General features: G+C 70.5%; 107 protein-coding genes (2 of these 107 cut by a window edge). 45 read left to right on the top strand and 62 right to left on the bottom strand.

Translation table 11 applies throughout. The annotated features are described in order from the left end of the window. A protein-coding gene (locus tag ACLQ2O_RS31880; RefSeq protein ID WP_425838914.1) for a DUF885 domain-containing protein crosses the window boundary here: on the bottom strand, positions 1-964 show its 5' portion. The gene continues 728 nt to the left of window position 1, outside the view; 964 of the gene's 1,692 nt are visible here — the first part of the coding sequence; its start codon is at positions 962-964; its stop codon lies off the left edge, out of view. A gap of 93 nt (positions 965-1,057) precedes the next feature. Between ACLQ2O_RS31880 and ACLQ2O_RS31875 the strand changes: the two genes are divergently transcribed. After that, positions 1,058-2,569 carry an insulinase family protein gene (locus ACLQ2O_RS31875; protein WP_425838911.1) on the top strand — a complete coding sequence of 504 codons (1,512 nt, stop codon included), beginning with the start codon at positions 1,058-1,060 and terminating at the stop codon, positions 2,567-2,569. Here the strand turns inward: ACLQ2O_RS31875 and ACLQ2O_RS31870 are convergent. Both ACLQ2O_RS31870 and ACLQ2O_RS31865 read right to left on the bottom strand, forming a co-directional pair. Further along, positions 2,566-2,892, bottom strand: a complete 327-nt coding sequence (locus ACLQ2O_RS31870; RefSeq protein WP_425838908.1) for an MmcQ/YjbR family DNA-binding protein — start codon at positions 2,890-2,892, stop codon at positions 2,566-2,568. The genes ACLQ2O_RS31875 and ACLQ2O_RS31870 overlap by 4 nt on opposite strands. A gap of 169 nt (positions 2,893-3,061) precedes the next feature. Continuing rightward, positions 3,062-4,462: an MFS transporter gene (locus ACLQ2O_RS31865; RefSeq protein ID WP_425838905.1), complete on the bottom strand. Its 1,401-nt coding sequence runs from the start codon at positions 4,460-4,462 to the stop codon at positions 3,062-3,064. Positions 4,463-4,528: 66 nt separating this feature from the next. Between ACLQ2O_RS31865 and ACLQ2O_RS31860 the strand changes: the two genes are divergently transcribed. Beyond that, positions 4,529-5,062 (top strand): TetR/AcrR family transcriptional regulator, encoded by a 534-nt coding sequence (locus ACLQ2O_RS31860; RefSeq protein ID WP_425838902.1) that lies wholly within the window; start codon positions 4,529-4,531, stop codon positions 5,060-5,062. Here the strand turns inward: ACLQ2O_RS31860 and ACLQ2O_RS31855 are convergent. The 7 genes from ACLQ2O_RS31855 to ACLQ2O_RS31825 form a co-directional block, all read right to left on the bottom strand. Further along, on the bottom strand, positions 5,059-5,466 hold the full coding sequence (locus ACLQ2O_RS31855; RefSeq protein WP_425838899.1) for a hypothetical protein: 408 nt from the start codon (positions 5,464-5,466) through the stop codon (positions 5,059-5,061). The genes ACLQ2O_RS31860 and ACLQ2O_RS31855 overlap by 4 nt on opposite strands. A 160-nt stretch (positions 5,467-5,626) precedes the next feature. Continuing rightward, the gene (locus ACLQ2O_RS31850) at positions 5,627-6,928 is read right to left on the bottom strand and encodes a DUF58 domain-containing protein (RefSeq protein WP_425838896.1); all 1,302 of its coding nucleotides are present in this window, start codon (positions 6,926-6,928) and stop codon (positions 5,627-5,629) included. Then, a complete protein-coding gene (locus tag ACLQ2O_RS31845; RefSeq protein ID WP_425838894.1) occupies positions 6,925-7,935 on the bottom strand; it encodes an AAA family ATPase in 1,011 nt (336 codons plus the stop codon). Before ACLQ2O_RS31845 ends, ACLQ2O_RS31850 begins: the two co-directional genes overlap by 4 nt. Positions 7,936-7,941: 6 nt before the next feature. Then, positions 7,942-8,529 (bottom strand): hypothetical protein, encoded by a 588-nt coding sequence (locus ACLQ2O_RS31840; RefSeq protein WP_425838891.1) that lies wholly within the window; start codon positions 8,527-8,529, stop codon positions 7,942-7,944. Beyond that, positions 8,526-9,236 carry a DUF4129 domain-containing protein gene (locus tag ACLQ2O_RS31835; RefSeq protein WP_425838888.1) on the bottom strand — a complete coding sequence of 237 codons (711 nt, stop codon included), beginning with the start codon at positions 9,234-9,236 and terminating at the stop codon, positions 8,526-8,528. Before ACLQ2O_RS31835 ends, ACLQ2O_RS31840 begins: the two co-directional genes overlap by 4 nt. Positions 9,237-9,256: 20 nt before the next feature. Continuing rightward, positions 9,257-10,468, bottom strand: coding sequence for a GNAT family N-acetyltransferase (locus tag ACLQ2O_RS31830; RefSeq protein WP_425838886.1), 1,212 nt, complete (start codon positions 10,466-10,468; stop codon positions 9,257-9,259). 66 nt (positions 10,469-10,534) lie between these two features. Next, positions 10,535-12,250, bottom strand: a complete 1,716-nt coding sequence (locus ACLQ2O_RS31825; protein ID WP_425838883.1) for a proprotein convertase P-domain-containing protein — start codon at positions 12,248-12,250, stop codon at positions 10,535-10,537. 153 nt (positions 12,251-12,403) lie between these two features. Here ACLQ2O_RS31825 and ACLQ2O_RS31820 point away from each other — a divergent pair, with 153 nt between their 5' ends. Next, entirely contained in the window at positions 12,404-12,817 is a 414-nt protein-coding gene (locus tag ACLQ2O_RS31820; RefSeq protein ID WP_425838880.1) for a VOC family protein, read from the top strand. Here ACLQ2O_RS31820 and ACLQ2O_RS31815 read toward each other — a convergent pair. After that, positions 12,814-13,707: an XRE family transcriptional regulator gene (locus ACLQ2O_RS31815; RefSeq protein ID WP_425838877.1), complete on the bottom strand. Its 894-nt coding sequence runs from the start codon at positions 13,705-13,707 to the stop codon at positions 12,814-12,816. The two genes, ACLQ2O_RS31820 and ACLQ2O_RS31815, sit on opposite strands and share 4 nt — an antisense overlap. A gap of 252 nt (positions 13,708-13,959) precedes the next feature. Here ACLQ2O_RS31815 and ACLQ2O_RS31810 point away from each other — a divergent pair, with 252 nt between their 5' ends. Continuing rightward, entirely contained in the window at positions 13,960-15,033 is a 1,074-nt protein-coding gene (locus ACLQ2O_RS31810; protein ID WP_425838874.1) for a CobW family GTP-binding protein, read from the top strand. A 674-nt stretch (positions 15,034-15,707) separates the two neighbouring features. Here ACLQ2O_RS31810 and ACLQ2O_RS31805 read toward each other — a convergent pair. Both ACLQ2O_RS31805 and ACLQ2O_RS31800 read right to left on the bottom strand, forming a co-directional pair. After that, positions 15,708-16,514, bottom strand: a complete 807-nt coding sequence (locus ACLQ2O_RS31805) for an HpcH/HpaI aldolase family protein (protein ID WP_425838872.1) — start codon at positions 16,512-16,514, stop codon at positions 15,708-15,710. 74 nt (positions 16,515-16,588) lie between these two features. Next, positions 16,589-17,287: a maleylpyruvate isomerase N-terminal domain-containing protein gene (locus ACLQ2O_RS31800; protein WP_425838869.1), complete on the bottom strand. Its 699-nt coding sequence runs from the start codon at positions 17,285-17,287 to the stop codon at positions 16,589-16,591. 56 nt (positions 17,288-17,343) lie between these two features. Here ACLQ2O_RS31800 and ACLQ2O_RS31795 point away from each other — a divergent pair, with 56 nt between their 5' ends. Continuing rightward, positions 17,344-18,309: a phosphotransferase gene (locus ACLQ2O_RS31795; protein ID WP_425838866.1), complete on the top strand. Its 966-nt coding sequence runs from the start codon at positions 17,344-17,346 to the stop codon at positions 18,307-18,309. 9 nt (positions 18,310-18,318) lie between these two features. On the opposite strand, the gene ACLQ2O_RS31790 is transcribed toward ACLQ2O_RS31795, so the two are convergent. After that, entirely contained in the window at positions 18,319-19,848 is a 1,530-nt protein-coding gene (locus tag ACLQ2O_RS31790) for an acyl-CoA carboxylase subunit beta (RefSeq protein ID WP_425838863.1), read from the bottom strand. A gap of 13 nt (positions 19,849-19,861) precedes the next feature. Continuing rightward, positions 19,862-21,028, bottom strand: coding sequence for an acyl-CoA dehydrogenase family protein (locus ACLQ2O_RS31785; protein ID WP_425838860.1), 1,167 nt, complete (start codon positions 21,026-21,028; stop codon positions 19,862-19,864). Between the two features lie 72 nt (positions 21,029-21,100). On the opposite strand from ACLQ2O_RS31785, the gene ACLQ2O_RS31780 reads away from it, so the two are divergent. Then, entirely contained in the window at positions 21,101-21,493 is a 393-nt protein-coding gene (locus ACLQ2O_RS31780; protein ID WP_425838857.1) for a MerR family transcriptional regulator, read from the top strand. Positions 21,494-21,520: 27 nt separating this feature from the next. Here the strand turns inward: ACLQ2O_RS31780 and ACLQ2O_RS31775 are convergent, their stop codons facing one another. Both ACLQ2O_RS31775 and ACLQ2O_RS31770 read right to left on the bottom strand, forming a co-directional pair. Continuing rightward, the gene (locus ACLQ2O_RS31775) at positions 21,521-21,898 is read right to left on the bottom strand and encodes a hypothetical protein (RefSeq protein WP_425838854.1); all 378 of its coding nucleotides are present in this window, start codon (positions 21,896-21,898) and stop codon (positions 21,521-21,523) included. Continuing rightward, entirely contained in the window at positions 21,882-22,313 is a 432-nt protein-coding gene (locus ACLQ2O_RS31770) for a MarR family winged helix-turn-helix transcriptional regulator (protein ID WP_425838851.1), read from the bottom strand. The genes ACLQ2O_RS31775 and ACLQ2O_RS31770 overlap by 17 nt, the downstream gene beginning before the upstream one ends. Positions 22,314-22,377: 64 nt before the next feature. Between ACLQ2O_RS31770 and ACLQ2O_RS31765 the strand changes: the two genes are divergently transcribed. Beyond that, positions 22,378-23,187 carry a nitroreductase/quinone reductase family protein gene (locus ACLQ2O_RS31765; RefSeq protein ID WP_425838848.1) on the top strand — a complete coding sequence of 270 codons (810 nt, stop codon included), beginning with the start codon at positions 22,378-22,380 and terminating at the stop codon, positions 23,185-23,187. Here ACLQ2O_RS31765 and ACLQ2O_RS31760 read toward each other — a convergent pair. From ACLQ2O_RS31760 to ACLQ2O_RS31730, 7 genes are read right to left on the bottom strand one after another with little or no spacing between them, the layout of a single operon-like run. After that, complete coding sequence (locus tag ACLQ2O_RS31760; protein ID WP_425838845.1) at positions 23,184-23,885, bottom strand: DUF6891 domain-containing protein; 702 nt, start codon at positions 23,883-23,885, stop codon at positions 23,184-23,186. The genes ACLQ2O_RS31765 and ACLQ2O_RS31760 overlap by 4 nt on opposite strands. A 22-nt stretch (positions 23,886-23,907) precedes the next feature. Beyond that, positions 23,908-24,630: a sirohydrochlorin chelatase gene (locus ACLQ2O_RS31755; RefSeq protein ID WP_425838842.1), complete on the bottom strand. Its 723-nt coding sequence runs from the start codon at positions 24,628-24,630 to the stop codon at positions 23,908-23,910. A gap of 53 nt (positions 24,631-24,683) precedes the next feature. Beyond that, positions 24,684-25,838, bottom strand: a complete 1,155-nt coding sequence (locus ACLQ2O_RS31750; RefSeq protein WP_425838839.1) for a uroporphyrinogen-III synthase — start codon at positions 25,836-25,838, stop codon at positions 24,684-24,686. Beyond that, complete coding sequence (nirD, locus tag ACLQ2O_RS31745) at positions 25,828-26,268, bottom strand: nitrite reductase small subunit NirD (RefSeq protein ID WP_425838836.1); 441 nt, start codon at positions 26,266-26,268, stop codon at positions 25,828-25,830. The genes ACLQ2O_RS31750 and nirD overlap by 11 nt, the downstream gene beginning before the upstream one ends. Beyond that, positions 26,265-30,161, bottom strand: a complete 3,897-nt coding sequence (gene nirB / locus ACLQ2O_RS31740) for a nitrite reductase large subunit NirB (protein WP_425838833.1) — start codon at positions 30,159-30,161, stop codon at positions 26,265-26,267. The genes nirD and nirB overlap by 4 nt, the downstream gene beginning before the upstream one ends. Next, positions 30,158-32,233, bottom strand: coding sequence for a molybdopterin oxidoreductase family protein (locus ACLQ2O_RS31735; RefSeq protein ID WP_425838830.1), 2,076 nt, complete (start codon positions 32,231-32,233; stop codon positions 30,158-30,160). Before ACLQ2O_RS31735 ends, nirB begins: the two co-directional genes overlap by 4 nt. Then, complete coding sequence (locus ACLQ2O_RS31730) at positions 32,230-33,612, bottom strand: MFS transporter (protein WP_425838827.1); 1,383 nt, start codon at positions 33,610-33,612, stop codon at positions 32,230-32,232. The genes ACLQ2O_RS31735 and ACLQ2O_RS31730 overlap by 4 nt, the downstream gene beginning before the upstream one ends. 250 nt (positions 33,613-33,862) lie before the next feature. On the opposite strand from ACLQ2O_RS31730, the gene ACLQ2O_RS31725 reads away from it, so the two are divergent. The 4 genes from ACLQ2O_RS31725 to ACLQ2O_RS31710 all read left to right on the top strand — a co-directional run bounded on the left by ACLQ2O_RS31725 (position 33,863) and on the right by ACLQ2O_RS31710 (position 38,994). Further along, entirely contained in the window at positions 33,863-36,118 is a 2,256-nt protein-coding gene (locus ACLQ2O_RS31725; RefSeq protein WP_425838824.1) for an MMPL family transporter, read from the top strand. 4 nt (positions 36,119-36,122) lie between these two features. Next, positions 36,123-36,560 carry a YdeI/OmpD-associated family protein gene (locus ACLQ2O_RS31720; protein ID WP_425838821.1) on the top strand — a complete coding sequence of 146 codons (438 nt, stop codon included), beginning with the start codon at positions 36,123-36,125 and terminating at the stop codon, positions 36,558-36,560. Positions 36,561-36,623: 63 nt separating this feature from the next. After that, positions 36,624-37,451: an SMP-30/gluconolactonase/LRE family protein gene (locus tag ACLQ2O_RS31715; protein WP_425838819.1), complete on the top strand. Its 828-nt coding sequence runs from the start codon at positions 36,624-36,626 to the stop codon at positions 37,449-37,451. 109 nt (positions 37,452-37,560) lie between these two features. Then, complete coding sequence (locus ACLQ2O_RS31710; RefSeq protein WP_425838816.1) at positions 37,561-38,994, top strand: Nramp family divalent metal transporter; 1,434 nt, start codon at positions 37,561-37,563, stop codon at positions 38,992-38,994. Between the two features lie 59 nt (positions 38,995-39,053). Here ACLQ2O_RS31710 and ACLQ2O_RS31705 read toward each other — a convergent pair whose 3' ends face one another. Both ACLQ2O_RS31705 and ACLQ2O_RS31700 read right to left on the bottom strand, forming a co-directional pair. Further along, positions 39,054-40,826: a biotin carboxylase N-terminal domain-containing protein gene (locus ACLQ2O_RS31705; RefSeq protein ID WP_425838813.1), complete on the bottom strand. Its 1,773-nt coding sequence runs from the start codon at positions 40,824-40,826 to the stop codon at positions 39,054-39,056. Positions 40,827-40,892: 66 nt separating this feature from the next. Continuing rightward, a complete protein-coding gene (locus tag ACLQ2O_RS31700; RefSeq protein ID WP_425838810.1) occupies positions 40,893-41,336 on the bottom strand; it encodes an Lrp/AsnC family transcriptional regulator in 444 nt (147 codons plus the stop codon). A 57-nt stretch (positions 41,337-41,393) separates the two neighbouring features. Between ACLQ2O_RS31700 and ACLQ2O_RS31695 the strand changes: the two genes are divergently transcribed. The 3 genes from ACLQ2O_RS31695 (at position 41,394) to ACLQ2O_RS31685 (ending at position 44,205) form a co-directional block, all read left to right on the top strand. Then, the gene (locus ACLQ2O_RS31695; RefSeq protein ID WP_425838807.1) at positions 41,394-42,287 is read left to right on the top strand and encodes an SMP-30/gluconolactonase/LRE family protein; all 894 of its coding nucleotides are present in this window, start codon (positions 41,394-41,396) and stop codon (positions 42,285-42,287) included. Positions 42,288-42,318: 31 nt separating this feature from the next. Next, complete coding sequence (locus tag ACLQ2O_RS31690) at positions 42,319-43,251, top strand: SMP-30/gluconolactonase/LRE family protein (RefSeq protein ID WP_425838804.1); 933 nt, start codon at positions 42,319-42,321, stop codon at positions 43,249-43,251. 66 nt (positions 43,252-43,317) lie between these two features. Beyond that, positions 43,318-44,205: a peptidylprolyl isomerase gene (locus ACLQ2O_RS31685; RefSeq protein WP_425838801.1), complete on the top strand. Its 888-nt coding sequence runs from the start codon at positions 43,318-43,320 to the stop codon at positions 44,203-44,205. Positions 44,206-44,352: 147 nt separating this feature from the next. Here the strand turns inward: ACLQ2O_RS31685 and ACLQ2O_RS31680 are convergent, their stop codons facing one another. The 5 genes from ACLQ2O_RS31680 to ACLQ2O_RS31660 form a co-directional block, all read right to left on the bottom strand. Further along, on the bottom strand, positions 44,353-45,534 hold the full coding sequence (locus tag ACLQ2O_RS31680; RefSeq protein ID WP_425838798.1) for a glycoside hydrolase family 76 protein: 1,182 nt from the start codon (positions 45,532-45,534) through the stop codon (positions 44,353-44,355). 92 nt (positions 45,535-45,626) lie between these two features. Continuing rightward, positions 45,627-46,823: a SpoIID/LytB domain-containing protein gene (locus ACLQ2O_RS31675; protein WP_425838796.1), complete on the bottom strand. Its 1,197-nt coding sequence runs from the start codon at positions 46,821-46,823 to the stop codon at positions 45,627-45,629. After that, positions 46,820-48,454, bottom strand: coding sequence for an N-acetylmuramoyl-L-alanine amidase (locus tag ACLQ2O_RS31670; protein WP_425838794.1), 1,635 nt, complete (start codon positions 48,452-48,454; stop codon positions 46,820-46,822). Before ACLQ2O_RS31670 ends, ACLQ2O_RS31675 begins: the two co-directional genes overlap by 4 nt. Before the next feature lie 117 nt (positions 48,455-48,571). After that, on the bottom strand, positions 48,572-49,219 hold the full coding sequence (locus ACLQ2O_RS31665; protein WP_425838791.1) for a response regulator transcription factor: 648 nt from the start codon (positions 49,217-49,219) through the stop codon (positions 48,572-48,574). A gap of 4 nt (positions 49,220-49,223) precedes the next feature. Further along, the gene (locus ACLQ2O_RS31660; RefSeq protein ID WP_425838788.1) at positions 49,224-50,642 is read right to left on the bottom strand and encodes a sensor histidine kinase; all 1,419 of its coding nucleotides are present in this window, start codon (positions 50,640-50,642) and stop codon (positions 49,224-49,226) included. A gap of 154 nt (positions 50,643-50,796) precedes the next feature. On the opposite strand from ACLQ2O_RS31660, the gene ACLQ2O_RS31655 reads away from it, so the two are divergent. The 3 genes from ACLQ2O_RS31655 to ACLQ2O_RS31645 all read left to right on the top strand — a co-directional run bounded on the left by ACLQ2O_RS31655 (position 50,797) and on the right by ACLQ2O_RS31645 (position 53,302). Next, the gene (locus ACLQ2O_RS31655) at positions 50,797-51,858 is read left to right on the top strand and encodes a Clp protease N-terminal domain-containing protein (protein WP_425838785.1); all 1,062 of its coding nucleotides are present in this window, start codon (positions 50,797-50,799) and stop codon (positions 51,856-51,858) included. A gap of 32 nt (positions 51,859-51,890) precedes the next feature. Continuing rightward, positions 51,891-52,373, top strand: a complete 483-nt coding sequence (locus tag ACLQ2O_RS31650; protein WP_425838782.1) for a winged helix-turn-helix transcriptional regulator — start codon at positions 51,891-51,893, stop codon at positions 52,371-52,373. An 86-nt stretch (positions 52,374-52,459) separates the two neighbouring features. After that, positions 52,460-53,302 (top strand): hypothetical protein, encoded by an 843-nt coding sequence (locus tag ACLQ2O_RS31645; RefSeq protein WP_425838779.1) that lies wholly within the window; start codon positions 52,460-52,462, stop codon positions 53,300-53,302. A gap of 56 nt (positions 53,303-53,358) precedes the next feature. On the opposite strand, the gene ACLQ2O_RS31640 is transcribed toward ACLQ2O_RS31645, so the two are convergent. Next, positions 53,359-54,561, bottom strand: a complete 1,203-nt coding sequence (locus ACLQ2O_RS31640) for a glycosyltransferase 87 family protein (RefSeq protein WP_425838776.1) — start codon at positions 54,559-54,561, stop codon at positions 53,359-53,361. 36 nt (positions 54,562-54,597) lie between these two features. After that, positions 54,598-55,746: a glycosyltransferase 87 family protein gene (locus ACLQ2O_RS31635; RefSeq protein ID WP_425838773.1), complete on the bottom strand. Its 1,149-nt coding sequence runs from the start codon at positions 55,744-55,746 to the stop codon at positions 54,598-54,600. Positions 55,747-55,844: 98 nt separating this feature from the next. On the opposite strand from ACLQ2O_RS31635, the gene ACLQ2O_RS31630 reads away from it, so the two are divergent. Further along, positions 55,845-57,080: an aminoglycoside phosphotransferase family protein gene (locus tag ACLQ2O_RS31630; RefSeq protein ID WP_425838770.1), complete on the top strand. Its 1,236-nt coding sequence runs from the start codon at positions 55,845-55,847 to the stop codon at positions 57,078-57,080. After that, a complete protein-coding gene (locus ACLQ2O_RS31625; protein WP_425838767.1) occupies positions 57,064-57,480 on the top strand; it encodes a hypothetical protein in 417 nt (138 codons plus the stop codon). Before ACLQ2O_RS31630 ends, ACLQ2O_RS31625 begins: the two co-directional genes overlap by 17 nt. 124 nt (positions 57,481-57,604) lie before the next feature. On the opposite strand, the gene ACLQ2O_RS31620 is transcribed toward ACLQ2O_RS31625, so the two are convergent. Beyond that, positions 57,605-58,984 carry an NAD(P)H-quinone dehydrogenase gene (locus ACLQ2O_RS31620; RefSeq protein ID WP_425838764.1) on the bottom strand — a complete coding sequence of 460 codons (1,380 nt, stop codon included), beginning with the start codon at positions 58,982-58,984 and terminating at the stop codon, positions 57,605-57,607. A gap of 31 nt (positions 58,985-59,015) precedes the next feature. On the opposite strand from ACLQ2O_RS31620, the gene ACLQ2O_RS31615 reads away from it, so the two are divergent. Next, on the top strand, positions 59,016-59,477 hold the full coding sequence (locus ACLQ2O_RS31615; RefSeq protein WP_184803597.1) for a gamma-glutamylcyclotransferase: 462 nt from the start codon (positions 59,016-59,018) through the stop codon (positions 59,475-59,477). 33 nt (positions 59,478-59,510) lie between these two features. Beyond that, positions 59,511-61,163, top strand: a complete 1,653-nt coding sequence (locus tag ACLQ2O_RS31610) for a phospho-sugar mutase (protein ID WP_425838761.1) — start codon at positions 59,511-59,513, stop codon at positions 61,161-61,163. An 87-nt stretch (positions 61,164-61,250) separates the two neighbouring features. Here the strand turns inward: ACLQ2O_RS31610 and ACLQ2O_RS31605 are convergent, their stop codons facing one another. From ACLQ2O_RS31605 to ACLQ2O_RS31590, 4 genes are all read right to left on the bottom strand, one after another. Further along, positions 61,251-61,703, bottom strand: coding sequence for a hypothetical protein (locus ACLQ2O_RS31605; RefSeq protein WP_425838758.1), 453 nt, complete (start codon positions 61,701-61,703; stop codon positions 61,251-61,253). A 188-nt stretch (positions 61,704-61,891) separates the two neighbouring features. Continuing rightward, on the bottom strand, positions 61,892-62,824 hold the full coding sequence (locus tag ACLQ2O_RS31600; RefSeq protein WP_425838755.1) for a neutral zinc metallopeptidase: 933 nt from the start codon (positions 62,822-62,824) through the stop codon (positions 61,892-61,894). A gap of 160 nt (positions 62,825-62,984) precedes the next feature. Continuing rightward, entirely contained in the window at positions 62,985-63,434 is a 450-nt protein-coding gene (locus tag ACLQ2O_RS31595) for an alpha/beta hydrolase-fold protein (protein ID WP_425838752.1), read from the bottom strand. Between the two features lie 198 nt (positions 63,435-63,632). Then, on the bottom strand, positions 63,633-64,295 hold the full coding sequence (locus ACLQ2O_RS31590) for a TetR/AcrR family transcriptional regulator (RefSeq protein WP_425838749.1): 663 nt from the start codon (positions 64,293-64,295) through the stop codon (positions 63,633-63,635). A gap of 94 nt (positions 64,296-64,389) precedes the next feature. Between ACLQ2O_RS31590 and ACLQ2O_RS31585 the strand changes: the two genes are divergently transcribed. Then, complete coding sequence (locus tag ACLQ2O_RS31585; protein WP_425838747.1) at positions 64,390-65,319, top strand: zinc-binding dehydrogenase; 930 nt, start codon at positions 64,390-64,392, stop codon at positions 65,317-65,319. Between the two features lie 92 nt (positions 65,320-65,411). On the opposite strand, the gene ACLQ2O_RS31580 is transcribed toward ACLQ2O_RS31585, so the two are convergent. After that, positions 65,412-65,972, bottom strand: coding sequence for a PH domain-containing protein (locus ACLQ2O_RS31580; protein ID WP_425838744.1), 561 nt, complete (start codon positions 65,970-65,972; stop codon positions 65,412-65,414). An 87-nt stretch (positions 65,973-66,059) separates the two neighbouring features. On the opposite strand from ACLQ2O_RS31580, the gene ACLQ2O_RS31575 reads away from it, so the two are divergent. Genes ACLQ2O_RS31575 through ACLQ2O_RS31560 form a run of 4 tightly spaced genes read left to right on the top strand, consistent with a single transcriptional unit; the run spans position 66,060 to position 69,981 of the window. Further along, on the top strand, positions 66,060-66,650 hold the full coding sequence (locus ACLQ2O_RS31575) for a DUF664 domain-containing protein (RefSeq protein ID WP_425838741.1): 591 nt from the start codon (positions 66,060-66,062) through the stop codon (positions 66,648-66,650). A 57-nt stretch (positions 66,651-66,707) separates the two neighbouring features. Beyond that, positions 66,708-67,676: a deoxyribose-phosphate aldolase gene (deoC, locus tag ACLQ2O_RS31570; RefSeq protein WP_425838739.1), complete on the top strand. Its 969-nt coding sequence runs from the start codon at positions 66,708-66,710 to the stop codon at positions 67,674-67,676. Positions 67,677-67,679: 3 nt separating this feature from the next. Next, a complete protein-coding gene (locus ACLQ2O_RS31565; RefSeq protein ID WP_425838736.1) occupies positions 67,680-69,116 on the top strand; it encodes an aldehyde dehydrogenase family protein in 1,437 nt (478 codons plus the stop codon). Positions 69,117-69,135: 19 nt separating this feature from the next. Beyond that, complete coding sequence (locus ACLQ2O_RS31560) at positions 69,136-69,981, top strand: aldehyde dehydrogenase family protein (RefSeq protein ID WP_425838733.1); 846 nt, start codon at positions 69,136-69,138, stop codon at positions 69,979-69,981. Position 69,982: 1 nt separating this feature from the next. Here the strand turns inward: ACLQ2O_RS31560 and ACLQ2O_RS31555 are convergent, their stop codons facing one another. After that, complete coding sequence (locus ACLQ2O_RS31555) at positions 69,983-70,741, bottom strand: class I SAM-dependent methyltransferase (protein ID WP_425838730.1); 759 nt, start codon at positions 70,739-70,741, stop codon at positions 69,983-69,985. A gap of 123 nt (positions 70,742-70,864) precedes the next feature. On the opposite strand from ACLQ2O_RS31555, the gene ACLQ2O_RS31550 reads away from it, so the two are divergent. Then, on the top strand, positions 70,865-71,893 hold the full coding sequence (locus ACLQ2O_RS31550) for a S66 family peptidase (protein WP_425838727.1): 1,029 nt from the start codon (positions 70,865-70,867) through the stop codon (positions 71,891-71,893). Here the strand turns inward: ACLQ2O_RS31550 and ACLQ2O_RS31545 are convergent, their stop codons facing one another. The 3 genes from ACLQ2O_RS31545 to ACLQ2O_RS31535 form a co-directional block, all read right to left on the bottom strand. After that, entirely contained in the window at positions 71,894-72,298 is a 405-nt protein-coding gene (locus tag ACLQ2O_RS31545) for a hypothetical protein (protein WP_425838725.1), read from the bottom strand. It lies immediately after the preceding gene. Between the two features lie 131 nt (positions 72,299-72,429). Further along, positions 72,430-73,044, bottom strand: coding sequence for a hypothetical protein (locus tag ACLQ2O_RS31540; RefSeq protein ID WP_425838722.1), 615 nt, complete (start codon positions 73,042-73,044; stop codon positions 72,430-72,432). Positions 73,045-73,350: 306 nt separating this feature from the next. Then, a complete protein-coding gene (locus ACLQ2O_RS31535) occupies positions 73,351-74,694 on the bottom strand; it encodes a serine/threonine-protein kinase (protein WP_425838720.1) in 1,344 nt (447 codons plus the stop codon). 14 nt (positions 74,695-74,708) lie between these two features. Here ACLQ2O_RS31535 and ACLQ2O_RS31530 point away from each other — a divergent pair, with 14 nt between their 5' ends. Next, entirely contained in the window at positions 74,709-75,284 is a 576-nt protein-coding gene (locus ACLQ2O_RS31530) for an RNA polymerase sigma factor (protein WP_425838717.1), read from the top strand. Positions 75,285-76,012: 728 nt separating this feature from the next. Here ACLQ2O_RS31530 and ACLQ2O_RS31525 read toward each other — a convergent pair. Together ACLQ2O_RS31525 and ACLQ2O_RS31520 are read right to left on the bottom strand one after the other, a co-directional pair. Beyond that, positions 76,013-77,404 (bottom strand): S28 family serine protease, encoded by a 1,392-nt coding sequence (locus ACLQ2O_RS31525; RefSeq protein WP_425838715.1) that lies wholly within the window; start codon positions 77,402-77,404, stop codon positions 76,013-76,015. 102 nt (positions 77,405-77,506) lie between these two features. Beyond that, positions 77,507-78,001 carry a MarR family winged helix-turn-helix transcriptional regulator gene (locus ACLQ2O_RS31520; protein WP_425838712.1) on the bottom strand — a complete coding sequence of 165 codons (495 nt, stop codon included), beginning with the start codon at positions 77,999-78,001 and terminating at the stop codon, positions 77,507-77,509. An 85-nt stretch (positions 78,002-78,086) separates the two neighbouring features. Between ACLQ2O_RS31520 and ACLQ2O_RS31515 the strand changes: the two genes are divergently transcribed. Next, positions 78,087-79,265 carry a cytochrome P450 gene (locus tag ACLQ2O_RS31515; RefSeq protein WP_425838709.1) on the top strand — a complete coding sequence of 393 codons (1,179 nt, stop codon included), beginning with the start codon at positions 78,087-78,089 and terminating at the stop codon, positions 79,263-79,265. A 9-nt stretch (positions 79,266-79,274) separates the two neighbouring features. Here the strand turns inward: ACLQ2O_RS31515 and pepN are convergent, their stop codons facing one another. The 3 genes from pepN to ACLQ2O_RS31500 form a co-directional block, all read right to left on the bottom strand. After that, on the bottom strand, positions 79,275-81,713 hold the full coding sequence (pepN, locus tag ACLQ2O_RS31510; RefSeq protein ID WP_425838706.1) for an aminopeptidase N: 2,439 nt from the start codon (positions 81,711-81,713) through the stop codon (positions 79,275-79,277). Positions 81,714-81,925: 212 nt separating this feature from the next. Beyond that, positions 81,926-83,212 carry a sensor histidine kinase gene (locus ACLQ2O_RS31505; protein WP_425838703.1) on the bottom strand — a complete coding sequence of 429 codons (1,287 nt, stop codon included), beginning with the start codon at positions 83,210-83,212 and terminating at the stop codon, positions 81,926-81,928. Positions 83,213-83,252: 40 nt separating this feature from the next. After that, positions 83,253-83,945 (bottom strand): response regulator transcription factor, encoded by a 693-nt coding sequence (locus tag ACLQ2O_RS31500; protein ID WP_425838701.1) that lies wholly within the window; start codon positions 83,943-83,945, stop codon positions 83,253-83,255. A gap of 128 nt (positions 83,946-84,073) precedes the next feature. Here ACLQ2O_RS31500 and ACLQ2O_RS31495 point away from each other — a divergent pair, with 128 nt between their 5' ends. From ACLQ2O_RS31495 to ACLQ2O_RS31475, 5 genes are all read left to right on the top strand, one after another. Then, positions 84,074-84,334 (top strand): hypothetical protein, encoded by a 261-nt coding sequence (locus ACLQ2O_RS31495; RefSeq protein ID WP_425838698.1) that lies wholly within the window; start codon positions 84,074-84,076, stop codon positions 84,332-84,334. Between the two features lie 115 nt (positions 84,335-84,449). After that, a complete protein-coding gene (locus ACLQ2O_RS31490; protein ID WP_425838696.1) occupies positions 84,450-85,469 on the top strand; it encodes an AAA family ATPase in 1,020 nt (339 codons plus the stop codon). Further along, complete coding sequence (locus tag ACLQ2O_RS31485) at positions 85,466-86,404, top strand: DUF58 domain-containing protein (protein WP_425838693.1); 939 nt, start codon at positions 85,466-85,468, stop codon at positions 86,402-86,404. Before ACLQ2O_RS31490 ends, ACLQ2O_RS31485 begins: the two co-directional genes overlap by 4 nt. Continuing rightward, entirely contained in the window at positions 86,401-87,348 is a 948-nt protein-coding gene (locus tag ACLQ2O_RS31480) for a VWA domain-containing protein (protein ID WP_425838690.1), read from the top strand. The genes ACLQ2O_RS31485 and ACLQ2O_RS31480 overlap by 4 nt, the downstream gene beginning before the upstream one ends. A 16-nt stretch (positions 87,349-87,364) precedes the next feature. Then, positions 87,365-88,309, top strand: coding sequence for a S1C family serine protease (locus tag ACLQ2O_RS31475; RefSeq protein WP_425838687.1), 945 nt, complete (start codon positions 87,365-87,367; stop codon positions 88,307-88,309). Positions 88,310-88,363: 54 nt separating this feature from the next. Here the strand turns inward: ACLQ2O_RS31475 and ACLQ2O_RS31470 are convergent, their stop codons facing one another. Beyond that, on the bottom strand, positions 88,364-88,783 hold the full coding sequence (locus ACLQ2O_RS31470; protein WP_425838684.1) for a PRC-barrel domain-containing protein: 420 nt from the start codon (positions 88,781-88,783) through the stop codon (positions 88,364-88,366). A gap of 45 nt (positions 88,784-88,828) precedes the next feature. After that, positions 88,829-89,212, bottom strand: coding sequence for a hypothetical protein (locus ACLQ2O_RS31465; protein ID WP_425838681.1), 384 nt, complete (start codon positions 89,210-89,212; stop codon positions 88,829-88,831). A gap of 82 nt (positions 89,213-89,294) precedes the next feature. Here ACLQ2O_RS31465 and ACLQ2O_RS31460 point away from each other — a divergent pair, with 82 nt between their 5' ends. Then, positions 89,295-90,188 carry a LysR family transcriptional regulator gene (locus tag ACLQ2O_RS31460; RefSeq protein ID WP_425838678.1) on the top strand — a complete coding sequence of 298 codons (894 nt, stop codon included), beginning with the start codon at positions 89,295-89,297 and terminating at the stop codon, positions 90,186-90,188. On the opposite strand, the gene ACLQ2O_RS31455 is transcribed toward ACLQ2O_RS31460, so the two are convergent. The 9 genes from ACLQ2O_RS31455 to ACLQ2O_RS31415 all read right to left on the bottom strand — a co-directional run bounded on the left by ACLQ2O_RS31455 (position 90,175) and on the right by ACLQ2O_RS31415 (position 100,398). Then, positions 90,175-92,127, bottom strand: coding sequence for a hypothetical protein (locus ACLQ2O_RS31455; RefSeq protein WP_425838675.1), 1,953 nt, complete (start codon positions 92,125-92,127; stop codon positions 90,175-90,177). The genes ACLQ2O_RS31460 and ACLQ2O_RS31455 overlap by 14 nt on opposite strands. A gap of 83 nt (positions 92,128-92,210) precedes the next feature. Beyond that, complete coding sequence (locus ACLQ2O_RS31450) at positions 92,211-92,702, bottom strand: hypothetical protein (protein WP_425838673.1); 492 nt, start codon at positions 92,700-92,702, stop codon at positions 92,211-92,213. Positions 92,703-92,755: 53 nt separating this feature from the next. Further along, on the bottom strand, positions 92,756-94,177 hold the full coding sequence (gene xylB, locus ACLQ2O_RS31445) for a xylulokinase (protein ID WP_425838670.1): 1,422 nt from the start codon (positions 94,175-94,177) through the stop codon (positions 92,756-92,758). Continuing rightward, positions 94,177-95,163 carry a sugar-binding transcriptional regulator gene (locus tag ACLQ2O_RS31440; RefSeq protein ID WP_425838667.1) on the bottom strand — a complete coding sequence of 329 codons (987 nt, stop codon included), beginning with the start codon at positions 95,161-95,163 and terminating at the stop codon, positions 94,177-94,179. The genes xylB and ACLQ2O_RS31440 overlap by 1 nt, the downstream gene beginning before the upstream one ends. Next, complete coding sequence (locus ACLQ2O_RS31435; protein ID WP_425838664.1) at positions 95,160-96,638, bottom strand: mannitol dehydrogenase family protein; 1,479 nt, start codon at positions 96,636-96,638, stop codon at positions 95,160-95,162. The genes ACLQ2O_RS31440 and ACLQ2O_RS31435 overlap by 4 nt, the downstream gene beginning before the upstream one ends. Next, complete coding sequence (locus ACLQ2O_RS31430) at positions 96,635-97,480, bottom strand: carbohydrate ABC transporter permease (RefSeq protein WP_425838661.1); 846 nt, start codon at positions 97,478-97,480, stop codon at positions 96,635-96,637. Before ACLQ2O_RS31430 ends, ACLQ2O_RS31435 begins: the two co-directional genes overlap by 4 nt. Then, complete coding sequence (locus ACLQ2O_RS31425) at positions 97,477-98,430, bottom strand: carbohydrate ABC transporter permease (protein ID WP_425838658.1); 954 nt, start codon at positions 98,428-98,430, stop codon at positions 97,477-97,479. The genes ACLQ2O_RS31430 and ACLQ2O_RS31425 overlap by 4 nt, the downstream gene beginning before the upstream one ends. A gap of 10 nt (positions 98,431-98,440) precedes the next feature. Beyond that, entirely contained in the window at positions 98,441-99,841 is a 1,401-nt protein-coding gene (locus ACLQ2O_RS31420) for an ABC transporter substrate-binding protein (protein WP_425838655.1), read from the bottom strand. A gap of 128 nt (positions 99,842-99,969) precedes the next feature. Then, entirely contained in the window at positions 99,970-100,398 is a 429-nt protein-coding gene (locus tag ACLQ2O_RS31415) for a hypothetical protein (RefSeq protein WP_425838652.1), read from the bottom strand. Positions 100,399-100,539: 141 nt separating this feature from the next. Here ACLQ2O_RS31415 and ACLQ2O_RS31410 point away from each other — a divergent pair, with 141 nt between their 5' ends. Continuing rightward, complete coding sequence (locus tag ACLQ2O_RS31410; RefSeq protein WP_425838649.1) at positions 100,540-101,139, top strand: uridine kinase family protein; 600 nt, start codon at positions 100,540-100,542, stop codon at positions 101,137-101,139. 3 nt (positions 101,140-101,142) lie between these two features. On the opposite strand, the gene ACLQ2O_RS31405 is transcribed toward ACLQ2O_RS31410, so the two are convergent. Next, positions 101,143-101,832, bottom strand: a complete 690-nt coding sequence (locus ACLQ2O_RS31405) for an IclR family transcriptional regulator (protein WP_425838646.1) — start codon at positions 101,830-101,832, stop codon at positions 101,143-101,145. 75 nt (positions 101,833-101,907) lie between these two features. On the opposite strand from ACLQ2O_RS31405, the gene ACLQ2O_RS31400 reads away from it, so the two are divergent. Genes ACLQ2O_RS31400 through ACLQ2O_RS31380 form a run of 5 tightly spaced genes read left to right on the top strand, consistent with a single transcriptional unit; the run spans position 101,908 to position 106,900 of the window. Further along, complete coding sequence (locus tag ACLQ2O_RS31400; RefSeq protein WP_425838643.1) at positions 101,908-103,458, top strand: ABC transporter substrate-binding protein; 1,551 nt, start codon at positions 101,908-101,910, stop codon at positions 103,456-103,458. After that, complete coding sequence (locus tag ACLQ2O_RS31395) at positions 103,451-104,437, top strand: ABC transporter permease (protein WP_425838640.1); 987 nt, start codon at positions 103,451-103,453, stop codon at positions 104,435-104,437. Before ACLQ2O_RS31400 ends, ACLQ2O_RS31395 begins: the two co-directional genes overlap by 8 nt. Next, positions 104,434-105,264, top strand: a complete 831-nt coding sequence (locus tag ACLQ2O_RS31390) for an ABC transporter permease (RefSeq protein WP_425838637.1) — start codon at positions 104,434-104,436, stop codon at positions 105,262-105,264. The genes ACLQ2O_RS31395 and ACLQ2O_RS31390 overlap by 4 nt, the downstream gene beginning before the upstream one ends. Further along, positions 105,261-106,070, top strand: coding sequence for an ATP-binding cassette domain-containing protein (locus ACLQ2O_RS31385; protein WP_425838634.1), 810 nt, complete (start codon positions 105,261-105,263; stop codon positions 106,068-106,070). The genes ACLQ2O_RS31390 and ACLQ2O_RS31385 overlap by 4 nt, the downstream gene beginning before the upstream one ends. Beyond that, the gene (locus ACLQ2O_RS31380; RefSeq protein WP_425838631.1) at positions 106,067-106,900 is read left to right on the top strand and encodes an ATP-binding cassette domain-containing protein; all 834 of its coding nucleotides are present in this window, start codon (positions 106,067-106,069) and stop codon (positions 106,898-106,900) included. Before ACLQ2O_RS31385 ends, ACLQ2O_RS31380 begins: the two co-directional genes overlap by 4 nt. 53 nt (positions 106,901-106,953) lie before the next feature. Here ACLQ2O_RS31380 and ACLQ2O_RS31375 read toward each other — a convergent pair whose 3' ends face one another. Then, the gene (locus tag ACLQ2O_RS31375) at positions 106,954-107,904 is read right to left on the bottom strand and encodes an ROK family protein (protein ID WP_425838628.1); all 951 of its coding nucleotides are present in this window, start codon (positions 107,902-107,904) and stop codon (positions 106,954-106,956) included. A 74-nt stretch (positions 107,905-107,978) separates the two neighbouring features. Between ACLQ2O_RS31375 and ACLQ2O_RS31370 the strand changes: the two genes are divergently transcribed. The 4 genes from ACLQ2O_RS31370 (at position 107,979) to ACLQ2O_RS31355 (ending at position 111,803) form a co-directional block, all read left to right on the top strand. After that, the gene (locus ACLQ2O_RS31370; protein WP_425838625.1) at positions 107,979-108,815 is read left to right on the top strand and encodes a creatininase family protein; all 837 of its coding nucleotides are present in this window, start codon (positions 107,979-107,981) and stop codon (positions 108,813-108,815) included. Then, positions 108,812-109,939: a mandelate racemase/muconate lactonizing enzyme family protein gene (locus ACLQ2O_RS31365; protein WP_425838622.1), complete on the top strand. Its 1,128-nt coding sequence runs from the start codon at positions 108,812-108,814 to the stop codon at positions 109,937-109,939. Before ACLQ2O_RS31370 ends, ACLQ2O_RS31365 begins: the two co-directional genes overlap by 4 nt. Then, positions 109,939-110,982: a serine hydrolase domain-containing protein gene (locus ACLQ2O_RS31360; RefSeq protein WP_425838619.1), complete on the top strand. Its 1,044-nt coding sequence runs from the start codon at positions 109,939-109,941 to the stop codon at positions 110,980-110,982. Before ACLQ2O_RS31365 ends, ACLQ2O_RS31360 begins: the two co-directional genes overlap by 1 nt. 140 nt (positions 110,983-111,122) lie before the next feature. Next, positions 111,123-111,803: a hypothetical protein gene (locus tag ACLQ2O_RS31355; protein WP_425838616.1), complete on the top strand. Its 681-nt coding sequence runs from the start codon at positions 111,123-111,125 to the stop codon at positions 111,801-111,803. Positions 111,804-111,805: 2 nt separating this feature from the next. On the opposite strand, the gene ACLQ2O_RS31350 is transcribed toward ACLQ2O_RS31355, so the two are convergent. Then, positions 111,806-112,556 carry the 3' portion of a thymidine phosphorylase gene (locus ACLQ2O_RS31350; protein ID WP_425838613.1) on the bottom strand. Its footprint extends 527 nt past the window's final position, so the window shows 751 of its 1,278 coding nt (coding positions 528-1,278); its start codon lies off the right edge, out of view; its stop codon occupies positions 111,806-111,808.

The following is a 112,556-nucleotide window of genomic DNA, read 5'->3' as shown; positions in this document are numbered from 1 at the left end:
CGAAGTGCTCGCCGGCCAACTCGTCGACGGCGGCGTCGGCGAGCTGCTGCATCCAGTCCCGGAAGGCTTCCTTGCCGTGGATCTTGCGGGCCGGGTCGTTGTCGAGCAGCTCGGCGGCGGCATTGATGCTGCGGTCGCCGCCGTTCAGCGAGGCGGCGATGGTCTGCATCTCGGCGTCGATCCGGGCCAGCTCCTGCCAGCCCCAGGCGTAGGTCTCGTCGAGGTCGACGGCCGCGCCGAGGAAGTTGCGCGAGGCAAGCTCGTAGATCTCCCGGCCGACCGCGTCCCGGGCCCGGCCCCGCGGCACCACCTCGGCGGTCACCCACTGCCCGAACTGGTCGTAGGCCTTGCGCGCCGACCCGGCGGCGGCCTCGACCGACGCCTTCACGGGCCCTTCCGGCGCCCGCGCGGCCAGGCCGCCGAAGAAGTCGTCGCCCTCGGCACCGGTCCAGCTGGCGATCCGGGCGGCCAGGTCGTTCAGCTGCCGTACGGCGGACACGCGGCCCTGGCCGGCCTGGTCGAGTACGGTGTCGCGGTACCCGTCGAGCGCCGTACCGACCTGGTTGAGCCGGATCGCGATCCGCTCCCAGTCCTCCGGCGAGCCGGTCGGCATCAGGTCGAACACCTGGCGGATCTCGGCCGGGATCGAGGTCAGCGCGTTCAGCTGCGACTGCGGTACGCCGGCCTCGAGGTTCTCCACCTCGAGCCCGAGCCGTTCCACGAAGGCGTCCTGGGCGACCTCTTCGCGCGGGCTGCCCGGCTGGATCGCGCGGGCCTCGGCCAGCGCCCGCCGGTGCAGCTCGAGCAGGCCCTCGAACCCGTTCGGCGAGAAGTCCGGCAGCTCGTGGTCGTGCCCCTCGACTCCCATGAAGGTCGCCGCGGTCGGCATCAGCTCGAGGTACTGCTCGAGAAACCGTTCGGAAACCTGGTCGATCGGGCTGTTCGGTGTGGTCGCGTCCGTCACGCCACGACCCTACCTGCCTCCGGCCCGGCGGCCCCGCCCATTTCCCGTGCCCTGTCGGTAGCCTCGGCTTCTCCTCTTCCGACAGGACGTCCCATGCCTCAGTACCTCGACGGTGTTCGCCTGCTGCACCACCAGGAGCCGCAGACCACCACCGATGCCACCCTGACCTTCGCCGTCGGCGCACGGGACGAGACACTGCCCACGGTGGGCGTCGCTCACGCCCTGGAACACCTGGTGATGAGCACAGTGCGCCGGCTGCCGATCCAGATCGACGCCACGGTCTCGACGACCACCACCAGCTTCGTAGCCTCCGGTACGCCGGAGCGCGTCGGCGAGTTCCTCACCGGCATCTGCGCGGCCCTGTCCGCCCCACCGGTCGAGCGGCTGGAGGTGGAGGCCGGCGTACTGGCTGCTGAGGACGGCTGGGTCACGCACCCGATGGCCGCGCTGCTCTACTACGTCCGGTACGGCGCCCGAGGCGCCGGGCTCGACTGGCTCGACGGTCCTGGGCCGGACGGCATCACTGCCGAGCAGGTCAACACCTTCGCCCAGAAGTGGTTCACCGCCGACAACGCCGTACTGCAGATCACCGGGCCGGTCCCGGCCGGCCTGAAGCTACCGCTGCCGGCCAGTGCTCAGTCCCAACCCGCTGGAGCCGAGGCGGCCGGCGCTCGGCCCCGGCACGGGCGCTACCCCGCCCGACAGTTCCCCGGCCCGTCAGTAGTCGGCTACGGCATCCCCGGTGCCGCCGTACTGCTCTCGCTGCCCAACGATGACGCATCCCACACCGCCGAGCTGGCGACCGACGTACTGCAGCAGCGCATCGAGGAGAGCGCCCGGCACGCGGGCGGGCACAGCTACGTCGTCGACTACGACTCCGTGCAGCAGGCGGACGGCATGACCGACTGGGTCCTGTACGCCGAGGCCCGCGAGGGCTCCGAGGAGGCGGTCGCCCAGGCCGTCGTCGAGGCGCTGACGGACCTGGCGGCCAACGGCCCGTCGGAGGAGGAGCTCCAGCTGGCACTGGACCGGTTCGAGGAGCAGACGGCGACCAGCGACGCCGAGCTGAGCGCAGAGTTCGCCGTACTGCGCCGGGAACTGTTCGACGAGCCGGAGGGCGAGCCGCTTGCCCCTGAGCGGGTGCGGGCGGTCCGGCCGGACGACCTGGCCGCCGCACTGCGTGCCGCGCTGCCGACGGCCATCGGGTACGCCGCGGAGGATGCGGTCGGGCAGTGGACCAAGCACGGGTTCACCGAGGTGCCGCTCTGCCCGGTCGGCGGGGAGTTGCCTGCTGGGGAGGAGTTCCGACCGCCGCGGGTTGCGCGGCTCTTCGTGCGGGGAGCGCGGGAGATGACGCTCGTCCTGGCGCCGGACGGGCTGGCGGTCCGCGACGAGGACGGCGTGCACCGCGTGCCGTGGGCCGGTGTCGCCGGCGTGATGCGGGCGGGCGACGGGACGTCGGTGGTGTTCGGGGCGAACGGGTGCGTGCTCCCGGTCTCCGGGGATCTCTACCGCGGCGGCAAGAAGGTGGTCGCCGAACTGGAGCGCCGGGTCGACCGGTCGCTGTGGTTCAAGGAGTCCCGCTTCAAGGCCGAAGAGGACTAGGACTTCAAGCTGTCCGGCGCGGTCTGCTGCCAGGAGTCGAGCACGATGTCGTGCAGCTCGTCGGTGCCTTCCAGCGCCGACAGCCTGGCCCGGACCCACGCCGAACCGGCCTCGTGCTGCGGGACCCAGAACTTCTCCGGCTCGGCCGCGATCAGCTCGTCCCGCTCGAGCCGGGGACAGCGCACCGCGAACGACGTCTGATCATCCGGCACGGTCAGAAACATCCGCCCACCGACGTCGAAAGTCGGATGGTTCCACCGCTTCTTCTCCACCGTCCCCGGCAGCGACAGAGCAATCCGGCGTACGTCGTCGGTGTTCAGCATTGTGCAGTTCCTCCCCAGCTGTGCTTTTGGCGTCGACTTCGTCGCCGCGGGTTTTGGGGCTTTGTCTCCCGCTCTTCCCTCGTCGGTCCAGAGCGGGAGGCCCCAAAACCCCTGTGGTGCTCCTCGCGTCATGCGTGCGAGGGACCATCCTGCCGTACGCCGGGGACAGTCAGCGGGTCTTGCTCGGACCCGGGATGAGCAGGGCAACGAACGCACCCACAGCGACCACGGCGGCCCCCACCCAGACCGCCGGGACCAGCCCGTCGACGAACCGTTCCGGCGACTCGTACCCGCCCGCCGAGGCGAAGACCGACGCCAGCACCGCGACCCCCATCGCCACCCCGACCTCGCGGACCGTGTTGTTGGTGCCCGACGCCACGCCCCGGTCGTTCTCGGCCGCGGCGCCCATCACCACGCTCGCGGTCGGCGCGAAGGTCAGTCCCATCCCGACCCCGGCCAGCAGGAACGGTACGACGTACGAGCTGTAGACCACGTCCACCGTCGTCACCACCGCCATCCACCCGAGCGCGACGGCCAGCAACGCCTGGCCGCTCGCGATCAGCACCCGCGCACCGACCCGGTCGACGATCAGCCCGGCGATCGGCGCGACGACCATCGGCGCGGCCGTCCAGGGCAGCGTCCGCAGCCCCGAGTCGAGCGGCGAGTACCCCTGCACCACCTGGAAGAACTGCGCCAGCAGGAAGACCGCCCCGAACACCCCGAGCGAGAAGGTGAACGACGTCGCGTTGACCACGCTGATCGCCCGGATCCGGAACAGCCGCAGCGGCAGCATCGGCGTCGCCGACCGTCCTTCCCAGACCAGGAAGGCGACCAGCAGTGCGGCACCACCGACCAGTCCACCGAGCACCGGTGCGGAGGTCCAGCCGTCGTCGGCGCCGTGCACGACACCCCAGACCACACCCAGCAGACCGGTCGCCGACAGCACCAGCCCGACCGGGTCGAACCGGTGGCTTCCGCCGTACGACTCAGTCAGGACGCGGGCCACGAACGGCAGCGCGAGCACCCCGATCGGCACGTTCAGCCAGAAGATCCACTGCCAGTTGAGCCCGTCGACGACCGCGCCGCCGACCACCGGCCCGACCGCGACGCCGAGCCCGGAGATCCCGCCCCAGATGCCGATCGCGGCGCTCCGCTTCCCCGCTGGTACGGCGGCCGACAGCAACGTCAGCGACAACGGCATCACGGCGGCGGCCCCGAGACCCTGGATCGCCCGAGCGCCGATCAGCATCCACGGCTCGGTCGCCAGCGCGCAGGCCGCCGACGCGACCGTGAACAGGGCCAGCCCGGCCAGGAAGATCCGCCGGCGTCCGAGCCGGTCCCCGATCGCCGAGGCGGTCAGCAGCAGCGCGGCGAAGGACAGCGTGTAGGCGTTCACGAACCACTGCAGGTCGGTCAGCGAGGCGCCCAGGTCGTTCTTGATCACCGGCAGCGCCGTGGTGACCACCAGGTTGTCGAGCGTGACCATGAAGACGGGAATGCCCACCACGGCCAGCACGGTGCCGAGCGATCGGGTCGCCCGGATCTCAGGCTCGAGGACGGTCGATGTCATAGCGCATCCTTAGTTGTTATCGACTGATAACAAGGACTGTATGCATTGACTGATAACATTGCAACCATGACCAGAACCAGGCTGACCGCGGCCGAGCGCGGCGAAGAGGTGCTGGAGGCAGCGATCATCGCGTTCGGCGAATCTGGGTACGCCGGGACGAAGACCGACGAGATCGCCCGGCTCGCGGGGGTCTCGCAGCCGTACGTGATCCGGCTGTTCGGCACCAAGCAGCAGCTGTTCCTGGCCACGCTGGAGCGGGTCTGCGACCAGATCGAGCAGGCGTTCCGGACGGCCGCCGAGAAGCAGGCCGACCTGGCGTCGCTCGGCGACGCGTTCAACCAGCTGCTCCAGAAGCGGGAGCTGCTGGTCGTGCTGCTGCACGGATTCGCCGCCAGCGCCGAGCCGGCGATCGGCAAGGCGTCCCGCGAGCGCTTCGGCCAGATCTACCGGACGGTCCGCGACCTCACCGGCGCGACGCCGGAGGAGACCCGCGAGTTCATGGCGACCGGCATGCTGCTGACCGTGATGGCCGCGATGCAGGTCGTCGGCCCGAACCCGGTCGCCTGCACCTGGGCCGGCGACCTGCTGGAGAACCTCTAGTCGTTCACCGACTGACCCGAGGCGAACCACACCGCAGCCGTCGCGGCCGCCAGCGCGGCGACGGTGACAACCAGTGAGCCCGGCACGTCAGCACCACGCACGACCGCTCCACCCACCGCGACCAGCGGCGCGAGCAGTACGGCAATGCTTGCCGGAAGCAACCACCTGCGCAGCGACCGCGGCCCGACCTTCGCGTACGACGGCAACTGCGCCGCATACGCCGACGCCAGGTGCAGCAGAAGCAGCGCGAGCGCCGTGACGACGGTCGCCCAGCCCACGTCCGCCGGCGCCCTGAGCAACCACTCAGCCAGTACGACGACCAGAAACAGCAACGCGGCCGCGGAGTCCGGCAACGCCAAACAGACCAACAGCAAAGCCCCGCCCACAACCCACACAGCATCCATCTGATCCCAAGGCTGCAGAGCCGGCACGACCAGAGCGATCACTCCGCCCAGCCCGATCAACCCGCGAGCGATCAAGGGCCCTCGCCCGAACGCCCGCAGCTCCCCCAACCACCGAGTCAACCGATCCGCGATGCTCACAAGTCCACCCCGCAAACCTCTCTCATGAGCGCATCCGGGGAGCCGTAGCTACTCGTGCTGCGTCGCGCAGGACCTCATCCAACGTCCCGGCGCCACGCCAACGCACAGTCGGAACACCCAGGTCCCCCAAGCGATCCAGCTCCCGACGCCTTTCAAGTAGTCGCAGTCGCCACGCCAGCGGCCACGCCGCGGAGTCGTGCTGGTCCAGGTCGATCACGTCCGCCACCTCATCCGGCAGCGTGTCCACGGCGATCACCGTGCACCCCGAGTGCACCAGCGTCACCACGTACCCGAGCACAGCCGGCCGGAGCAGCGGGCTGAGCACCAGCACCAGGCTGTCCGCCCGGATCCGGTGCCGCCGTGCCAGCGCCTGCTCGTCCTGCTGGCGGCCCTTCTGGTCAGCGTGCACCAGCACGTCCAGGATCCGCCGCAGGTGCGACCGCCCGCTGCCGGCCCGCACGCCACCAACCGTCGTACCGGTGTCGACCAGGCGCACGCGGTCTCCGTGCCGCAGGTAGTGCTCGGCGATCGACGCCGCGGCCCGCACAGCCGTGTCCAGGCTGCTGGAGCGCCCGTCGACGCCCTCGCTGATCCCGACGTCGGCACCGGTGTCCAGCAGGATCACCACCTCGGTGTCCCGGTCCGACCAGGTCGACGTCACGTGCAGCTCACGGGTCCGCGCCGACACCGACCAGTTGATCCGCCGCAGCCTGTCCCCGGTCCGGAACGGCCGCACACCTGACAGTTCGGTCCCCTCACCCGGCCGCCGCGACCGGTGCAGGCCAACCAGCCCAGCAGGACGCGGTACGGCGTCAACAGCCTCGAAGCCCTCCCGCAGCGGCAGTGTGGTGACGGTCTGCACCGCTGCATCCGCCAACTGCACCCGGTACGACCCCAGGTCCGACGTGGCGATCACCTGCGGCCGCTCCAACCGCCGCAGCCCCCACCGCTCGGACCGTACGCCGACCTCCACCGACACAGTTCCGTCAGCTGCCGACTCGGCCACAGCGGCCTGCGGCGGGTCGTACCGGAACCACTGCGTCCGCGGCACCGCGGCAACGACCAGATCGATGTCCGGGTCGACGGTGCCCGGCACCAGCACCCGGTACGTCGTCGCCTGCCCCTCGAACAGCACGTCCGCGTCCAGCTCGGTCGCTACCTGCGGGACGGTCCGCGGCCGGAAGAAGCGTCCCCAGACCGCGACGAAGGCCAGCGGCATCCCGAGCACGGCCAGGTCGGGCCGGCGGGCGACGACCGCGACCACCAGCAGTCCGGCGGCCACGCAGACCACCCGGACCTGCGCGTGGGTCGGCCGCCAGGTCACTGCCGGGCGCCCACGACGGTCGGCGGCGCCGGCACCTGCGCGAGCACAGCCCGTACGACGCTCGCACCGCTCACGTCGTGCAGCCACAGCTCCGGCCGCACAGTGATCCGGTGTGCCAGCGCAGGCACGGCCACGGCCTTCACGTCCTCCGGTACGACGTAGTCGCGCCCCTGGATGACGGCGTACGACCTGGCGGTCAGCAGCAGCGCCAGCGACCCGCGCGGGGACGCACCGACGAGCACCTGCGAGTCCCGCCGGGTAGCGGCGGCCAGCTCCACGCAGTACCGGCCTACGGTGTCGTCGACGCTCACCGTCTCGACAGCACGCTGTGCGGCGAGCAGACCGGCCGCGTCGGTGACCGGTTCGACGTACTGGTCCTCCTGGCGGCGGGCCATCCGGCGCTGGAGGACCTGCCACTCCTCGTCGGCGCTGGGGTAGCCGAAGCCGATCCGCAGCATGAAGCGGTCGAGCTGGGCCTCCGGCAACGGGTAGGTGCCCTCGTACTCGACCGGGTTCGCGGTGGCCAGCACGTGGAACGGGACCGGCAGCGGGAAGGTCTGGCCCTCGACGGTGACCTGGTGCTCCTGCATCGACTCCAGCAGCGCGGCCTGGGTCTTCGGAGGCGTCCGGTTGATCTCGTCGGCCAGCAGCAGGCCGGTGAAGATCGGACCGGGCCGGAAGACGAACTCGCCGTTCTTCTGGTCGTAGACGAACGCGCCGGTCACATCGGAGGGCAGCAGGTCCGGCGTGAACTGGACCCGCCGGAACTCCAGCCCGAGCGCCTGCGCGAACGACCGCGCGGCCAGCGTCTTGGCCAGGCCCGGGTAGTCCTCCAGCAGCACGTGCCCGCCGGCCAGGATCCCGGCCAGCACCAGCTCCAGCGCCTCGCCCTTGCCGACCACCGCTTCGCCGACCCGGTCCAGCACCCGCCGGCTCAGCTCCGACACGTCGTACGGCGTCAGCCCAGCGCCGGGCTCGGGGACTTCGCGGAGTTCGGGGTCAGTCACAGTTCCTCACAGCTTCTCGATGGTCCGGACAGCCTGCTCGAGCTCGGCGAACGACGCCGTACCCGCCTTCGTCCCGGTGATCAGGTCCCACACCTGGTCGCCGACCAGCGCGCGGGCGCGGTCCGGCTCGAGGCTCGGGTCGATGCCGTGCCGGTTCACCAGCCGGTCGGTGGTCAGCTCCAGCAGCATCGGCCGGATCCGCCGGGCGAACGACAGCGATCCCTCGCCGCTGCGGCGCTCCCGCCCGGACTCCTGCACCCAGGTGGCCAGGAACTGGGTCCGGTTGTCGTTGGTGCGGCCGCGCAGCTCGGCCCACTTCTCGTCGAACCGCGACGGCCAAGTGGTCTCGATGAGCTGCGGGAACACCAGCCGCACGGCCACCGACACGAACCCGATGGCCAGCGCCAGCCCGACGAACCACAGCGCGCGCGGCGCCATACCGGCGATGCCGAGGGCCGCGATCAGCAGCAGCGCGGCGACCAGGCAGATCAACAGATGCCGCAGCAGCACCCGGTTCAACGCGCGAGCCCGGTCGACGGCGCTGGGTCGGGCGGTGCTGGTGCGAGTGGTCTCCTCGGTCGGCCACGTGCTCATCGGGCCGCCACCGCTGCAGCCAGCTCTTCCCTCAGGCTGAGCAGCGCGGCTCTTGCCTGGGCACGGGCCTCTTCGCTGGAGCCGTGCGTGGAGTAGCGGGCCTCCCGGTAGAGCTGGGCCAGCCGGAGCAGCTCCGGCTCGGAGATGCCGCCGATGCCGAGCACCCGCACAGTGAACTCGGCCGGTGTCTCCGACGGCTCCCGCGCGACACCAGCCGAAGCCGCGGCCTCCTCCAGCGCGACCCAGCAGGCGATGACCGCGTCGGTCGCCGTACCGGAGTCCACTGCCGACAGGCCGGACTCCACAGCCTCGGCGAGCCGGTCCACTTTGACCCGCTCCCAGTCCGTGTCATCGTCCTCGGCCTGTGGCAGCTCCACCTTTCGCAAGATCCGGTAGACCACCCTCAGCAGGAAGAGCACGAGGAGCACCGCGGCGGCGTACACCAGCGCCATCCACAGCGCCTTGAGCCAGTCCGGGACCTCGATCGGCTTCACTTCCTTGGGCGACGGCATCGGGCCGGCCGTCAGCTCCGGCACCGACTGGGTCACGCTGACCGGCGGCGGAGTCCGTGGCGCGGCGGTCCGCGTGCTCTCGCTCAGCGGCTGCACGCTCCCGCCGGCCGACGCGAACACCACCAGCACGACCGCGGCAACCCCCAGCACGAGGGCAGCAGCGACTGCCAGCACACTGCGTCGCGTCGGCTGCATCCGGGAAGAGTAGCTCCGAATCAGAAGCCTGTGTCGAGCCAGGGTAGGCGTTTTCCGAGGAATGCCCTGGAGGTTGCAGCAAGTGCCCCTGCGGTCCGCTCCTCGACCAGACCGGCCGCACCGAGCAGCTCCAGCGACGGTCTGCCCAGGTACACCGCGCCCAGCTCCCGTACGTCGACCAGTACGTCGGCGGGCCGGTCCGTCTGCTCACAGGTCGCACCACCCGGCCCACCGGTCAGGTGCCACCGCCCGGCGTTCCACGGCAGGAACTCGTCGGTGACACCTAGGACCACGTCCACCTCCTCGGCGTACGTCCGGCCGGCCAGCGCCTTGCCGACGTCGGCCAGCCGCACCCACAGGCCGTCCGCCGTGACCGGCTTCGGCGCCCTCGGGTCGACCAGCAGCGCCAGCAGCGGGTCGTCCGACGGCAGCTGCTCGTACGTCGTCTCGCTGAGCAGGTCCTGGTTCAGCAGGAACTGCCAGAGCGCCGCGTGCGAGGCCAGGTCGCGTGCATGCACCCGGGAGACGTCGACAAAGCCCTTCGTCGTACGGCGGGTGCGGTAGTAGGCGTACCCGGTCACCTCACCGTCCACCGACGCCAGCACGCACCGCAGTGGCGAGGCACCGCTCGTGTCGGTCACGACGTTCTCACTGCCGACGTAGTGCTCCCACCGCTCGTCGTGGTGGAACATCCCGGGCCGGCCGAGCGCCTCCTCGTTGTGGATCCTCGTGGTGACCGGCCGGGCCTCCAGCGGGTCGGCGTACCGGATCCTGACGTTCTCGATCCCGGCGACCGGGCGCAGCGCGCGGGACTCCTTCGGCACGGTGATCGTCTGGTGGTCCGACCCCAGGCCGTAGCCGAAGCGGCCGTAGATCACCGGCTCACTGGCAGTCAGTACGGCGACCGGCTCGACCCCGCCTTCGTACAGCTCGGTGAGCTGGGCGCGCATCAGGTCCCGCAGAATCCCGCGCCGGGTGTGCGTCGGGCTGACGCACACCAGGCTGACCCCTGCGACCGGCAGCTGCGCCCCCGGCACGGTCATCGTCATCGCGAACGACGCGGTGTGCCCGGCGAGCTCCTTGTCCTCCCGCACCACGATGCTGCGCGCCGGGTCCCACATCTTCTCCTCGGTCGCCAGCTGCTCATCACTCCAGGGCGCCGCAAACCCCAACCTCAGCAGCCCGACCAGCTCGTCCCACGCACCCTCGTACCGCCCGATCGCATTCGTCATGCGCCTTGCCTACCAGACAACCCGGACCGCCGCCCCTGACTTTCAGGAACGGCGGCCAGGCGGTGGTCACAGGGTGATGGACCAGTTGGTCAGCGTGCCGGTGTCGCCTGGGCCGTTGTCGCCGATGCGGAGGGTCCAGGTGCCTGCTGCGTTCTCGGTGGTCGGCACCGAGTAGGTCTTGCTGGCGGGCAGCGGGTGGCAGGTGCTGCCGCCGTACCGCTGCAGGTAGTACCAGCGGCCGCTCGGTGACACCAGGCTGATGTTGAGGTCCTCCAGGCAGGTGTGGCTGCCTTCGACCGTCACCTTGAGCGGGCTGCTCGCCCGGCCCGTCGCAGTCGAGCGGACTGCGCTCACCACGGTCTGGAAGTCGCGGATCGGGTAGTCCGTGCCGTTGCTGTACGTCCGGCCGCCGCTGCTGCCCGGCTGCGTCCGGGTCGCCACAGCAGCGCTCTGCGGGGACTTGTTGCCCGCAGCGTCCTTCGCCTGCACGGTGAACGAGTACGCCGTGTCAGCGGCCAGCCCGCTGACCGTGGCGGAGGTGCCGGCGACCGACGTGGCCAAGGTGCTGCCGCTGTAGACGTCGTACCCCGTGACCCCGACGTTGTCGCTGGCTGCGTCCCAGGCGAGTGCGATCGAGCTGCTCGTCGTACCGGTCGAGCGGACGTTGCCCGGTGCCGTCGGCGCCTGAGTGTCGTCCGGGTCGCCCGGTCCGCCGTCACCGGTGAGCAGGGTGAGGCTCCACTTCGCCAGTGCCTCGTTGACCGGCTGGAAGATCGAGTTGTCGTCGTTCGCCACACAGCTGGAGTTGCCGCCGGAGTGCAACCCGACAGCCTTGTCACCGCGCAGCCAGGCGCCGCCGGAGTCGCCGCCCTGCGAGCAGGCGTCGGTGGTGGTGAGTCCGTCGATCACCACGCTGCCGTAGTCGATCGACTGGTTCACCGCCCGCACCTTGCCGCACTCGAACTTCGGCGCGGTGTTGCCCGAGTGGCAGACCGTGTCCCCGACGATCGCCTCGGCCGAGCCGGTCACGGTGATCGCGGGCTGGCCCCACGTGTTCACCTCCGGCGAGATGTTCCAGCCGGCCTCGGTCACCGCGACGACGCCCATGTCACCTTCCCGGGCGTTGATGCTGCGACTGCCACCGACGTTCGACGTCCCGAGCCGGTTCTGCTGACTGGCCGCCCCGTACGCCGCCTGGCTGGCGTCGTTGGTGCAGTGCCCGGCGGTCAGGAAGTGCTTGTTGCCCTGGGCATCAGTGGCCGGGAAGCCGACCGAGCAGTTGCTCTCACTCCCCGGCCACCACGGGTCCCCCGGGTGCACGTCGCCGGCCTGCTGACGGAAGTTCGTCTTCGTCCGCACGACCTGTACGCCGTCGCCCAGCCCGTCGAACGCGCCGAACGCGCCACGCACCTTCACGACGACCTTGTTGGACGCCGGATCGATCCCCCAGCTCTGCGCGGTCCGCTCGGCCCGCGCAATCTTGTCGACCTTGGCCAGCAGCCCGTCCAGCTGCGCCTGACTCCGAGCCACCACCTGCGGCGTCCCACCGGCCCGACGAACCCGCTCAGCAGCAGCCGCGCCGATCACAGCAACATGCAGCGTCCCGTCCCCCGCGATCCACCGCCCCGCCAAATCCGATGCCTTAGGCAACCGCTCCGACACCTGCTGCGGACCGACGGGCGAAGGCTGAGCCGCCGTCGCCGGCCCACCGATCGCCACCAGGCCGGCCACCAGGCCCACCACCGCCGATCCACCGATCACCATTGTCCTACGACGTTTCATGGGATTTTGCTCCTTGTCCATCCGGGAGGGGTGGCCCGACCCTAGGAGCGAACCGCACCAACCGAAATCGCCCAGATCCCTTTCACACTTAACAAAACCGCCCCCACACCGCAGCCAAGAAGCCTCAACACTTCACAGCTAGGATGAGCAGGCATGAGCCAGTTCCCCGAGCTGATGCACACCGCCCTGGACACCACCGACCCACGCGGTCTCGCCGAGTTCTACCGCCAACTACTCGGCCTGCAGTACCGCCCCGGCGACGACCCACCAGCCGACTGCACCGAGGACGACGCCGACTGGCTGGCACTCGTCGACGGCGACGGCGTACGCAAGCTCGCCGTGCAGCGGGTCGAGGTGTTGCGGCCGGCGTCCTGGCCGGAGCCCGACGTACCGATGCAGATGCACATGGACTTCCGGGTGCCGAGCCGCGACGAGCTGGAGCGCCACCGGCAACGAGCAGAGGCGCTCGGGGCTCGGCTCCTGCTCGACCGAACGTCCGACCCCCGCGAGGCGCTCTACGTGCTCGCGGACCCCGCCGGACATCCGTTCTGCCTGCTGGTCGGCTAGAACGTCCAGCGGAAGCCGTAGAGGCCCGGCCCGAAGTTGAGGGCTACGCCGTGGACCGCGGGGGCGGGGTCGACAGGGCGGGACTGTTCGGCGCTGTCGTCGAGCTGGGAGTACTGCTCGCACCACGTCGGTGGGGTTTCGAAGGAGATCTCCAGGACGTACTCGCGCACCGGCAGGCGGAACTTGCGTTCGTAGTTGTCGGCCGGCGGGTACGGCGGGGAGTTGACGAGCTCGTGCTCGGTGATCACCGTTTCGCCCTTGCGGAGCGGGCGGTCGAACAGCAGCTCGGCGACGAGCAGGCCGTCGCCCGGGCGCGAGACGACACGACCGAGATGGCAGTGCCTGAGCGGGCGGATCGCGGGCAGCGGGCGGTCGTGCTCGTCGAGGTGCATGATGACCACCCAGCGGTCCGGGCCGTCCGCCTCCGCGCGGAGGACCTGGCGCGAGTGGTACGACAGCTCGCCGCCGTCCGCCCCGACGTACACGCGATCGTGCTGGCTGATGCGGGTCAGTCGCTCGTCCCAGTGGATGTCGACCTCGCTGACCGCGTCCTCGACCGGGTCGGGCTCGGCCCAGAAGGCGGCGACCTCCGCCGACGACGGCACGGTGCTCAGCCAACGACCGCGGCGCCGCGGCGGGCCGAGCGACGACAGCAGCGTTCCCTCGGGGACCTCCAGCACGACCTCCAGCAAGGCCACGGCGACCAGCGAGTCCCGCCGCTCGGGCCGCGACCGTCCGGACTGCCAGTAGCTGAGCGTGGCGAGGCTGACCGTCACGCCCTGCGCCCGCAGCCGATCGCGGATCCGCTCCAGCCCGAGCCCGCGCGCCTGGATCGCGGCGCGCAGCACGGCCGCGAACTCTTCCGCCGCCACCTCCGACCGATCCGGCACAGCGCCTCCTCAGGTCGACGGTCGCGCCCGCAGCCGGCGCTGCTCGCGGCCCTACCTCTTCACCGGAGGCTAGCCCGCGCCCACCCGCCCGGGGAAGCGCCGACCTCCACCCGCCCCGAGCGTGACCGGCTTAACAATTAACAGCCCGGCCGCCACGATTCCCCGGCGCGACGCGGAAATTTCCCGCCCTCCCGGGAAAGTCTGACGCGTCAACCTCTGGACTGATGAAAATCGTTTTCATATACTCGCGCCATGGCCGCCCACCGGAAGACCCCGCTGTCCTTGCTCGTAGGGCTCTCGACGACCCTTCGCGGGCCCGTCCTGGACGCCGTCACCGACGCGACCACCGTCGCGATCGTCGTCGACCAGGACGAGCTGCGCAGCCGCGGCGTCCTGACCTGGCAGGTCGTCGACGCCGGCGGCCGGATCGACGCGGGTGAGTTCACCGTCGACGACGACTGCGGCGCCTGCCAGCTGATCGAGTCGCTGCTCCCGCTGCTGGAGACGCTCGTCGCGCGCGGCCACTGGCACCACATCGTGCTCGCGACCCCGCCCGCGATGGAGGCCCGTCCGCTCGCCGGCGCGCTCGTCGCGACGATGCCGGAGGTCGAGGTCGACACCGTCACCTGCGTCGTCGACGCCGTACTGCTGGTCGAGCAACTCTCCGGCGACGAACTCCTCGACGAACGCGGTCTCGCCCTCGGCCCGCCGGATCGCCGGAACGTCGCCGAGCTGACCGCACGGCAGATCGAGTACGCCGACATCTGCGTCCTCGCGAACGCCCACCGCAGCCAGGCACCGGAACGCCTGCAGAACTTGCTGCACCACCTCAACCCCCGTACGACGGTCGTCGCGACCGACCCGGCCGGCGTACCGGCTGCGCCGGTCGCCCGTACAGGCCTCTTCGACTTCGCCGCCGCCGAAGCCTGGGCAGGCGACCTCGCCAACAGCGACCGCCTCCAACCCAGCGGCGACGGCGTCACGACGGTGTTGTGGCGCTCAACCCGACCCCTCCACCCGGCCCGCCTCAACGACGCCCTCGAAGACATCGTCAACGGCGTAGTCCGCAGCCGAGGCGTCGTCTGGCTCGCCAACCGCCCGACGCAACGCGTCCGCTGGGAGTCAGCCGGTTACAGCGCCTCCCTGGGCACGCTCGGCGAGTGGTCCGACACCAACCACCTCGCCGAGTGCACCGTCGTCGCCACCGGAGTAGGCCTCGACCCGGCCCGCCTCCAGTCGGTCCTCGACGCCTGCCTACTCACCGAGTCCGAACTGGCCACCCTCGACTGGCAGACCCTGGAAGACCCCTTCGCCGGAGTCCTCTAACGCCCCAGCCCGGCCCACAGCGCCCAGCTCAACCCCTCACCACCCAGGCCCCGCCCACCCCGCCACCGACCCACTCCGGCGCTCGCCCACCCCTGCACCCGGCCACCCGGCCACCCGGCCACCCGGCCACCCGGCACGCTGCCAGACAACAATCTGCTGTTCCCGGCCGCAGCGGCCTGTACCACCAGCAACCCCACCGGCCGCATCGCCGCCGAGCCGCACCCACGCCGTACACCCTCCCCACGACCACCGGCCGACCGACTGCCCCGTTCCGCACGACTGCTTCCTTGTACGACGACTGACGCGATGTACGGCGTCAGTCGTCCAACAACAAGCCAGTCGCCTGCTGCCAATGCGGCCGGTGAGGTTGCTTGGGGCACGGGCCGCTGCGGCCACTTCACAGCCGGAGTTCCTGGGCGGGGCGGGGGTCGGGCGTGCGGCGTGTGCGCGGGTATGCGGGGTGTGCGCGGGCGGGCGGGTGCCGGGGTGTGCGCGGGCGGGTATGGCGTGTGCGCGGGCGGGCGTGTACGCAGGCATGCGGGCGCGGCGTGTGCGCGGGCATGCGGCGTGTGCACGGGATGCGGGTGCGCGTGCGGGCGGATGCGGGTGGCCTACCAGCAGGCCATCCCGCCGTCCCCGGCACGCAAGGTGACAGCCAGGGACGGGCGGACTGTTCAGCCCTTCACAACCGCCAAGTGTTCGGCGGCGATGCCCTCCAGGTGATCGACATCGGAGGAGACCGTCGCGTACGTGTAGCCCTCGGTCAGTCGGCGCTTGGCCGTCGTGCCGTCGTTCGTGTGGATGCCCGCGGCAACTCCCGCCGCGGCCGCTGCCTCGGCGATCCGGACGACGGCCGCGTCGAACACGTCGCGCACGTCGGGATCGCCGGGGAACTTCCCGCCGACCGCCAGACACAGGTCAGATGGCCCGACGTAGATCCCGTCCAGCCCAGGCGTCGCACAGATCTCCTCGACGTTCGCCAGCCCGGAGGCGGTCTCGATCATCGCCAGTACGACGGTCGCCGCGTCCGACTCGGCCGGCACCGGCCCGATCCGCAGCCCGCCCCGCGTCGGCCCGTACGACCGGATCCCGCTCGGCGGGTACTTGGCCGCCCGTACGGCGTACGCCGCGTCCTCGGCGGTGTCCACCAGCGGCACGATCACCCCGGTCGCCCCCGCGTCGAGCGCTCGCCCGATCGGCGTCGCGTTGTTCGCCTCCACGCGCACCAACCCAACCGTCGCGTCACCGGCCTCGACGCTCGCGCCTCCGACCCGCATCGCACCCCGCCCAGCCCCCGCCGCGTCGATCGCCGTCAACCCGTCGAGGATCCCCCGCGTACTCAGCAGCCCGTGCTGCGCGTCCAGCACCACGTAGTCGTACCCAACCCGAGCGATCCGCTCGGTCGACGGCGGCGCGTCGAGCACCACCCAGTAGCCGACGAGTTGTTCCCGGGCGCGAAGACGAGCAGCAAAGTTGGTCACCCGGCTGTTCTACCCGATCGAGCCGAACAAACCCGCACACCTCCGGACCGCTTCCGGACAACCCGCCGTACCAACTACCCGATCAACGGCAACCGCTCCGCGTGCGCCCCGAGCATCTCCCGGTCCGCCGCGTCCAGCGGCACCCGCCCGGTTGCCTTCAGCACGTACGTCGTGGTGTCCCACCCGATCACGTCCCACGCCTCCGGCCCGAACAGCCCGTCGAGCGTCCGCGCGGTCACCTGTAGCGCCTCCGGATCGGGCTCCGGCGCGTCCGGCAGCTCGACGACCAGGTCGAGGTGGTGCACGGTCGCCTCGAGGATCAGCGTCGCCACGAAGTCCTTCGCCGCCAGCACGTGCCCCTGCGTCTCGACCCGCTTGCCCTTGTCCGCCAACCCAACCGCAGCCGCCCGAACCGCTGCCTCGGACAGCTCCCGCCAGTGCGCGACCAGCCCGACCGAGGGCCGCTGGTACGCCGAGGCAACCACCTGCACGAACGACGTGTCCCCACCCGGGCCCGGCGGGAAGTCCTTCCAGTACGACACGAAGTCGCGGTCCGGCTCTTCCACCGACGGCGTCGCGAACGCGGCGAGCGCCCGCTCCGCGTCGTACAGCAGATGCACCAGCAGCGCCCCGACGGCCATCCCCTCACAGCGTGTCGGCCGTGCGAAGTCCGCGTCGGACAGCCCCTGGACGACCTCGGTCACGCGCCCATAGGCCTGGCCCAGCGTCGTAGCCGGCCACAACGGCAACGCCCCACGCTCAGGAGCCCTCATGCCATCGAGCGTAAAACCGCTAGGCGCCCAAACCAACCTCCGAGACAATTCCGGCCATGGCCAGTGCGACGGACGTCCTGCACCACCTCGTCACCGAGGCCGGCCTGCCCGCGGTCGCCTCAGCCACTCCCCTGACCGGCTACGGCTTCGACCACGAGATCCTGCACGCGGTGCTCACCGACGGCCGCGAGGTCGTCCTCCGCCACCGCCCCGCCTCGTATGCGTCCCCTTCCCCCGCCGCGCCCGATCCGTCCTCCGCCACGGGCGCGCCTGCTTCGCCCACCCACATCCTCTACCGCCGCGCCGAGTTCCTCGCGGCCTACGACGTCCCCGCGCCCGCCCTGCTCGCGGCAACTGCCGAGGCCGGCCTGTACGAGTACGCTCCCGGCGACATGCTCCTGACCCTCATCGAGCAGCGCCGAATGACCGATCAAGCCTGGCACTCGGTCGGTACGGCGTTCCGCCGACTCCACGCCGTCCATTTCCCCAAGCGCCTGACCGGTGCCTTCGGCAACGGCACCTTCGACCTGGACCTCACCGACCCGGTCCGCACCCAGCACGAGCTCCTGGACAAAGCCCGCCTCGAGCTCGTCGGCGATCACCTGCCCAAGCTCCACGCCCTGATCGACCAGTACGCCGACCAGCTGCGCGAAACCCCGACCGCCCTCCTTCACCGCGACGTCTACCCGGCCAACCTGATCGTCGGCCCCGACCGGACGATGCTGATCGACTGGGACTCACCCCAGGTCGGCGATCCCGGGATCGAGATCGCCGCCCTCGAGGAACACGTCTACCTGCTCGGCGCCGAAATCCCGCCTGCCTTCTACACGGCGTACGGGCACCGCCCCGCGACCACCGCGCTTCACCGCGTCACCGGCGCGATCGGCTGGCTGGCCGAAGGCTGGCTCGACGACTGGGCCGAGGACACCCTCGACCCAGTCCGCAGCTCCAAGGCCACGAGCTGGCGCTCCGGCTTGCAGACCTACCTGTCGACCCTGCCCGAACTCCTCCGGCAGGCCTGAGCCCCGGGCTCAGACCGGCGGCACCCCGTGCCGCTTCGTGCTGAAGTGCCGGTCCTTGGTCTGCGCCGCGGCGAGCCGTGCGATCAGTTCCTCGCGCAGGTTCTCCGGCTCGACGATCGCGTCGATCACCAGGTCCGCGGCCAGCCGCAGGATGTCGATGTCGGTCTCGTACTCCTCGCGCAGCTTCGCGACGTACTCGACCCGCTCGGTCTCCTCCGGGATCTCCTGGATCTTGTTGTAGTACACGGCGTTGATCGCCGCCTCCGGACCCATCACCGCGATCTTCGCCGTCGGCAGCGCGATGCACGCGTCCGGCGAGAACCCCGGCCCGCACATCGCGTAGAGCCCTGCGCCGTAAGCCTTCCGGACGATCACCGACACCGTCGGCACGGTCGCCTCGGACACCGCGGTGATCATCTTCGCGCCGTGCCGGATGATCCCGGCCCGCTCGACCTCGGAGCCGATCATGAACCCCGGTACGTCGCACAGATAGACCAGCGGCACGTTGAACGCGTCGCACAACCAGATGAACCGGGCCGCCTTGTCCGCGGAGTCGACGAACAGCACGCCACCCTTGACGGCCGGCTGGTTCGCGACGATCCCGACGACCTGCCCAGCGAGCAACCCGAACCCCGTGACGAGCTCAGGCGCGTACGCCGGCTTGAGCTCGAAGAACGTGTCCGCGTCGAGCAGCGCGTCGATCACGTCGTGGATGTCGAACCCGACCGACTCCTCGGCCGGCACCAGGTCCCGGGTGAAGTCCCGACCCGCCGGCGAGGCGTCGTACGACGGAGGCCGCACCTGCCACGAACCGGGCAGGTACGAGAAGTACTGCTTGGCCAGCTCGATCGCCTCGGCGTCGTCGCTCGCCAGCAGGTCACCGCAGCCGGAGACCGACGTGTGCATCCGGGCGCCGCCCATCTCCTCCAGCGTCACCTTCTCGCCGACGACCATCTCGGCCATCCGCGGCGACCCCAGGTACATCGAGGCGTTGCCGTCGACCATGATCACCAGGTCGCAGAACGCCGGGATATACGCGCCCCCCGCGGCCGACGGTCCGAACAGGCAGCAGATCTGCGGCACCTTGCCGGACAGCGCGACCTGGTTGTGGAAGATCCGGCCCGCGCCACGCCGGCCGGGGAACAGGTCGACCTGGTCGGTGATCCGGGCGCCCGCGGAGTCGATCAGCCAGAAGATCGGCAGCTCGTCGCGCAGCGCGACCTCGGTCATCCGGACGATCTTCTCGACCGTGCGCGCACCCCACGACCCGGCCTTCACGGTCGGGTCGTTCGCGACCAGCAGCGCCGGCCGGCCGTCGACGAGCGCGCGCCCGGTGACGACGCCGTCCGCGGGCAGGCCCGGGTTGAGCGCGTTCGCCAGCTGCGCGTCCTCGACGAAGCTGCCCTCGTCGACGAGCAGCGCGATCCGGTCGCGGACGTACAGCTTGTTCTGCGAGTCGAGCTTGGCCTTGGCCTTCTCGGTCGGGGCCATGGTCGCCTCGTGGGCGACCTTCACCTCGGTCCAGTGATCGCGGGTCATGAACGCAATCCTGTCACTCGACCGGAAGTCCGAGGCCCCGGGCGATCAGCATCCGCTGCACCTCCGAGGTGCCCTCGCCGATCTCCAGGATCTTGGCGTCGCGGTAGAACCGGGTCACCGGGTACTCCTCCATGAACCCGTACCCACCGAAGACCTGGGTCGCGATCCGCGTCGCGGTCACCGCGGCCTCGCTCGAGTACAGCTTCGCGACCGCGGCCGCCTGCTTGAACTCCTTGTACGGCGCTCCGGCGTCCTTCAACGCCGCCGCGCGGTAGACGAGCAGCTCGGCCGCGTCCGCCATCACCTTCAGGTCGGAGATCTGGAACGCCACGCCCTGCTTCTGCCCGATCGGTACGCCGAACGTCTTGCGCTCCCCGGCGTACTGGACCGACATCTCCAGGCAGGCCTTGATGCAGCCCAGCGCGACCGCGCCGATCGCGACCCGGCCGTCGTCGAGCGTCGCCAGGAACTGCGCGAAGCCGCGGCCCTGCTCGCCGAGCAGGTTCTCCTTCGGCACCCGGCAGCCCGCGAACGACAGCGGGTGGGTGTCGGAGGCGTGCCAGCCGAGCTTGTCGTACTGCGCCTCGGCGACGAAGCCCGGCGTACCGGTCGGGACGATGATCGTGGAGATCTCCGGCCGCCCGTCGGGACGGTCGCCGGTGCGGGCGGTGACGGTGACGACCGAGGTGATGGCCGAGCCCGAGTTGGTGATGAACTGCTTCGACCCGTCGATCACCCACTCGTCGCCGTCGAGCACCGCACGGGTCTTGGTGGCGCCGGCGTCCGAGCCCGACTCCGGCTCGGTCAGCCCGAACCCGGCCAGCGTGCGCCCGGCGACCAGGTCCGGCAGCCAGGTCTGCTTCTGCTCGTCGGTGCCGTAGGTCAGGATCGGGTTGATCCCGAGCCCGACCGCCGCCTCGAGCGTGATGCCCATCGACTGGTCCGCGCGGGAGATCTCCTCGATCGCCACGCACAGGCTGGTGAAGTCGCCGCCGGCGCCGCCGTACTGCTCGGGCGCGGTCAGCCCGAACAGGCCGAACTTGCCCATCTTCTGCACGGTCTCGACCGGGAAGTAGTGCTTGCGGTCCCACTCGGCGGCGTACGGCGTGATCTCGGCCTGCGCGAAGTCGCGCACGCTGGCGCGGAACGCGCGGTGCTCCTCGGACAACTCGAACGACATCTCTGTGCTCCCGGCTCGTAGTTGACGCTTACGTAAACGTAAAGCACGATGCCGTAGGTGCACAATATTCCGGTGAGTGCCGAGTCAGGGACCTGGACGATCACCGAACTGGCGTCCGAGTACGACGTCACGCTGCGCACGATCCGCTTCTACGAGGACCGCGGCCTGCTCACTCCCGAACGCCGCGGCACCGCCCGCGTCTACCACCCCCGCGACCGCGTCCGCCTGGCCCTGATCCTGCGCGGCAAACGCCTCGGCTTCTCCCTCGACGAGATCGCCACCATCGTCGACATGTACGACGCCGAACCCGGCGAGGAAGGCCAGCTCGTCTACCTCCTCGACCAGATCGCCGTCCGCCGAGCCGACCTCGAACAACGCCGCCGCGACCTCGACCAGACCCTCGACGACCTAGCCGACGTCGCCCGCCGCTGCCAGGCCGACCTCGACAACCTCAGATCCCGCTAACCCGGCCCAGGAGCAGCTGAGCGTCCGTCAGGCACCGACCACGACGCCGTGCGCCGCGAAGAGGTCGCGCAGTACGTCGTGGCCTTGCGTGAAGTCCCACTGCTCGGCGATGAGACCGGCGCCCCTGGCACCGTCCACGTTGCGTGCGGTGATGTTGGCGGCGTACGCCTCGTCCAGCGGCGCAAGGACGCCGTACTCCTGCAGCGTCGCGGCGAGGATCGGGAGGTAGTCGCCGCGGCCGGCGAGCATCGGCAGTTCGTCGGCCCAGGTCCGGTCCAGGAACTCCCGGGCCCGCTCCCCGACGTACGGCTCCATCGCCGCGTACCAGCCGCCGGGCAGGTCTTGCAGTACGCCGTCGGCGTCCAGCAGCACGTGCCGGATTCCGGCGTCAGATGGCGTCCTCATAGGTCCTCAAGGTCTGGATGAAGAGCTGGCGTTGCTCGTCGGTCAGGGGGTCGAGGGCCTGGCGCCAGGCGCGGGCGCTGCGGGCGAGCCAGTGGTCGATGGCCTCGCGGTGGGCGTCGGCGAGGGTGACGATCGCGCGGCGGCGGTCGGTGGGGTCCTCGCGGCGTTCGAGGATGCCCTGGCGGGTCAGGTCGCCGACCATCAGGCTCACCGTGGCCGGCGTGACCTCGAGGCGTTCGGCCAGGTCGTTCACGCCGAGCGGGCCGTCGAAGAGCAGGTACGCGAACAGCGACAGGTGCCTGGGCGCGAGGTTCATCCCGGCCAGCTCGTCAGGGATCTTCATCCGCTTGGCCCGTCCGACCACGCGCGGCATCAGCAGCAGCAAGGTGCGGATGCTCTCGTCGACGCTTGACATACCTTTGTCCTTAAAACTATTTTGCTTGCAAAGCTAATATTCCTGCCATCGTGAGGGTATCCCCGTGAGCGACTTCAACCGCCCGGTCATCGACGAGTTCCGCGCCAACCGTGGACAGGTGGGCGGTCCGTTCGAGGGAGCACCGCTGCTCCTGCTGACCACCACCGGCGCCCGCTCGGGCCGGCCGCACACCACCCCCGCCGTGTACGCCGCCGACGCCGGCCGCCTGATCGTTTTCGCCACCAACGCGGGCAGCCCGGCCGCGCCCGCCTGGCTGCACAACCTGCGCGCCCACCCGGCCGTCACCATCGAGCTCGGCAACGCCCGCTGCGAAGCCGTCGCGACCGAGATCACCGGCCCCGACCGCGACCGCCTGTACGCCGACCAGGCCCGCCGCAACCCTGCCTTCCAGGCCTACCAGGACGGCACCACCCGAACCATCCAGGTCGTCGCCCTGGAACCCACCCGCCTCAACGCCGCCGCCACCCAGCTCCGCGAGATCCACAACGGCCTGCGCCGCCAGCTCGCCGAGCTCCGCGCCGCCGTCGACACCGGCGAGACCCAGCCGGCCGTCGCTCTCGACGACCTGCAGCGCAACTGCCTCACCTTCTGCAGCGCCCTGCACGCCCACCACGACCACGAGAACGGTGTCTTCCCCACGCTCGCCGCCGACTTCCCGCACCTCAAGCCCACCATCGACCAGCTCCGCGCCGACCACGAAGCGGTCGCCACCCTCAACACCGCGCTGATCGCCACCGCGGAGAACCTCGGCACCACCCCCACCGAAACCCTGCGCGCCCAGCTCCTCACCCTCACCGAGGCCCTCGAGTCCCACTACCTCCGCGAGGAGATCGAGCTGGACTACACCCCCTAGGACAGCCGACGCCGCCAGGTCAGCGGGCCCACGGAGATGCGAGCGGTCGACGAGCCGTCCCACTCCACCGGCAACCCCTGCGCCAGCAGTGCTTCCTGAACCCGTCGCCCGACAGCCTCGTCCTGCTCAGCGACCCGCCCTTGCTCCGGATCAAGCGTCCCGTACGCCAGGTAGAGCTGAGCAGGCTCCTCCGCCAACCGCTCGGCGTCCTGCTGATGAAAGAAGACGTACCCACTGGACGGCCGGTCGTCGGGCCGCTCGTCGTCGATCTCGGTGACACCACAGTTCTGGCAGCACGTGAAGTTCATCCGCGCCACCACGCCGTTCGCGTCGAGCTCCGCAAAGGCCGCGGCGACCCGATCGGCGTCGGTGGATGCCGGCCAGGAGGCCTGCTCGGCGAGGCGTGCCTGCCACACGTCCTCGACGAGCTGCTCGAGGTCCTGGTCGTCCACCGGCACCTGGTCGTCGTCACGAAAGTCCCGTGCATACTCCAGCACGTCAGCCCGACCGAGAAACCCCGGCCGCACCCACAGCTCGACCTGCTCCCGCAGCTCGGCAACCTGCTGTACGGCGGCCTGCTGGCCGGCGACCTGCGGATCGGCAGCCTGCTGCGCGCCACTGGCAGACCACGCGCCCGCAGCGGCCTGCGACTCCTCCGCGGCGTCCTTGCGGCGCTTGAACTTGTCGAAGATCCCCACGGGCAGAAGCGTAGGCCCTCCGTCAGACAGCCGCGGGTCTCCAGCCACAGCGGGTCGTCGAACCAGCGACGGCTGTCACCCGCAGCGCCTCGTCGTACCGGTGGAGCGCGAGCGCGGCCAGCCGCGGGTCGGCTCCCAAGGGCTCACTCACCCTCGCGCCGGCCCGCTCACCGAGCGCCGCCACCCGATCCGCGAAGAACCCAGGGGCCAGCAAGTACGTCGCCACCGCCACGCGTCCGCGCATCCGGTCCAGTACGGCGCCCAGCCGCTCACCAGCACCCGACACGTACCCGACCTCCACCGGCCGATCCACCACCTCGGCCAGATCTGCGGCGACCGCCGAGCAATCGACCAACGCCCGCCGGTCCGAGGATCCGGCGGCTGCCAGCACGACCCGATCGACGTCCCCCAGTTCGAGGCGGTCGGCGAGAATCCGCGCCAGGACGGGATGCGGGCCCAGCGGGGCAGCCGCCGTGACGGCCATTGGATGGCGGGCGGCTTCGGCGTTCACGTCGTGGGTGACGTGGTAGCCGGAGCTGAGCAGCAGCGGGACGATCACCGCGTGATTGCTGTCGGCAACCACTCGGCCGACCAGCGGCGAGAGGGCAGGGTGGTCGACGTCGACGAAGCCCAGGGAGACCGCGACCTCCGGCCGTTGGCGGGCGATCTCCCGCACCAGGGCGTGCACGACCCGGATCCCCCGAGGATCGGCGGTCCCGTGCGCGGCCGCGACGAGGTCGCTCATCACGGCACCTCCGCGAGCAAGCCGGCATCGTGGCCCCTCCGCAAGCAGATCGCTCATCGCGGCACCTCCGCGAGTGGGTCGGTCGTGTCGGCAGCCGCCGGCTCGACTGCCAACCGGTAGCCACGCCTTACGACCGTCCGCACCAGCTCCGGACGGCCGACGGCCGTCCTCAGCCGATTGACGGTGACCTCCACCGCATGGACGTCCTCGGCACCGGGAAGGACCGCGAGCAGCTCGGGCCGGGAGACCACGTCACCCCCGGCGTCGACGAGGGCGGACAGGACTGCTCGGGGACCAGGACCGAGCGGCAGGACCACACCGTCCAGTACGGCGGCGCCGCCGCGGATGACGAGTTGACCGAAGGTGGTCTCGATCGAGCGGGCGTTGTCGTCGGTGAGGCGCTCGGTGACGCTGCGGATCAGCGCGCCCAGCCGGTAGCGATCGGGGACCAGAGGATCGAGGCCCAAGGCAACAAACGGCCCGGCGGTGACAGGACCCACGCACGCGTTGAGGACCCGACCAGTACGCAGTACGGCGACCAGGGCGTCGTACTGGCCGTGCAACGCAGCCGCGTCCAGGAGCGCCTGGGCAGCGGGGGCCGACGTGTGGACGACGGCGTCCACGGCACCGCCGATGATCTGCCCGATCGCTCGCTCGACGACCAAAGGATCCGGCGCCGGGCCCCAGCGGTAGACCTCCAGCCCACGCACCGACGCCCCAGCCTGCCGCAGCGCGTCCTGCAGCCCGGGGTCCGACAGACCGTGCAGCTGTACGACGATCTTCCGCCCGACCACACCCTGGTCGCGCAACCACTCGACCACCTCGGCCGTGGTCTCCGAGCGGGCCGACCAGTGCTCCACCAGCCCGGCGGCCCGGATCGCGCCCCGGGCCTTGGGCCCGCGGGCGAGCAGCCGCGACTGCTCCAGCGTCCCGAGCAGGTCGGCCGCCAGCCCGGCGGTGTCGGCCGCCTCGACCCAGCCGCGGAAGCCGACGGCGGTCGTCACCACCACGTCGTGCGGTGGGTTCGCGATCACCCGCCGGGTCGCTTCGATCAGCGCCTGGTCGTCCGGAGCCGGCACGATCTGCAGCGTCGGCGCGTGCAGCACCTTCGCGCCGCGCCGCTCGAACGACGCGATCAGGTCCTCGGCCCGCCGGTGCGCGGTCACCGCGATCGTGCAGCCGCTGAGCGGCCCCGGCTTAGCCTTCATCAGACCCACCACGAACAGCCCCGCCGACCCCACCGACCAGATCGTCCACCCGCCCGGCCCCAGCCACCTGACCTCCGCCGCGCGCCTCCAGATCCTCACCCAAGCTCACCAGCACCTGCCCGTCCACGACCTCCACCGCGTACGCCGCCACCGCCACCGCCGGGTCGTCCAGGCAGGCTCCCGTCCGCAGGTCGAACACCTGCTTGAACATCGGCGACGCCACCGTCGGCACCTCGCCCCGGCTCCCCACGATCCCCCGCGCCAGCACGTTCGCCCCGCTGAACGGGTCCTGGTTGCCCAGGGCAAACACCTCGCCGCCGTACGTCCGGAACAGCGCGATCTGCCGCCCGCCGAGCAACGCCGCGACGCCGCGTTCGGGCAGCAGGTCGTCGTAGCGGCAGACAACGGTCGCGGCCGTGACAACACTCATCGGCGTACCTCCAGTCGCGGGCCGGTCAGCAGCACCGGCTCCAGTTCTCGCTCGGACGGCGTCGCCGGCCGGGGTTGGCTGCGCTCCACCACGTACCGCAGATCGGCGTCCGGCTGGTCCGGCGCGTTCACGAACGACACGAACCGCGCCAGCTTCGCCGGGTCGTCCAGCGTCGCGCGCCACTCGTCGACGTACGAGTCGACGTGCGCGGCCATCGCCGCATCGAGGTCCGAAGCGATCCCCAGGCTGTCGTTCAGTACGACGTCGCGCACGTGCTCCAGCCCACCGTCGATCTCGTTGATCCACACGGCAGTCCGCTGCAGCCGGTCCCCGGTCCGGATGTAGTACATCAGGAACCGGTCGATTGCCTGCAGCAACTGATCGTCGCTCAGGTCGGACGCGAGCAGTTGCGCGTGCCGCGGCGTCATCCCGCCGTTCCCGCCGACGTACAGGTTCCAGCCGGACTCGGTCGCGATCACGCCGACGTCCTTGCCGCGCGCCTCGGCACACTCCCGCGCGCACCCGGAGACCCCGAGCTTGAGCTTGTGCGGCGACCGCAGCCCGCGGTACCGCAGCTCCAGCGCGATCGCCATCCCCACAGAGTCCTGTACGCCGTACCGGCACCACGTCGAACCGACGCACGACTTCACGGTCCGCAACGCCTTGCCGTACGCGTGACCGGACTCGAACCCGGCGTCCACGAGCCGCGCCCAGATCGCCGGCAACTGCTCGATCCGCGCGCCGAACAGGTCGACCCGCTGCCCGCCGGTGATCTTGGTGTACAGCCCGAAGTCCCGCGCGACCTCGCCGATCGTGATCAGACCCTCCGGCGTGACCTCACCGCCGGGGATCCGTGGGACGACCGAGTACGTGCCGTCCTTCTGGATGTTGGCCATCACGTGGTCGTTGGTGTCCTGCAGCGTCGCGCGCTCGCCCTCGAGTACGTGCCCGCCCGGGTCCACGCTGGCCAGGATCGACGCGACCACCGGCTTGCAGATGTCGCAGCCGCGGCCGGTCCCGTGCCGTTCGACGATCTCGCTGAACGTCCGCAGCTCAGTCACCCGTACGACGTCGAACAGCTCCGCGCGCGACAGCGCGAAGTGCTCGCAGAGCGCCTTGCTCACCTCGACACCGGCCGCGGCGAGCTCGGCGTTCAGCAGGTTCTTCACGATCGGCAGGCAGGAGCCACAGCTCGTCCCGGCGCGAGTCCTGGAGCACAGCGACTTGAGATCGCCACACCCGTCGTCCCGCACAGCGCACCGAATGGTGCCCGCGGCAACGTTGTTGCACGAGCAGACCGGCGCGTCGTCCGGCAGCTCCAGCTTGACCGGCTGCGCGCCTTCGGGCAGCAGGTACGACGCGGGGTCGGTGCCGAGCTCGCGTCCGACCATCGGGCGCAGAGCCGCGTACGCCGAGGCGTCGCCGACCAGGATCCCGCCGAGCAGCGTGCGGGCGTCGTCGGACAGCACCAGCTTCTTGTACACCCCCGCGACCGGATCGGCGTACACGATGTCGAGCGCGCCCTCGGTCGCACCGAACGCGTCGCCGAAACTCGCCACGTCGACGCCGAGCAGCTTCAGCTTGGTCGACGAGTCCGCGCCGGGGAACGTCGCCGCACCGCCGAGCAGCCGGTCGGCGACGACCTCGGCCATCGCGTAGCCCGGCGCGACCAAGCCCCAGACCCGCCCCTCGATGCAGGCGACCTCACCGATCGCCCAGACGCCCGGCACCGCCGTACGGCACGAGTCGTCAACCACCACTCCGCCGCGCTCACCGACCGCCAACCCAGCCGCCCGAGCCAGCTCGTCCCGCGGCCGAACACCAGTCGCAAAGACCACCACATCAGCCGGCAGATCAGGGCCGTCAGCAACCGCCATCGCCCGAGCCGACCCCTGTGTGGTGAGCTTGACCCGAGTCGTCTGGGTCGCCGTGCGGACGCCGACATCAAGCCCCCGAATCAGTCGGGCCAGCGCACTGCCGCCACCCTCGTCGACCTGCAAAGGCATCAACCGCGGCGCAAACTCCACCACCTCCGTGGACGCACCCAGAGCACGCAGCGCCCCGGCTGCTTCCAGCCCCAGCAGACCACCGCCGACCACCACTCCGCGAACTTCTGATCGCTCGGTCCGCAGGCGCTCCACGTACGTGCGCAGCGCGGCGACGTCGTCGATCGTCCGGTACACGAAGCAGCCCTGAGCATCGCTGTTCTTCACCGGCGGAACGAACGCACTGGACCCGGTCGCAAGCACCAGCTCGTCGTACGCGATCACCTCATCCCGCGTAGTCCGCACCGCCTTCGCCTCGACGCCCAGCTCCGCAACCACCACACCCTTGCGCAAGGTGACCGCCGGATCGTCCCAGAGCTCCGGCTCGCCCAAACTGAGGTCGTGCGGATCGCGCCCGGAGAAGTAGCTCGTCAGCGCGACCCGGTCGTACGGCAGCCGCGGCTCCTCGGCGAGCACCGTGATCCTCCACGCGACACCGGTGTCCCGCGATCGCAGCGCCTCGACGAGCCGGTGCGCGACCATACCGCCGCCGACGACCACCAGGTGTTTCGCCTTGCCAAGCTCTGTCATCGTCGCCCTCCTGGTTGGGACGGGATCGGCCTCACCACGCCGAAGCCGCTCGAGAAGCTCGCCCACCGCGCCGGTGCAACTTCCGCACCCGGTGGTCGCTCTGGTCCGTGCCGCGATGCCGTCGACACTGTCGGCACCGGCCTTCCACGCCGCCTCGATCACAGCCCGCGTCACCCCGTTGCACCGGCACACCGGCGCCTTCCTCCGCGCCGGCGCCTCTGTTGCCCCCAGCAACGTCTCCGGCACCACCGCCGTACGCCGGTCCGCCAGCAGCACCAACTCGGCCGCCACCTCCGGCGCCCCCACCGCGACCGCCGCCCGCACCACGCCGTCGACCAGCACGGCCCGCACGTACCGCTCCCCATCAGCAAGCCGTACGACGTCCCCGTCGGCCTCGCGATCACCGAGGACCATCACCTCCAGCCCACCGGCGGTCAGCCGCAGCACCTCCGGCGCCAACTCCCGCACCGGCCGCTCACTCAGGAGCTCCGCCAACACCTCAGCCTGATCCCACGCCGCACCAACCGTCCCGGACACAACCCCGTCGACCTCGGCGCAGTCCCCGATCGCGTGCACCCGCGGATCAGCCGTCGTCAGCGACGCGTCGACCGCAATCCCACCCGCGGCCCCGATCGCCAGCCCGGCAGCCAACTCGACACGGGGCCGAACGCCACAAGCGCTCACCAGCAGATCACCGAAGACCGTCTGCCCACTCGCCAGAACCAGCGCCCGGAACCGCCCGTCCCGCGTCTCCGTCGTCTGCACCCGCGCCTGCAGCACCACCTCGATCCCCAGCCGGCGCACCATCCGCGTGACCTGCCGCCCAGCCGTCGCCCGCACCCGGCTGTCGAGCAACGTCTCGCCGTCGTGCACGAGCGTCACCGCATTCCCCCGCTCCCGCAGGGCACACGCTGTCTCGACGCCCAGCACACCACCACCCAGTACGACGACCCGCCGAGCACCAACCGCTGCCTCGACGATCCGCCGAGCATCAGCGGCTGTCCGCAGCACCTGCCCACCCGCAACCTCAACAGGCGCAGCACCCGTCGCAAACACCAGATGGTCGTAGATGTGCTCCTCACCGACCCTGTCCACCACAACCCGAGCTCCGCGCACCACCCGGGCCCCCGCAGGGGCAGCGGGCGCCGGCAGCAGCGCCTGCGCACCGGGTTCCGCAGCCCGCCCAGCGACGTACTCGGTCAGCCGGTGCCGCTGGTAGTACGGCTCGTCACCGAGCAGCGTGACTTCGTGCGAGCCTTCCAGCAGCTCCGCCAACCGCGTGCCGGCCATCCCCGCGCCGATGACGACGACCCTCATGCCAACACCTCAGCCCGTACGACGGCCGAGGCCTCGACCGCGCACGCCTTGAACTCCGGCATCCCCGAGACCGGGTCGAGCGCGTCGTTGGTCAGCTCGTTGACGCCCGGAAAGTGGAACGGCACGAAGATCGTGTCCGGCCGCACGTCCCCGGTCACCCGCGCCGGACACACCAGCGACCCGCGCGCAGTCCGCAACCGCAGCAACCCACCGTCGGCAACCCCGAGCGAAGCCGCCACCCGCGGATGGATCTCCGCAAACACCTCCGGTTCCGCCTCCAGCAACTCCGGCACCCGCCGCGTCTGCGCCCCACTCTGGTAGTGCTCCAGCAGCCGCCCAGTCACCAAGTACAACGGCGCATCCGCCCGCAGATCATCAGCAACCGCCTGATGCTCCACAGCAACGACCCGAGCCAACCCAGACGGCGTACCGAAGGACTCGGCGAACAGCCGCGGCGTCCCAGGATGATCCGCAGCCGGCACCGGCCAGTACAACGCCTCGCCGGCATCCAGCCGCGACCACGAGATCCCCGAGTAGTCCGCCACCCCACCGGCACTCGCCCGCCGCAGCTCTTCGAAGATCTCCTCAGGCTCCACCGGGAACGAAGCCGAGCACCCCAACCGCGAAGCCAGCCCTGCGAACACCGCCAGATCACTCCGCACAGCACCAGGCGGTGCCACAGCAGCCCGTCGCCGCAGCACCCGTCCCTCCAGCGACGTCATGGTGCCGTCCTCCTCAGCCCATTGCGTCACCGGGAAAACCACGTCGGCCAGCAACGCCGTCTCGGACGGTACGACGTCCGCAACCACCAGCAGGTCCAGCGAAGCCAGCCGCTCCCGCACCGCCGCCAGCCGCGGCGCCGACACCAGCAGGTTGCTCCCGTGCACCAGCAACGCCCGCGGCCCACCAGCAGTCCCCAGCGCGTTGATCAGCTCGACAGCACTCTTCCCAGGCCCCGGCAACGAGTCCGGCTCAACGCCCCACACTCCAGCTACGTGTGCCCGAGCAGCCGGATCAGCAATGCTCCGGTAGCCCGGCAGTTGGTCGGCCTTCTGCCCGTGCTCCCGCCCGCCCTGCCCGTTCCCCTGTCCAGTGATGCAGCCGTACCCGCTACCAACCCGCCCAGGCAGCCCGAGCGCCAGCGCCAGGTTGATGCACGCCGTGACCGTGTCGGTCCCCTTGCTGTGCTGCTCAGCCCCACGTCCGGTGAGCACGAACGCTCCAGCGCCCCCGTGCACCGGCGCAGCAGCCGCCAGCACCCGCGCAGCCTGCCGAATCACCCCAGCCGGTACGCCGGTCACCCGCTCGGCCCGCTCCGGCCACCAGGCCGCCGTCGACCGGTACAACGCCTCCGGCCCTGAGGTCCGAGCAGCCAGGTACGAAGTGTCCGCCAGCCCCTCCTGCAGCACTACATGCGTCAGCGCCAGCACCAGTGCCAAGTCACTCCCCGGAGTGGCCTGCAGGTGGAAGCCCAGCTGAGCAGAAGCCGAGCGCCGCGGGTCGACGACCAGAAGCCCACCCGCCTCCCGGGCAGCCGCCAGATGCGCGACGGCCGGCGGCATCGTCTCGGCCAGGTTGCTCCCCACCAGCAGGATCGCCTGAGCCCCACCGAGATCCGTCAACGGAAACGGCAGGCCCCGATCGACCCCGAGCGAGCGGTTCACCGCGGCCGCCGCGGACGACATGCAGAACCGTCCGTTGTAGTCCACGTTGGCCGTCCGTAGTGCGACCCGCGCAAACTTGCCGAGCGCGTAGGCCTTCTCGTTGGTCAGCCCGCCACCACCGAACACGGCCACCGCGTCTTCGCCGTACGACGTCTGCAGCGCCTTGATCCGGTCCGCGACCACATCCAGCGCGTGGTCCCACGAGGTCTCCACCAGGACGCCGTCCGCGTCCCGCACCAGCGGCTGCGTCAACCGGTCCGGCACGGTCAGCACCGCCGCCGAGGTCCAGCCCTTCCGGCACAGCCCACCGCGGTTGGTCGGGAACTCCCGCGGCGTCACAACGACAGGCGAAGGCGACAGCGTCATCGCGCACTGCAGAGCGCAGTACGGGCAGTGGGTGGCCGTCACACGCGCACCCCGCTGAGTGGACCACCCTTGCGCAGGTAGCAGAAGTACGTGACCAGCAAGCAGAGGACGTAGAACCCGCAGAAGCAGTACAGCGCCGGCACCAGCGAGCCGTACGCGCTGCTCGACATCGCGAAGCCACGCGGCACCAGGAACCCGCCGTACGCGCCGATCGCCGAGGCGATCCCGATGCACGCCGCCGCCTCGCGCCGGGCCCGGACCAGGTCGACCCCGCCGTCCAGGTCACGCGTCGTCGAGCGGAACACCGCCGGGATCATCCGGTACGTCGAACCGTTGCCCGCGCCGCTGGCCACGAACAGCACCAGGAAGCTGATCAGGAACCCGGCGAAGCTGCCCGCGTTCAGCGCGACGATCGCCGACAGGATGCCCACGCCCATCACCACGAACGCGCAGACCGTCACCCACGCGCCGCCGACCAGGTCGGCGAGCTTCCCGCCGAACGGCCGCGAGACCGACCCGACCAGCGCGCCGAGGAAGGCGAGCTGCACGCCCGCGACCTCCGGGAAGGTGGTCTTGATCAGCAGCGGGAACGCCGCGGAGAACCCGATGAACGAGCCGAACGTGCCGATGTAGAGGAACGAGATCACCCAGGTGTGCGGCCGTTTCGCCGCCGTGATCGACGCCCGGAACGACGAGGTGGCGGCAGACAGGTTGTCCATCACCTTCCACGCCAGCACGGCGGCCAGCGCGATCAGCGGCAGCCAGATCAGCCCGGCCCGCTCCAGCGACAGCCCGGCACCGATCACGATCACAGCCGGTACGACGAGCTGGACGACCGCGACCCCGAGGTTGCCGCCGGCGGCGTTCAGGCCGAGCGCGAAGCCCTTGTCCCGCTCGGGGAAGAAGAAGGAGATGTTGGTCATCGAGCTGGCGAAGTTGCCGCCGCCGGCACCCGCGGTCGCCGCGACCAGAGCCATCAGCCAGAACGGCGTGTCCGGCCGGCTGACGAAGTACGCCAGGCCGGTGGTCGGGACCAGCAGCAGGAGCGCGGACACGACCGTCCAGTTCCGGCCGCCGAACTTCGGGACCGCGAACGTGTACGGCAGCCGCAGCGTCGCGCCGACCAGGCTCGGCAGCGCGACCAGCCAGAACATCTGGTCGGTGCTGTAGCCGAAGCCCGCGGCCGGGAGCGAGACGACGACGATGCTCCACAGCTGCCAGACCGAGAACCCGAGGAACTCGGCGACGATCGACGGCCACAGGTTGCGCCGGGCCACCCGGCGCCCCTTGCCGGCCCAGAACGTGGCGTCCTCGGGGTCCCAGACGTCGATCCAGCGCCCCCGCCGGGGCGCTTCGACGGTACCGATCGCACCGGTGCGTTCGCGGACAGTGACCGTGTCCGGCCGTGCCTCGAGCGTCATCGTTCGTCTCCGATCGTCGTCCTCACTGATTAGGCCAGGACGCTATGACCGGGGTGTTTCCGAGCGGTCATCTCGTTGTTACGCCGCCGAAACGGCCTCCGCACACCGCCCGCGGGGTGGTGAGAGAAGCAGCGCGACAGGAGCCAGACGCAGGGTGGGAGATGTCACGGCGAGGGCGGCCTGTTGCGGTCCCTGGCGCTGGGTACTGTGCGGTTCACAGAGCTGGCGGCAGACCGATGAGGGGACCACGGTGAACCAGCAGGGCAGCACGGGGGACGACCGGCCGCAGGACGCGGGCCAGAGCTCGGGGCACCACGCCGAGCACGCGGCACCGCCGCACCAGGCCGAGCACGCGGCACCGCGCAAGGGCGGCCGGTGGATCTGGCGGGCGGCGATCGCCGTCGTACTGGTGGCCTGGCTGCTGGTCGGCTCGCTCGGTGGACCGACGGTCGGCCGGCTGAGCGAGGTGCAGGAGAACGACAACGCGAACTTCCTGCCCAAGCAGGCCGAGTCCACGCTGGTCTCCGACCAGGCCGCCAAGTTCGTCGACTCCAAGGCACTGCCGTACTTCGTGCTGATCGAGCGCGACAGCGGGATCACGCCGGAGGACCTGGCCAGGACCAACGCGTTCCTGGCCGAGGTCCCGAAGGTTGACCTCGGCAACGGCAAGACCCTCGGCGAGTACCTGACCGCGCCGGTCAAGACGGTGATCCCGTCCGAGGACAAGAAGGCGCTGCTGGTCACCGTCGAGCTGGACGGCGAACGCGCCGACGAGGTGGTCAGCGGCAGCGACACCGTGCTGTTCGCGGCCGCCGACAAGTTGCGCGGCGAGATCAAGGAGTCACTGACCCCGACCGGGCTGCAGGTCTACGTGACCGGGCCGGGCGGGGTGCTCGCCGACTTCGTGGTGGCCTTCGGCGGGATCGACGGGATCCTGCTCGGTGTCGCGCTGGCTGTCGTCTTCGTGATCCTGCTGATCGTCTACCGCAGTCCCGTGCTGCCGATCGCCGTACTGCTGACCGCTGTCTTCGGGCTCGCGCTCGCGGCCCTGGTCGTCTACCCGCTGGCCAAGGCCGACGTGATCGAGCTGAACGGCCAGAGCCAGGGCATCCTGTTCATCCTGGTCGTCGGCGCCGCGACCGACTACTCGCTGCTGCTGGTCTCCCGGTACAAGGAAGAGCTGCACGACCACGAGAACAAGTACGACGCGATGAAGGTCGCCTGGCGGGCCTCGATCGAGCCGATCGCCGCCAGCGCCGCGACCGTCATCCTCGGCCTGCTCTGCCTGCTGCTGTCCGAGCTCGGCAGCACCAAGGGCCTCGGCCCGGTCGGCGCCATCGGCATCGCCGGCGCGCTGATCTCGGCGATGACCTTCCTGCCCGCGCTGCTGCTCGCCTTCGGCCGGCGGATCTTCTGGCCGTCGATCCCGCGCGTCGACCACGTGCACGCCCGCGACCAGGTCGGCGGCCGCAAGCTCTGGGGCCGCGTCTCCGGGCTGGTCGGCCGCAGCCCCCGCAAGGTGTGGGCGCTGAGCGCGCTGGCGCTGCTGGCCTGCGGCGCGTTCCTGCCGACGTTCAACGCCTCCGGCACCTCCCAGGAGGACCTGTTCCTGGACAAGGTCGAGTCCGTCACCGGCCAGGAGGAACTGGCCAAGCACTTCGACGCCGGCGCCGGTACGCCGGTGCAGATCCTCACGCCGGTCGACCAGTCGGCGCAGGTCGTCCAGACCGCGATGAAGGTCGACGGCGTCGCCACCGCCTCGGCATCGGTCGCGCCCGGCGTACCGCCGAAGGTTGTCGAAGGCAAGGTTCTGGTCCAGGCCACGCTGAAGGTCGCTGCCGACTCGCCCGAGGCGACCAAGGTCGTCGAGCACCTGCGCAGCGAGCTGGACACGGTCAGCCCCGACATCCTGGTCGGGGGCAACACGGCGGCCAACCTCGACGTCCTGAACTCCAGCGAGCGCGACCTGAAGGTGATCATCCCGACCATCCTCGCGGTGATCTTCGTCGTCCTGATGCTGCTGCTCCGGTCGGTCGCCGCCGCGCTGCTGCTGGTGATCTGCAACGTGCTGTCGTTCGGCGCCACCGTCGGCGTCAGCGCGCTGTTCTTCAACCACGTCTTCGACTTCCCCGGCGCCGACCCGTCGATCCCGCTCTACGCGTTCGTGTTCCTGGTGGCCCTGGGCATCGACTACTCGATCTTCCTGATGACGCGGGTCCGCGAGGAGTCGATCGAGCAGGGCACCAGACCGGGCATCCTGGTCGCCCTGGCCGTCACCGGCGGCGTGATCACGTCCGCCGGCGTCGTCCTCGCGGCGACCTTCTCCGCCTTGGCCGTCCTGCCGATCCTGTTCCTCGCCCAGATCGCCTTCATGGTCGCGTTCGGCGTGCTGCTCGACACGACGATCGTCCGCTCACTGCTGGTCCCGGCCCTGTCCCACGACATCGGCCGCCACATCTGGTGGCCCAGCAAGCTGGCCAAGACCGACCAGCCGGAGCACGCTTGACCCCATGGAGACCTTCGTAGCGGTGATCCAGGACGCCGGAGGCGGCGGCGCGTACGTCGAGATCCCGGCGCCCGTGCTGACCGCCCTCGGCGGCGGCCCCCGCATCCCCGTCCAGGCCACCTTCGACGACGTCCCGTACCAGGGCTCGATCGTCTCCATGGGTGACTGCCAGGCCCTCGGCGTCCTCAAGGGCATCCGTACGACGCTGTCGAAGGCCCCCGGCGACACCGTGACGGTGACGGTCACCCGCGACACCACCGAACGCACCGTCGAGATCCCACCCGACCTCGCCACCGCCCTCGCCGACGCCGGTCTCCGCGAAGCCTTCGACCGCCTGAGCTACTCCCACCGTCGCGAGCAAGTGAACGCCGTACTGGACGCGAAGAAGCCGGAGACCCGCGCCCGGCGCATCGCGAAGGCTGTGGAAATGCTGCGGGGCTGACTGTCGATCTGGGGTCCGGTCGTTCGTGTAGGGGTAAAACCTACGAGAACGAGGTGGCTGGTCATGGACGTACTGCTGAGTGGGCTGGGGATTCCGGAGTCTCCGCGGTGGCACGGCGGGCGGTTGTGGTTCGCGAACTGGATCGAGCAGCAGATCGTCGCGGTCGGGCTGGACGGTGCTGTGGAGACCATGGACACGCCGGTCGAGCGGTTGATGGGGTGGTCGATCGACTGGTTGCCCGACGGGCGGATGGTGACGACGGGTGACAAGCTCCGGCGGCAGGAGGCCGACGGGACGTTCTCGGTGCTCGCCGAGCAAGGTGGGAACGAGGTCGTGGTGGACGGCCGGGGGAACGTCTACCTGAACGGCGCGGACTTCGACTTCGCCGGTGGAGGGGCGCCGAAGCCGGGGTACATCAAGCTGGTGACGCCCGATGGTGAGGTGCGGGAGGTTGCCGGAGACATCCAGTTCCCGAACGGGATGGTGATCACGCCGGACGGCAAGACGCTGGTGATCTCGGAGTCGTTCGCCGGGCAGCTGACCGCGTTCGACCTCGAAGCGGACGGCGGGCTGAGCAACCGCCGGATGTTTGCCGAAGGCCTCGGTCCGGACGGGATCTGCCTGGACGCCGAAGGCGCGATCTGGGTGTCCACGGGCGGCTCGGGCGTCGTACGGGTGGCTGAAGGCGGTGAGGTGCTGCAGCGCATCGAACTGGAGGAGCACCGGGCGCCGTTCGCGCTGGCGCTCGGCGGCAACACCCTGTTCGTCCTCACCGCCGAGTGGCGCGCCGGCGACAGCATCACCGACAACCTCGGCCGGCTCACCGACGGCCCGCGCACCGGCGAGGTTCTCACGCTGCAGGTCGACGTACCGGGTGCCGGACGCCCCTGACACGACCGCTCGGCGACCCGTCCGTACCGCTCGGCGGTGTCGGGTCGCTCGTGCGGCCAACCTTCGCTACTGTCCGGATGATCGGGGGTCGACCGGGAGCGAGGAGCCCATGGCAGACACCACGTCCACACCGCACAGCTTCAACCTGCCCACCAAGAACCTGCCCGCGCCGCAGGTCCGCGACCTGCCCGAACCACCGACCAACACCTGGCGGATCGTCGGCCCGGGCATGGTCGGCGCCGGGGTCGGACTGGCCTCCGGCGAGTTCATCCTCTGGCCGTACATCTCGTCGCAGGTCGGCCTGGTCTTTCTCTGGGGCGCCGTCGTCGGGGTCGCGATCCAGTGGTTCCTGAACATGGAGATCGAGCGGTACACGCTGGCCACTGGTGAGACAGCGTTGACCGGCTTCAACCGCTACGGCAAGCACTGGGGCCTGTTCTTCGCGATCATGACGTACTTCGCGAACCTCTGGCCCGGCTGGGCGACCAGCTCGGCGTCGATGCTGACCTACCTGTTCGGCGCCGGCGACCCGCGCTGGATCGCGATCGGCATCCTGGTCGTGATCGGCCTGATCCTGACGCTCGCGCCGGTGGTCTACGTGATGCTCGAGCGGCTGATCTTCGTGAAGATCGCGGCGGTCGCGCTGCTCGTCGTCCTGGCGCTGATCTTCGCGATCCGCGGCAAGACCTACAGCGCGCTCGGCGACGCCGTCACCGCGCCGGAGTTCCCGGTCGACCAGCTCGGCTTCGCGCTGATGATGGGCGCGATCGCGTACGCCGGGGCCGGCGGCGGGCAGAACCTGTGCCAGAGCAACTGGATCCGCGACAAGGGCTTCGGGATGGGCGTGCACGTGCCGCGGCTGACGTCGCCGGTGACCGGTGAGAAGGCCGCCGACCCGCACGCCAACGGCTACACGTTCCCGCCGAACGAGGAGAACCTGGCGCGCTGGAAGCGCTGGTGGAAGTTCACCAACCTCGAGCAGGCGCTGACGTTCGTGCTGATCACCGTGGCGACGATCCTGTTCACGTCGATGCTCGCGCACGCGACGCTGTTCGGCGACGAGTCGGTGACGAACAGCATCGGCTTCCTGAAGATCGAGGGCGTCAACCTGCAGGCGCTGGTCGGCGGCTGGTTCGGCTACCTGTTCTGGGCGATCGGCGCGTTCAGCCTGTTCGCGGCGGCGGCCGGCATCGTCGACTACACCTCGCGACTGGCCTCGGACATGATCAAGGCCCGTTACCTGCGCGAGTCGCCGGTGACCGAGTCCAAGCTGTACTTCTGGCTCGTCTGGGGCCTGGTTGCCTTCGGCATCATCGTCCTGCTCGCGGGTCTCGACCAGCCGCTGGTCCTGCTGGTGATCTCGGCCTGCACCGCCGGCACGATGATGTTCGTCTACTCCGGCCTGCTGTGGTGGATGAACTCCCGCGCCCTGCCGGCCCCCATCCGCATCACCGCGGTCCGCACCGCCGTCCTGGCCTTCGCGTTCCTGGCCTTCGGCTTCCTGGCGATCTTCACCATCATCGACCAGATCAAGAAGCTCTAGCAGCACCGTACGACGAACGGCCCCGCACCTCGTCGAGGAGCGGGGCCGTCGCGTTGCCGTCAGTCCTTGATCTCGCAGATCGCCGCACCCGCGGCCACCGTCGCGCCGACCTCGGCCGTCAGCCCGGTGACCGTCCCGGCCTTGTGGGCGTTCAGCGGCTGCTCCATCTTCATCGCCTCCAGTACGACGACCAGGTCGCCCTCGGCCACCGTCGCGCCTTCCTCGACGGCGATCTTGACGATCGTGCCCTGCATCGGCGAGGTCAGCGAGTCCCCGGAGGCGGCCGACTTCCCGCTCCCGCCAGCGCGCTTGGCCGGCTTCTTCTTCGCCCCGGAACCACCACCGGCGACGGCCGAAGCACCCAGCCCCGCAGGCAGCACGACCTCGAGCCGCTTGCCGCCGACCTCGACGGTGACCTTCTCCCGCTCGCCGTCCTCGGCGCTCCCGGCAGGTCCGTCGTACGGCGGGATCTGGTTGTCGAACTCGGTCTCGATCCAGCGCGTGTGCACCCTGAACCCGTCGTCCCCGACGAACGCCGGGTCGCTGACCACGGTCGCGTGGAACGGGATCACCGTCGGCATGCCCTCGACGACGAACTCCTTCAGCGCGCGCCGCGAGCGCTCCAGCGCCTGCTTGCGGTCCCGCCCGGTGACGATCAGCTTGGCCACCAGCGAGTCGAACGACCCGGGAACCGTCTCGCCCTCGTCGTACCCACCGTCGAGCCGGACGCCCGGCCCGGACGGCGGGTGCCAGCGGGTCAGCGTGCCGGGCGCCGGCAGGAAGCCGCGGCCGCCGTCCTCGGCGTTGATCCGGAACTCGATCGAGTGCCCGGACACGGCCGGGTCGTCGTACCCGAGCTCCTCGCCGTCGGCGATCCGGAACATCTCGCGGACCAGGTCCAGCCCGGTGACCTCCTCGGAGACCGGGTGCTCGACCTGCAGCCGCGTGTTCACCTCGAGGAACGAGATCAGCCCGTCCTGCCCGACCAGGAACTCGCACGTCCCGGCACCGACGTAGCCGGCCTCGCGCAGGATCGCCTTGGACGACGTGTAGAGCGTCTCCAGCTGCTCGTCGGTCAGGAACGGCGCGGGCGCCTCCTCGACCAGCTTCTGGTACCGGCGCTGCAGCGAGCAGTCGCGCGTCGACACCACGACAACGTTGCCGTGGGCATCGGCCAGGCACTGGGTCTCGACGTGCCGCGGCTTGTCCAGGTACCGCTCGACGAAACACTCGCCGCGGCCGAACGCGCTGATCGCCTCGCGGGTCGCGGACTCGAACAGCTCCGGGACCTCCTCGAGCGTGCGCGCGACCTTCATCCCGCGGCCGCCACCGCCGTACGCCGCCTTGATCGCGATCGGCAGCCCGTACTCCTGCGCGAAGGCAACGACCTCGTCGGCCCCGGCGACCGGGTTCGGCGTGCCGGGGACCTGCGGGGCGCCGACCTTCTCGGCGATGTGCCGGGCCTTGACCTTGTCGCCGAGCGAGTCGATCGCGGACGGCGGCGGGCCGATCCAGATCAGGCCGGCGTCGAGCACGGCCTGGGCGAACTCGGCGTTCTCGGCCAGGAAGCCGTAGCCCGGGTGCACCGCGTCCGCGCCGGAGCGGGCCGCGACGTCGAGGATCTTGGCGATGTTCAGGTACGAGTCGGCCGGCGTGGCGCCGTCCAGCGAGTACGCCTCGTCGGCGAGCCGGACGAACAGCGCGTCGCGGTCCGGTTCGGCGTACACGGCGACGCTGCCCAGCCCGGCGTCGGCGGCGGCGCGCACGACCCGGACGGCGATCTCGCCCCGGTTGGCGACCAGGACCTTACTGATCTTCTTGCTGTCCGACACAGCAGATCTCCCTTCGGCGTCGCCTGAGTGTAGGACGAAGTTACTCACCGGAAGGCAGGTTGTGCGTCACACCACGGCGGGCGGCCGCTCGAAGAACGACTCCAGCACGACAACTGTCTGAGTACTGGTCACGCCGTCCACCTGGTGGAGCGCGCGCAGGGTCTGCTGGAGCTCCTCGGTGGTCCCCGCCCGGACCTTGACCAGCACCGACGCGGGCCCCGCGATGACGTGCGCCTCCTCGACCGCGCCGATCGCCTCCAGGGCGCCCCGCTGGTCGCCCATCCAGGTGTCGGCGTCCAGCAGGACGTACGCCAGCACGCCGAGCCCGAGCGCCGCCGGATCCACGGCGATCGTCGTCCGCCGGATCACCCCTGCCGCCTTCAGCTTCCGCACCCGCTCGTGCGCGGCGCCCGCGGACAACCCGACCGCTTCACCCAGTACGGCGTACGACTGCGTCGCGTCCTCCTGCAGCAACGCCAGCAACCGCCGATCGACATCATCTACAGTCATCAAAGCCCCTTGCCGAATCAGAACCTGTCGATTAGAACTTTAACAGGAGGTCATTCAATGAAAGCAGAGCTAGTCACGCTGGACGAACGGTTCGCCAAGATCGCCGGCGACGAGTACCTGGAACGCCTGTACGACGCCGGCCGCTGGCTGGAAGGACCCGTCTACGTCCCCGCCTGGCGCTCGCTGGTGTTCAGCGACATCCCCAACGACCGGCTGCTGCGCTGGGACGAGCAGTCCGGCCGGGTCAGCGTCTTCCGGGAGCCGTCGGGCAACGTCAACGGCAACACGCTCGACGCTCAGGGTCGCCTGATCAGCTGCTCCCAGGGCGACCGGCAGGTCGTCCGGACCGAGCACGACGGCTCGCGGACGGTCCTCGCCTCCCACCTCGGCGGCCGGCGGCTGAACAGCCCGAACGACGTCGTCGTGAAGCGCGACGGATCGATCTGGTTCACCGACCCGCCGTACGGGATCACCTCGAACTACGAGGGGCGCCGGGCCGAGCAGGAGGTCGACGGCTGCCACGTCTACCGGATCTCCCCCGGCGGCGAACTGACCGTCGTCGCCGACGACTTCGTCCGGCCGAACGGCTTGGCCTTCTCGCGGGACGAGACCCAGCTGTACGTCGTCGACACCCCGGAGAAGCACATCCGCCGGTTCGACGTGAAGGGCGACGGGCTGACCGGCGGCGACGTGTTCGCGCCTTGTACGGCGGGGAGGTTCGACGGGATCCGGCTGGACGCCGAGGGCCGGGTCTGGGCCGCGACGCACGAGGGCGTGCACGTGTTCGACCCGGACGGCACGTTGATCGGCAAGCTGCTGCTGCCCGACGTGGTGTCCAACCTGTGCTTCGGCGGGCCGAAGCGGAACCGGTTGTTCGTCACCGCGACGACGTCGGTCTGGTCCTGGCTGATCACGACGGACGGGGCGCGGGCGCCGTACGATCGCGGGTGACCACGCTGTCACCCGATCGTGAGGAGTGCGGATGTCCCTGCTCGAGCCGCTGGCCGGAACTGTTCCCGCTGTCTGGGAGAAGCTCGACGATCGGTGGAACGGTCCGCTGGGGGACAAGCACCTCGAGCGGCTGTGGACCGGTGGGCGCTGGCTGGAGGGACCGGTCTACTCCCCGCAGGGGCGGTACGTGCTGTTCAGCGACATCCCCAACGACCGGATCCTGCGCTGGGACGAGACGTCGTACCAGGTGTCGGCCTACCGCGAGCCGGCCGGCAACACCAACGGGCACACCCGGGACACCGAGGGTCGGCTGGTCAGCTGCGAGCACGGCACCCGCCGGGTCACCCGGACCGGGCACGACGGATCCGTCCGGGTCCTTGCCGACGGCTTCGAAGGGCACCGGCTGAACAGCCCGAACGACGTCGTCGTGCGGCCGGACGGCTCGGTCTGGTTCACCGACCCGGCGTACGGGATCGACAGCGACTACGAAGGCCACCAGGCCGAGATCGAGACCGAGGGCTGCCACGTCTACCGGATCGCCCCGGACGGTGCGATCACGAAGGTCGCCGACGACTTCAACCGGCCGAACGGGCTGGTCTTCTCGGCCGACGGCGCGAAGCTCTACGTCTCCGACACCGAGGAGGCCACCATCCGGGTCTTCGACGTGGTGAACGACGGTACGGCGCTGTCCGGCGGCGAGGTGTTCGCCGAGTGCGGCAACGGCGCCTTCGACGGGATCCGGCTCGACACCGCCGGCCGCGTCTGGGGCGCGGCCGCCGACGGCGTGCACGTCTACGCCCCGGACGCGACCCTGCTCGGCAAGCTGCTCGTCCCCGAGATCGTCTCCAACCTGTGCTTCGGCGGCGCCAAGCGCAACCGCCTGTTCCTGACCGCGACCACGTCGCTCTACTCCCTCTACGTGAACGCCAACGGCGGCCCCGAGGCGTACGACCCGCGCAGTTAACAGGTGTTTCTCAGGGTTTGGTTGTAGGTTCCCTGCAGCGTTGGCCCGTTCCAGGTGAGGAGTGCGATGTCCAAGAAGACCCACGAGCAGCAGCTCGCCGCGCGCAAGGCGCAACGGCAGGCGGAGCGGGCAGCCGAGCGGGCCAAGCAGCGGCGGATGGTGGGGATCACCATCGCCGCGATCGTGTCCGTGGTCGTCGTGATCGTCGGCGTCGTCCTGATCGCCGCGAACACCGGCACCAAGGAGACCCCGGTCGCGGGTGACACCCCGAGCTCGCTGCCGTCGGAGGCCGGTCCGGGCAACAAGCCGGTCTCGATCCCGACCGCGCTCGCGGCGCCGCTGAAGCGGCCGACCGCGCTGCCGGCCGAGGTCGACTGCAGCTACACCAAGGGCGGTCCGGCGGCGAAGAAGGTGAACGCGCCGGCCAACGGCAAGGTCAAGGCCAGCGGTACGACGGAGGTCACGCTGAAGACCAGCGTCGGCAACCTCGGACTGACCCTGGACAGCGCGCTCGCGCCCTGCACGGTGAACAGCTTCGTCAGCCTGGTGGACCAGAAGTACTTCGACAACACCGTCTGCCACCGGCTCACCGTCGGCGAGGGCCTGCAGGTCCTGCAGTGCGGCGACCCGGGCGGCGACGGCCGCGGCGGCCCCGGTTACAGCTTCAAGGACGAGGTCTTCCCCGAGCTGAAGTACGGCCGCGGCACGCTCGCGATGGCCAACTCCGGCGCGAACACCAACGGCAGCCAGTTCTTCATCGTGTACGGCGACGGCTCCGGCCTCGACCCGGCGTACACGGCCTTCGGCACCCTCGACGCCGCCGGCCTGACGGCCGTCGACAAGGTCGCCAACGCCGGCGTGGTCCCGAGTGCCGACGGCGGCCCCGGCGACGGCAAGCCCGCCACCGAGGTGCGCATCACGGCGGCCACCACCACCCCGACCCTGAAGAACTAACCCATCCCCGGCCCCCCCCCCTTTTTGCAGGCCCAATCCCCAGGCCCCATTTTGCAGGTTAACCCCGTGCGTTGTGGGTTCTACGGCTGCATGCACCAGTAGAACCCACAAGCGCGGGGGTTAACCCCCGAAATGCGGTTGGGAGGGTCAGGCCAGCTTGTTGTAGCGGCTGCGGGGCCAGGCGAGCAGTGAGTCGATCTGGACCATGCCGGCCTGCTCGAGGAGCTGGACCGGGCCTTCGGCGAAATGGAACAGGCCGGTGGCGGGGTCGCGGACCTCGGACCAGGCGCGGGCCGAGTAGGCCTTCATCACCGCGGTGTAGCGCGGGTCGTGGGTGACCGAGTCCAGGATCAGCAGGTTCTTGAACCAGATCGCGTTGAAGCGGGTCGGCTGCTTCCAGAGCCGGTCCTCGCTGCCGTAGAAGGCCAGCGACGCGTTCGCGAGCGCCTTCGCCTCGGTCAGGTAGCGCTTCTGGCCCGTCGCCTTGTACAGCAGGGTTCCGGCGCCCAGCATCACGCCCTGGTTGTAGCTCCACTGGGTCTTCTCGACCGTTCCGGCCAGGTTGATGTTGTCCCAGTACAGGCCGTTCGGCGCGAGCATGCAGGTCCGCGCCCACTCGTACATCTTCTGCGCCCAGGTCAGGTACGACTTGTCGCGGGTCAGCAGGTACAGGTGCGCGCCGAGCTCCGCGCCCGGACCGTTCGAGATCGTGTTCCGGTCCTGGCTCCACGGCGCCTGGGTCCAGTAGACGCCGCCCGCGCACGGGTGCGCCGGATCGGTGTCCCAGCCGTGCACGACGAGCGCGAAGATCTCCTTCGCCCGCTTCAGCGACGAGCGGTCACCAGTCCGCTGGTAGTGCTGGATCAGGTTCAGCCCGATCCACTCGTTGTCGTCGTAGAACTTGTCGCCGCCCTGGCCGAGCGGCGGCCGCAGGTAGGAGTCGTAGCCCTTCGGCGTCGTCCCGGCGTTCCAGTACGGCTTGTACCCGTCCAGCCGGCGCTCCGCCTCCGCGGCTGCCTTCCGGCCCGAGCCGGGGATACCCGCGAGGTTCTCCGCCGCGACCGCGCCCTGGGAGTACGGCCAGACGTAGGAGTAGGGGTTGTCCTGCTCGTTCGGGTACTCCTCCAGCAGCAGCCCGGGCCCGGCGGCGAAGTACTTGTTCAACGCCTGGTACGACGTGTTGGCGCGCGCCGCGGCGCCGCCGGGATGTCCGCCGCTCGGCTCGCCGGCCGGGGCGGCCTCGGCACCGGGCGCGTGCAGGGCGCCGACCATCGCCACCGCGAGAATCCCGGCAAAGGCCTTAGTTGATATACCAATTCTTCTGCGCATCGAGCACTCCTTCAGGGGCGGCTGCGGCTGACATCGATGTCACGTTCTAACCGCCCACGGAGCACAGCGTCAAGAGTTCAATCCCTGGTATATCAACCGCCGAAGACGAACCAGGCGGACTTGAGATTCAGGTTCGCCCGCACCTGATCTCCGGTGAACGCGCGCGTCCCGGCCGCGCCGGTCGCGACCACGCGGGTCACCCGGCCACCGCCCGGCCCGAGCCCGGTCCGCCGGCTGATCGAGACGCCCTTCAGCTTGCCGACCCCGAACGCCTTCTGCAGCTGGGCGCTCGTCCGGGTCGTCGACCAGTTGACGTTCGGGTTCTTGTTGCCCGGGTAGGCGTCCCAGCTGTCCGCCTTGGCGACCTGGTACGCCACCGTGCCGGCCGTCGTCGCGCCACCGTTGGAGGAGGAGAACTCGGCGACGATCGGGGTGTTCCGGTAGAGCCGGACCTGCCCGGCCGTGGCCGCGATCGCGTTGTTGGTCGACGTCTTCTCCGACGAGTAGCCGCCGTACACCTGGCACGAGATCGTGTCGCACAGGTCGTAGGTCCGGCTCGGGAAACGCTTGCGGTAGTACGCCGCATAGGTGCGCGCGGCAACGGACTGCGCCTGCAGCGCGGCCGGTCGCCAGCTGGTGATCGCCTCGCGCGGCACCACGCCGCGCAGGTAGGCCTCCAGCGGCAGGACGTTGACCGTGTCCAGGTGCGCGCCGGCGACGTTGACCGCCCGCAACGCGCCGCGGTACTTCACCTGAGCACCGCTCGGCAGGATCAGCCCGGTCACCGCCGGCCCCTCGAACTGGGCCATGCCGCCGAGCGTCCGCCACAGTGACCAGGTCCGCTTCTTCGCATCGAACGAGCGGACCTGCGTGCCCTGGTCGCCGTGCGGGTCGATCGACCACTGGTTCCGGTTCGATGCCACCGGCAACGTGTAGACCTTGTTCGCCTTGAAGTCCCGCACCTTCAGGCCGCTGACCGAGTTGACCCGTACGCCGTCGGTGCTGTCGGCGGTGACCCGGATCCGGATGCTGCCGGTGGCCTTGCCGACCGCCGTACCGGGGTAGTAGAAGTCGAGGATCTGTTTGACGTTCTTGCCGGCCAGGGCCGCGCCCTGCGCGCCGTACTGGGACATGCCGCGGCCGTGGCCGAAGCCGCGCCCGGTGATCGTCTGCGTCGTCGCCTCGGGCTCGGCCGGTACGGCGCCTTGCTGCGCGACCGCCAGTCCGCTCGGCAACGTCGCCGCGACCAGGGCGACCACGATGCTGTGTCGTCCGATGTGGGTTCTCACGAGATGTAGACCTTCTGGGTGCGAGTGCTCGAGGTGAGCGTGCCGTGCTGGAACCGTTGCTGCTGGCCACCGTTGACCTTGTAGATGCCCGACGTCGGCAGGCCGAGGCGTGAACCCTCCGCGCCGAGCGCGCCGTACGTGCGGGAGATCAGGCCGGCGACCGGGAACATGCCGGTCTTCGGCGACCAGTAGAGCGCGCCGTTGCGGAACGGCTGTTTCCGGCTGCCACCGATCTTGCCGTTGCGCTGCTCACCCGTCGGCATCCCGAGGAACCCGTCCGGGCCGATCTTGCGGAACTGTGCCTTGAACCCGCCGCGGACCGACCACGCGCCGGTGCGCGCCGACCAGTAGATGTCCAGGGCACCGAAGTACGTCGCCCGGCCGGTTCTGGTCGGGTGCTCGCCCCAGAACGGTTGCCCGATCGCCCGGTACCCGCCGTGCTGCTGCGCGCGCCGGTAGATCTCGGTCGACACGCTCTTGCCCATCAGGGCGTTCACCCGTTGCCTGAGCCAACCGAGTTTGGAGTACAGGTTCTTGCCCGGGCACGCGGTCGCCTTGGTGTCGCGGTGGCCGGAGACCGTGCCGAGCTTGCTGCCGTCGAGGATCACCGTGGCCAGCGGGGAGCGGTAGTTCGCGTCCAGCTTCCAGGCGACGATCCGGGCCGTCATCTCCATCATCTTGGCGGTCGGCGCGACCTTGTCGAAGTTGCCGATCAGCGAGACGCCGAAGGAGTTCGCGTTGAAGGAACCGGTGTGCGCGCCGAGCACCGGCAGCTGCATCCCGCCGTACCGGCCCTCCCAGGCGCGGCCGAACTTGTCGACCAGGAAGTTGTAGCCGAGGTCGCACCAGCCGCGGCTCTTCACGTGGTACGTGTACATGCCGCGGATCATCGCCGGGACCTGCGCGCTGGTGTAGTTGTTGGTGTCCGCGGTGTGGTGCACGAACGCGGCCTGCACCGTGCTGGTGAACTTCGGCTTGGCGCAGGCGGCGCCGTTGTGCGACCGCAGCTTCTCGTCCGCACCCCAGCCCGGCCGCCCGACGATCCGCGGCATCGCGTACGGCGCGCGGCTGGCCTCGGGCACGATCGGCTGCTCGGGCGTGGTCGGCGGATCGTTGTCGGCGGCCCGGAACCCCGGCTGGATGAGGACCACCTTCGCGTCCTGCACCGTCGTACCGTCGGTCGTCGTCACCGCCGCCTCGACACCGTCGGCCGTCCCGACCCAGGTCGGCTCGGTCCCGGATCGTCGGGCGTCTGGGCGCTGGTTGCCCTCGGCACCGTCCGGCCCGTGGTCGTCCTCGACCGTCAGCCGCTCCCACGCCGCCCAGGTGCCGTTGCGCCGGACACGGATCTTGGCTTCGACATCGGCCGAACTGGCACGAGCCGGCCAGGTCACCCCGACCATCCCGAACGACTCGGTCCGCGCCGACGCGCTCGAGACCTTCGTCCCCGTTGCCTGCCGCAACGGCAGCTCCCGGTACGACGGCTCGACGTCGTACGCCGACCGCGGCACCGCTCGGGGCACCGCATCGGCCGGCGCGGGGTCGATCCAGGGAACGTGAACCAGGGGAACCAGCACAGCGAGACCCACCACGGCGGTCAGGGTCAGGCGCAAGGATTTCGTGACACGCATCGGAGAGCCTCCGGCAATTCTGTTCGCTGATGAGCAGCTGTGACCGATTATGCGCAAAGAGTGACCACATCCCCGGGATTGACCCCACCCTGCGTGGCGCGTCCGCGCGGGCCGGACTCAGTCGGCGAGCAGGCCGGCTTCGTGGGCGAGGATCGCGGCCTGGACGCGGTTCTCGCAGCCGAGCTTGGCGAGGATCCTGCTGATGTGGGCCTTCACCGTGCCGACCCCGAGGTAGAGCGCGGCGGCGATGTCGGCGTTCGACGCGCCGCTGCCGACCTGCCGCAGCACGTCGCGCTCGGTCGGGGTGAGGGGCGCCAGCCGCGCGGCCGCCGAACCGCGGTCCGCCGAGACCAAGTGGCGTTCGACCAGTCTGCGGACGATCGAGGGCGCCAGGATCGACTCGCCGCGGGCGGCGACCTGGACCGCGTGGATCAGGTCGGCCGGTCCGATGTCCTTCAGCAGGAAGCCGACCGCGCCGGCGGCGAGCGCCTCCGCGACGTACCGGTCCTCGCCGAACGTCGTCAGCACCACGACGTTGACGTCCGGGAACCGGCGGGCGATCTCGGCCGCCGCGGTGAGCCCGTCACCGCCCGGCATCCGCAGGTCCAGCAGCGCGACGTCGACGGATTGTTCCCGGCAGGCACGGACGGCCGCGACCCCGTCGGGGACCTCGGCGACCACCTCGACGTCGGGTGCGTGCTCGAGGATCATCCGGACGCCCGCGCGCAGCAACGCCTCGTCGTCGGCCAGCAGGACCCGGATCACCGGCCTACCTTACGACGAAGGCGATCACCAGAATCACCAGCGCGAGGACGACCGGGACCGCGAGGACCAGCGCCAGGCAGGCCGTCCCGAGCAGCCTGGGCAGGGTGAGAACCTCGGCGTCGTCGATCACCGTGGGCTCGGGACCAGGCGCGCGGAGGTCGGGTTCAGCCAGCGGGCCGACCGGGTGCACGGGCAGGTCGGCCGTCAGCGCGAAGCCACCGGTTCGGGTCGGGCCCGCCGCGATCGAACCGCCCAGCAGACAGATACGTTCGTCCAGCCCGGCCAGCCCGCGACGGGTCCCCGGTACGGCGCGTTGCGACGCGGCGCCCGGGCCGTTGGAGATGGTGATCCGGATCCGCTCATCGATGCGGAGCACGTCGATCACCGCGTGTGCGCCGGGGGCGTGCCGGTGGATGTTCGTCAGGCCTTCGCGGACCGCGCGGTGCACGGCGTACCGGGTGCGCGGGTCGGCCTCCGCGAGATCGGCACCGTTCCAGACCAGCTCGACGTGGACCCCCGCGCGCCGGGACTCCTCCACCAAGGCGGCGAGGTCGGCGCGGGTCCCGGTGTGGGTCCCGAGGCCGTCCGGCAGGTCGCCGGCCGGTCCGGCCGCGACCCGAAGCAGGCCGAGGATCTGCCGCAGCTCGTCGAGCGCGGTGCTCGCCGTGGTCCGCAGCAGCTCCGCCTGGCCGGTCAGCTGGGGCGCGTCCCTGCCCACGGCGAGTTCGAGCGCGCCCGCGTGCAGGGAGATCAGGCTCAGCCGGTGACCGAGCAGGTCGTGCATCTCACCCGCGATGCGGGTCCGCTCGACGGCCCGGGCCTGGGCTCCGACCAGCGTGCGCGAGCGTTCGAGGTACTCGTTGCGGTCGCGGAGCAGACGGGTTTCGGGGCGCCGGTACCCGAGCAGGACGCCGGCCAGGGCCGGCACGCCGATCAGGAGGGCCGACACCACCGCGCCGAAGGCGAGCAGACCTGGGGTCGGGTCCTCTCCCTCCGACCAGAGGCTGGCGGCAAGGGTGACGGCCACCGTCACCGCGACGACGAGCCACAGCCGCCACAGCGGACGGGCTCGGCGGCCGGCGGTGAAGGCGATGATCGACGCGCTCAGCACGGGTGAGAGGGCTGGGAGAAGGCACAACAGTGCTGTGCCGAGCAACGCCGCCAAGGGTCGGCGGGATCGCAGCAGCAACAAGATGCTGCTGGCGAGGACAGCGACGACGGTCCGGACCGGATCGGGGCCGCCGAGCGCGACCGGAACCAGTCCTGCCGCGGCGACGAGCGCCACCAGCAAGCACTCGCGCACCACGACAGCACGGGGGACGTCGCTGAGCTCGGCGCGAGTACGAGGGACAGCGCGCCGGAGCTCGGGGACCGCGGTGCGGAGTCCGGTCCGGAGTCCGGAGAGTTTGGGGGCCGTCGGCATCAAGTTCTCCATCGTCGGTCGGCTGGCCTGGACGATTCTTCGGGGCCCTCGCTGCGGACGCCAGGGCCGATCGGCTCGACCTGCTGTCCGATCGGCCATGATACGAGCCGATCGGCAGGCGCGACGGAGGCGGCGAGCTGACTAGCTTCGGGGCATGGAGATCGATCACACGACCGAGGCAGTCCGCATGTTGTCCCGAGCACTGGCCCGCGCGGCCCGGCTCGGCCACCCCGCGACCGGCACCGAACACCTGCTGTTCGCCCTCCTCGACGCCGAAACCCCGACCGCCAAGGCCCTGGCGCCGCGCCTGAACGACGCCGGCGCTTTGATGGGCACGCTCGCTGCCCAGGAGCCAACAGACTGGATCAGCACCGACACGGTCGAAGCAGCCGTACCCGGCACCACCCGGCCCGACGCCGCGCAGGACCGGTCGACCGACGCCGTACTGCGAGAAGCGGACCGGCTTCGGAAGAAGCGGGAGGTCGCAGCACCCCCTGCGACGCCTGCGCTGCGGGCTTGCCTGCGTGGCGCAACGGTCCACGCCGACGGCCCCGTCGTCACCTCGTCCCACCTCCTGGCCTCCTTGCTCGACCTGCCCGGCTGCCGTGCGGTCGAGGCCCTCCGGCTCCGGCGGGTCGACCGCACCACGGTGGCCACCGCGCTCGACCTCTCGGCCGGCACCTCGCCCGAAGCCGCGGCCCAGGACGTACTGCAGAGAACCGGCGCCTTCCCCAGTGGCTTCACCGGGTGGCTGGTGCAGTGGATGAGAGGCCGCGAGTCGTCGATGCTGTTCGGAGCGGCACGGGAGGCAAAGCGTCAAGCCGTACGCCGAGGACGCGCCGAGGTGGATTCCGCCGACCTCCTGCTCGGAGTCCTGTCGCTCGACCGGCTGATGCTCCAGGCCGCCCGCGGCGAAGCAACCTCGTCCGACACCGGCGCCGCGGTCCTCGCCGCCCGGGGAATCGACCTCGGCTCGCTACTGCCCGCCGCGACCGTGAACCCGCCGCAGCCCCTCGAACAGTCGCTCCCCGTGCACGGTTCGGCCCGGCGGGTCCGCGCCCGTGCCCACCTGATCGCCGCCGACGAGAACGCACGAGAGATCGGCACCGCGCACCTGGTCGCCGCGCTTCTGGAGGAGCACGACGGCCCGGTCGGCGACCTGCTGACGGCCGCCGGCGTCCACCGGCCCGGCTCCCCCATCAGGCCACCCCACTAAACTGGCTTCGGAAATCGAAGTGAGGGGTGCTGATGCGGAACCAGTTCCGGCTCGAGGACCTGGCGTGCCCGTTGTCGACGACCGCGCGGCACGTCGGGGAGTGGTGGACGCTGCTGATCCTGCACGACGCCTTCGACGGGTTCACCCGGTTCGACGAGTTCCAGCGGAACCTGAAGATCTCCTCCAGCATGCTGACCACGCGGCTGAAGACGCTCGTGGACGACGGCCTGCTGGAGCGGCGGCAGTACCAGGAGCGCCCGGCCCGGTACGAGTACGTGCTGACCGAGCTGGGCCGGTCGTTGCGGCCGGTGATCGTCACGCTGGCCGCCTGGGGCAACGAGCGGCTCGCGCCGGCCGAACGGACGATGATCCTGATCGACTCCGAGACCGGCGCGGAGGTCGAGCCGGTGCTGGTCGATCGCGTCACCGGGCAGCCGGTGGACGGGCCACGCTACGTGTTCACCGCCGGTCCGGCCGCGAGTCGCGCGATGCGGGAGCGGTACGACGACCGGTGAACGCCTGTTCACGCACGTGACATTGGACCGCTTCGGTAGGCTCGACCCACTGCACCTTTCAGAGGGCACGTCGAGGAAGGCACGTCATGGAACTGATTCTGCTGATCGCGGTGGTCGTGATCGCAGTACTGGCATACCGCTCCTACCGCCGGACCCAGCTGCAGACCAAGCAGCGGGACGAGGTCACGTCGGCGGAGCTGGAGTCGGTCAAGCGCACCGCGGACGAGGACATCACCAAGTTCGGCGAGGAGTTGCAGGACCTCGACCTGGACATGGTCGGCAAGGACCTCGGCGACGGCGCCCGGCAGGACTACCAGAGTGCGCTGGACTCCTACGAGTCGGCCAAGTCGGCGGTCGCGGAGGTCACCGCGGCCGACCAGATCAAGCACGTGATCGAGATCCTCGAGGACGGCCGGTACGCGATGGCGTGCGTGCGCGCCCGGGTCAACAACGAGCCGCTGCCGCAGCGCCGCCCGTCCTGCTTCTTCAACCCGCAGCACGGCCCCTCGGTCGAGGACGTCACTTGGTCCCCGGCCGGTGGCGCGCCGCGTGAGGTCCCGGCCTGCGCCGCGGACGCCGAGCGCGTTCGCGCCGGCGCCGACCCGGACATCCGCAAGGTGATGGTCGGCCCGCAGCGCGTCCCGTACTGGCAGGCCGGACCGGCGTACGCGCCGTACGCGCAGGGCATGTTCGGTGCGCTGGGCGGTGTGATGACCGGTATGTTCATCGGCACCATGCTGGGCGGCATGTTCGCCGGCGGTGGCTACGGCGACATGGCCGGCGGTGGCTTCGACGGCGGTGACGGCGGCGGCGATGGTGGCGGCGACGGTGGCGATGGTGGCGACGGCGGTGGCTTCGACTTCAGCGACGACCCGGGCGGCGGCGACGGCGGCGGAGACTTCGGCGACTTCGGTGGCTTCGACTTCTGAGTCCCAGCAGTCCTGAACCACAGCCCCCGGGAGCACTGCTCCCGGGGGCTGTGGTCTCAGCGGGGCACTTGCTCCCGGACAGTTGTTGCTGAAGGCACGCTCTTCGCCCGGCCGCCGGCGGCCAGCAGGATGCCCGCCGTGAGGGCGAGCCACAGGTAGGCGTTGCCGGCGACCTGCTCGATCATGTTCCAGTCGAGCTCGCGGTTGCCGCGGCGTGGGACCCACCAGATCGGCGCGAGCATCAGCAGGCCGAACCAGGTCGCGGCCGTGTGCACGGGGAACCGGCGCCCGACGCGGGTGCCGGTCAGCAGCGCGACGCCGAGCGGAACCATCCAGACCCAGTGGTGGCTCCACGACACCGGCGAGCAGAGCAGGCTGATCATGCCGGCGATCGCGGTCGCGCCGAGCCGTTCGCCGCGCAGCCACAGGGTGCGGGTCAGCCAGAGCCCGGCGACGACGGTCAGCAGGACGACGACCTTCCAGGCCAGGCCGCCGCCTTCCAGGTCACCGGTGACGCGGATCAGGAACCCGTTCCAGGACTGGTTGCCCGAGTACGCCAGACCGCCGATCCGGCCGGTGTCGGACAGCAGCTTGGTCCAGTACTCCCAGGCGGCCGACGGCGCGATCAGGAACCCGGCCAGCACGGTCACGGCGAACGCGGCCGACGCGTGCGCGAGCGCGCGCCACTGCCGGGTGACGACCAGCATCCCGAAGAACACCAGCGGCGTGAGCTTGATACCCGCCGCGATACCGAGCCAGATGCCGCGACGCGGTCGACGGACCTCCAGTACGTCGTACAGGATCAAGGCGCACAGGATCAGGTTGATCTGTCCGTACGACAGCGTCTCGCGAACCGGTTCGATCAGCAGCGACGCGGCGCTGACGGCGATCAGTCCGGCCGGGCCCCAGGAACCGGCCAGCGGGAGGCGGCGCAGGCAGAGCCGCCAGATCACCGCGAGCGCGAGCAGCGAGACCGCGATCGAGACGCCGTACGCGACCGGCCAGGGCATCACCGCGACCGGGACCATCACCATCGCCCCGAACAGCGGGTAGGTGAACGGCATCGAGATGTCGCGCATCCGGGCCGCGTACAGCGACGACGGGTCGTCGAGCACCATCGAACCACCCAGCCGGTAGACCTTCAGGTCCGCGCCGGTGTGGTCCCAGACGAACGGCAAAAGGATGCCGACGGCAACACAAACTGCCACGGTCAGCCACCAGCGGCGCTTGACCGGGTCCCCCAGGATCCCCGTAGTCACCCGACGAGAGTGACAGGGCCGAAGGGTCAGACCGGGCTAGACCGGCTGGCAGCTTGATGTCACGGCGTGTCGGGAACTCTTCACCGAATAGTTGACGAGGGCAACCACAGCCAGAGTCGCGGCGATCAGATAGGCGTTACCGGCCAGTTGCTCCGGGAACGTCCACTCCAGCTCGCGATTGTCGTGGTTCGGCGGCCACCAGATCGGCGCGACCGCGAAGACGGCGTACCAGAGGATGCCTACGGCAACCTTCGCCCGGCCGCTCAATCGTTGCAGGAGGGCGACTCCGAGCGGGATGCACCAGACCCAGTGGTGGCTCCAGGAGACCGGCGAGCAGAGCAGACCGACCAGGCCGCAGATGGAGACGGCCGCGAGACGGTCACCCTGGTCCCAGAGGACACGGCAGAAGTAGAGGCCTGCCAGCGCGGTCAGGCCGACGAGGGCGAGCCAGACGAGACCGCCGCCGTCCAGATCGCCGTGGACGCGGACCAGAAAACCGTTCCAGGACTGGTTGCTGGAGAAGGCAAGTCCGCCGACCCGGGTGGCGTCGGAGACAAGTGAGGTCCAGTACTCCGTTGCCGCGCGCGGCGTGACGGCGAAGCCGATCAGCACGGTCGCGGCGAAGCCGGCGGTCGCGTGGGCCAGGGCTTTCCACTGGCGCGTGACGACGAGCAGACCGAAGAACACCAGCGGCGTCAGCTTGATGCCTGCGGCAACACCGATCCAGACGCCACGGAGGGCGTGCTTGCGGTTCAGTACGTCGTACAGGATGAGGGCGCAGAGCAACAGGTTGATCTGCCCGAAACCGAGCGTCTCCCGGACGGGCTCCAGCAAGAGCGACCCGGCCACCAACCCGATCAGCAGAGCCGTCGGTGCTTGAACGCACAACCGCCAGACCGCAACCAGCGCGACGAGCGTGATCCCGGTCCACACCACGACGGCCAAGGGCCAGGGCATCACCGCGAACGGCACCATCACCACCGCCGCGAACGGCGGGTACGTGAACGGCAAGGGCGTCCCGGCGAGACGTACGTCGTACAAGGTGGAAGCGTTCTCCAGCAGCGTCTCGCCGCCAAGCCGGTAGACCTTCAGATCGACCATCGCGTGCCGCCAGAGCAACGGCAGAGCGACGCACGCGACAACCACGACGATCGTTGCCGCCAGCCACCGCCAGTTCCCCCGCACGCCCGGCACGATACGCGAGCACCGGCCGACCGTCCGGATGAGAGTCCTCTCAGAAATGGTTCATGAGGGGCTCATGGTGGACCGGCAGGGTTCTGGGTATGGCAGATCACGAGGCGTTGGGGCTTCTGACCGGCGACGCGGCGGGAGAGGTTCTCGGTGCGGCGGTCGAGGCGGCGGGTGGGCAGTTGCTTGCCTGGCGGTCGACCGAGGTCGCCCACGGCACCAGGACCGCGACGGTTGCCTACCGGACCTCGATCGCGTGGACCGACGGGGTTGCCGAGGAGGTCCTTGGCGCGACGACGGGCGGGCGGCTTCCTGACGGCGTGACCGTCGTCGGCAGTGACGACACCCAGGTGGGTGTCTGGCGGGCCGCGCAGGATCCGGTGCTGAAAGGGCTGCGGGTCGCGCTGGACCCGGTGGGTGTGGCGCGGATCTTCTCGCGGTGTGGGCTCGGGGACCAGCCCGTCTCGGTGAAGCTGCGGGCTTACCGGCCCCTGCGGCGGGCGGTCGTCGAGGCGGTCGGTCCGCTGGGTCGGCTGTTCCTGAAGGTGGTGCCGACTGACCAGGGGCAGGCGCTGCACGAGCGGCACCGGCTGCTCACGGGCGCCGGCGTACCGGCTCCCCGGAGTCTCGGGTGGACCGACGACGGGCTCGTCGTACTGGAGGCACTCGGCGGGCGGACGCTACGGTCGGCGTTGCGGTCCGGGTCCGTCGGGACCGATCCGCTCGAGCTCACGCGGATGCTCGATCGGTTGCCGGCCGAGTTGCTGGAGGCTCCGCGGCGGACGTCGTGGCTCGACCGTACGGCGTACTACGCGCGGTCGGTCGGCGACGTCGTACCGGACCTCGCCGGCTGGTCGACCGGGCTCGCGTCGGCGATTGTTGCCGAAGGCATCATTGGGCCGACCGTGCCGGTGCACGGCGACTTCTACGAGGCGCAGGTGCACGTCGACCGGACCGGCGCGATCGTCGGACTGCTCGACGTCGACACCGCCGGCCCGGGTGACCGACTCGACGATCTCGCCTGCCTGGTCGGGCATCTGAGCGTGCTCACGCAAGTCTTGCCTCCGCATTCGGACGCTATCGACGGGCTGGCCGAGCACTGCCTGTCCACCTTCGACCGGCAGGTCGATCCCGCTCAGCTGCGGCTGCGGATCGCGTCGGTCGTCCTCTCACTCGCCACCGGCCCGCACCGCGTGCAGGACGCCGGCTGGCAGCAAGCCACTCGGGAGCGGGTCGCACTGGCCGAGCGCTGGTACGACGCCGCCCACCGAGTTCACCGGAGCACCACGCTCCTCCTCGAAGAAAGGAACCACCATGTCAGCAACGCGTAAGTGGGCCGTAGTCGGAACCGTCGTCGCCATCTCGGGCATCGGCATCGGCACCGCGGCGTACGCCGCCCCCGCCGATCTGAACGACCCCGGCAAGACCCAGCCCACCGTCTCCACCCAGAACCACGACACCCTCCAGCCGGCCGCGACGTCGGCTTCGACCCAGTCGGCCGACACCCCTGGCGAGACCGCCAGCACCAACACCCCGGGCGACACGGCCTCCGCCAACACTCCTGGCAACGCCACGTCCGCCAACACCCCCGGCGACACCGCGTCGGCCAACTCCCCGCGCGACACCAACACGGCGAACAGCCCGAACAACACCAACTCCGCCAACACCCCGGGCACGGCCAACTCGGCGAACACCCCCGGCGACACCAACTCGGCCAACTCCCCGAGCTGATTTCCCCGTCTTTGAGCACGGGCCAGCCATCAGAACAGCACGAAACTGGCTGGCCCGTGCTCAAAGTCGCGTTCGGACGGGCGGGCGGGCCGGCTCGGCTCCGAATTGCCGGAGTACGGGGACGTCAGGAGCGCAGGTGCAACCTTCGCGCGGCCTCGGCGATCGAGCCCGTCACCGACGGGTAGACCGTGAACGCCTGCGCGACCTGGTCGACCGTCAACCGCCCGGCGACCGCCAGCGAGATCGGGTGGATCAGCTCCGACGCCCGCGGGGCGACGACCACGCCACCGACCACGATGCCGGTGTTGGGCAGGCAGAAGAGCTTCACGAAACCGTCGCGCACGCCCTGCATCTTGGCGCGCGCGTTGTCGGCCAGCGGGACCTTCGCGACCATCGCCGTACTGCCGCCCGCGTCCAGCGTCGCCTGGGTCAGGCCGACCGTCGCGATCTCCGGCGCGGTGAAGACGTTCGACGAGACCGTCGACTGGTCCAGCGGCGCGACCGCGTCGCCGAGCGCGTGCGACATCGCGATCCGGCCCTGCATCGCGGCCACCGACGCGAGCATCAGGACGCCGGTGCAGTCGCCCGCGGCGTACACCCCGCGGCTCGACGTCCGCGACACCCGATCGACGCTGACGAAGCCACCGTCGTCGAGCGACACGCCCGACTCGACAAGCCCCATGTTTTCCGTGTTCGGCAGCGAACCGACCGCGAGCAGCGCGTGCGAACCGTGCACGGTCCGGCCGTCGGTGAGCGTCACCACGACCCCGTCGCCCTGCCGCTTCACCGACTCCGCGCGGGACCGCCCCAGCACGGTCAGCCCGCGCCGGCGGAAAACGTCTTCCAGTACGGCGGCCGCGTCGGCGTCCTCGCCCGGCAGGACCCGGTCGCGCGACGACACCAGGACGACCTCGCTGCCCAGCGCGTCGTACGCGCTGGCGAACTCGGCGCCGGTCACACCGGACCCGACGACGATCAGCTTCTCGGGCAGCTCCTGCAGCTCGTAGACCTGCTCCCAGGTCAGGATCCGCTCGCCGTCCGGCTCCGAGCCGGGCAGGATGCGCGGCCTGGCACCGGTGGCGATCAGCACGACGTCCGCCTGCAGGCGCTCGTCACCGACCACGACGGTCTCGGGGCCGTCCAGGCTGCCGCGGCCGTGGATCAGCCGGATCTTCTCGTCGGCGAGTCGCCGGGCGATCCCGTCGGACTGGGCGGCCGCGAGCGCCTTGACGCGGCTGTTGACCACGGTGAACTCGACGCTGACCGAGTTCGCCGGGTCGTCGTCGCCGTCGTCGACCCGCAGGCCCAGCTCGCCGGCCTCCTCCACCTCGGTCATCACCTCCGCGGTGGCGATCAGAGTCTTGCTGGGGACGCAGTCGGTGAGCACGGCCGACCCGCCGATCCCGTCGGAATCGACAACCGTCACCTCCGCTCCCAGCTGGGCGGCCGCACTCGCCGCTTCGTACCCGCCAGGACCGCCACCGATGATCACAACTCGCGCCACGAGAGGCCATTGTTCCGTATCCTGTGATCTCGTGACCCTGTACGCCGCGTTTGCGTCGAATCTGGACCCGAATCTGATGTCCGACCGGTGCCCGTACTCGCCTCTGCGCGGGACCGGGTGGATCGTCGGCTGGCGCCTCACCTTCGGTGGCGAGGAGCTCGGCTGGGAGGGCTCGATGGCCACGGTCGTCGAGGACCCCGCCGACCCGACCAACCAGGTCTTCGTCGCCCTGTACGACGTGCACCCCAAGGACGTCGAGCGCCTCGACGAGTGGGAGTGGATCGACCAGGGCGTCTACCGGAAGATCCAGGTCCGGGTGCAGACCCTCGACGGCACCCAGCTGGCCTGGATGTACGTCCTGAACGCCTACGAGGGCGGCCTGCCGTCGGCGCGCTACCTGGGCATCCTGGCGGAGGCGGCGGAGGCAGCAGGCGCCCCGGACGACTACGTGGCCGACATCCGCGCCCGTCCTTGCCAGTCCTCAGGTCACTGATCTGTTGCTCGGCGTACCGGGCGGTATCGTGCGGTGGTGACCGTCAACGATGCCGTTCTGATTCGTACTGCTGCCGAGGCGTGGCTGGCTGAGGACCCCGACGGGGACACCCGGGCCGAGCTGCAGGGGCTGCTGGATGCCGGGGCCGACGCCGAGCTGGCCGACCGGTTCGGCGGGAAGCTCGAGTTCGGTACGGCGGGACTGCGCGGTGCCGTGGGCGCCGGGCCGAACCGGATGAACCGGGTCGTGGTGATCCGCGCCGCCGCCGGCCTGGCGGCGTACCTGAAGGCCAACGGGCTCACCGACGGTCCCGTCCTGATCGGGTACGACGCGCGCCACAAGTCCGACGTGTTCGCGCAGGACACCGCCGCGGTGATCCGCGGCGCCGGGCTCGACGCCGTACTGCTGGACCGCCCGGCGCCGACGCCGGTGGTCGCGTTCGGGATCCCGCACCTGAAGGCCGTCGCGGGCGTCGTGGTGACCGCGTCGCACAACCCGCCGCAGGACAACGGGTACAAGGTGTACCTCGGCGACGGCTCGCAGATCGTCCCGCCGGCCGACCACGAGATCGCCGCCGCCATCGACGCGGTCGGCGCGCTGGCCGAGGTCCCGCGTGGCGACGACTGGCAGACCGCCGGCGACGACCTGCTCGACGCCTACCTGGAGCGGATCGCCACGCTCGTCCCCGCCGACGCGCCGCGCGACCTCAAGGTCGCCTACACCCCGCTGCACGGCGTCGGCCGGCTGCTCGTCGAGGACGCCGTACGGCGTACCGGCTTCTCCGCTCCGGCGGTGGTCGCGGCGCAGGCCGACCCGGACCCGGACTTCCCGACCGTCGCGTTCCCGAACCCGGAGGAGCCCGGCGCGATCGACGCGGCGCTGGACCTGGCGCGCGCCGAGGACGCCGACCTCGCGGTCGCGAACGATCCCGACGCGGACCGGTGCGCGGTCGCCGTACCGGATCCTGCGGCTGAGGGTGGCTGGCGGATGCTGCGCGGCGACGAGCTCGGGGCGTTGCTCGGGGAGTTCCTGCTGTCGTCGCGGCCCGACGGGGTGGCGGCGTGCTCGATCGTGTCGTCGTCGCTGCTGGGCAAGATCGCCGCGGCGTACGGCGTGCGGTACACGGACACACTGACCGGCTTCAAGTGGATCGGTCGGGTGCCGGAGCTGGTCTTCGGGTACGAGGAGGCGCTGGGCTACTGCGTCGATCCCGCGGCGGTGAAGGACAAGGACGGGATCTCGACGCTCGTCCGCGTGCTCGAGCTCGGCGCCCGGGCGAAGGCCGAGGGGCGCACGTTGCTCGACCTGCTGGACGACCTGGCGAAGAAGTACGGGCTGCACGCGACCGACCAGCTGTCCGCACGCGTCGAGGACCTCAGCCTGATCGCCGCCGCGATGGACCGCCTGCGCGCGACCCCGCCGACGACTCTCGGCGGCCACACCGTCGACCGCGTCGACGACCTGAACGAAGGCAGCGAGCACCTGCCCCCGACGGACGGCCTGCGCTACACGCTGTCCGAGGGCGCCCGAGTCGTCGTCCGCCCGTCCGGCACGGAGCCGAAACTCAAGTGCTACTTGGAGGTCGTCATCCCCGTCGAGGGCAATGACGTACCGGCAGCTCGCACCCAAGCAGCAACCGAACTCAAAGCCATCAAGCACGACCTGGCCACAGCCGCTGGAATTTGAAAAGTTGAAGGGCCCCTCAATGAGGGGCCCTTCAATTTTTGTACAGGTCAGGGAGTACCTGGCGGGAAACTCCCTGCGGTGGTTGGCCTAGCGGACCGCGGCGGCCTCTTGCTCGGCCCGCTCGGAACGCAGCGAGCTCTGCAGGGACGAGTGGAGGATGCGCAGCGTGCTGGTCGACTGCATCAGCGCGTCACGCTCGTCGGGGTTGCGGTTGGCCAGGGCGGTGATGTCGTTGATGCTCGCCTCGATCCGGCCGATGCGGTCGGCGACGGTCCCTTCCTGGCTGCTGGCCCGGCGGATCGCCTCGGACGTCACCGTCCAGACGTCCTCCTTGTCGTTGGTGCGGCGCGACAGGTCGACCATCTGGCTGAGCGCGGCGAGATCGCTGTCGATCTGGCCCCGCTCGACCGGCGCCGTGATGCCCGCGGTCGACTGACGGAGCCGGGTGACATGCCCGGACAGCTCCGACCAGCTGCACTTGCCGCTCTTGATCTTGTCCAGCACCTTGGTGTACTCGGTGTTGAACTCGTCGTAGTTCACTGTCCTTGACTCCTGCCGTTCGACGTTCGACCCAGACTCTAAGGCGCGCGGACCCGAAACACGGTAAGCACACGATCGCAGATCGTGCACGTGTCGGCAAAACGCGAAGGCGCCCGGAGAGCCAACGCTCTCCGGGCGCCTTCGTTACGGCTCAGGCCGAAGCCTTCACCGAACCGATCAACCGCGGATCAGGCGATCCGGGTGGCGGCGGCCGACCAGGTCTGGCAGCTGCCGGGGTGGGTGTTCTTCCCGTTGCCGGTGAAGCCGGCCAGCGACCAGAAGTTGTGGTTGGTCCACGAGCCGTGGTCCCGCGGGTAGCCCGGCATGTCACCGGAGTGCGAGACGACGTACTTCCACTCGGTGAGCAGACCGCCGCTCATCGGGTAGTACGCCTTGTTGGCGCCGATGTAGGCCGAGCCGAGGCAGGCGGCCTGCAGCTCACGGCGACGGCTCTCGGCCAGCGACGCGTCGTACGTCATGTTGCTGCCGCGCCAGTGCGACGCGGTCAGGATGCCGGTCATGCTCTGCACGTGGTGGCCGTACTCGTGCGCGATCGTGTTGGTCGCGTAGGCGACGGTGTACGTCGGGTTCTGCGCGTACCAGGTGACCAGCTGACGCCACGGGATGTAGATGGTGCCGGCGCCGGCGGAGCAGTAGAACGACGTCCACCCGGTGACCGAACCGCACTGGCTCTTGACCGTGTTGTAGCCGTGCACGACCAGGTTCGGCTTGACGTCCCAGCGGGCGCCCATCCGCCACAGGTTCGGCTTCCACGAGGCGTACAGGCATCGGACCAGCTCGGTCTCGAAGTACCGGACCCGCGCCTCGGTGTTCAGCGCGACGTTCGGCCGCTTGCACTTCGACGCGGCGATGTTGCCGGTGCCGTAGAGCTTGTTGTTCTTCACGGCCTTCAGCGCGCTGGCCGCGTTCCAGCCGGCGTCGCGACCGGAGTCGGCGACCATGGCCGGGGTGTCGACGACGGCCGGAGCCGGTCGGTCGGCCTGCGCGTCAGCCGGCGAGGACTGCGCCGCCTGCGCGTTCGGCATCGCGAGGACCGCGCAGCTGGCCAGGGCGACAGCGCCGGCCAGGACACGCAGCTTCTTGCTGGAGAGATAGTTCATGCGCTCCACTCTCGAGTACTGGGGGGACATACCGGAGCCATCCTGGATCACCCAGAGGTTCACCCCGGCCCGAACACGGGTTCCGACGCAGCATCCGGGAGTGAAGTTCCCCTCACTTCGGCGATTTCTCATCGCTGCGTCAGTCGTCGGCTGCGCTCTGTCAGCGATCGGCCCCGGGCAGTGGCAACCGCGAGCCGAGAAAGCGGAGCTGGTCCGGCAGCATCCGCCGCCAGTGACCGGCCGTGTGCGCGCCGGCCTGGAGTCCACCTTCGGCGACCACCTCGCGGCGCAGCGCGCGGACCGCGCCGGCGAACGGGTCGTCCCGGCCACAATCGATGCGCAAGGCAACTGTTTTGAGCTCGCCGCCGTGAACCCGGTACGCCGCGAAGTCGTCGCCACCGTCGAACGCTCCCGGCGCGGCCTCCTCCGCGGTGCCCCACAGCGCCCGGCTCATCGCGGCGGCAGCCACCACACGGCGGTCGCCTTCACGCGAGCGGCCAGCACTTTCCCGGGCCGCCAGCAGAGCGCCGTACCCGCCCATCGACCACCCGAGTACGCCGTACTGGCCGGTTGACAGACCGCGTTCCGCCAACAGGGGAAGGAGTTCCACGGTGATCATCCGCTGCGGGACCTCGCCACTCGACCGCCGGTGCCAGTAGCTGTCCCGGCCGTCGTACGCCGTGCAGCGGACTGAAAGCTGCCGCTGACGACCGGGCCGGACGGCAGGTCCGGCAGCACGCGACGCCGCGTCAGGTGTCTTGCTGGGTTCACGCCCGGTGTGACGCTCGCGGTCGGCACCCGGGTTCGGCTACGTCGGGCGTGGGGCGACGGTCAGGGTCAGGCTGCTGGGAAGGGCGGCGACGGCTTCGCGGAAGTGCGTGGCCAGGGCCGTGCGTGAACCGGCTTTCGAGGAGGCGGCCCAGACGTCCAGGGCGCAGTGGAAGGCGGCGACCAGGACGTCCAGCGTCAGGCGTGGGCGGAGGTCCTTCGGGTCGTCGATGGCCAGGCGGCGGTGCAGGATCGCGAGCGCCGTACGGGTGGTGCGGTCGCAGAAGGCGCGGCCGTGCGCGTCCATCGACGGGGTCTCTGTGGCGAGCTGCAGGCTGAGCCGGACCTCGCGGGTCCAGCTGTCGGCGGTCATCGAGGCGAGGGCGGCCAGGAGCGCGTCCTCGACGAGCTGCAGGACGGGACGTTCGTCCAGTTCGCGGGTCTCCAGGTCGTCGAGGAAGGCCGCCCAGAGGTCCTGGGTCGGTGCCATCGCGACGTCCTCCTTGCTGGCGAAGGTCCGGAAGAACGTCCGCTTCGACACGTCGACCGCGTCGCACAGCTCGTCGAGCGTCACGCCGTCGAAGCCACGCCGGGTGAACAGGTCCAGGGCGGTCTCGACCAAGGCCTGCCGGGTGCGGAGCTTCTTGCGCTCCCGCAGCGGCAGGCGTTCGGGGGTCGGCCGGACCACGGCGTCGGTACTCATCGGGACCAGCGTACCGAAGGCGCCATCGCCACTTGTAGGCTTATGCCACTGAGTGGCATAGTTGAGATGACCCCGCTGACCGAAAGGCGTTCCGATGCGCGCTCTGCTCGTCGACCGATCCGCTCCCGCAGGCCTGCGCCTCGGCGAGGCTCCCGACCCCAGCCCGGCCGCCCACCAGGCCCTGGTCCGCGTCTCCGCGATCTCGCTCAACTTCGGCGAGGTCCGGCACGGCCTCGAGAACGCACCCGACGGCGCCGTACCCGGCTGGGACGCCGCCGGAGTGGTCATCCAGGCCGCTGCCGACGGCTCGGGCCCGGCCGTCGGGACCAAGGTGGTGACGCTCGGCATCGACGGCGCCTGGGCCGAGCTCAGAGCGGTGGCCACCGACCTGATCGGTGTCGTCTCGGACGACGCCGACCTCGGCGCGATCAGCACCGTCCCGGTCGCGGGCACCAGCGCGCTCCGGGCTCTGCACCGGATCGGCCCGATCCTCGGCAAGCGGGTGCTGATCACCGGCGCGACCGGCGGCGTCGGCCGGTACGCCGTACAGCTGGCTCGGCTCGGTGGCGCGCGGGTGATCGCTTCCACCGGGGACCCGGACGCGCACGGCCCGAGTCTGCGGGCGCTCGGCGCCCACGAGGTGATCGCCGGCCCGTCCGCGCTCGGCGAACCGGTCGACGGTGTGGTCGACATGGTCGGCGGCAGCCAGCTGGTCGACGCCTACGTGCGCCTGGCCGAGCGCGGAACGCTCGTCGCCGTCGGGCACGCGACCGACCAGGGCGAGGCCTTCCCGTACGGCGCGTTCTTCGGCGACCAGGGCCGCCACGACCGCACGGTCACCACGTTTTTCCTGCTCGCCTGCCACGACCTCGGGCCGGACCTGACCCGGCTGGCGAACCTCGTCGCCGCCGGTGAGCTCGATCCGCAGATCGCCTGGCGCGGCGGGTGGGACAAGGCCGCGGAGGCCGTCGACGCGCTGCTGGAGCGGCGCCTGCACGGCAAGGCCGTGCTCGAGCTGACCTGATCCGGGCTTGCGGGGTCAGGCGGTCAGCAAGCGGGCAAGCGGTCAGCCGGATCAGGTCGTCAGCGGGGTCAGGTGGTCAGCGGGTCAGCGGGTCAGCGGAGGAACTGGGCGACGACGGCGAGCACCGCGAGCACGCCGAGCGTGATCAGCTCGGGCAGCGCCCAGCTCGTGACGATCTCGCCCTCGGCGGTGGCGGCAAGGCGTTCGCGGTGGTTGTCGATCCGGTCGACGACGAACTCGGCGCGGCTGATCGAGTTCTCGGCGGCGAGCTTGCGGCCGCCGACGCGGCTCTTGCGCAGGTCCTTCATCACCAGCTGGACGCCTGGGCAGCGGATCTTGCCGCCGGCGGTGTGCACCCGCAGGATGTCGGTCACGTCGGCGTCCTCGATCTTGTGCCACGGGACGTGGTGGTCGCGGACGTGGTTGCGGATCAGCAGGCCGTCGGGGCGCAGCGTCACCGAAGGGCGCACCAGGCCGACGTACGCGACGACCATCAGGATGCCGATCAGGGAGCCGACCAGCAGACCGCCCGCCGTCCGCCACTCCAGCACGATGTCGGCCAGACCGGCCAGGCCGATCACCATCACGACGACGCCGGTGATGCGGTTCGACGACGACAGGTACTGCTCGTTCTCGGTCACCTTCGGTTTCACCCGGACAAGGTAGCCGCTCGGGCCCAGCCGGACGAGCGCAGCCTTCGCGGACGAGGATCGTCCGGGTAGCGGATTAGCGTGTTGTGCATGAGCGATGACAGGAACGAGGACGAGTACCCGTGGGAGCCGCCGATGGCGGGGACCGAGGCCGAGCACCTGCTCGCGGCGCTGAACCGGCTCCGCTCGACGTTCCGCTGGAAGGCCGACGGGCTGGACGCGGAAGGGCTGGGCCGACGAATCGGCGCGTCGTCGCTGACGCTCGGCGGGTTGCTGAAGCACTTGGCGCTGCAGGAGGACTACATGCTCAGGGTGAAGTTCCAGGGCGGCAAGCTCGGTACGCCGTGGGAGGAGCTCGGGCCGGACGGGAGCGAGACGTGGGAGTTCGACACCGCGGCCCAGGATTCGCCTGAGCAGCTCTACGCGTACTGGGACGACGCCGTGGCGCGGTCGCGTCAGGTGGTCGCGGACGCGCTGGCCGATGGCGGTCTGGACCAGGACGCGCATGTCGCGTGGCCGGAAGGCAACCACGCCAGCCTGCGCCGGCTGCTCTTCGACCAGCTGGAGGAGTACGGACGTCATACCGGCCATGCAGACCTGCTGCGCGAAGCCGTCGACGGCCGAGTGGGAGAAGACCCGCCCGCCGGCTGGCGCCCGGCCTCCGGCACTTACACACCCTGACCGGAGGGCGGGTCTCCCGGGACACAGGAACCCGCGACACGCCCTAGACTGCGACAGGTGACGACTACCGACAGCAGCCCCGGCGCAGGGGTGGACAGCCTCGCCGACGTGACCTCGTCCGAGGACCGGTTGCGCCGGTTCCTGCTCGGTCTGCCGGGGGTCGACCAGGTCGGCGCCGAGGCGCGGGCAGCGACGCTGAGCACCCGGTCGATCAAGACCACCGCGAAGGCGTACGCGCTCGACCTGGCGATCCAGATGATCGACCTGACCACGCTGGAGGGCCAGGACACCCCGGGCAAGGTCCGGGCCCTGTGCGCGAAGGCGAAGCGGCCGGACCCGGCCGACCCGACGGCGCCGCAGGTCGCCGCGGTCTGCGTGTACCCCGACCTGGTGGCGACCGCGAAGTTCGAGCTGCGCGGTTCGGGGATCAACGTGGCGTCGGTCGCGACCGCGTTCCCGAGCGGCCGGTCCAGCCTGGCGATCAAGATCCAGGACACCAAGGACGCCGTCGCCTCCGGCGCCGACGAGGTCGACATGGTGATCGACCGCGGCGCGTTCCTGTCCGGCCGGTACGGGCTGGTCTTCGACGAGATCGCCGCGATCCGCGACGCCGCCGGTGACGCACACCTGAAGGTGATCCTGGAGACCGGCGAGCTGGTCACCTACGACAACGTACGGCGCGCGTCCTGGTTGGCGATGCTGGCCGGCGCGGACTTCATCAAGACCTCCACCGGCAAGGTCTCCCCCGCCGCGACGCTGCCCGTCACGCTGGTGATGCTCGAGGCGGTCCGCGACTACCACGAGGCCACCGGCCTGCACATCGGCGTCAAGCCCGCGGGCGGCATCCGTACGGCGAAGGACGCGATCAAGTACCTGGTCACGGTCAACGAGACGGCCGGACCGGACTGGCTGGACCCCGAGCTGTTCCGTTTCGGGGCGTCCAGCCTGCTGAACGACCTGCTGATGCAACGCACCAAGCTGGCCACCGGGCACTACCCCGGCCCCGACTACTTCACGCTGGACTGAGGCATGAGCAGATTCGAGTACGCCCCCGCGCCGGAGTCGCGCGCGATCGTCGACATCAAGTCGTCGTACGGGTTGTTCATCAACGGGAGCTTCACCGAGGCGACCGACGGCAAGCCGTTCAAGACCGTCAGCCCGGCGTCCGAGGAGGTGCTGGCCGAGGTCAGCGAGGCCGGACCGGCTGACGTGGACAAGGCCGTCCGGGCGGCCCGGCGCGCGTACGAGAAGGTCTGGGGCCCGATGGCGGGCCGCGACCGCGCCAAGTACCTGTACCGGATCGCCCGGCTGATCCAGGAGCGGTCGCGCGAGCTGGCCGTGCTGGAGTCGCTGGACAACGGCAAGCCGATCCGCGAGTCGCGCGACGTCGACCTGCCGCTGGTCGCCGCGCACTTCTTCTACTACGCGGGCTGGGCCGACAAGCTCGAGTACGCCGGTGCCGGCGAGGACCCGCAGCCGCTGGGCGTCGCCGCGCAGGTGATCCCGTGGAACTTCCCGCTGATGATGCTGGCCTGGAAGATCGCGCCGGCGCTCGCGGCGGGCAACACCGTCGTACTGAAGCCTGCCGAGACGACTCCGCTGACCGCGCTGGCGTTCGCGGAGATCTGCCAGCAGGCCGACCTGCCGCCGGGCGTCGTGAACATCGTCACCGGCGCCGGGCGGACCGGGCAAGCGCTGGTCGAGCACGAGGGCGTCGACAAGGTCGCGTTCACCGGGTCGACCGCGGTCGGCCGTTCGATCGCGCGCTCGGTCGCGGGGACGGACAAGTTGGTCACCCTCGAGCTGGGTGGCAAGGCCGCGAACATCGTGTTCGAGGACGCGCCGATCGACCAGACCGTCGAGGGCATCGTCAACGGCATCTTCTTCAACCAGGGCCACGTCTGCTGCGCCGGTTCGCGGCTGCTGGTCCAGGAGAGCGTGTACGACGAGGTGCTGGCCCGGCTGAAGCGCCGGATGGGCACGCTGCGCGTCGGCGACCCGCTGGACAAGAACACCGACATCGGCGCGATCAACTCCGCCGACCAGCTGGCCCGGATCCGCGAGCTGTCGCAGGTCGGCGAGGACGAGGGCGCCGAGCGCTGGTCGCCCGAGTGCGAGCTGCCGGCGCAGGGGTTCTGGTTCCCCCCGACGATCTTCACCGGCGTCTCCCAGGCGCACCGGATCGCCCGCGAGGAGATCTTCGGGCCGGTTCTGTCGGTGCTCACGTTCCGGACCCCGCAAGAGGCTGTCGAGAAGGCCAACAACACGCCGTTCGGGCTGTCCGCGGGCGTCTGGACCGACAAGGGATCGCGGATCCTGTGGATGGCGAACCAGCTGCGCGCCGGCGTGGTCTGGGCGAACACGTTCAACCGCTTCGACCCGGCCTCGCCGTTCGGCGGGTACAAGGAGTCGGGCTACGGCCGCGAGGGCGGCCGCCACGGTCTGGAGGCCTACCTTGCCCACTAAGGATTCTTCGAGGCTGGATGTGCGCAAGACCTACAAGCTGTACGTCGGCGGCGCCTTCCCGCGCAGCGAGTCGGGCCGGTCGTACGTCGTGAACGATGCCAAGGGCAAGTTTCTCGCGAACGCGTCGCAGGCCTCCCGCAAGGACGCCCGGGACGCCGTGGTCGCGGCCCGCAAGGCGTTCGGCGGCTGGTCGGCCCGTACGGCGTACAACCGCGGGCAGGTGCTCTACCGGATCGCCGAGGTGATGGAGGGCCGGCACGACCAGTTCGCGGCCGAGGTCGCCGCGGCCGAGGGGCTGTCGCTGGCCAAGGCGCGCCCGGTCGTCGACGCCGCCATCGACCGCTGGGTCTGGTACGCCGGCTGGGCCGACAAGCTCGCCCAGGTCGTCGGCTCGAGCAACCCGGTCTCCGGCCCGTACTTCGACTTCTCGGTGCCCGAGGCAACGGGTGTCGTCGCGCTGCTGGCGCCGCAGGACTCCAGCCTGCTGGGCCTGACGAGCGTCATTGCCCCTGCCATCGTCTCGGGCAACACGGCTGTCGTCGTCACGTCCTTCGACCGCCCGATCCCCGCCATCACGCTCGGCGAGGTGATGGCGACGTCCGACGTACCGGGCGGGGTCGTCAACCTCCTCACCGGCTCGGCCACGGAGATCGGCCCGTGGCTGGCGTCCCACATGGACGTGAACGCCATCGACCTGTGCGGCGTCGAGTCGGCTGACGAGGCCCGCGAGCTGGAGGCCGCCTCAGCCGAGAACCTCAAACGAGTCCGCCGTCCGGCGGACGAGGACTGGTTCGAGTCCCCTGGACTGTCGCGGTTGACGCAGTACCTGGAACTGAAGACGGTCTGGCACCCGATCGGCGTCTGACTCAGCCCGGTCGGCGGGCGACGGCTAGCAAAGAGCCGCCCGCCGGCAAGGGCACTCCTGCCTTGATCAATGCGCTCTCCAGGCGCATCGCCGCGTAGCAGGCGGTGTTGAGAGGCGCTGCCATGCCGAGCTCGCCCTCGACGTCCGCCGTCTGCTTCTTGGTGAGGCGTGCTGCCATCATCGCGGGCAGCAGGAGCGAGACGAACGACGTGATCTTGACGGGCTCGAAGCCGGCGGCCTGGAGCTCACTGGCCAGGTCGCGGCGACCGTAGCGTTTGACGTGGTGGGCCGCGACGTCGGCGGCGCTCCACAACCACTGGTGCTGCGGAACGGTGATCAGGACCCCGCCGCCGGGCTTGACCGTCTGGAACATGCCCTTCAGCACCAGCGGTGCGTCCTCGACGTGCTCGATCACGTCGAACGCGCCGGCGACGTCGAACTCCGCGTCGTACGGGTTCAGCGTCGCGTCCATCTGCCGCAGCTCGACCTCCGGCATCCTGACCCGGGCGTTCACGAGCCCTTCCTCGAACAGCTCGGTGCCGACCAGCCGCCAGTCCGGGTGGATCTGCCGGACCCGGTCGAGCACGTAGCCGTTGCCGCAGCCGAGCTCGAGGAACGAGTCCGCGGCCGGGAAGTACTTGTCCAGCGCCCAGTTGATCAGGTCGCTGCGTGCCCGGTACCAGAAGCTGTTGGCCTCCAGTGCGAACAGCTTCTCGAAGTTTGCCGGGTCGTACCCGCCGCCCGTGCCTGCGTCCGCCATGCTGCAACCTATGCCGCGCGGGCCCTGCGCGCCAAGGGGTTCGCGGTAGTTGTGCGCCCGGGGTTCGCCGTACTGGACGGAAACCTCGGTGCGCCAAGGAGTGCGCCGCACTAGGGTCGGGCCATGATCTTCGCTGCCAAGCCGAAGCCGGGTGACAAGGTCGCCGTGGTGTCGCCGTCGGGCGGACTGCCGGAACTGTTCCCGGCGCCGTACGAGCTCGGCCTGCAACGGCTCCGCGCTCTCGGGCTCGAACCGGTCGAGTACCCGACCACGCGCCGGCTATCGACGAGCCCTGTCGAGCGCGCCGCTGATCTGCACGCGGCCTGGGCCGACCCGTCGATCCGCGCGGTGTTCGCGAGCATCGGCGGCGACGACCAGATCACCGTGCTGAAGCACCTCGACCCGGAGATCTTCCGCGCCGACCCGAAGCCGTTCTTCGGCTACTCGGACAACACCAACCTGCTGAACTTCCTGTACTCGTTGGGGATTCCGGCCTTCCACGGCGGCAGCGTGATGGTGCAGCTCGGCCGCGGCGGCGCGATCCACCCCGACACCGAGAAGTCGTTGCGCGCGGCCCTTTTCTCCTCGGGATCGTTCGAGCTGACGCCGGCGATCGGCTGGACGGATCGCGACAGCGACTGGGCCGACCCGCGCACCTTCGAGTCGTCGCCGGACCTGTTCCCGGCGACGGGCTGGCAGTGGTCAGGCCCGTCGACGCCGGTCAGCGGCCGGTTGTGGGGCGGCTGCCTGGAGATCCTCGACTGGCAGTTGGCGGTCGGGCGCTGGATGCTGCCCGTCGACGAGTACTCCGGCGTCCTGTTCCTGGAGACCAGCGAGGAGCTCCCGACCGCGCCCCAGGTCCACCGCATCCTGCGCAACTTCGGCGAACGCGGCCTGCTGCAACGCTTCCAGGCCGTCCTCTGGGCGCGACCGAAGGGTTGGTCGCTGGACCACCAGGTCACGGACGAGGTCGCTGCGGCGTACACGCACGACCAGTACGCCACCGCCCGGCACACGATCGCCGAGTACAACCCCGACGCCGTCGTCGTCACCGGCCTCGACATCGGCCACACGGACCCCCAACTCATTCTCCCGTACGGCGGCCGAGCCGACCTCGACCCCGCCGCCGAGAGGATCACCGTCACCTACTGATCAGCGGAAGACCGTGGTCATCTCGACCATCTTCGTGCTGTCCTGCCGGACGTCGTAGAACCGGATCTCGACGTACCCCGGACCGCCCGGAACGTCGACGGTCAGGCCCTTCGTGTACTCGTCGACGCCGGTGCAGGTCAAACCCGTCTTCTGGGAGATCCCCACCGGATAGGCGGTCATGATGACGTACCGGCAACCGCTGATGTCAGCCCTGACCGCCCGCTGTACGCCCTTGACGGTGGCCGTCCGGTTGGAGAACGTCACGGTCCCCCTCGCATAGGTGGCGCCGTAGGTGATGTCGAAGGGCTTCGCAGCGCTCGTCGCGGCTTGGGCCGACGACGCCGCGCCCGTCAGGCCGGCCAGAACGATCATGAAGGTGACACAGGCTGAGATCCATCGGCGCATTTGAGTCCTCTTTGTCTGTCGACGTGGCGTGCGGTTGCGTTCGACCGCCCGGGGACGACGTCCCAGCACATCGTGGACCTGGCGTCGTCGGCAGGCAAAGATTCTGCAGCAACGTGCAAAGGCGTCGGGAGTCAGCGGATTTCGGTACGGGTGAGGGGCGGGTTGGGATCGGGGTAGCACTTGACCGGGGACTTGATCGTCACGAACTTCCACTTGATCGTGGCCTGCAGGTCGAGGCCGGGGTTGTCGAAGCTGGACCCCTGCAGCTTGGTCTCGACGACACCGGAACGACCGGCCTTGAGGTGAACGGTGAGCTGCGGCAGCTTGTACGACGCCCCGCCCGCGATCGGCCCCGCGACGCGGAGCGTCGCGACACCGATCGAGGCCTGGATGCTCGGCGTTGAGTTGAGCCCCGAGCCGCCGGAAAGCCAGCCCGACACGTACTGCGCGTTCGCCGGAATCGGGATCCGCAACGAAAGGTCGCGAACCTCCTTCAACTTGAACCCCTTGACCTCCCCCGGCAGCGACCCCGCCTTCAGGTCGAACACCACGTAGAAGTCACCCCCCGGTCGCACCACCGCCGGCGCCTTCGCCTCAATTCCCTGCCGCAACGAAACCTGATGCTGCCCGAACTTGGTGTCCGCCCGGCACGCATAACTCACCGCCGCCCCCGCCGCAGAGGCCGGCAACGGCACCACCAGCCCAATAACCATCACGGGAGCCAAAAACTTCCGCAGAGTAGTCATGCCATCACTCTAAGCAGTCAGTCGCCGATCCGGCGCCGCCCATCTCAGCCAGTGAGCCATTCCAGCACAGCCAGCGTGCGACACCCCGGACCACGCCAGCAGGCGACGCATCACCGCCCGACCAGGCCCCGACCACCCCGACGACGACAACGGTCAGCAACACAACCCAGCGCAACCCGCCTCAAGCACTCACCTCGCCGGCAGCGGCGGGACGTTCCAGCAACGTCGCCCGGCGGAACAGCGGCGGCCGATCCCGCGCTTACCCCGGTGGACGGGCAGGCAGCAGCACAACCAGCGGGCGGCACCTCATCGTCCGGCGAAGTACCAAGCAGCCGCAGCCGCTCCCAGGAAGACCACAGGCAGCAGCACAACCAGCGCAAGCCGCCTCAAGTACTTGCCTCGCCGGCTGGGGCGGGATGTTGCAGCGACGTCCCCCGGCGGGACAGCGGTGGAGGAACGCACGGTCGGGCCGCCGGATGAGCTCGCGCTAGATCCGCTGGAGGAAGGCGCGGTCGACCTGCCGGACGAGCCTGCGTTCGCTCCGGTGGACGAGCCGGTGCTCACTCCGGTGGACGAGCCGGTGCCCGCTCTGCCGGACGAGATCGCGCCCGCTCCATCGGACGACCCTGTGCCGCCTCCACCGGACGACCCCGTGCCGCCTCCACCGGACGACCCCGTGCCGGCTCCATCGGACGAGTCCGGCGTCGACCCGTCAGGCGCTCCGCCGGAAGCGCCGGGTGAGCCGACTGTTGTGCCGATGTCGTCCTGGTTTGCTGGCGTCGTACGGAGGGACGCCAGCAGCGGGGCCTCCTGTTCCAGGCGGTAGGCCTCGGTTTCCAGGCGTTCGGCGAGGGTGTGGGCTTCCGCCCAGCGGTCGTCCACGCGGTAGGCGAGGGCTCGGGCCAGGAGTTCATCGATCTGGCCGATGGCGTCGTGGAGCAGCGGGCGGAGGCTGGGTGGGTCCTGGTCGGGGTCGCGGCCGACGACGTCGGTGATCGACGAGGCGACGAAAGGCGCGCGGCCGGTGAGGAGTGCGTACGTGACGGCACCGACGGCGTACACGTCGGCGCGTTCGTCGAAGCCGCCGTCGCCTCGGCCTTGCTCGGGCGCCATGTACGACGGCGTACCGACGGCCTCGGTGAGACCCGATGCTTCAGCTGCGCGCTTGGCGAGGCCCAGGTCGGCCAGGACGATGCGGTGCGTGCCGCCGCCCGACTCCTTGCCGCCGGACGGGCGGAGCAGCAGGTTGGCGGGGGTGATGTCGCGGTGGACGACGCCCTCGGCGTGCAGCGCCGCGACCGCTCGCGCGAGATCGGCGCCCCACCACAGCGCGTCAGCGGGGTCGACCGGGCCGGCAGCCAGCACCTCGCCGAGGGTGCCTCCGCTGACGTAGTCCATGACGAAGTACGGCCGTCCGTCGTCCAGCGCGCCGAGGTCGAAGACGCGCACGACCCGGTCGCTGGCGATCCGGCGCATCAGCCGCGCCTCGGACAGGAACCGCTCACGCACGTCGGCGCGCGAGGCCCAGTTGTCGGCCAGGACCTTCACCGCGACGTCGACGTCCAGGTCGTCGTCGTACCCGCGCCAGACCGTCGCGAAAGCACCCGCGCCGACCTTCGACTGCAGGCGGTACCTCCCGATGGCATCCATCAAGACTATTGTCGGTGACAGAGAGGATCATGGCGAACACCTGGGGGAGCATGAACGACGAGCTCGAGGAGTTGGCGGCGCGCGCCGCGGGTGGGGATCAGGCTGCCCTGCCGGAGCTGCTGCAGGCGATCCGGCCGCAGGTTCAGCGCCGGGTGGCCAAGTTCCTGCCGTACCGGGAGGACGCCGAGGAGGCCGCGCAGGACACGTTGATGACGGTCGCCACCAAGATCCACACCTTCAAGGGCACCGGCACGTTCGCCGGCTGGCTGACCATCGTCGCGACCAACCAGGCCCGCCAGACCTACCGGACGCTCAAGCGCCGCTCGGTCGAGCAGTCGGCCGAGGTCATGCCCGAGGCGATCGACCCGCGGACGACGTCGGTGATCGCCGGGTCCCGCCTCGATCTCCTGGAAGCGCTCGAGCAGCTCGAGTCCCACCACCCCCAGCTCGTCCAGCCCCTCGTACTCCGCGACCTCGGCGCACTCACGTACGCCGAGATTGCCGAAGAGCTCCAGGTCCCGCTCGGCACCGTGAAGGCCCGCATCCACCAGGCCCGCAAGGAAGTCGCCCAGCGCCTCACCATCCGCTGACCCACCGACGCGCTCCAGCATGCGCCCACGTGGGTGGGGCGGAGGGGCAGCGCGCCCCGAGGCGTGCGCTCCGCGCCGCCGCCCCCGGCCGCGCCGCCCACTGACCACCCGGCATCGCTAACCCGCGGACCCGGCAACCCGCGGACCCGGCAACGCACTCCAGCATGCGCCCACGTGGATGGGTGGGAGGAGCAGCACGCCCCGCCGGTCAGCGCCTCACCATCCGGCCCGCCGACGCGCACACCTCTGTGGATGGGGTGGGGAGGGGCAGCGCACCCCGAGGCGTGCGCTACGCGCCGCCGCTCGCCCGACTGCGTCGCCCGCTGACCGCCCGGCCGACGCCAACCCCGCGGGAACCCGCGGACCCGCAACGTGCTCCAGCATGCGGATGGGGGCGCGGGGAGAGCAGGTCGCACCGGTGCGCGTGGTGGGGAGCAGCGCGCCCCCGTCGGTCAACGCCTCACCATCCGACCCGCCGACGCGCGCACCCATATGGATAGGGGTGAGAGGGGCAGCGCGCCCCGAGGCGTGCGCTCCGCGCCGCCGCACCCGGCTGCGCCCACTGACCACCCGGCCGTTGCCACCCCGCGGGGACCCGCTGACCCGGCGACAGGCTCCATCGTGCGCCCACGTGGGTGGGATGGGGAGGAGCAGCGCGCCCCGAGGCGTGCGCTCCCGGCTGCGCCGCCCACTGACCACCTGGCCGACGCCAACCCCGCGGGTATCCTCTAGCGGGCCTTGAGGTGGCGGGCTCCTGGGTCGATCGTTGTCTGTTGGAGGGCCGGCTGGGTTGGCACGCCCATCCATTTCTGGAGGATTGTCGTCGCCTCGACTCGCTGCGCGGTTGGCAGGCCGCTGATGCTTGACCCGTGGTTGCCGGCGGGCTGCGTGTACCAGTGGGAATCCCGCGTCCCGGGGCCCGGCGCGAACTTCTCCGCGCTCCACGGGTCGTTCTCGCCGTACACGAACAGCATTCGGCGGCCCTGCGTCTTCAGCCAGAGGTCCACGCCCAGCATTGCGAACGGCTCGTGCCGCGGCTCGATGTCGTCCGGTACGGCGGCCGGTGCGTCGCCTGCCTCGCGATAGCGCAGGAGACCCTTGAGCCACGTTGTCCGGCTCGCGACGTCCGGCCAGTTGAGCTGCTGGCTGGCCTGGAAGTAGTACGGCAGGAAGCCGGCCGTGCCCTCGTCGGAGTAGAACGACCAGCCGGAGATCTGGTCGATGAAGTCGAACAGCTGCTGGTCCGTCGCCGCCGCAGTGCCCGGTACGTCGGGGCAGCTGGCCTGCGTGCTGTACTGCCAGAACGCGAACGGTGTGTCCAGTACGGCGGCCTCCAGCGCGCGGTCCGCCGAGCCGAACGTGCTCTCGTAGGTCAGCCCGTTCGCGGCCGCGTACTCCTTCAGCTTCGCCAGCATCGCGGGCCGCCGGAGCAGGGTGTTGCGCTGCAGGTTCCGCAGGGCGGCGTTGCACTGCGGATCCGTGCCGGCCTGCTGGATGAACGAGACGTACGAGTCGACCTTGTTGACCACGTCCTGCGGTGCGACGTACGCGACGGTGGCGTCGACGTCGTTCGGGTAGAACCGGCGGTGGTAGACCGAGGTCATCCCGCCCTTCGAGGCACCGGTCGACACCCACTTGCCGCCGTACAAGGCCTTCTTGAACGCCTGGACGATCCGGTGGTGGTCGGTCGCGGCCTGCCAGATGTTGAGCTTCGACCAGTCCTTGCTAGCGGGCGTCGAGTCGTTGAAGAAGCGCTGCTCCACGTTCAGCTGGTTGCCGTCGACGAGCCGGGTCGGCTCGGAGGTGAACGCGCCACCGACCCCGCCGTACCCGGTGGTGTGCAGGACGGTCGGGCGCGCGAAGTCGCGGTGCCACAAGGTGATGCGTTGCTCGAACTTCTTACCGCCGGGCTTCCGGTGATCGGCCGGCTGCGTGTACCGCAGGACGAAGAACGGCTTGCCGCTGATCACGCTGCTGCTCTCGATCCGCAGCCCGGGGATCGTCGCGAGCTTGGCCGCGACGTCGTCGAGCACGGCGGTCGAGGCCACCGCGGGCGTGAGCGAGGATCCGATCAGGGCGGCGACAAGCACTGCGACAACACTGGCAACGAACCGGCGCATGACGGCTCCTCTGCTCGGGGCGATTGCTGAGAGATTAGGCGCAGAACGCCGACAGCGCGACCCGTTCGTCCACAGGCCTGGTTCGTCCACAGGCAACAAATCTCAGCCGGCGGCGGGCCACCGACCTGCTAGCGCCTGCCGCTCGGAGCCGGCCGCCCGGTCGATCTCTTCCTCCGTACTGCGCTGCGCCGCCTCCAGGAACGTCCGCATCCCTTCGAGCGCGGCGTTGTCGAGCGCACCCAGGTGCTCGGCGAGCCGTGCGTTCAGCGGTTCGTAGTAGCTCGCGACGACGTCGAGACTCTGCTGGGTCGGCTCGATCAGCAGGCGCCGTCGGTCGGCCGGGTCGGGGACGCGGGTGATGCAGCCGGCCGCCTCCAGCCGGTCGATCATCCGGGAGGCCGAGCCGGAGGTCAGGTTCACCCGGCGGGCCAGCTCGCCGACACTCGCCGGGCCGTCGACCGAGAGCGCGTACAGGCACTGCAGATCGGTCTGACTCACGCCGAGCCGGTCGGCCACGATCCCGTTGAACCGGGTCACCTGCACGGTCCAGGCCGGCAGCAGCCGCCCGACCTCCGGGATCAGCTCGTCGCGCTTCATGGGGCAGACCCTACTGCACGACACATTAACTGTGTTGTGCATATACTGCGTGACGCAGCTATTTCCGATCGACGGAGGCCGACCGATGGACCCTTTCGCCCCGCGTACCCGCGGTATCACCGAGCCCGACCCGATCAGGCTCGACCTGCGCCGCCGCGGACCGGTCGTCGAGGCGCCCGCTCCGCCCGGCGGCCCGGTCTGGATCGTCACCGAGGAGACGCTGGCCCGACAGGTCCTCACCGATCCGCGCATCGTCAAGGACCCGGCGTACGCACCGCCGGAGTGGGACGTACGCCGGGCCGGGCTCGAGGCCACCGCGGCCGAGCAACCGTCCCTGACCACGTACGACGGCCCGGCGCACACCGCGCTCCGGAAGGCCCACACGCCGCTGCTCACCGCCAAGCGGATCCAGCAGCAGCGCTCCAGGGTCCGCGAGCTCGCCACCGAGCAACTCCAGGCGCTGGCCACGGCCTCGACGACCGCGGTCGGCGTACCGGCGACAGCCGAGCCGCCGGCCGCCCTCGGCGCGATGCCCCCGACCCCCGGCGCAGTCCCCCCGGCCGCGGTTGACCTGATGGCGGACTTCGCGACCCGCTTCCCGTTGACCGTCGTCTGCGACCTACTCGGCGTACCGGCGCACGAGACCGACCGCGCGATGGTCGCCTGCCGGCAGATGCTGACCGGCGACCAGGGCGAGGCGATCGCCACCCTGCGTGCGGTCGCGGCGACGGCGAGCCGGGACGCGCTGGCCGGTGAGCTGTACGAGCAGGTCCCCGACGGGATCACCGACGAGGACGTCCACTACCTGCTGTTCGCGCTGATCTTCGCGGGGCAGCTGACCACCGACGCGTCGGTGGGATTCGTGCTCGCCAACGGCCTCAACGAGCCGGGCAGCAGCGGCAGCGACCTGGTGGATCGTGTGCTCCGGCAGCATCCGCCGGCGCCCTTCACGCTCTGGCGGTTCACCACGACCCCGCTGGAGCTCGCCGGCGTTCAGCTCCCGGCCAACGCGCCGGTCCTCGTCGACATCGAAGGCATCAACACCCGACCTGGCCGCCCTGAAGGACCGGATCTGAGCTTCGGCGCCGGCGCGCACTACTGCATCGGCGCGCAGCTCGCGCACCTGGAACTGACCGTGGTCCTCGACGTACTCCGCACCAACCACCCGAACGCACGCCTGGCCATCCCGTTCGAGCAGCTCCGGCAGTTCACACCCGGCGGCAACACGGGCAACCGGCTGGCCTCCCTCCCGATCCTGTTCTGACCGGCAGGATCAGCGCGCCAGACGCCGTACGGCGAGCGCCCGCCGCAGATCGTCGGCCGCGTCCGCGACAGCACGACGGATGCCGGGGGCAACGTTTTCGTCGGTCGCGGTGGCCGTCGCCAGAGCAACGGTCTCCTCGTCGACGGCGAAGTGCGGGAAGATCCGCCCGGCGGTCAGGCCGACCGCGATGCCCGCGCGGATGCTCGCCGTACCGGCGATGTCGGTGAAGTAGCGAGCGACGTACGGCGCGGTGAGGTCGGCCTGAGTCGGGTGCCAGAAGCCGTCGCACAGGGCGTAGAGCTCGTTGACGCCGACGGTGGGGTCGGTCATCACGCGCTCCCAGGCCGCTTCCTTGCCGGCCGGGAGCGCGGCACGGCACTTGGTGGCTTGGATCTCGCCTTCCGTCGACTGGTCCCGCGCCAGCTCGGCGTCGATCTCCGCGGCGCCGAAGGCGTTGAGGCGGACCAACTGCAGGGTGAGAGCCCAGCGGAGATCCGCGTCGACAACCAGACCGGCCGGGCTGCTGTCGGCGAGCCAGGCGCGGAGAAGTTCTGCGTCGCTCGTCGTCGCGATGACGCCGCGCGCGACCGCCAACTGCAGGCTGCTGCCGGGCGGGCAGGTCGCCAGGCGAGTGGTCAAGGCCTCCGCGAGCTGCGCGCTGAACGGCTCGTACGGAAGCGCTCGGCCCAGCAGGCTGCTCTCGGCCCACCGCAACAACGACCCGACCGCGATGTCGCTGTCCTCTGCGGGCAGCGCGGCGAGCAGGATCTCCAACGCCTGCTGGGGATCCAGGTCGCTGTCGGCGACGGAGTCGCGGATGCTGTTCCAGATCACCGCGCGCGTCGTACCGTCGGCGATCAGCGGCAGCACGCGTGGCAACGCCTCCAGACTCGCGACGTCGAGGCGGATCTTGGCCCAGGTGTCGTCGCCGGCATCCGGTACGACGAGCGCGGCCGACGGATCCAGCGCGACCTCGACCTCGTCGGCGTCCAGCAGTACGTCGACCGAGGTCGGCGTGCCGGCGTCGTCGTACGAGGCAACTGTCAGCCGGTGCGGCCGCTCGGCGGCGTCCGGGCGCGACCGCTGCAGCGTCACGCCGGTCGCCGTACGGGTGGCGCTGATCGTGTCCAGTCCCGACGTTCGCAGCCACTGCGCCGACCACTCGGCCAGCCCGTCGGCACCCGCCTCGGTCAGCTTCGCGACGAACTCCGGCAGGTCCGCGTTGCCGAACTCGTGCGCGGCCAGGTGTGCGTTCACGCCGCGCAGGAACACGTCGTCACCCAGGTACGCCGCCAGCTGCTTCAGCACCGCCGCGCCCTTGGCGTACGAGATCCCGTCGAAGTCCTCCAGCGTCTCGCGCGCGTCCTTGACCGGGTCGGTCGCGACCGGGTGCGTCGACGAGCGCTGGTCGGCCTGCAGACCCCACCACTTGCGGACGAACCCGAAGTCGGTCCAGTGGCCGCCGTGGTCGGTCACATCGTGCGAGACCCGGTGCGCCATGTACTCCGCGAACGACTCGTTCAGCCACAGGTCGTTCCACCACTTCATCGTCACCAGGTCGCCGAACCACATGTGTGCCAGCTCGTGCACCAGGATCCGCGCGCGGGTGCTGCGCTCGGCATCCGTCACCTTCGACCGGAAGACCAGGGTGTCGGCGACGGTCACGCAGCCCGGGTTCTCCATCGCGCCCAGGTTGAAGTCGGGCACGAAGACCTGGTGGTACTCGCCGAACGGGTAGCGGTAGCCGAACAGCCGGTGGTACTCGTCGAAGGCCTGCGCGGTCACCGTGAACAGGTCCTCGGCGTCGCGGTCCAGGTACGGCGCGAGCGACTGGCGGCAGCCGAGCCCGAGCGGGATCCCGTCGTACTCGGAGCGGATCAGGTGGTAGGGCCCGGCGACCAGCGTGACGAAGTACGTCGACAGCGGCTTGGTCTGCGCGATCTCCCACCGGCCTGGTGCGATCTGTCGAGCCGGTCCGTTGCCGAGCACGATCCAGTCCGGCGGGACGGTCGCGGTGATCCGGTACGGCGCCTTGAGGTCGGGCTGGTCGAAGCACGCGAAGTACCGCGGCGCCGACTCCAGCGACGACATCCCGTACAGGTAGACCCGCCCGTCGGCCGCATCCACCGACCGCTGCATCCCCTCACCGTCGTGCGCGTACTCCATGAGGGCGTCCACCACCAGCTCGTTCTCCCCCGCCAGCCCGGTGAGCGGCAGCCGGCCGTCGTCGAGCCGGGCGAGGTCCACCGGTACGCCGTTCAACGTCGCCGACCGCACCTCGCGAGCCTTCACGTCCACCCACGTCTCACCCCCCTTCGCCGCGAACCACACGGTCGACACGGCCCGAAACGTCTCGTCCCCACCACAGAAGTCAAAGTCGAGGTCGTACCCCCGAACCTCCACCACCGCGGCCCGACCACGCGCACCATCCACAGTCAAAGCAGGCATCCCCCGAACCTAGCAACCGAGCGTGCCGCCCACGACCGCCCCACCCACCCCGGTGTGGTGGGTGGCCGGCGGGGCCGGTTGCCGGCGGCTACCGCGGAGCTGACGGCCAAGGTGGGAAGCCGACCGGAACGGGACCTGCTGCTACCGCACCCCGCAGTAACCGTTGAAGCACGCGGTGGGTCGGTGGCAGGGCGGGTGCTGGTGACAGCGGCCTAAGCCCTTGGGCCCAGTGGATCCTCGTCGGCCGGTGGGGTCGGCGTGCGGCGGGTGTCGTTGGTCAGCGAGCGTTCGGGGAGCCACAAGACGAAAGTGCTGCCTACGCCCAGCTCGGAGTACAGGGAGACCGAGCCGCCGTGGGACTCGACGATCTGGCGGACGATGGCGAGACCCAGGCCGGCTCGGCGTTGGCCGGTGGAGGGGACGGTGGCGAGCGGCTGGCGTTGGCCGGAGCGGAAGAAGCGGTCGAAGACCCGGTCGGCGTCCTCCTCGGCGATGCCTGGGCCTTCGTCGCGGACGGCGATCCAGGCCCAGCCGTTGCGGCTGCCGACGGCGAGGACGAGCTCGCTGCCGCCTCGGGCGAGGCGGACGGCGTTGGAGAGCAAATTGTCGACGGCTCGGCGGAGCGCTGAGGCGTCGCCGGCGGCGATCGGGCCGGGGGCGAGGCGGCGTACGAGGTGAATCTCGCGGTCCGCGGCGAGCAGCGCGTACTCCTCGGCGGCCTCGCCGGCGATCGCGGCCAGATCCACGTCGGCGTCGACGAAGGCCGGCGACGACCGGCGGGCCGAGGCGAGCAGGTCCTCGACGAGCCGCGTCATCCGCTGAATCGCGCGGGAGACGATCGCGGTCGCCTGGGCTCGATCCTCGGCAGGGGTGTCGTCGTGCGCCAGTACGGCGTCGACGTTCGCCTGGATCACCGCCAGCGGATTGCGCAACTCGTGCGAAGCGTCGTCGACGAGCTGTCGCTGGGCGACGAACGCCGACTCCAGCCGGACCAGCATGTCGTCGACCGTGTCGGCCAGGTTGCGCAGTTCGTCCCGCGGACCGGTCAGCGCGATCCGCCGGGACAGGTCGGTCGCGGAGATGTCCTGCGCGGTCGCCGTGATCGCCCGGACCGGACGCAGCGCGCGCCCCGACAACCACCAGCCGGTGCCGAGGCTCACCAGGAACAGCACGCCCATTCCCGCCGCCGAGTAGTTCCGCAGCGTCTGCAGGGTCTGGTAGTTGACCGCCGACTGGATGCTGGAGATTTCCGCGGCCTGGATCACCACGCCGGGCTTCAGCTTGAGATCGCCGTCGTGCCCCCGGATGACCTTGTTGACGGTGATCGGGTCGAGCGGCTTGGGATCCAGGTACGCCGACAGCGCGAAGTACAGCCCACCGAGCAGCAACGCGGAGAGCGCGATCAGCATCGCGGAGTAGGTCACAGTCAGCCGGAACCGGACGGTCTGCGCCCAGACCGGCAAGTGGCCGATCAGCCCCCGTTGACGAAGATTCCCCATGATCACATGCCTTTCCGGAGGCGCGGCAGGAAATACAGCTTCATGTCTCACCTCGTAGCCGGTAGCCCCGGCCGATCACCGTTTCCAGCAAGGGATCCTCACCCTCCTGGGTGAGTTTGCGCCGCAGCGTCCCGACCGTCACGCGGACGCTCTGCGTGAACGGGTCGGCGTTCTCGTCCCACACGTGCTCCAGCAGCTCCTCGGCCGACACGACGTGCCCCGGCCGGGACATCAGGTACCGCAGTACGCCGAACTCTTTCAACGTCAGCGGCAGTTCCCGCCCAGCCCGCGTCGCCAGGTGCCGCGAGGAGTCCAGTACGAGGTCGCCGACGTGCAACTGGGTCGACCCGTTGGTGACGTCGCGACGCAGCAGCGCGCGGATCCGCGCGAGCAGCTCGACCAGCGCGAACGGCTTGGTCAGGTAGTCGTCCGCGCCCTCGTCCAACCCACGGACACGGTCGGCCAGTGAGGCCCGCGCGGTCAGCATCAGCACCCGCAGCTCCCGCCCGGACGCGACCTCGATCTCGCCGCGCCGTACCGCCCGGCACAGGTCGAGCCCGTTGGTGTCGGGCAGCGTGATGTCCAGGATCGCCAGGTCGTACGCCGTGGTCGCCAGCTTCTCGACCGCCTCGGCACCGGTCGTCGCCGTGTCCACGGCGTAGCCGGCCCGGCCGAGTCCGGAGCGCAGAGCGCTGACCAGGCCTTCCTCGTCCTCCACCACCAGTAGTCGCACATGCCAAAGGTAGCGGCGAACCCGGCGTGCCCCGGGATGCGCTTTCGCTCGCCTTTCGTTCGGCTTTCCGGCCGTTTTCGCGGCCAGGTGATGAATTGGTCGCACGATCCGATCAGAAGGAGTCACAGATGAACTTCCCCGGAAAGCGTGTCCTGCTCGGCAGCGCGGTCGCCGTCGCGGCCCTCGGCGTCGGTGGTTTCGCGTACGCCGCCGGCAACGACCCGGCTCCGACCCAGGGGTACGTGACCGTCGAGGACGACGCGACCACACCGTCCCCCAGCACTGGTCAGGGCACCGAGGCCCAGCCGCGTGACGGCAAGGACTGCCCCGAGAAGAGCGGACAGGGCCAGGCCCAGCCCGAGCAGAGCAACCCCCAGGGCAACGCATGACAGTACTAATGCCTCGCCTCCGGCTCGGCGGGTCATCGGGCTTGAACTCCCGGTCTTCCCTCGTCGCTCCGGTCGCTTCGCTCCCTCCACTCCTCAGTCCAGACCGGGAGGCCCGATGACCGCAGTACTCGAACGCGCCCTCTTCGAGGTGAAGCGGGTCGTGGTCGGCCAGGACCAGCTGGTCGAGCGGATGATGGTGGGCCTGCTCGCCCGCGGTCACTGCCTGCTCGAAGGCGTCCCGGGCGTCGCGAAGACGCTCGCCGTCCGGACCCTCGCGGAGGTGATCGGCGGCCGGTTCGCCCGATTGCAGTTCACCCCCGACCTGGTCCCCGGTGACATCGTCGGGACCCGGATCTGGCGGCCGTCGGTGGAGGGGTTCGACACCGAGCTCGGCCCGATCTTCGCCCACCTGGTGCTCGCCGACGAGATCAACCGGGCGCCGGCCAAGGTGCAGTCGGCGTTGCTGGAGGCAATGGCCGAGCAGCAGGTCAGCATCGGCGGGGTGAGCTACCCGCTGCCGGAGCCGTTCCTGGTGCTGGCCACGCAGAACCCGATCGAGTCCGAGGGCGTCTACGCGCTGCCCGAGGCGCAGCGGGACCGGTTCCTGCTGAAGATCACCGTCGACTACCCGAGCCCGATGGAGGAGCTCACGATCCTGCAGCGGATGAGCTCGCACCGGCCGCACGCGAACGCCGTACTGACGCCGGAGATGGTCCGTGAGTTGCAGGAGGCAACGGAAGAGGTCTTCGTGCACAACGCGGTGGCCGAGTACGTCGTACGGCTGGTGCATGCGACGCGGGAGCCGCAGCAGTACGGGATCAACGATCTCGGTGGCGTGCTGGAGTTCGGGGTGAGCCCGCGGGCGACGCTCGGACTGGTCGCTGCCGGGCGGGCGCTGGCGTTGCTGCGCGGGCGGGACTACGTGCTGCCGGCCGACGTGTACGACGTCGCGCACGACGTGATGGCGCACCGGCTCGTGCTGACCTTCGACGCGCTCGCCGACGGGGTCGATCCCCGGGCGGTGGTGTCGCGGGTGCTGCACACGGTCGAGCAGCCGCACGTCGTACCGGCTGATGACGGGCCTGGGATCAACGCGGTGCCCGGGTACGACGCCACGGGTGGGACCGCCGCATGACAGGCCCGGATCTGCTGGCGGGGCGCGAGCGGGCCCTGCGCTCCCTGGAGCTGTCCGTGAAGAGGAAGCTCGAAGGGTTCCTGCACGGGGAGATCACCGGGTTGCTCAGCGGTCCGGGCAGTGAACCGAACGAGGCACGGCCGTACCAGGCCGGGCAGGACGACGTCCGGCGGATGGACTGGAACGTGACTGCCCGCTCGCTCGAACCGCACGTCCGGGCGCCGCTCGCCGAGCGCGAGCTGGAGACGTGGGCGCTGATCGACGCGTCGGCCAGCATGGACTTCGGTACGGCGCTGAGCGAGAAGCGCGACCTCGCGGTCGCCGTGGTCGGTGCGGTCGGCCTGCTGGCCGACCGCCCTGGCAACACGCTCGGCGTACGAGTTGCTCTGGGCAACCAAGTCCGGAGGATCCCTGCGGTGGGTGGATCGGCAGCTCTCCGCCGAACCTTCCGCACACTGTTGTCATTGCCCAGAGCAACACCAGGCGAGCACCCGGAGACAGACCTCGCCACAGCCATCACCAGACTCAACCGGGAACATCCCAGACCAGGTCTCCGAGTAGTTGTCTCTGATTTTCACAGTAGTGATTGGGGAGACGCACTCAGACGGTTGAGCGCTCGGCACGAGGTGATTGCTGTTGAGGTGCTGGATCCTCGCGAGCTCGAACTGCCCGAGGTCGGGCTGCTGACCGTGGTCGACCCGGAGACCGGGCGCCGGCGGGAAGTGCAGACGTCCAGCAAGAAGCTGCGGCGGCGGTACGCCGACGCGATGGCGGCGCACCGCGAGCGCACGGCGCAAGCGATCCGCGCCTCGGGAGCGGCCCACCTCGTCCTGCGAACAGACACCGACTGGGTGCGCGACGTCGCCGCCTTCGCCTCCGCGCGTAAACGAGCCGCCGCCCGCCGTACACCTCGAGGGAGGACCGGTATCCGATGAGATTCGAGCAACCCCTGTGGCTGTGGCTGCTGCTGGTCGCCGCCGCCCTGGTCGTCGCGTACGTCGTCGCCCAGCGCCGGCGCAGCCAGTACGCCGTACGCTTCGCGACGCTGCCCATGCTGGAGAAGGTCGCCCCCAAGCGCCCGGGCTGGCGCCGCCACGCCCCGGCGTTCGCCTTCCTGGCGGCCATCGTCGTCCTGACGATCGCGATCGCCCGCCCGGTCACCGACGTCCGGGTTCCCCGCGAACGCGCGACGGTCGTGGTGGCGATGGACATCAGCAACTCGATGGCCGCGACCGACGTCGCGCCGGACCGGTTCAGCGTCGCCAAGGAGGCCGCGACACAGTTCGTCCGCGACCTGCCGGAGCAGTTCAACGTCGGCCTGGTCTCGTTCGCCCGGACCGCGACCGTGGTCGCGCCGCCGAGCACCAACCATCAGGCCGCCGTCGACGCGATCGAGCAGCTCACGCTGTCCGACAGCACGGCGATCGGCGAGGCCGTCCTGACCAGCCTGCAAGCGGTCCGGTCGCTGGACAGCCAGGCCGCCGAGGACCTGCCGCCGGCGCGGATCGTGCTGCTGTCCGACGGCTCCAACACCTCCGGGCGGTCGATCGACGAGGCGGCCCAGGAAGCCACCACGGCCGGCGTACCGGTCTCGACGATCGCGTACGGCACCCCGGACGGCACGATCGACCTCGAAGGCCGGTCGATCCCGGTCCCCGTCGACGCCGGGTCCTTACAGGGCCTGGCCGAGGCCACCAGCGGTTCCTTCTACGCCGCCGAGAGCAACGAGGAACTGCGCGACGTCTACTCCGACCTCCAGTCGTCGATCGGCTGGACCACCGAGGAACGCGAGATCACCAACCTGGTGGCGGGAATCGCCCTGGCCGCGGCTTTGCTGGCCGGGCTGGCGTCGCTGCTGTGGTTCTCGCGGCTCCCGTGAGCACCAAGGAGCACTTGTGAGTCCTCATCTGGGTCACCCCTTCCGCGGGCCGCACTACCAGCCCGGTCCCCCGCCGACCGCCCCGCCGCCCGACCAGGCCGCGATTGGCTTCCCGTTCCCCGTCACCCCGGCCTCCGCCCCGCCGGCTCCCCCCTCTCCGGCTGCGGCACCTCAGGCCGGGGTGACGGCCAAGCCGGTACGCCGTACCGGCCGCACGCTCGCCGCCGGGATCGCGCTGTCGGTCCTGGCCGGCGGGCTGGCCGGTGCGGTGACCGGCGGGTGGGGCGACGACACCCCGCCGGCCGCGACCGCACAGTTGCCGCAGGCATCGGCTCCGTCGGCGGCCGGTGGCGGCGGCCCGACGATCGCGTCGGCGGCCGAGAGCGTGCTGCCCGGGGTGGTGTCGGTAAGGGCTGGGCGGGCGACCGGTTCGGGCTTCGCGATCGACCAGCAAGGACACGTGGTGACGAACGCGCACGTGGTGGAAGGAGCCCGCGACGTCTCGCTGGTGCTGGCGAACGGGCGGACGGTGGAGGCCGACATCATCGGGGTCGACGCGGACAACGACCTGGCGGTGCTGCAGGTCGCCACGGACGCGTCGAGCTCGGGACTGCGGGCGCTCCCGCTCGGCCGGTCCGCGGAGCTGAAGGTCGGCGACCCGGTGCTCGCCGTCGGCTCACCGCTCGGGCTGGAGGGGACCGTGACGGCGGGCATCGTCAGCGCGGTCAACCGGCAGGCCCGCTTCGGGGACAGCGGCGCGCGGCAGACCGCGATCCAGACCGACGCGGCGATCAACCCGGGCAACTCCGGCGGCCCGCTGGTCAACGCGGCCGGTCAGGTGGTCGGCGTGAACACCGCGATCGCCACCCTCGGCAGCTCCAGCCGGTCGGGCAACATCGGTATCGGCTTCGCGATCCCGGTCGACCGGATGACCACGATCGTGCGAGGCTTGATCGACTGATCACCTCGGCCCGCCGCGGACTCCATGCCACGCGGCGGGCCGAGGCTAGTCGTCTCAGGGGTGGAACGGCGGGCGCCGGTAGATCGCCCCGGGCGCCCAGAACGGGCCGATCTCGTAGTACTCGTACAGGCCCGTGAAGTAGTCCGGCGCGTCGGTCAGCTCCGGGTCGTACACCGGGGCGCCGACCAGCGCCGACTGGTCGCGATCGATCATGACCTGGTCGGCGTCGACCGACTGGACCAGCTCGACCGGCACCAGCCGCGACTCCTTGCCGAGCCCGAGGAAGCCGCCGTCGACGACCTCGAGCAACCTGACCTTCGCCTCGTCGTGGTCGAGGAACAACCCGTCCACCTTGCCGACCTTCTCGCCCGCGGCGTCCACCACGGTCCGGCCCCGGATGTCGTCCCCCGGGTCGGCCAGCACCAGATCGGTGGACCCCAGCTTCACCAGCGATACCTGCGGCTGCTCAGTCATCGTCGTTCTCCCTTCCAGCCTTCTGGTAGCCGAAAGGGACCCTGGTCAAACGGTCGCTTGCCGTCCCAGTACGCCGGACACCGGCGCCGGCCCCGGATCGCAGTCGAGATGCCGCCCGACCCAGTCGTCGAGATCGACCGCGGCTTCGTCGGGATCCTGCAGCAAATGAGTCCGCCACCAGTCGTCGGCAGGCTGCACCACGCACCGGATGCTCTCCTCCGAACGGCCCAGGGCAGCAGCGATCTGTTGCCAGCTCTCACCTCTCGACCGGGCAAAAGCAACTACCGCATCGACGTACCGGTCAGTCGCCTGAAGGACCGCACGGGCGGCGGCCAGCTCTTCAACGGCCGCAGGAACCGCGGCGCCGGCGGTCTCCGCGAGCTGGCACGCCTCGTACGACAGCGCAACCCGCGCCACGGCCTCGTCCATGGTTCGAGCATCGAGGCCCGCGCCGACCGGCACAATGCGCGATTCCCGCAGTCAGCCTCTGTCCACGGCATAGGCTGACCTCATGCGCTACGACCTCGAGGACCTCCGGCTCTTCGTCCACGTCGTGACCGAAGGGTCCATCACCGCAGGCGCCCGGCGGATGCACCTGAGCCTCCCGTCGGCCAGCGCCCGCGTCCGTGCGCTCGAGGCGCAGGCCGGTCTGCCTCTGTTGATCCGCGAACGCAGAGGCGTCCGCCCGACCCCGGCCGGCAGCACGCTCGCCCGGCACGCGGAGGCCGTGCTCGCCGAGACCATCCGCCTCGACAGCGCGATCGCGAGCTACACCGCGGCACCGCGCCGGCCCGTCGTACTGGTGGCGGGGGCTTCCGGGATGCACCGGATCGTTCCGCTCGCGCTGACGACGTACCTGCGGGCTTACCCCGAGTACGACGTCTCGGTGTCCGAGCACCGGACCCCGGAGAGCCTGCGCATGCTCGCGGAGGGCGAGGCCGACGTGGGCATCGTCCTGCACGACGAGGCCGAGGACACCGACCTCCGGCTCGAGCCGCTCAGCGAGGACCACCTCGTCGTCATCGGCCGGGCCGGCGGCGTGCTCAGTGGCCGCACCGGTCTGACGTACCGCGAGGCCGCCGAGCACCCGATGGTCGGACTCTCCCTCGACTCGTCACTGCGCCAGTGGATCGACCGCCACCTCCCGGCCAACGCACCGGTCCCGCGCTACCGCACGCTCGTCCCCGACCTGCACACGCTGATCGCCCTGGCGACCTCCGGCGCAGGCCTCGCAATCACCCCACGCCGCGCGGTCACTGCGAGCCCGGACCTCGACATCTGCCCGCTGACAGACCCGTGGTCGCTACGCCGTCACCTGCTGGCCCACGGCACCCGCCGCCCGGCTTCCCGCCGGGCGACGGAGGCGTTGATGGAACACATCAGGGCAGCGGCTACTTCACCTTGACGGTCGCGGCTCCGGACAGCCCCGCCGCGTGCTGCTTGGTCGCGGCCCGCAGCACCCGGACGGACCAGCTTCCAGCCGACGGGAACGCGTAGGCGAGCGACGTCACCGTGCTCGTCGGTACGGCGACGCTGCGGACCGTGGTCCACGTCGTCGCCCCGGGCTTCCGGACCTGCAGGTGCGCGACGGCTCCGGCGTCGTACGGCGCCGCGGCGACCTGGTAGGTGATCGCCTTGCCGCGCGTTGCCGAGGTCGGCACGCTGCGCCACACCACCGTCGCGACGGACACCGCGGCGATCGCGGGCGACACGACCGTCTCACCCGGCACCGAGGACGCCAGGACGGCCCGGAAGCTGCCGTTGGCACCGCTGGTGAACGGGACCGAGGCGATGCCTCCGGCAACAGTCTTCACCGACCCGACGGTCCCCCATGTGGTGCTGCCGACGGCCTGCCGCTGCAGGGTGACGGTGATCCCGGCCGGGGCCGCGCTCCACGCTCCGGTGGTGTGGTTGTCCTGAACGGTCACCTTCGCGGTGCCGCGAGCGCCGTACGCGACGGCCGGCGCGGTGACGACGGCACGGCGTGCGGCGTACACCTGGACCGGCTGGCTGATCACCTTGTAGTAGCCGACGCCGGTGTCGAGGGAGAAGCTGAGCTGGCTCGCGCCGGAAGCCTTCGGCGTGACCGGGGCGGTCGTGCGCAGCGGCCCGGGCGTCGAGGTGCAGAACCGCCCCATCCCGACCGAGTCGATCGGACGCGGGGCGGACAGCTCGATGTCGCAGGTCCGCAGCGGGTAACCGACCGGGCCGTCGGCCGACAGCGTCACCGTCGACTTCCGCCCGACCACCAGCGTCGGCGCGACGGCCTTGGCCTGGAAGTCCGACACGACCACCGAGTGCTTGGAGGGCTTGCCGATCAGGCGCCCGGCCTGGTCGTACAGGCTGAACTCGGCCTGGTGCGTCCCGACCGGGAGCTCGGCACCCTGCATGCTGACGCTCACGGTCTGCTTCGCGGTCGGCTGTTGCCAGTTGTTCGACGACCAGCCCGGTGTCACGGCGATCACGCGCTCGATGCCGTTCACCGTCAGCTTGACGGTGGCCGGACGGCTGCCGCTCAGCAGCGGACCCTGGACGGTCAGCGGGCTGCCGTACGGCGACCAACCGAGCACCCGCGGCTCGTCGCCGGGGGTGAAGACGGCCTGGCTGGCGTGGTTGACGCGAACCGACGACGTGCGGCCCTGGCCGTAGAAGCCGTCGGCGCCGCGGGCCTTGGTCTCGACCCGGTACAGGCCGTCGGCGAGGCCCGCCAGGTCCAGGTCGAACAACGCGTCCTTGCTCAACCCACGGCTGACGCTGAACGGCGCCGAGGAGGTCGTCCGGGTCACGCCGGCGCTGTCGATCAGGCGGAGCTCGGCGACCGCGTCGCCGGGTGGGTAGTCGACGCTGACCCGGAACGTGCCCGTCGCGTCGGCGACGCCGCCGTCGAACAGTTCACCGGCGCGGACGTACTTGACGTCCGAGATCGCCGTCGGACCGCTGATGTAGAGCGTCCCGCCGCCGTGGGCCACCGCGCCGCCCGCGGTCGTCAGCTTCGCGGCGAGCAGCGCCGACCCGAACCCAGGTCGCGGCGTGCTCCACTCGCCGAAGCGCAGCGCGACAGTCACCTCGCACCCGTCGGCGCACGACCCGGCCGGGATGTCGACCGCACCGGACACGTCGTACCCGAGCGTGAGGTCGACCCGCCCGCTCGGCTCGCCGGCGAGGTCGACGGCCATCCGCACGGCCAGGTCGCCGAGCGGGACCGTGCTGTCGGCGGCCGGGCTGAGAACCGTCACCGACGGCTCGGCCGCCACCGAAGCGGCCGCGGTGGCGGCCGGCAGCGCGAACGCGACCAGCCCGAACGAAAGCACCGCGGGCAGGGCACGGCGGAACGGCAAACGCATGAGAAACCCCCGGACGAACACCAGGCGCACCCGCGCCTCACCGCCCTATCGTTGCCCAAGGCACTTTCGTTACACCGCCGTGGTCAGCGGTGCCCGGCGCGGCCCCGGAAGTGCGTGGGTGCGTAGACCAGGAAGCCCACGCCGAAGGCGCCGACGATGCCGGGGAGGACGTAGTCGAAGCCCCAGTCGGTGGCCTGCATCCGGGTCGGTTCCCGCGGGTCGTAGACGACGTCGATCGTGCCCCCGACCGTCGCGTCCACGAAGTTCGCGGTGCTGTCCTCGATCGTCGCGCCGGCCTTCGTGGTGTACCGGACCTCGATGTGCTCGTTCTTGCCGTTCGACCGGTCCAGCACCGTGGCCGGGACGACCTCGCCGCGCGTCTGGAGGTAGTAGACGTCACGTGCCAGCCAGCACCCGAAGGCGATCGCGACGCAGCCGACCACGAGGTAGAGCACCCCGTCGAAGTCCCAGTGCCAGCGGCCGCGCCCCTCGCGATGCTGCCGGGCGGCGACACGCTTGGCCCGCCGCCGGGCCGCTTCGGCCCGGCGGGCTTCTGGTGTCTTCCTGCTGGTCATCGATCCTCACCGGTTGGTCGGGGGTGAGACGTCCCGACCGGCGAGGGCGTTCCCTAGGGCTGAGTCAGCAGCGGGCGGGTGCCGTTGAGGACGGTGGCGTAGCGGGAGCGGATCTCGGCGGCCTGGGCGGCGTTCAGGATCGAGGACTCAGGCTTGCCGACGGCAACAGACCAGGTGGGCGGGGTGTCGGCGCCCGACAACGCCCACGCGGCCTGGCGGGCCGCGCCGAGGGCGACGTACTCGCCAGGCTCCGGCAGCACGACCGGTGCACCGAGCAACGCAGGTGCAAGAGCCTGTACGGCGCGGGAGCGCGCCGCGCCACCCAGCAGCAGCACGCGCTCGACCGGAAGGCCCTGAGCCCGCAGCGCGTCGACCGCATCGGCCAGGCCGCACAGCATCCCCTCGACAGCGGCGCGCGCCATCGTCGCGGGCTGCATGGTCGCGCGGGTGAGCCCGTAGACCAGACCGGTCGAGTGCGGCAGGTCGGGAGTGCGCTCGCCGTCCAGGTAGGGCAGCAGGACCAGGCCGTTGCTGCCGGACGAGTTCAGAGCGGCCTCGTCCAGCTCGGCCAGCTCCATCCCGAGCAGCGTCGCCGTGGCCGACATGACCCGCGCCGCGTTCAGCGTGCAGACCAGCGGCAGGTAGCCCCCGGTCGCATCCGCAAAGCCTGCGACGAATCCGCTGGGGTCAGCAGTGGGCGCCGTACTGGTCGCAAAGGCGGTGCCGGAGGTCCCCAACGAGACAGCCACATCACCCGGCTGCAGGTCGAGCCCCAGAGCGGCCGCCATGTTGTCACCGGTCCCGGCGGCGATCACCGCACCACCAGCGGTCTCCCCGACGATCTCCCGAGGGCCGGCGACCCGCGGCAGCGCCAGCGAGCGGCCGAAGGCACGCTCGACCAGGTCAGGCCGGTACGAGTTGGTCGCCGGCGACCACCAGCCGGTCCCGGACGCGTCGCCGCGGTCAGTGGTCAGGTCCTGGATGCCGGCACGACCAGCAGCGAGCTGGTGCGTCAGCCAGTCGTGCGGCAGCGCCACAGCCTCAGCCCGGGCCGCAGCCTCCGGTGCGGCCGACTGCACCCAGCGCAGCTTGGTCACCGTGAAGCTGGGCACCGGCAGCGACCCGATCGCCTCGGCCCACGCCTCAGCACCGCTCAGCTCAGCGACCAGCTCCGCAGTGGCGTCGGCCGAGCGCGTGTCGTTCCAGAGCACGGCCGGGTGCACAGTCTCCCCGGCACCGTCGAGCAGCACCATCCCGTGCTGCTGGCCGCCGACAGACAGAGCCTGTACGTCGTCCAGCAACCCCTCCGAGGCGATCTGCCAGGCCTTGAGCCACTCGGCGGGGTCGACCTGGGTGGCGTCGGGGTGCGGCGCACGTCCTTCGCGCAGCACCTCTCCGGTCTCGGCGTCGCAGACCACGACCTTGGTGGCCTGGGTGGAGCAGTCGACACCGGCGACCAGCTTCGGCTGTGACATCAGACAGGGTTCCTCTCGGCGGCGGCAGGGGACAGCAGGCGGAGCACCTCGCGGGCCAGGTCGGTCGTGGTCACCAGCGTGCTGACCAGCCCCGACCGGACGGCCGCGATCACCGCGGGAGCCCGGTGCGCGCCGGCCGCCAGTGCGACCCGCTCCCGCGGGCGACGCAGCTGGTCGATCGACACCGCGATGATCATCTGCTCCAGCGGTGACTCGACCAGTCTGCCGTCCACGTCCACCAGATGCCCACTCACCTCGGCCACGGCACCGCCGAGCACGCCCTCGTCACGCACCGACTCCGACACCGCGTCCCACACCGTGGAGCAGCCCGCGCGCCAGGCGCCGATCGCGACCACGGAGATGTCCAGCCCGTCGGCCATGGCCAGGGTGTCGGCGATGCCGGGCTGCCGCCGCAGCGCGGTCACCGCGGCGACGTCGTCCACGACCAGCGGCGCATGCACCGCGTACGCCGTACCGCCGGCCAGCTCGGCCGCTCGCCGAGCCAGGTCGACCGTCGTACCGCCGCCGGCCGGAGAGTGCAGCGAGCCGGCCATCTGGATCACCGTGCAGGCCGGCAGCGCGTCGAAGTGGTCGACCATCGCGTCGACCGCCCGGCTCCACGTCAGGCCCAGCAGGTCCCCCGGACGGACCAGCGGCATCACCGTCCGGGCCGCGGCCTCGGCGACCTGCGTCCGGACCTGCTCGGCCGACCCGGACGTCGTGGTCGCGACGCAGCGCGGGATGCCGAGCACCTCGGCCAGCTCCTCGGACAGCGCGCGGTCGACCGGCGACGGGCTCTTGATCTGGATCTGCACGATCCCCCGCTCCCGTGCGCCCTCCAGGAGCCGGGCGATCTTGAACCGGCTGAGGCCGAGCTGCTTGGCGATGTCCACCTTGGACGCGTTGTCCAGGTAGTACCGCCGGGCGACGTCCGCAAGCAGCTCGTCGTCCTCCCCCCGCCAGCTCTCGACCCCCTCCCCGCTCATCCGGCCAGGTCCTCCAGCGTCGCCCGGGCGCCACGCTCGTGCAGCGACGCCAGCGACGCCTTGTACGCCGTCACGAACCGCTCGTCGTCGACCAGGTCACCGAACAGGTCCCGGTCGGAGATGAAGACCAGCGGGTCCTCCCGGTTGTGCTGGGCGCGCTCGACCAGCTTGTCGCGCAGCCGGTCGACCACCTCGATCGGCTCGCCCTGCTCGTCCACGCCCTCGGCGTACCGGGCCCAGGAGGCCACCACCAGGGCGGACCGCTCGACACCGCGGTCAGCGGCCAGCTGCTCACGGATCACCGGGACCAGCCACTTCGGGATCCGGTCGGAGCTCTCCGCGCACAGCCGGGCCAGCGTGTCCCGCACCTCCGGGTTGGCGAACCGCTCGATCAGCTGGTGCTTGTACTGCTCCAGGTCCACCCCCGGTACGGCGGGCAGCGTCGGCTGGCCCTCCTCGGTCATGTAGCCGAGCAGGAAGTCGACGAACAGCTTGTCCTGGCACACCTCGTGCGCGTACCGGTAGCCGGACAGGTACCCGAGGTAGCACAGCGCCTGGTGGCTCGCGTTGAGCAGCCGCAGCTTCATCAGCTCGTACGGCTCGACGTCCTCGACCACCTGCACACCGACGTCCTCGTACGGCGGCCGCACGCCACCGAAGTCGTCCTCGAGCACCCACTGCGTGAACGGCTCGCACACCACCGGCCAGCCGTCCTCCACCCCGAACCGCTCGGCCAGCGCCTCCCGGTCGGTGTCGGCGGTGACCGGCGTGATCCGGTCGACCATGCAGTTCGGGAACCGCACCTCGGCCTCGATCCAGTCCGCCAGCTCCGCATCGCGAAGCCGGGCGAACGCGGTCAGCATCTTCTTCGCGACGTGCCCGTTGCCGGGAATGTTGTCGCAGGACATCACCGTGAACGGCCGGGTGCCCGCCGTACGGTGCCGGGCGAGCGCCTCGACGACCAGCCCGAACGCCGTACCGGGGACAGCCCCCGGCTCCAGGTCGGCGGCCAGACCGGGGTCGTTGGCGTCCAGCTCCCCGGTCACCTGGTTGACGTGGTACCCGCCCTCGGTGATCGTCAGCGACACGATCCGCGTCGCCGGGTCGGTCATCCGGGCCAGCACCGTCTCCGGGTCGTCCGGAGCGAACAGGTAGTCGACGATCGAGCCGATCACCCGCGGCTCCAGCGTGCCGTCCGGGGACTTCACCACCAGCGTGTAGAGGCAGTCCTGCGCCGCCATCACGTCGGCCATCCGCCGGTCCTGCGGCAGCACGCCGACCCCGCAGATCCCCCAGTCCAGCGCCTTGCCGTCCGCCATCAGGCGGTCCAGGTACATCGCCTGGTGAGCCCGGTGGAACCCGCCGACCCCGAAGTGCACGATGCCCGGGCTGACCGCCGTACGGTCGTAGGCCGGAACGCCCACCTGCGGGTCGAGCGCGGACAGCGTGGCGGAACTGAGCTTCTGCAAGGTCACTTGACGGCTCCCAGCGACAGGCCCTGGACCAGCTTGTCCTGGGCGGCGAAGCCGGCGATCAGGACGGGCAGCGACACCACCAGCGAGGCCGCGCAGACCTTGGCCAGGAACAGCCCCTGACTGGTGACGAAGCCGGTCAGGAACACCGGTGCGGTCTGGGCCACCGTACCCGTCAGCACCCGGGCGAAGAGCAGCTCGTTCCAGCTGAAGATGAAGCAGATCAGCGCCGCCGACGCGATGCCCGGCGTGACCACCGGAGCGACCACGGAGCGCAACGTCCGGATCAGCCCGGCGCCGTCCACCGAGGCCGCCTCCAGGATCTCCACCGGCACCTCGGCCAGGAAGCTGCGCAGCATCCAGACCGCGATCGGCAGGTTCATCGACGTGTAGAGCACGATCAGCAACCAGATGTTGTCGAGCAGCCCGGTGAACTGCGCGAACAGGTAGATCGGCAGCAGCCCGGCCACCACCGGCAGCATCTTGGTGGACAGGAAGAAGAACATCACGTCGGTCCACTTCTTCACCGGCTTGATCGACAGCGCGTACGCCGCCGGGAACGCCAGCAGGATGACCAGGGCCGTGGACAGGATGCTCGCGGTCAGCGAGTTCGCGATCGACGGCCACGGTCCGCTGTCGAAGAACGACCGGTAGCCGTCCAGCGTCAGCGGCGCCGCGATGTCCGGCGGGTTCTTGGCCGCGTCCTCCTCGGCGTGGAACGAGGTCAGCGCCATCCACAGCACCGGCAGCACGAACAGCGTGCCGACGATCCAGGCCAGCCCGCTCAGTGCGATCCCGCCGCCGCGCTTCTTCCGTCCGGTGACCATCTGGACCTGGCCGCTCATCGGCTCTCCTCCTTGAACAGCGACGAGACCGACCGCAGGGCGAACGTCGCGATGATGATCGTGCCGATCACGACGATCACGCCGGCCGCCGAGGCCCGGCCGTAGTCGTGCGCGGTGTAGAAGGTCTGGTAGATCGTGTACGGCAGGTTCGCCGTACCGAGTCCGCCGGACGTGATGGTGAACACGGCGTCGAAGTTCTGCACGACGTAGATCGAGCCGAGCAGCGCGCTGAGCTCCAGGTACTGGCGCAGGTGCGGCAGCGTCATGTAGCGGAAGATGTCCCACTGGCTGGCGCCGTCGATGCCGGCGGCCTCGATCACGTCCAGCGGCCGGCTCTGCAGCCCGGCCAGCAGGATCAGCATCATGAACGGCGTCCACTGCCAGACCAGCGCGAAGATCACCGACCACAGCGGCTGGTTGCTGATCCAGTCCGGCTGGGGTGCGTTGTCGCCGAAGATCCAGGTCAGCAACCCGTTGAAGAGCCCGTACTCCGGGTTGTACAGCGCGTGCTTCCACAGCAGCGCGGCAGCCACCGGTACGACGAGGAACGGCGTGATCATCATCGTCCGGACCACCCCGCGACCGCGGAACCTGCGGTCCAGCAGCAGCGCGATCCCGAGGCCGAGCAGCAGGCTGATCAGGACGACGGCCGCGGTCAGCAGGATCGTCACCAGGATCGCCTGCCGCGTGTTCGCGTCCGTCAGCACCCGCCGGAAGTTGTCGATCCCGGCGAAGCCGCGCTCGTCGGGGTAGTAGGCGTTCCAGTCCATGAACGAGGTGATGATCGTGACCACGAACGGCAGCTGGGTCACGATGATCATGAAGACCAGGGCCGGCAGCAACGGCGCCCGCCGGGCCCAGTCACCGGTCTTGCGCAGCATCGTGGACTGCGAACCGGGTGGACCGGCCGCGTGCCGGCCGCTGGGGCGTGCCTCGGTGTCGACACTCATGACGGCTTCCTCACTTCGCTTCTCGGGAGCGATAGCGCTCGGCGACGTCGTCGGCGAGCTCCTGCCCGCGTTTCAGGGCTTCGTCGACACTCATCCGGCCCGCGATCGCCGAGCTGACGTCCTGGCTGACCTGCGTCCCGAGGTCCGGGAACTCCGGTACGTCGACGAACTGGATCCCGATCGCCGGCCGCGGCTGGACGCCGGGGTTGCGCGGGTCGGCCGCCTCGATCGCCTTCCGGGTCGGCTCGGCGAACGCCGCCGCCTCCTTCACGTACTCCGGGTTGGTGTACGTCGAGGCGCGCTTGCCGGCCGGGACGCGGGACCACCCGAGCTCCTTGCCGACCAGCTCCTCGTACTGCTTGCTGGAGGCCCAGGAGATGAACTTCCAGGCGTTGTCCTTCTTCTTGCTGGCCTCCTGGATGCTCCAGGACCACGCGTACAGCCAGCCGGAGCTGTCGGTCTTCACGACCGGCGCCGGGGCGTAGCCCATCTTGCCCTTGACCGGCGAGTTCGGTGCCTCCAGCGAACCGGCCGCCGACGTCGCGTCGTACCACATGGCGACGTTGCCCTGGACGAGGTTGTTCAGGCACTCGGTGAAGCCGGCCTGCGGTGCGCCGAGCTCGCCGTGGTTGCGGACCAGGTCGACGTAGAACTTGGTCGCCTCGGTGAACTCCGGGGCGTTGACCTTGGCCTGCCAGTCCTCGGTGAACCAGGTGCCGCCGAAGGTGTTCACCACCGTGGTCAGCGGCGCGAACAGCTGGCCCCAGCCGGGTTGACCGCGCAGGCAGATGCCGCGCATCCCGGGCTGGGCGTTGTCGACCTTGGCCGCGATGTCGGCGACCTGCTGCCAGGTCGGCTTCGCGGGCATCGTGACGCCTTTGGTGGCGAGGATGTCCTTGCGGTACATCAGGAAGCTCGACTCGCCGTAGAACGGTTCGCCGTACACCTTGCCGTCGGCGCCGCTGAGCGACTCCGTCATCGGCTTCAGGACGTCGTCCTGGTTGAAGTTCGGGTCCTTGGCGATGTAGTCCGACAGCGGCGCGATCCACTTGCTGGTGGCGTAGATCGGGATCTCGAAGTTGCTCAGCGAGGCGACGTCGTACTGGCCGGCCTGGCTGGAGAACTCCTGGCTGATCTTGTCCCGGACGTCGTTCTCCGGCAGGACGGTGTAGTTGACCTTGATCCCGGTCTGCTTGGTGAAGTTGTCGGCGGTGAGCTTCTGCAGGTCGATCATCTGCGGGTTGTTCACCATCAGCACGTTGATGCTGTCGGCGCCCTCACCGCCGGCCCCACCTCCCCAGCCGGCGCAGCCACCGGCCGTTGTCACCAAGGCGAGGGCGAGGACCGCCGCTCCCACCCGCTTCCGCTGTTCCAGCACGAGCTGCTCCTTCGTTCCGTCGGACTCGCTCATCTGAGCAGGGCGTTGCTCAAAGTAGAGTGAAGCGTTTGCGCGGGGGTGGTGTCAAGACTTCGGCGTGCATGAGAGCACTCCCGCGCTCAGGTGAGCGACGGGGGTTGTTGGTTCGTGATTTGGTGGAGTCAGAGGTCCTCGGCCCGGGCGGCCGCAGCAGCCCGCCGGGTCTCGTCGACACCTTCGAAGTAGGCACGCTCGAGCCGGTTCACGCCGAACGGCACGAAGACCGCGGGCGAGGACGGCCAGAGGCCGAAGTCCTCGAAGCCGCCGAACATCACCACAGCCAGCGCGAGAACCGTCAGCCCGACCAGCACCAGCGCACCGAACCTGGTCAGCAGATGATCGCCGTCACCGAACAACGGCGTTCGACTGATCGTGGCCACCCCGAAGAGCACCGCAGAGATCAGCACAACCAACAGCAGGCAGGCCGCGGCCCATGTCTTCCCTGTGCCCCAGATGCCGTCGAACCGGACCATGTAGACGACCTGATAGGCCAGCAGGAGGGTGATGAGGGCGTACGCGAGCGTGCCTGGGCGGGTGAGCCGGGTCGGCATGGGGTGGGCTCCGCTCGTGAGGTGGGCGGGTGGCCGGTTCGGGCTCCGCTCGTGGGGACTGGGTCGTCGGTGACATCGGTGTTCTGGCGCCTGGTGTTACCCGGGCGTTCAGGAAGACCCAGGATGACGGAGAATAGCCCGGTGAGTGCGCGTGTTGTGCTGCTGGCCGGGCCGTCGGGGACCGGGAAGTCCCATCTGGCCGAGCTGGTCGGGCTGCCGGTGGTTCGCCTCGACGACTTCTACCGCGACGGTGACGACGCCGCGATGCCGCGGTCGCCGCTCGGGATCGTCGACTGGGACGACCCGGCCTCGTGGGACGCCGGGCGGGCGGTCGACGCGCTGGAGACCTTGTGCACGACCGGTACGGCGGAACTGCCGACGTACGACATCAGGGCGAACGCGACCGTCGGGCACCACCGGGTGAGCACCGCCGGGCACCCGCTGGTGATTGCCGAGGGCATCTTCGCCGACCAGATCGTCGGCGAGCTGAAGAGCCGCGGCCTGCTGGCGGCCGCGATCTGCGTGCGGCACCACCGGGTCGTCACGTTCCTGCGCCGGTTCCAGCGCGACCTGCGCGAGCACCGCAAGCCACCGTTCACGCTGCTGCGGCGTGGATTGCTGCTGCTGAAGGACGATCCGCGGGTGGTCCGCCGCTGCATCGACGCCGGCTGCGAACCCCTGAACCCCAAGGCCGCCCGCCGCCGCATCACGGACCTGCTCGCCTCCGCGTCGACGCGCTGAGACTCAGGCAGTGCCCGTGCGGTGGCCGAAGGACGGCGTCGTGAGGACTGCCGAGGCATCGCCGGCAGCCGACTGGACCAGCGCCCGGATCCGCTCGGAGGCCTGGTCAGCCAAGCTGAACTCCGTACCCAGGACACCGATCGCGCCGAGCACCTCGCCGGTGCGGTGGAAGACCGGCGCCGCCACGGACCGCAGGTGGGTGACGTCGTCGAGCCGCACGACCGCGTCCGGCGTACCGGAGAAGATCGCCTGACCGAACGCGGTCTGCTCGATCGCGCTGGTCACCCCGGGCCGCACCGGGATCCCGAACGGGTCCAGTGACTCGGCCGCGTCGACCACGACCAGGTGGCCGCCGTACGGTTGGGCGAAATGCGCACTGAGGCCGGTCGCGGTCCGCAGCGACTCCAGCGCCGCCCGGACGACCTTGCGCCAGGGCGCGTCGGACAGCGCGGCCGCAGCGATCCCGAGGAAACGCGGCCCGATCCGGTAGGTGCTGTCCGGCTCGGCCACGACGAACCCCTGCGCGACCAGGTGCTGCAGCAGGCGGTAGACCGTCGCCTTGGGCAGCTCGGTCCGGGCCGCGAGATCGACGATCCGGTGACTGCCGCCGCGCTCGGACAGCGCCACGAGCACGTCCAGCACCTTGACCGCCGAGGCCCGCGGCGAGTTCTCCGAACCACTGTCGCTCGTCATGATCACAGGTTATTGTAAGCAACCAGCGTTTCGTCAGATGAAACCGCAGTTTCATTTAAGAGGAGAATCGTGCTGGTGAGAGACCTCCAGGCACCGCTGTCCCGCCGGCGGCTGCTGACCACGGCCGCCGCCGGAATCCCCCTGCTCGGGGTTCCCGCGCTGCTGGCCGGCTGCGGGGCCGACACGCCGGCCGTCTCCGGCCGCCGGATCCGGGTCTCGCAGTCGGTCGACCCGACCACGCTCGACCCGCAGAAGCAGGGCGGGATGACGACGATGAACGTCCTGATCAACCTGTTCGACACGCTCACCGCGCGGGACGTGCACAACGAGCTGGTCCCCCGGCTGGCCACCAGCTGGAAGGCGGTCGACGACCACCACTGGCGGTTCGTGCTGCGCCGCGGGGTCACCTTCCACAACGGTGAGCGGTTCGACGCCCAGACGGTGAAGTTCAGCATCGAGCGGCTGCTCGACCCCAAGACCCAGTCGCCGATCGTCGAGCTGCGCTACGTCACCGGCGTACGGGTCGTCGATCCCTACACCGTCGACTTCGTGCTCGACCAGCCCGACCCGGTGCTCCCGGCCAAGCTGTCGCTGTTCGGCGGCGTGATGGTCCCGCCGAAGTACCTGACCGACGTCGGCGACGAGAAGTTCGCCGCCGCGCCGGTCGGCACCGGCCCGTTCCGGTTCGAGAGCTGGAAACGCGGCGTCAGCATCCGGATGCGCGCCTACGAGCAGCACTGGGAGAGCAGACCCGGGTACGACGAGCTGGAGATCCAGACGATCCAGAACCCGGCGTCGGCACTGGCCGCGCTGCAGAGCGATGAGGTCGATCTCGTCACCGGACTGGTTCCGGACGCTGCGCTGCAGCTCGAGGGCTACAAGGGAGTCCGGGTCAGCTCGTTCCCCGGGCTGCGGATGTCGTACCTCTCGCTGGACACCACCGATCCGGCGTTCACCGACGTCCGGGTCCGCCGGGCCCTGAACCACGCGACGGACGTGCCGCTGCTGGTGAAGGCGACCCTGAACGGTCACGGTCGCGAGGTGCCGACGATGATCCCGCGGGAGTCGTTCGGCTTCGACCCGGCCGTCGCGTCGTACAGCCGTGATCTCGACCAGGCCCGCCGGCTGCTCGCCCAGGCCGGCCATCCCAACGGGCTGTCCACCACGCTGACCGCGTCCGCCACCGACGCCACCACGGCCCAGGCGATCTCCGGCCTGCTCACCAAGGTCGGCATCCAGGCGAAGGTCTCGCTGCTGGACCCGTCGACGTACTCGCAGCGGCTGACCAGCGACAACCGCAAGGCACTCGGCCCGATGTACCTGGCCTCCACCACCGGCTGGACGCTCGACGGCTCCAGCCCGGTGCAGTCGAACGTCCGGACCGGCCGCCGGCAGAGCCGCTGGACGAGCCCGCTGGCCGACCAGCTGATCGACCGCGAGGAGAACTCGATCCGCCCCGCCGACCGGCAGAAAGCCTTCAGCTCCCTGCAGCGCCTGCTCTCCCAGGAGGCCCCCTTCGTGTTCCTCTACCAAGCCGACACCATCGTGATCTCCAACGACCGGGTGCGCTGGACGCCGAACGTGATCGGCCACCTCGCCCTGCAGAGCGCGGTGCGCGATGACTGACCTGATCGCGTCACCGGCCACGGCCGTACGACGTACCGGTGGCAACCGGGCCCTGAGCCTGGGCCGGACGGTGCTCGGCAAGATCGTCTCGTCGCTGATCGTGCTGCTCGTCGTCGCGACCGTGGCGTTCCTGCTGGTCCGGATCTCCGGCGACCCGCTCGCGCTGCTGCTGCCGCCGGACGCCACCAAGGAGCAGGCCGACCAGCTCGCCGCCGAGCTCGGTCTGAACCAGTCGCTGTTCGCGCAGTACCTGGACTACCTCGGCGGTCTGGTCCACGGTGACCTCGGCCGGTCGATCTTCTTCGACCAGCCGGTGGTGTCGCTGATCGGCGAACGGCTGCCGGCCACTGCTCTGCTGGCCGTCTCCGCGCTGGTGCTGTCGCTGCTGATCTCGTTGCCCGCGGGCATCCTGGCCAGCATCCACCGGGGCCGGATCACCGACACGATCATCAGCGGGATCGTGCTGATCGGGCAGTCCACCCCGGCGTTCTGGGTCGGCATCGTGTTCATCCTGCTGTTCGCCGTACGGCTGCACGCGCTGCCCGCCGCCGGGTACGGGAGCGTCGCGCACCTCGTGCTGCCGACCGTCACGCTCGCGATCTACTCGATCGCGGTGGTGGCCCGGGTACTGCGAACCTCGCTGGCCGAGGAACTGTCGGCGGACTACATCCGTACGGCAACCGCCAAGGGCCTCAGCCGCAGCCAGGTCGTGCTCGGGCACGGGCTGCGTAACGCCTCGCTCCCCGTCGTCACGGTGATCGGTCTGGAGCTCGGGTCCCTGCTGGGCGGCGCGATCCTGACCGAGCAGGTCTTCTCCTGGCCGGGCATCGGGCGGCTCACGGTCGAGGCGATCGCCAACCGCGACTTCCCGCTGGTCCAGGGCGCGGTGCTGTTCTTCGCGCTGGTCTTCGTCGTGGTCAACCTGCTCGTCGACCTGTCGTACACGCTGCTCGACCCGAGAGTGAGGCTCGGCCGATGATCGTTCGTGTTCTCCGCGCCCGGATGGCCCTGCCGGCGTTGATCCTGCTGGCCCTGGTCGTGCTGTGCGCGGTCCTGGCGCCGGTGGTCGCGCCCGACGATCCCAACGCCCAGGACCTGCTGACCAGACTGAGCCCGCCCGGCTGGACCGGCGGCCACCTGCTCGGCACCGACAACCTCGGACGCGACGTGCTCAGCCGGCTGATCTACGGCGCCCGGATCTCGCTGTTCGTCGGGCTCGCCGTCGCGCTGATCTCCGGCACGATCGGCGCGGTGATCGGGATCGTGGCCGGCTACCGCGGCGGCTGGGCCGACCGGGTGCTGATGCGGCTGGCCGACGTCCAGCTCGCGTTCCCCTCGATCCTGCTCGCGCTGGCCGTGGTCGCGTTCCTGGGCAACGGCCTGTGGGTGGTGATCATCGTGCTCGGGGTCACCAACTGGGTCTCGTACGCGCGGGTGACGCGCTCGAGCGTGCTGTCGTTGCGCGAACGCGACTTCGTCCTGGAGGCCCGGGCGATCGGCGTCACCCCGACGACGATCATGCGGCGCCACCTGCTGCCCAACGTGTTCGCGCCGCTGATCACGATCGCGGCGCTGAACGTCGCCTCGGCGATCGTGGTCGAGTCGGCACTGAGCTTCCTCGGCCTCGGCGTCCCGGCCGAGATCCCGACCTGGGGATCGATGCTGGCCGACGGTCAGCTCTACCTCGGGACCTCCTGGTGGATCGCGGTGTTCCCCGGTCTCGCGCTGATGCTCACCGCGCTGTCCATCAACATCACCGGCGACGCGATCCGCGACGCCGTCGACCCGAGGGCGTACCGCCGATGAGCGCACCGATCCTGACCGTCGACGACCTGCGCGTCGACTTCACGCTGCCCGGCCAGACCGTGCACGCCGTCCGTGGCATCTCCTTCGAGCTGCGGGCCGGCCGGACGCTGGCGATCGTCGGCGAGTCCGGCAGCGGCAAGTCGGCCACGGCCTGCGGCGTCCTGCGGCTCAACCCCGAGCCGCCCGCGAGCTACCCGACCGGCCGCATCCTGTACGACGGCCAGGACCTGCTCCAGCTCGCCGAACCGGAGCTGCGCAAGGTCCGCGGCGACCAGATCGCGATGGTCTTCCAGGACCCGATGTCCAGCCTCAACCCGGTACGCCGGATCGGCGCACAGGTCGCCGAGGTCCTGCGCCGGCACCGTGGCGGCCGCGCATCGCGGTACCGCGACGAGGTCGTGGCCGCCCTCGCGGCCGCAGGCATCGACGACCCCGAACGCCGCGCGGCGCAGTACCCGCACCAGCTGTCCGGCGGGCTGCGGCAGCGCGCGATGATCGCGATGGCCCTGGTCGCCGGGCCGCGGCTGCTGATCGCCGACGAGCCGACGACCGCGCTGGACGTCACCGTCCAGGCGCAGATCCTCGACGTACTGGCCGACCTGCAGCAGGAGCACCAGATGGCGCTGCTGCTGATCACGCACGACCTCGGCGTGGTGGCGAACATGGCCGACGACGTACTGGTGATGCGCGCCGGCGAGGTCGTCGAGAGCGGCGACGTGCTGTCGATCCTGACCGACCCGCAGCACCCCTACACCCGGCAACTGCTGGCCGCGACACCCCGACTGCGCGAGGAGAGCCCGGCATGACCGACCAACGGGTGCTGCTCAGCACTTCCCAGCTGTGCAAGGAGTACGACGTCCGCGGCCGCGCGCCAGTGGTTGCCGTGGACAACGTTTCGCTAGAGCTCCGGTCCGGCGAGACGCTCGCGGTGGTCGGCGAGTCCGGCTCGGGCAAGACCACGCTGGCGCGGATGATGCTCGGCCTGCTGCCGCCGACCTCGGGTCGCGTCGAGGTCGGTGGCCGGGACGTGTTCCGGTTGCCGGCCGCTGAGCTGCGTGCGCTGCGCCGCGATCTGCAGGTGGTGCTGCAGGATCCCTTCTCCAGCATGAATCCGCGGCTGCGCGTGGTCGACATCGTGGCCGAACCACTCGTCACCCACGAGCCGCGGCTGCGGGGCCGACGCGGCCGGGCCGAGCGGGAGGAACAGGTCGCCGAGCTGCTCACCGCCGTCGGGCTGGACGCGGGCGTCGCCTCGCGCTACCCGCACGAGTTCTCCGGTGGCCAGCGGCAACGGATCTCGATCGCGCGGGCGCTGGCACTACGGCCGGAGGTGATCATCCTGGACGAGCCGACCAGCGCGCTGGACGTGTCGGTCCAGGCACAGGTGCTCGACCTGCTCTCCTCGCTGCAGCGTGAGTTCCACCTGAGCTACGTGTTCGTGTCCCACAACCTGGCCGTGGTGCGGAAGCTGGCGGACCGGGTCGCGGTGATGCGGGCCGGAGCCGTGGTCGAGAGCGGACCGATCGCGACGGTGTTCGACACGCCGTCCGACCCGTACACCCGCGCGCTGCTGGACGCCGTACTGGAACCGGATCCGCGCCGAGCTCGGCGCCGGCGCGCGCTGGACGTGGCGTGAGGCCCGGCGACCAACGAGCGGCGCAGCTCGCGCGGCGACGACGAGGCGGCGGCTCACTGCCCGGACAGGCGGGACAGCACCAGGCCCGCGCCACCGAGCAGCGCGACGTCGTCGGCGGCGGTGTCCGCCGCGACGACCCGCGGCCGCTCGGCGAACTCGGCCCAGTCGCTGACCGCGCGCAGCCGTTCCTCGATCCGGCCGAGGAACTCGCCGCCGCCGACGGCCGCGTCGCCGTGCACGATGTAGAGCCCGGGGGCGAGCAGGTGCTGCACGGACGAGAGCCCGACGGCGAGGTTGTCGGCGTACTCGGCCATCAGGCGGCGCGCCCCGGTGTTCTGACGGGCCGCGACGATCAGGTCGCCGACGCCGGTGATCTCGCCGAGGCCGCGGACCGTCGCCTCCTGCCGCAGCCAGGTCGAGGTCGCGATCGTCTTCCAGCAGCCGAGGTTCCCGCACGAGCAACGCCGGCCGCCGACCGCGACCGTGATGTGCGCACCGCTGCGCCCGCCGAGCGGCGCGATCACCTGCCCCTCGTACAGGAGTCCGACGCCGAGCGTGTCACCCGTCGCGACCGAGGCGAACGACGCACGGCCGGCGCCCTGGCCGAACCAGCGGTCGCCGAGCACCTGGAGCCGGGCCCGGTGGTCCACGAAGACCGGGCAGCCGAGCAACTTGGTCAGCGAGGCCGCGATCGGGTACCCCGTGAAGCCCGGCCGGTCGTCGATCCGGCGCAGCACGCCGGTCGTGTGGTCGACCAGACCGGCGCTGGCCACTCCGACGCCGCAGGGCTGATGACCCGCCAGGCACCGCTCGACCGTGTCCTCCAGGGTCGCGCGCAGCATCCCGGGATCGTCGGTCGCCGGGAACTCCTGCTCGGCGCGCTGGACGATCCGGCCCGCCGGACTGACCAGGGCCACCCGGACCGAGCCGGCGAGCAGCTCGACGCTGCCGATCAGGGTCTCGGACCCGACCGCCTGCAGATGCCGGTGCGGGAGCTCGGCCATCGTCCCATCCTGCCTGCGAGTTCGTGCCTGGTACGGCGTACGCGCTCCGGCCTGTTCGATCGGAGATCGTCGCGATGACTGTACGACACCTAACCACGCTCACCCGGGGAGTCGCCACGGCCCTCGCGGCCGAGGGCGCCGTGGCCGTCGTACCGATCGGCGCGGTCGAGCAGCACGGCGACCATCTGCCGCTCGGGACGGACTTCCTGCTGGTGGAAGCGGTCCTCGACCGCGCGCTGGAGCAGCTGGGCGACGACAGCACCACCTGGGTCCGGCTGCCGACCATGACGTTCGGGCACAGCCCGCACCACCTGTTCGCGGCGGCGGTGAGTCTGCGGCCGTCGACGTTGTCCGACGTACTGGCTGATGTCCTGTCCTCGTTGAGCCAGACCGGTTTCCGGCGGATCGTGATCGTCAACGGGCACGGCGGCAACGACGAGCTCGTCCGGTTGGCGGTGAAGGCGCACGCCCTGCAGGCGGAAGGAACCGCGGCCGCCTGCTCGTACTGGACCCTGGCCGCGGAGACGACCGCCGAGGCGGCGGCGGCCGAGCGACCCGAGCGGACGCCCGGCCACGCCGGCTGGTTCGAGACGTCGCTGATGCTGGCTGCCCACCCGGAGCTCGTCGCCGACGACAGGCCGTTCCAGCCGGCCGATCCGCCACCGCTGTTCGACCGCAGCCCCGCGCCCGGCCTCACCGTCGAGCGGTACGGCGAGTGGCCGCGTGTCGGCGGCCTCACCGACGACCCCGCCGAGGCGACCGCCGCGACCGGACGGCTGCTGCTCGGCCGCCGCGTCGCCGGGCTGGTCGCCGCCCTGCGCGGGCTCGACCGGGCGACCGCACCTGCGCTCGACGCGGTCCCCGGCCACCGATTCCCATCCATCGACCGCGAAAGAGGTCCTCAGGCATGATCATCACCGGCATCGACGTCCAGGTCGTCAACCTGCCGCTGACCAGTCCGTTCCGCAGCTCGTTCGAGACCAAGACCGGCGAGACCCGGACCGTCGTCCGGATCCACACCGATGACGGTCAGGTCGGCTGGGGCGAGACGATGTGGGGCGCGCCGGTAGCCCGGCTGACCGAGCAGCTGGCCGCGTCGCTGATCGGCAAGAGCCCGTTCGCGCTGGAGGAGTTCCACGCCACCCACACGATGGTCCCGTTCTTCTACGGGTACGTCGGATACGCGGCGCTGGCCGGCCTCGACGTCGCCTGCTGGGACCTGATGGGCAAGATCACCGGCCGCCCGCTGACCGACCTGATCGGCGGCCGGGTCCGCGACACCGTCCCGATCACGGCGCTGATCACCCGCGCGGACGCCGCCGACGCGAACGACGCGGATCTGCCGGCCGCACTGGCCGACCACGCCGCGAAGGTCGTTGCCGAGGGCGGCTTCACCGCGGTCAAGCTCAAAGGCACCAAGGACGTCGACGGCGACGTACGGATCATGCGGGCACTGCGCGAGCGGTTGCCCGAGGCCGAGCTGCGCGTCGACCCGAACGCCGCCTGGAGCGTGCCGGAGTCGATCCGGGCCGGGCTGCGGCTCGAGGAGCTCGACCTGGAGTACCTGGAGGACCCCTGCTGGGGCATCGACGGCATGGCGCAGGTGCGGGAGAAGATCCGGATCCCGCTGTGCACGAACATGTGCGTGGTCGCGTTCGAGGACTTCGCTCCGGCGGTACGGCTCGGCGCGGTCGACGTGATCCACGGCGACGTCTACAAGTGGGGCGGGATCAAGGCGACCAAGGACCTGGCCGCGCACTGCGCGACCTTCGGGCTCGGGATGAACCTGCACAGCGGCGGCGAGCTCGGCATCGCGACCGCGGCGCACCTGGCCGTGGTCGCCTCCACGCCGGTGCTGAACCGGGCGATCGACAGCATGTACTACCTGCACGACGACGACATCATCGACCCGATCCCGCTGCGCGACGGCCGGCTCACGGTCCCGGACGGTCCTGGCCTCGGGGTGACCGTGGACGAGGACAAGCTCGCCCACTACTCCGCGCTGAACGCCCGCGAAGGCGACCTGGTCAAGTGATGCCGGTGATCGAGGAACTGCTGACCGAGGCCCGCCGGCGGCGGGTGTTCTCGGCGGCCGCGTGGTCGGTGGGCACCGCCGAGCAGACGTACAGCCGAGGACTGCTCGGTACGACGGCCTGGAGCTCGGAGTTCCCGGTGACCGAGGACAGCCGGTGGGACCTTGCCTCCGTCACCAAACCGGTGGTGGCGATGGCGGTGCTCTCGCTGGTCGAGGACGGCGTCCTCACCTTGGACGACACGATCGCGGACCACCTCCCGTCGTACGCGGGAACCGACAAGGCCGGGATCCGGATTGGTGACCTGCTCACCCACACGTCCGGCATCCCGGGGCAGCAACCGCTCTACCGGTGGGCCCGGACCCGGGACGACCTGCTGGCCGCGATTCGCGCGCTGCCGCTGCTGGGTCCGCCCGGTGCCCAGGTCGCGTACAGCTCGCAGGGGTTCATCCTGCTCGGGCTGATCGCTGAGGCTGCTGCTGAGGCGACGCTCGACGTACTGGTGGCCGAGCGGGTCACGCGGCCCGCCGGGATGACGAGCGCCGGGTTCGGCGTACCGGATCCTGAGCTCGCCGTGGCGACCGAGGACGATCCTTGGCGCGGTCGTGTCGTGCAGGGTGAGGTCCACGACGAGAACGCCGTGGTGCTCGGCGCGCCGGCCGGGCATGCCGGGTTGTTCGGCACGCTGGGCGATCTGGAGGCTCTCGGCCGAACGCTGTGCGCACGGGGGTGCGGCGCTGCCGGACGGGTGCTGTCGGACGCCGGGCACGCCGCGATGATCGAACCGCGGACCGATCACCTGACGTTGCGGCGGACGCTGGGCTGGCAGGGGGTGGATCCGGTGGACTCCGTGGCCGGTGACCTGATCGGGGCGCGCGGCTACGGGCATCTGGGCTTCACCGGGACGTCGGTGTGGGTGGACCCGGACCGCGGCAGCTACGTGGTGCTGCTGACCAACCGCGTCCACCCGACCCGGCAGAACCCGGCCATCGGCCGCGTCCGGCGCGCGGTGAACAACGCCGGCTTCGCACTGACCAGTCGCTGATTCCGCCCGCCCGCCCGGGCAGGGCGCCTCCATCGCCGCGTCGCCGCCCGATCACAGCCGGTTTGGTCGGCTGGTAGTTGCCTGCCGTTCATCTTGCTCTGATGCGATCCGCAGTGAGATCCCTGACCTGCGGAGGAGTTGTGAGGCGGACTGCGCCGGGCGTGACCGTGCTGGTCGTTGGCGTCCTGCTGGCGTTGCCGGGCTGCACGGGAGGCGACGCGGGAGCCGTCACCTCCGGTACGGCGAACCACGCCGCCGCACCTGCCGTTCCGAGCGCGCCACCGACGCCGGCGGCGCCGAAGAGCGCGCTGGCCGGGCTGATCGTCGTACCGACGGGCTACGGCGCGGACGCGCGTGAGCTGAGCGGGCAGTTCACGCTGCAGTCCTTCCTCGGCACGATCTCCGGCGTACCGGCCGAGGACCGCGCCCTGCTGCTCAACGCGAGCTTCAAGGAGGGCTACCAGGCGGTGCGCGTCAGCCCCGATCGCGAAAAGCAGTACACGATCCGCCTGTTCCGGACCGGCTCGAAACGCAAGGCCCAGGACCTGCGGGCCGGCTTCTGGAGCCAGGAGACCTACACCGCCAAGTACGCCGTACCGGGTGTTCCCGACATCCGCACCGGCCGCCGGGTCACTCCCACCGGCGTGCCCGACGAGGCCGAGGCGATCGCCCAGGCCTCCTTCGTCACGGGCAACCTGCTCGCCCAGATCACCATCCGCCAGACCGGCCCGATCGCCGGCAACCTCCAGCCGGACACCAGGCTGGCAACAGCCTTGGCCCAGCAGCAGTACAAACGCCTGACCAGCAAGTCCTCCAGCTGAGCTCAGGCGGTGATGCGGTCGATGATCAGCTGCTGAGCCTCGTACGGCGTACCGATTTCTACCGCATCGGTCAGCGACTCCAAGGCCCGTTCGAAGCGGCTCGTGTCGTCGGCGTGGAGCGTGAGCAGCGGCTGACCGGCCGTCACCTCGTCCCCAGGCTTGGCATGCAGCTCGATGCCGGCGACCGGTGAGACCGGGTCCTCCTTGCGTGCACGACCCGCCCCGAGACGCCAGGCCGCGACACCAACAGCCAACGCGTCCAGACGACTCAGTACGCCGGTGGACTCCGCCTTGACCACATGCTGCTCCGGCGCGACCGGCAGCTCCGCGTCCGGGTCACCGTCCTGCGCGGCGATCATCCGGCGCCACACATCCATCGCCGAACCGTCCCGCAGCTTCTCCGCCGGATCCACGTCGGTCACACCGGCGGCCGCGAGCATCTCCGCCGCCAGCGCGACGGTCAGCTCGACGACGTCCGCGGGACCACCACCCGCGAGCACCTCCAGCGACTCCCGCACCTCGAGCGCGTTCCCCGCGGTCAGGCCGAGCGGTGTCGACATGTCGGTCAGCAGAGCAACGGTCCGGACGCCGGCATCCGTGCCCAGGGCAACCATCGTCTCGGCCAGCTCGCGCGCGTCGGCGAGGTCCTTCATGAACGCCCCCGTGCCGACCTTCACGTCCAGCACCAGCGCGCCGGTCCCCTCGGCGATCTTTTTGCTCATGATCGAGCTGGCGATCAGCGGGATCGCCTCG

It is taken from the genome of Kribbella sp. DT2 (genome assembly GCF_049844575.1).
Taxonomy (GTDB): domain Bacteria; phylum Actinomycetota; class Actinomycetes; order Propionibacteriales; family Kribbellaceae; genus Kribbella.
Note: the sequence above shows the minus strand (reverse complement) of the source record. Positions and strands in the feature narration are given on the sequence as shown.

Bases quoted from the DNA above. Each gene is read 5' to 3' on its own strand.
- ACLQ2O_RS31370 (WP_425838625.1), top strand. From the start codon at position 107,979: ATGACTGTACGACACCTAACCACGCTCACCCGGGGAGTCGCCACGGCC.
- ACLQ2O_RS31575 (WP_425838741.1), top strand. From the start codon at position 66,060: ATGAGCGATGACAGGAACGAGGACGAGTACCCGTGGGAGCCGCCGATG.
- ACLQ2O_RS31600 (WP_425838755.1), bottom strand. From the start codon at position 62,824: ATGAACTATCTCTCCAGCAAGAAGCTGCGTGTCCTGGCCGGCGCTGTC.
- ACLQ2O_RS31685 (WP_425838801.1), top strand. From the start codon at position 43,318: ATGTCCAAGAAGACCCACGAGCAGCAGCTCGCCGCGCGCAAGGCGCAA.
- ACLQ2O_RS31380 (WP_425838631.1), top strand. From the start codon at position 106,067: ATGACCGACCAACGGGTGCTGCTCAGCACTTCCCAGCTGTGCAAGGAG.
- ACLQ2O_RS31800 (WP_425838869.1), bottom strand. From the start codon at position 17,287: ATGAGGGCTCCTGAGCGTGGGGCGTTGCCGTTGTGGCCGGCTACGACG.
- ACLQ2O_RS31670 (WP_425838794.1), bottom strand. From the start codon at position 48,454: ATGCGTGTCACGAAATCCTTGCGCCTGACCCTGACCGCCGTGGTGGGT.
- ACLQ2O_RS31495 (WP_425838698.1), top strand. From the start codon at position 84,074: ATGAACTTCCCCGGAAAGCGTGTCCTGCTCGGCAGCGCGGTCGCCGTC.
- ACLQ2O_RS31470 (WP_425838684.1), bottom strand. From the start codon at position 88,783: ATGACTGAGCAGCCGCAGGTATCGCTGGTGAAGCTGGGGTCCACCGAT.
- ACLQ2O_RS31585 (WP_425838747.1), top strand. From the start codon at position 64,390: ATGCGCGCTCTGCTCGTCGACCGATCCGCTCCCGCAGGCCTGCGCCTC.
- ACLQ2O_RS31645 (WP_425838779.1), top strand. From the start codon at position 52,460: ATGGAACTGATTCTGCTGATCGCGGTGGTCGTGATCGCAGTACTGGCA.
- pepN (WP_425838706.1), bottom strand. From the start codon at position 81,713: ATGCCTGCTTTGACTGTGGATGGTGCGCGTGGTCGGGCCGCGGTGGTG.
- ACLQ2O_RS31775 (WP_425838854.1), bottom strand. From the start codon at position 21,898: ATGAGGACGCCATCTGACGCCGGAATCCGGCACGTGCTGCTGGACGCC.
- ACLQ2O_RS31425 (WP_425838658.1), bottom strand. From the start codon at position 98,430: ATGAGTGTCGACACCGAGGCACGCCCCAGCGGCCGGCACGCGGCCGGT.
- nirD (WP_425838836.1), bottom strand. From the start codon at position 26,268: ATGAGTGTTGTCACGGCCGCGACCGTTGTCTGCCGCTACGACGACCTG.
- ACLQ2O_RS31415 (WP_425838652.1), bottom strand. From the start codon at position 100,398: ATGCCGACCCGGCTCACCCGCCCAGGCACGCTCGCGTACGCCCTCATC.
- ACLQ2O_RS31700 (WP_425838810.1), bottom strand. From the start codon at position 41,336: ATGACTGTAGATGATGTCGATCGGCGGTTGCTGGCGTTGCTGCAGGAG.
- ACLQ2O_RS31795 (WP_425838866.1), top strand. From the start codon at position 17,344: ATGGCCAGTGCGACGGACGTCCTGCACCACCTCGTCACCGAGGCCGGC.
- ACLQ2O_RS31770 (WP_425838851.1), bottom strand. From the start codon at position 22,313: ATGTCAAGCGTCGACGAGAGCATCCGCACCTTGCTGCTGCTGATGCCG.
- ACLQ2O_RS31525 (WP_425838715.1), bottom strand. From the start codon at position 77,404: ATGCGCCGGTTCGTTGCCAGTGTTGTCGCAGTGCTTGTCGCCGCCCTG.
- ACLQ2O_RS31385 (WP_425838634.1), top strand. From the start codon at position 105,261: ATGAGCGCACCGATCCTGACCGTCGACGACCTGCGCGTCGACTTCACG.
- ACLQ2O_RS31505 (WP_425838703.1), bottom strand. From the start codon at position 83,212: ATGGGGAATCTTCGTCAACGGGGGCTGATCGGCCACTTGCCGGTCTGG.
- ACLQ2O_RS31365 (WP_425838622.1), top strand. From the start codon at position 108,812: ATGATCATCACCGGCATCGACGTCCAGGTCGTCAACCTGCCGCTGACC.
- ACLQ2O_RS31450 (WP_425838673.1), bottom strand. From the start codon at position 92,702: ATGACCAGCAGGAAGACACCAGAAGCCCGCCGGGCCGAAGCGGCCCGG.
- ACLQ2O_RS31375 (WP_425838628.1), bottom strand. From the start codon at position 107,904: ATGGCCGAGCTCCCGCACCGGCATCTGCAGGCGGTCGGGTCCGAGACC.
- ACLQ2O_RS31405 (WP_425838646.1), bottom strand. From the start codon at position 101,832: ATGACGAGCGACAGTGGTTCGGAGAACTCGCCGCGGGCCTCGGCGGTC.
- ACLQ2O_RS31555 (WP_425838730.1), bottom strand. From the start codon at position 70,741: ATGGCGGACGCAGGCACGGGCGGCGGGTACGACCCGGCAAACTTCGAG.
- ACLQ2O_RS31870 (WP_425838908.1), bottom strand. From the start codon at position 2,892: ATGCTGAACACCGACGACGTACGCCGGATTGCTCTGTCGCTGCCGGGG.
- ACLQ2O_RS31830 (WP_425838886.1), bottom strand. From the start codon at position 10,468: ATGACGAATGCGATCGGGCGGTACGAGGGTGCGTGGGACGAGCTGGTC.
- ACLQ2O_RS31865 (WP_425838905.1), bottom strand. From the start codon at position 4,462: ATGACATCGACCGTCCTCGAGCCTGAGATCCGGGCGACCCGATCGCTC.
- ACLQ2O_RS31430 (WP_425838661.1), bottom strand. From the start codon at position 97,480: ATGAGCGGCCAGGTCCAGATGGTCACCGGACGGAAGAAGCGCGGCGGC.
- ACLQ2O_RS31840 (WP_425838891.1), bottom strand. From the start codon at position 8,529: ATGAGCACGTGGCCGACCGAGGAGACCACTCGCACCAGCACCGCCCGA.
- ACLQ2O_RS31720 (WP_425838821.1), top strand. From the start codon at position 36,123: ATGGAGACCTTCGTAGCGGTGATCCAGGACGCCGGAGGCGGCGGCGCG.
- ACLQ2O_RS31540 (WP_425838722.1), bottom strand. From the start codon at position 73,044: ATGACTACTCTGCGGAAGTTTTTGGCTCCCGTGATGGTTATTGGGCTG.
- ACLQ2O_RS31855 (WP_425838899.1), bottom strand. From the start codon at position 5,466: ATGGATGCTGTGTGGGTTGTGGGCGGGGCTTTGCTGTTGGTCTGTTTG.
- ACLQ2O_RS31420 (WP_425838655.1), bottom strand. From the start codon at position 99,841: ATGAGCGAGTCCGACGGAACGAAGGAGCAGCTCGTGCTGGAACAGCGG.
- ACLQ2O_RS31520 (WP_425838712.1), bottom strand. From the start codon at position 78,001: ATGAAGCGCGACGAGCTGATCCCGGAGGTCGGGCGGCTGCTGCCGGCC.
- ACLQ2O_RS31565 (WP_425838736.1), top strand. From the start codon at position 67,680: ATGAGCAGATTCGAGTACGCCCCCGCGCCGGAGTCGCGCGCGATCGTC.
- ACLQ2O_RS31690 (WP_425838804.1), top strand. From the start codon at position 42,319: ATGTCCCTGCTCGAGCCGCTGGCCGGAACTGTTCCCGCTGTCTGGGAG.
- ACLQ2O_RS31825 (WP_425838883.1), bottom strand. From the start codon at position 12,250: ATGAAACGTCGTAGGACAATGGTGATCGGTGGATCGGCGGTGGTGGGC.
- ACLQ2O_RS31535 (WP_425838720.1), bottom strand. From the start codon at position 74,694: ATGGATGCCATCGGGAGGTACCGCCTGCAGTCGAAGGTCGGCGCGGGT.
- ACLQ2O_RS31650 (WP_425838782.1), top strand. From the start codon at position 51,891: ATGCGGAACCAGTTCCGGCTCGAGGACCTGGCGTGCCCGTTGTCGACG.
- ACLQ2O_RS31835 (WP_425838888.1), bottom strand. From the start codon at position 9,236: ATGCAGCCGACGCGACGCAGTGTGCTGGCAGTCGCTGCTGCCCTCGTG.
- ACLQ2O_RS31545 (WP_425838725.1), bottom strand. From the start codon at position 72,298: ATGCGCCGATGGATCTCAGCCTGTGTCACCTTCATGATCGTTCTGGCC.
- ACLQ2O_RS31440 (WP_425838667.1), bottom strand. From the start codon at position 95,163: ATGAGCGGGGAGGGGGTCGAGAGCTGGCGGGGGGAGGACGACGAGCTG.
- ACLQ2O_RS31680 (WP_425838798.1), bottom strand. From the start codon at position 45,534: ATGCGCAGAAGAATTGGTATATCAACTAAGGCCTTTGCCGGGATTCTC.
- ACLQ2O_RS31755 (WP_425838842.1), bottom strand. From the start codon at position 24,630: ATGAGCGACCTCGTCGCGGCCGCGCACGGGACCGCCGATCCTCGGGGG.
- nirB (WP_425838833.1), bottom strand. From the start codon at position 30,161: ATGAGGGTCGTCGTCATCGGCGCGGGGATGGCCGGCACGCGGTTGGCG.
- ACLQ2O_RS31875 (WP_425838911.1), top strand. From the start codon at position 1,058: ATGCCTCAGTACCTCGACGGTGTTCGCCTGCTGCACCACCAGGAGCCG.
- xylB (WP_425838670.1), bottom strand. From the start codon at position 94,177: ATGTCACAGCCGAAGCTGGTCGCCGGTGTCGACTGCTCCACCCAGGCC.
- ACLQ2O_RS31485 (WP_425838693.1), top strand. From the start codon at position 85,466: ATGACAGGCCCGGATCTGCTGGCGGGGCGCGAGCGGGCCCTGCGCTCC.
- ACLQ2O_RS31660 (WP_425838788.1), bottom strand. From the start codon at position 50,642: ATGCCGACGGCCCCCAAACTCTCCGGACTCCGGACCGGACTCCGCACC.
- ACLQ2O_RS31695 (WP_425838807.1), top strand. From the start codon at position 41,394: ATGAAAGCAGAGCTAGTCACGCTGGACGAACGGTTCGCCAAGATCGCC.
- ACLQ2O_RS31820 (WP_425838880.1), top strand. From the start codon at position 12,404: ATGAGCCAGTTCCCCGAGCTGATGCACACCGCCCTGGACACCACCGAC.
- ACLQ2O_RS31455 (WP_425838675.1), bottom strand. From the start codon at position 92,127: ATGCGTTTGCCGTTCCGCCGTGCCCTGCCCGCGGTGCTTTCGTTCGGG.
- ACLQ2O_RS31460 (WP_425838678.1), top strand. From the start codon at position 89,295: ATGCGCTACGACCTCGAGGACCTCCGGCTCTTCGTCCACGTCGTGACC.
- ACLQ2O_RS31465 (WP_425838681.1), bottom strand. From the start codon at position 89,212: ATGGACGAGGCCGTGGCGCGGGTTGCGCTGTCGTACGAGGCGTGCCAG.
- ACLQ2O_RS31750 (WP_425838839.1), bottom strand. From the start codon at position 25,838: ATGAAGGCTAAGCCGGGGCCGCTCAGCGGCTGCACGATCGCGGTGACC.
- ACLQ2O_RS31395 (WP_425838640.1), top strand. From the start codon at position 103,451: ATGACTGACCTGATCGCGTCACCGGCCACGGCCGTACGACGTACCGGT.
- ACLQ2O_RS31390 (WP_425838637.1), top strand. From the start codon at position 104,434: ATGATCGTTCGTGTTCTCCGCGCCCGGATGGCCCTGCCGGCGTTGATC.
- ACLQ2O_RS31790 (WP_425838863.1), bottom strand. From the start codon at position 19,848: ATGACCCGCGATCACTGGACCGAGGTGAAGGTCGCCCACGAGGCGACC.
- ACLQ2O_RS31710 (WP_425838816.1), top strand. From the start codon at position 37,561: ATGGCAGACACCACGTCCACACCGCACAGCTTCAACCTGCCCACCAAG.
- ACLQ2O_RS31625 (WP_425838767.1), top strand. From the start codon at position 57,064: ATGTCAGCAACGCGTAAGTGGGCCGTAGTCGGAACCGTCGTCGCCATC.
- ACLQ2O_RS31715 (WP_425838819.1), top strand. From the start codon at position 36,624: ATGGACGTACTGCTGAGTGGGCTGGGGATTCCGGAGTCTCCGCGGTGG.
- ACLQ2O_RS31860 (WP_425838902.1), top strand. From the start codon at position 4,529: ATGACCAGAACCAGGCTGACCGCGGCCGAGCGCGGCGAAGAGGTGCTG.
- ACLQ2O_RS31810 (WP_425838874.1), top strand. From the start codon at position 13,960: ATGGCCGCCCACCGGAAGACCCCGCTGTCCTTGCTCGTAGGGCTCTCG.
- ACLQ2O_RS31490 (WP_425838696.1), top strand. From the start codon at position 84,450: ATGACCGCAGTACTCGAACGCGCCCTCTTCGAGGTGAAGCGGGTCGTG.
- ACLQ2O_RS31360 (WP_425838619.1), top strand. From the start codon at position 109,939: ATGCCGGTGATCGAGGAACTGCTGACCGAGGCCCGCCGGCGGCGGGTG.
- ACLQ2O_RS31655 (WP_425838785.1), top strand. From the start codon at position 50,797: ATGGAGATCGATCACACGACCGAGGCAGTCCGCATGTTGTCCCGAGCA.
- ACLQ2O_RS31480 (WP_425838690.1), top strand. From the start codon at position 86,401: ATGAGATTCGAGCAACCCCTGTGGCTGTGGCTGCTGCTGGTCGCCGCC.
- ACLQ2O_RS31785 (WP_425838860.1), bottom strand. From the start codon at position 21,028: ATGTCGTTCGAGTTGTCCGAGGAGCACCGCGCGTTCCGCGCCAGCGTG.
- ACLQ2O_RS31590 (WP_425838749.1), bottom strand. From the start codon at position 64,295: ATGAGTACCGACGCCGTGGTCCGGCCGACCCCCGAACGCCTGCCGCTG.
- ACLQ2O_RS31550 (WP_425838727.1), top strand. From the start codon at position 70,865: ATGATCTTCGCTGCCAAGCCGAAGCCGGGTGACAAGGTCGCCGTGGTG.
- ACLQ2O_RS31515 (WP_425838709.1), top strand. From the start codon at position 78,087: ATGGACCCTTTCGCCCCGCGTACCCGCGGTATCACCGAGCCCGACCCG.
- ACLQ2O_RS31730 (WP_425838827.1), bottom strand. From the start codon at position 33,612: ATGACGCTCGAGGCACGGCCGGACACGGTCACTGTCCGCGAACGCACC.
- ACLQ2O_RS31630 (WP_425838770.1), top strand. From the start codon at position 55,845: ATGGCAGATCACGAGGCGTTGGGGCTTCTGACCGGCGACGCGGCGGGA.